The 115006-nt window shown below is 70.5% G+C and carries 103 protein-coding genes, 1 tRNA gene, 5 pseudogenes and 1 riboswitch (1 of these 110 cut by a window edge); of the genes and pseudogenes, 51 read left to right on the top strand and 58 right to left on the bottom strand.

The genetic code is table 11. The features are described 5' to 3' along the window. From cofD to ABT063_RS30230, 3 genes are all read left to right on the top strand, one after another. A protein-coding gene (cofD, locus tag ABT063_RS30240) for a 2-phospho-L-lactate transferase (RefSeq protein WP_351062621.1) crosses the window boundary here: on the top strand, positions 1-222 show its 3' end. Its footprint begins 738 nt before the window's first position; the window shows 222 of its 960 coding nt (coding positions 739-960); the start codon falls outside the window, past its left edge; it ends in the stop codon at positions 220-222. Then, a complete protein-coding gene (locus ABT063_RS30235; RefSeq protein WP_351062619.1) occupies positions 219-1538 on the top strand; it encodes a coenzyme F420-0:L-glutamate ligase in 1320 nt (439 codons plus the stop codon). Before cofD ends, ABT063_RS30235 begins: the two co-directional genes overlap by 4 nt. A gap of 112 nt (positions 1539-1650) precedes the next feature. After that, complete coding sequence (locus ABT063_RS30230) at positions 1651-2649, top strand: DNA-3-methyladenine glycosylase family protein (RefSeq protein WP_351062617.1); 999 nt, start codon at positions 1651-1653, stop codon at positions 2647-2649. Positions 2650-2950: 301 nt separating this feature from the next. Here the strand turns inward: ABT063_RS30230 and manB are convergent, their stop codons facing one another. Then, positions 2951-4033, bottom strand: coding sequence for a mannose-1-phosphate guanylyltransferase (gene manB / locus ABT063_RS30225; protein WP_351062615.1), 1083 nt, complete (start codon positions 4031-4033; stop codon positions 2951-2953). 231 nt (positions 4034-4264) lie between these two features. After that, entirely contained in the window at positions 4265-6010 is a 1746-nt protein-coding gene (locus ABT063_RS30220; RefSeq protein WP_351062614.1) for an N-acetylmuramoyl-L-alanine amidase, read from the bottom strand. 140 nt (positions 6011-6150) lie between these two features. Between ABT063_RS30220 and ABT063_RS30215 the strand changes: the two genes are divergently transcribed. The 6 genes from ABT063_RS30215 (at position 6151) to ABT063_RS30190 (ending at position 15718) form a co-directional block, all read left to right on the top strand. Next, positions 6151-6906 (top strand): TIGR03089 family protein, encoded by a 756-nt coding sequence (locus ABT063_RS30215; RefSeq protein WP_351062612.1) that lies wholly within the window; start codon positions 6151-6153, stop codon positions 6904-6906. A gap of 261 nt (positions 6907-7167) precedes the next feature. Continuing rightward, the gene (locus ABT063_RS30210; RefSeq protein WP_351062610.1) at positions 7168-8457 is read left to right on the top strand and encodes an LCP family protein; all 1290 of its coding nucleotides are present in this window, start codon (positions 7168-7170) and stop codon (positions 8455-8457) included. A 232-nt stretch (positions 8458-8689) separates the two neighbouring features. After that, positions 8690-10444: an LCP family glycopolymer transferase gene (locus ABT063_RS30205; protein ID WP_351062609.1), complete on the top strand. Its 1755-nt coding sequence runs from the start codon at positions 8690-8692 to the stop codon at positions 10442-10444. 74 nt (positions 10445-10518) lie between these two features. Beyond that, complete coding sequence (locus ABT063_RS30200) at positions 10519-12156, top strand: LCP family protein (RefSeq protein ID WP_351062607.1); 1638 nt, start codon at positions 10519-10521, stop codon at positions 12154-12156. Positions 12157-12301: 145 nt separating this feature from the next. Beyond that, complete coding sequence (locus ABT063_RS30195; protein WP_351062606.1) at positions 12302-14026, top strand: LCP family protein; 1725 nt, start codon at positions 12302-12304, stop codon at positions 14024-14026. 93 nt (positions 14027-14119) lie between these two features. Beyond that, complete coding sequence (locus ABT063_RS30190) at positions 14120-15718, top strand: LCP family protein (protein ID WP_502990916.1); 1599 nt, start codon at positions 14120-14122, stop codon at positions 15716-15718. A gap of 3 nt (positions 15719-15721) precedes the next feature. Here the strand turns inward: ABT063_RS30190 and ABT063_RS30185 are convergent, their stop codons facing one another. Continuing rightward, the gene (locus ABT063_RS30185) at positions 15722-16762 is read right to left on the bottom strand and encodes a glycosyltransferase family 2 protein (RefSeq protein WP_351062604.1); all 1041 of its coding nucleotides are present in this window, start codon (positions 16760-16762) and stop codon (positions 15722-15724) included. A 132-nt stretch (positions 16763-16894) separates the two neighbouring features. Here ABT063_RS30185 and ABT063_RS30180 point away from each other — a divergent pair, with 132 nt between their 5' ends. Then, positions 16895-18352 carry an LCP family protein gene (locus ABT063_RS30180; protein WP_351062602.1) on the top strand — a complete coding sequence of 486 codons (1458 nt, stop codon included), beginning with the start codon at positions 16895-16897 and terminating at the stop codon, positions 18350-18352. Positions 18353-18419: 67 nt separating this feature from the next. Here ABT063_RS30180 and ABT063_RS30175 read toward each other — a convergent pair whose 3' ends face one another. Next, positions 18420-18977 carry an acyl-CoA thioesterase gene (locus ABT063_RS30175; RefSeq protein WP_351062600.1) on the bottom strand — a complete coding sequence of 186 codons (558 nt, stop codon included), beginning with the start codon at positions 18975-18977 and terminating at the stop codon, positions 18420-18422. A 119-nt stretch (positions 18978-19096) separates the two neighbouring features. On the opposite strand from ABT063_RS30175, the gene ABT063_RS30170 reads away from it, so the two are divergent. Next, the gene (locus ABT063_RS30170; RefSeq protein ID WP_351062598.1) at positions 19097-20392 is read left to right on the top strand and encodes an LCP family protein; all 1296 of its coding nucleotides are present in this window, start codon (positions 19097-19099) and stop codon (positions 20390-20392) included. Further along, positions 20385-21011: an HAD family hydrolase gene (locus ABT063_RS30165; RefSeq protein WP_351062596.1), complete on the top strand. Its 627-nt coding sequence runs from the start codon at positions 20385-20387 to the stop codon at positions 21009-21011. The genes ABT063_RS30170 and ABT063_RS30165 overlap by 8 nt, the downstream gene beginning before the upstream one ends. 54 nt (positions 21012-21065) lie before the next feature. Here the strand turns inward: ABT063_RS30165 and ABT063_RS30160 are convergent, their stop codons facing one another. Both ABT063_RS30160 and ABT063_RS30155 read right to left on the bottom strand, forming a co-directional pair. Continuing rightward, a complete protein-coding gene (locus tag ABT063_RS30160; RefSeq protein ID WP_351062594.1) occupies positions 21066-21428 on the bottom strand; it encodes a four-helix bundle copper-binding protein in 363 nt (120 codons plus the stop codon). A gap of 119 nt (positions 21429-21547) precedes the next feature. After that, positions 21548-22372, bottom strand: a complete 825-nt coding sequence (locus ABT063_RS30155) for an SAM-dependent methyltransferase (RefSeq protein WP_351062592.1) — start codon at positions 22370-22372, stop codon at positions 21548-21550. Positions 22373-22570: 198 nt separating this feature from the next. Here ABT063_RS30155 and ABT063_RS30150 point away from each other — a divergent pair. From ABT063_RS30150 to ABT063_RS30130, 5 genes and pseudogenes are all read left to right on the top strand, one after another. Continuing rightward, positions 22571-22803 (top strand): annotated as a pseudogene (locus ABT063_RS30150) (DUF6879 family protein); the annotation flags it as partial. Positions 22804-22912: 109 nt separating this feature from the next. Then, positions 22913-23185, top strand: a pseudogene (locus ABT063_RS30145) (GrpB family protein); the annotation flags it as partial. A 73-nt stretch (positions 23186-23258) separates the two neighbouring features. Further along, a complete protein-coding gene (locus ABT063_RS30140; protein WP_502990915.1) occupies positions 23259-23765 on the top strand; it encodes a Scr1 family TA system antitoxin-like transcriptional regulator in 507 nt (168 codons plus the stop codon). A gap of 310 nt (positions 23766-24075) precedes the next feature. Then, a complete protein-coding gene (locus tag ABT063_RS30135) occupies positions 24076-24282 on the top strand; it encodes a DUF397 domain-containing protein (protein WP_351062656.1) in 207 nt (68 codons plus the stop codon). 40 nt (positions 24283-24322) lie between these two features. Then, positions 24323-24790 carry a hypothetical protein gene (locus tag ABT063_RS30130; RefSeq protein WP_351062590.1) on the top strand — a complete coding sequence of 156 codons (468 nt, stop codon included), beginning with the start codon at positions 24323-24325 and terminating at the stop codon, positions 24788-24790. Here the strand turns inward: ABT063_RS30130 and ABT063_RS30125 are convergent. The 3 genes from ABT063_RS30125 to ABT063_RS30115 all read right to left on the bottom strand — a co-directional run bounded on the left by ABT063_RS30125 (position 24783) and on the right by ABT063_RS30115 (position 27611). Continuing rightward, positions 24783-24974, bottom strand: a complete 192-nt coding sequence (locus tag ABT063_RS30125; RefSeq protein WP_351062589.1) for a DUF397 domain-containing protein — start codon at positions 24972-24974, stop codon at positions 24783-24785. The two genes, ABT063_RS30130 and ABT063_RS30125, sit on opposite strands and share 8 nt — an antisense overlap. A gap of 11 nt (positions 24975-24985) precedes the next feature. Then, entirely contained in the window at positions 24986-25846 is an 861-nt protein-coding gene (locus ABT063_RS30120; protein WP_351062587.1) for a helix-turn-helix domain-containing protein, read from the bottom strand. A gap of 607 nt (positions 25847-26453) precedes the next feature. Then, a complete protein-coding gene (locus tag ABT063_RS30115; RefSeq protein ID WP_351062585.1) occupies positions 26454-27611 on the bottom strand; it encodes an acyl-CoA dehydrogenase in 1158 nt (385 codons plus the stop codon). Between the two features lie 208 nt (positions 27612-27819). On the opposite strand from ABT063_RS30115, the gene ABT063_RS30110 reads away from it, so the two are divergent. The 3 genes from ABT063_RS30110 (at position 27820) to ABT063_RS30100 (ending at position 29960) form a co-directional block, all read left to right on the top strand. Then, entirely contained in the window at positions 27820-29163 is a 1344-nt protein-coding gene (locus ABT063_RS30110) for a UDP-glucose dehydrogenase family protein (protein WP_351062583.1), read from the top strand. A gap of 308 nt (positions 29164-29471) precedes the next feature. Next, entirely contained in the window at positions 29472-29597 is a 126-nt protein-coding gene (locus tag ABT063_RS30105; RefSeq protein ID WP_351062581.1) for a hypothetical protein, read from the top strand. Between the two features lie 9 nt (positions 29598-29606). Further along, positions 29607-29960 carry a hypothetical protein gene (locus ABT063_RS30100; RefSeq protein WP_351062579.1) on the top strand — a complete coding sequence of 118 codons (354 nt, stop codon included), beginning with the start codon at positions 29607-29609 and terminating at the stop codon, positions 29958-29960. Positions 29961-30072: 112 nt separating this feature from the next. On the opposite strand, the gene ABT063_RS30095 is transcribed toward ABT063_RS30100, so the two are convergent. Both ABT063_RS30095 and ABT063_RS30090 read right to left on the bottom strand, forming a co-directional pair. Beyond that, entirely contained in the window at positions 30073-30237 is a 165-nt protein-coding gene (locus ABT063_RS30095) for a hypothetical protein (RefSeq protein ID WP_351062577.1), read from the bottom strand. Positions 30238-30256: 19 nt separating this feature from the next. Then, positions 30257-30760, bottom strand: coding sequence for a CGNR zinc finger domain-containing protein (locus tag ABT063_RS30090; protein WP_351062575.1), 504 nt, complete (start codon positions 30758-30760; stop codon positions 30257-30259). Positions 30761-30874: 114 nt separating this feature from the next. Here ABT063_RS30090 and ABT063_RS30085 point away from each other — a divergent pair, with 114 nt between their 5' ends. Both ABT063_RS30085 and ABT063_RS30080 read left to right on the top strand, forming a co-directional pair. Next, positions 30875-31234: a VOC family protein gene (locus ABT063_RS30085; protein WP_351062574.1), complete on the top strand. Its 360-nt coding sequence runs from the start codon at positions 30875-30877 to the stop codon at positions 31232-31234. Positions 31235-31281: 47 nt separating this feature from the next. Then, positions 31282-31674, top strand: coding sequence for a VOC family protein (locus tag ABT063_RS30080; RefSeq protein ID WP_351062572.1), 393 nt, complete (start codon positions 31282-31284; stop codon positions 31672-31674). Between the two features lie 15 nt (positions 31675-31689). Here ABT063_RS30080 and ABT063_RS30075 read toward each other — a convergent pair whose 3' ends face one another. Both ABT063_RS30075 and ABT063_RS30070 read right to left on the bottom strand, forming a co-directional pair. Further along, positions 31690-32811 (bottom strand): dipeptidase, encoded by a 1122-nt coding sequence (locus tag ABT063_RS30075; protein ID WP_351062570.1) that lies wholly within the window; start codon positions 32809-32811, stop codon positions 31690-31692. Positions 32812-32907: 96 nt separating this feature from the next. Next, positions 32908-33267: a MerR family transcriptional regulator gene (locus tag ABT063_RS30070; protein WP_351062568.1), complete on the bottom strand. Its 360-nt coding sequence runs from the start codon at positions 33265-33267 to the stop codon at positions 32908-32910. A gap of 59 nt (positions 33268-33326) precedes the next feature. Between ABT063_RS30070 and ABT063_RS30065 the strand changes: the two genes are divergently transcribed. Next, positions 33327-34496 (top strand): alkene reductase, encoded by a 1170-nt coding sequence (locus ABT063_RS30065; RefSeq protein ID WP_351062567.1) that lies wholly within the window; start codon positions 33327-33329, stop codon positions 34494-34496. Here ABT063_RS30065 and ABT063_RS30060 read toward each other — a convergent pair. From ABT063_RS30060 to ABT063_RS30050, 3 genes are read right to left on the bottom strand one after another with little or no spacing between them, the layout of a single operon-like run. Further along, the gene (locus ABT063_RS30060; RefSeq protein WP_351062565.1) at positions 34445-35623 is read right to left on the bottom strand and encodes a dipeptidase; all 1179 of its coding nucleotides are present in this window, start codon (positions 35621-35623) and stop codon (positions 34445-34447) included. The genes ABT063_RS30065 and ABT063_RS30060 overlap by 52 nt on opposite strands. A gap of 8 nt (positions 35624-35631) precedes the next feature. Further along, on the bottom strand, positions 35632-36156 hold the full coding sequence (gene purE, locus ABT063_RS30055; protein WP_351062563.1) for a 5-(carboxyamino)imidazole ribonucleotide mutase: 525 nt from the start codon (positions 36154-36156) through the stop codon (positions 35632-35634). Further along, positions 36153-37292 (bottom strand): 5-(carboxyamino)imidazole ribonucleotide synthase, encoded by a 1140-nt coding sequence (locus ABT063_RS30050; RefSeq protein ID WP_351062561.1) that lies wholly within the window; start codon positions 37290-37292, stop codon positions 36153-36155. Before ABT063_RS30050 ends, purE begins: the two co-directional genes overlap by 4 nt. 197 nt (positions 37293-37489) lie before the next feature. Here ABT063_RS30050 and ABT063_RS30045 point away from each other — a divergent pair, with 197 nt between their 5' ends. Next, positions 37490-38038: a GtrA family protein gene (locus ABT063_RS30045; protein ID WP_351062559.1), complete on the top strand. Its 549-nt coding sequence runs from the start codon at positions 37490-37492 to the stop codon at positions 38036-38038. A gap of 29 nt (positions 38039-38067) precedes the next feature. On the opposite strand, the gene ABT063_RS30040 is transcribed toward ABT063_RS30045, so the two are convergent. After that, positions 38068-39342 (bottom strand): sensor histidine kinase, encoded by a 1275-nt coding sequence (locus tag ABT063_RS30040; RefSeq protein WP_351062557.1) that lies wholly within the window; start codon positions 39340-39342, stop codon positions 38068-38070. A gap of 122 nt (positions 39343-39464) precedes the next feature. Beyond that, on the bottom strand, positions 39465-40142 hold the full coding sequence (locus tag ABT063_RS30035; RefSeq protein ID WP_351062555.1) for a response regulator transcription factor: 678 nt from the start codon (positions 40140-40142) through the stop codon (positions 39465-39467). Between the two features lie 324 nt (positions 40143-40466). On the opposite strand from ABT063_RS30035, the gene ABT063_RS30030 reads away from it, so the two are divergent. Continuing rightward, positions 40467-41963: an oligopeptide:H+ symporter gene (locus ABT063_RS30030; RefSeq protein WP_351062553.1), complete on the top strand. Its 1497-nt coding sequence runs from the start codon at positions 40467-40469 to the stop codon at positions 41961-41963. Positions 41964-42193: 230 nt separating this feature from the next. Here ABT063_RS30030 and ABT063_RS30025 read toward each other — a convergent pair whose 3' ends face one another. The 6 genes from ABT063_RS30025 to ABT063_RS30000 form a co-directional block, all read right to left on the bottom strand. Next, complete coding sequence (locus ABT063_RS30025) at positions 42194-43483, bottom strand: hypothetical protein (RefSeq protein ID WP_351062654.1); 1290 nt, start codon at positions 43481-43483, stop codon at positions 42194-42196. A gap of 65 nt (positions 43484-43548) precedes the next feature. Continuing rightward, the gene (locus tag ABT063_RS30020; RefSeq protein ID WP_351062652.1) at positions 43549-44628 is read right to left on the bottom strand and encodes a hypothetical protein; all 1080 of its coding nucleotides are present in this window, start codon (positions 44626-44628) and stop codon (positions 43549-43551) included. Positions 44629-44642: 14 nt separating this feature from the next. Then, positions 44643-45491, bottom strand: a complete 849-nt coding sequence (locus ABT063_RS30015; protein WP_351062650.1) for a hypothetical protein — start codon at positions 45489-45491, stop codon at positions 44643-44645. Between the two features lie 39 nt (positions 45492-45530). Further along, a complete protein-coding gene (locus ABT063_RS30010) occupies positions 45531-46229 on the bottom strand; it encodes an LPXTG cell wall anchor domain-containing protein (protein ID WP_351062551.1) in 699 nt (232 codons plus the stop codon). A 170-nt stretch (positions 46230-46399) separates the two neighbouring features. Continuing rightward, on the bottom strand, positions 46400-46936 hold the full coding sequence (locus tag ABT063_RS30005; RefSeq protein ID WP_351062550.1) for an ATP-binding protein: 537 nt from the start codon (positions 46934-46936) through the stop codon (positions 46400-46402). A 253-nt stretch (positions 46937-47189) separates the two neighbouring features. After that, positions 47190-47585 carry an STAS domain-containing protein gene (locus ABT063_RS30000; RefSeq protein WP_095753537.1) on the bottom strand — a complete coding sequence of 132 codons (396 nt, stop codon included), beginning with the start codon at positions 47583-47585 and terminating at the stop codon, positions 47190-47192. Between the two features lie 253 nt (positions 47586-47838). On the opposite strand from ABT063_RS30000, the gene ABT063_RS29995 reads away from it, so the two are divergent. Next, a complete protein-coding gene (locus ABT063_RS29995; protein ID WP_502990913.1) occupies positions 47839-48798 on the top strand; it encodes an RNA polymerase sigma factor SigF in 960 nt (319 codons plus the stop codon). Positions 48799-49008: 210 nt separating this feature from the next. After that, positions 49009-50622, top strand: a complete 1614-nt coding sequence (locus ABT063_RS29990) for a ricin-type beta-trefoil lectin domain protein (protein ID WP_351062546.1) — start codon at positions 49009-49011, stop codon at positions 50620-50622. A gap of 15 nt (positions 50623-50637) precedes the next feature. Here ABT063_RS29990 and ABT063_RS29985 read toward each other — a convergent pair whose 3' ends face one another. The 5 genes from ABT063_RS29985 to hutU all read right to left on the bottom strand — a co-directional run bounded on the left by ABT063_RS29985 (position 50638) and on the right by hutU (position 56832). Next, the gene (locus ABT063_RS29985) at positions 50638-50796 is read right to left on the bottom strand and encodes a hypothetical protein (RefSeq protein WP_351062544.1); all 159 of its coding nucleotides are present in this window, start codon (positions 50794-50796) and stop codon (positions 50638-50640) included. A 276-nt stretch (positions 50797-51072) separates the two neighbouring features. After that, a complete protein-coding gene (gene hutI / locus ABT063_RS29975; RefSeq protein WP_351062543.1) occupies positions 51073-52296 on the bottom strand; it encodes an imidazolonepropionase in 1224 nt (407 codons plus the stop codon). A 38-nt stretch (positions 52297-52334) separates the two neighbouring features. Further along, a complete protein-coding gene (locus ABT063_RS29970) occupies positions 52335-53681 on the bottom strand; it encodes a formimidoylglutamate deiminase (RefSeq protein ID WP_351062542.1) in 1347 nt (448 codons plus the stop codon). Beyond that, entirely contained in the window at positions 53678-54880 is a 1203-nt protein-coding gene (locus ABT063_RS29965) for an allantoate amidohydrolase (RefSeq protein WP_351062540.1), read from the bottom strand. The genes ABT063_RS29970 and ABT063_RS29965 overlap by 4 nt, the downstream gene beginning before the upstream one ends. Before the next feature lie 287 nt (positions 54881-55167). Further along, a complete protein-coding gene (gene hutU / locus ABT063_RS29960; protein ID WP_351062539.1) occupies positions 55168-56832 on the bottom strand; it encodes a urocanate hydratase in 1665 nt (554 codons plus the stop codon). 129 nt (positions 56833-56961) lie between these two features. Here hutU and ABT063_RS29955 point away from each other — a divergent pair, with 129 nt between their 5' ends. The 5 genes from ABT063_RS29955 (at position 56962) to ABT063_RS29935 (ending at position 60871) form a co-directional block, all read left to right on the top strand. Then, on the top strand, positions 56962-58392 hold the full coding sequence (locus tag ABT063_RS29955; RefSeq protein ID WP_351062537.1) for a type III PLP-dependent enzyme domain-containing protein: 1431 nt from the start codon (positions 56962-56964) through the stop codon (positions 58390-58392). 170 nt (positions 58393-58562) lie between these two features. Next, positions 58563-58970 (top strand): hypothetical protein, encoded by a 408-nt coding sequence (locus ABT063_RS29950; RefSeq protein WP_351062536.1) that lies wholly within the window; start codon positions 58563-58565, stop codon positions 58968-58970. Continuing rightward, positions 58967-59818 (top strand): transcriptional regulator, encoded by an 852-nt coding sequence (locus ABT063_RS29945; protein ID WP_351062534.1) that lies wholly within the window; start codon positions 58967-58969, stop codon positions 59816-59818. Before ABT063_RS29950 ends, ABT063_RS29945 begins: the two co-directional genes overlap by 4 nt. A 43-nt stretch (positions 59819-59861) precedes the next feature. Beyond that, entirely contained in the window at positions 59862-60476 is a 615-nt protein-coding gene (locus ABT063_RS29940) for a roadblock/LC7 domain-containing protein (RefSeq protein WP_351062533.1), read from the top strand. A 20-nt stretch (positions 60477-60496) separates the two neighbouring features. Further along, positions 60497-60871: a roadblock/LC7 domain-containing protein gene (locus ABT063_RS29935; protein ID WP_351062532.1), complete on the top strand. Its 375-nt coding sequence runs from the start codon at positions 60497-60499 to the stop codon at positions 60869-60871. A 243-nt stretch (positions 60872-61114) separates the two neighbouring features. Here the strand turns inward: ABT063_RS29935 and ABT063_RS29930 are convergent, their stop codons facing one another. From ABT063_RS29930 to ABT063_RS29920, 3 genes are all read right to left on the bottom strand, one after another. Then, positions 61115-61636, bottom strand: a complete 522-nt coding sequence (locus ABT063_RS29930) for a hypothetical protein (protein WP_502990917.1) — start codon at positions 61634-61636, stop codon at positions 61115-61117. Positions 61637-61834: 198 nt separating this feature from the next. Beyond that, the gene (locus tag ABT063_RS29925; protein ID WP_351062648.1) at positions 61835-62725 is read right to left on the bottom strand and encodes a MurR/RpiR family transcriptional regulator; all 891 of its coding nucleotides are present in this window, start codon (positions 62723-62725) and stop codon (positions 61835-61837) included. Positions 62726-62757: 32 nt separating this feature from the next. Continuing rightward, on the bottom strand, positions 62758-64266 hold the full coding sequence (locus tag ABT063_RS29920; RefSeq protein WP_351062530.1) for an aromatic amino acid ammonia-lyase: 1509 nt from the start codon (positions 64264-64266) through the stop codon (positions 62758-62760). Positions 64267-64407: 141 nt separating this feature from the next. Here ABT063_RS29920 and ABT063_RS29915 point away from each other — a divergent pair, with 141 nt between their 5' ends. The 5 genes from ABT063_RS29915 (at position 64408) to ABT063_RS29895 (ending at position 68256) form a co-directional block, all read left to right on the top strand. Beyond that, entirely contained in the window at positions 64408-65454 is a 1047-nt protein-coding gene (locus tag ABT063_RS29915; protein ID WP_351062528.1) for an ABC transporter ATP-binding protein, read from the top strand. Then, complete coding sequence (locus tag ABT063_RS29910; RefSeq protein WP_351062526.1) at positions 65451-66092, top strand: ABC transporter permease; 642 nt, start codon at positions 65451-65453, stop codon at positions 66090-66092. The genes ABT063_RS29915 and ABT063_RS29910 overlap by 4 nt, the downstream gene beginning before the upstream one ends. Before the next feature lies 1 nt (position 66093). Beyond that, entirely contained in the window at positions 66094-66792 is a 699-nt protein-coding gene (locus tag ABT063_RS29905; protein WP_351062525.1) for an ABC transporter permease, read from the top strand. Between the two features lie 11 nt (positions 66793-66803). Next, positions 66804-67736, top strand: a complete 933-nt coding sequence (locus ABT063_RS29900) for an ABC transporter substrate-binding protein (RefSeq protein ID WP_351062523.1) — start codon at positions 66804-66806, stop codon at positions 67734-67736. Between the two features lie 82 nt (positions 67737-67818). Continuing rightward, the gene (locus tag ABT063_RS29895; RefSeq protein WP_351062522.1) at positions 67819-68256 is read left to right on the top strand and encodes a hypothetical protein; all 438 of its coding nucleotides are present in this window, start codon (positions 67819-67821) and stop codon (positions 68254-68256) included. Positions 68257-68638: 382 nt separating this feature from the next. On the opposite strand, the gene ABT063_RS29890 is transcribed toward ABT063_RS29895, so the two are convergent. Beyond that, positions 68639-70027 (bottom strand): cystathionine beta-synthase, encoded by a 1389-nt coding sequence (locus tag ABT063_RS29890; RefSeq protein WP_351062520.1) that lies wholly within the window; start codon positions 70025-70027, stop codon positions 68639-68641. 159 nt (positions 70028-70186) lie between these two features. On the opposite strand from ABT063_RS29890, the gene ABT063_RS29885 reads away from it, so the two are divergent. The 3 genes from ABT063_RS29885 to ABT063_RS29875 all read left to right on the top strand — a co-directional run bounded on the left by ABT063_RS29885 (position 70187) and on the right by ABT063_RS29875 (position 73639). After that, positions 70187-71212, top strand: a complete 1026-nt coding sequence (locus ABT063_RS29885; protein ID WP_351062519.1) for an SGNH/GDSL hydrolase family protein — start codon at positions 70187-70189, stop codon at positions 71210-71212. Positions 71213-71360: 148 nt separating this feature from the next. Then, positions 71361-72581: an acetyl-CoA C-acetyltransferase gene (locus ABT063_RS29880; RefSeq protein ID WP_351062518.1), complete on the top strand. Its 1221-nt coding sequence runs from the start codon at positions 71361-71363 to the stop codon at positions 72579-72581. A gap of 275 nt (positions 72582-72856) precedes the next feature. Then, positions 72857-73639 carry a hypothetical protein gene (locus ABT063_RS29875; protein ID WP_351062517.1) on the top strand — a complete coding sequence of 261 codons (783 nt, stop codon included), beginning with the start codon at positions 72857-72859 and terminating at the stop codon, positions 73637-73639. Positions 73640-73719: 80 nt separating this feature from the next. On the opposite strand, the gene ABT063_RS29870 is transcribed toward ABT063_RS29875, so the two are convergent. After that, on the bottom strand, positions 73720-74031 hold the full coding sequence (locus ABT063_RS29870) for a hypothetical protein (RefSeq protein WP_351062516.1): 312 nt from the start codon (positions 74029-74031) through the stop codon (positions 73720-73722). Positions 74032-74135: 104 nt separating this feature from the next. Here ABT063_RS29870 and ABT063_RS29865 point away from each other — a divergent pair, with 104 nt between their 5' ends. After that, the gene (locus ABT063_RS29865) at positions 74136-74366 is read left to right on the top strand and encodes a DUF4287 domain-containing protein (protein WP_109496416.1); all 231 of its coding nucleotides are present in this window, start codon (positions 74136-74138) and stop codon (positions 74364-74366) included. A gap of 78 nt (positions 74367-74444) precedes the next feature. Here ABT063_RS29865 and ABT063_RS29860 read toward each other — a convergent pair whose 3' ends face one another. The 3 genes from ABT063_RS29860 to ABT063_RS29850 form a co-directional block, all read right to left on the bottom strand. Continuing rightward, the gene (locus tag ABT063_RS29860; protein ID WP_351062515.1) at positions 74445-75341 is read right to left on the bottom strand and encodes a Bax inhibitor-1/YccA family protein; all 897 of its coding nucleotides are present in this window, start codon (positions 75339-75341) and stop codon (positions 74445-74447) included. Positions 75342-75543: 202 nt separating this feature from the next. Further along, on the bottom strand, positions 75544-76719 hold the full coding sequence (locus tag ABT063_RS29855; protein WP_351062513.1) for a 4-hydroxybenzoate 3-monooxygenase: 1176 nt from the start codon (positions 76717-76719) through the stop codon (positions 75544-75546). Between the two features lie 148 nt (positions 76720-76867). Further along, positions 76868-76951: transfer RNA gene (locus ABT063_RS29850), tRNA-Leu, on the bottom strand. Positions 76952-77344: 393 nt separating this feature from the next. Between ABT063_RS29850 and ABT063_RS29845 the strand changes: the two genes are divergently transcribed. Together ABT063_RS29845 and ABT063_RS29840 are read left to right on the top strand one after the other, a co-directional pair. Then, positions 77345-78115: an ABC transporter ATP-binding protein gene (locus ABT063_RS29845; RefSeq protein ID WP_095753566.1), complete on the top strand. Its 771-nt coding sequence runs from the start codon at positions 77345-77347 to the stop codon at positions 78113-78115. A 59-nt stretch (positions 78116-78174) separates the two neighbouring features. Next, on the top strand, positions 78175-80703 hold the full coding sequence (locus ABT063_RS29840) for an ABC transporter permease (RefSeq protein WP_351062511.1): 2529 nt from the start codon (positions 78175-78177) through the stop codon (positions 80701-80703). Positions 80704-80759: 56 nt separating this feature from the next. Here the strand turns inward: ABT063_RS29840 and ABT063_RS29835 are convergent, their stop codons facing one another. The 14 genes and pseudogenes from ABT063_RS29835 to ABT063_RS29770 form a co-directional block, all read right to left on the bottom strand. Continuing rightward, a complete protein-coding gene (locus ABT063_RS29835) occupies positions 80760-82061 on the bottom strand; it encodes a class I SAM-dependent methyltransferase (protein ID WP_351062509.1) in 1302 nt (433 codons plus the stop codon). 251 nt (positions 82062-82312) lie between these two features. Continuing rightward, entirely contained in the window at positions 82313-83710 is a 1398-nt protein-coding gene (locus ABT063_RS29830; RefSeq protein WP_351062508.1) for an NAD(P)/FAD-dependent oxidoreductase, read from the bottom strand. 465 nt (positions 83711-84175) lie between these two features. Then, positions 84176-85117 carry a Ppx/GppA phosphatase family protein gene (locus tag ABT063_RS29825; protein WP_351062506.1) on the bottom strand — a complete coding sequence of 314 codons (942 nt, stop codon included), beginning with the start codon at positions 85115-85117 and terminating at the stop codon, positions 84176-84178. Next, complete coding sequence (locus ABT063_RS29820; RefSeq protein ID WP_351062505.1) at positions 85114-85659, bottom strand: DUF501 domain-containing protein; 546 nt, start codon at positions 85657-85659, stop codon at positions 85114-85116. Before ABT063_RS29820 ends, ABT063_RS29825 begins: the two co-directional genes overlap by 4 nt. A 21-nt stretch (positions 85660-85680) precedes the next feature. Beyond that, complete coding sequence (locus tag ABT063_RS29815; RefSeq protein WP_351062504.1) at positions 85681-86157, bottom strand: FtsB family cell division protein; 477 nt, start codon at positions 86155-86157, stop codon at positions 85681-85683. 120 nt (positions 86158-86277) lie between these two features. Further along, entirely contained in the window at positions 86278-87567 is a 1290-nt protein-coding gene (gene eno, locus ABT063_RS29810; RefSeq protein ID WP_351062502.1) for a phosphopyruvate hydratase, read from the bottom strand. A 333-nt stretch (positions 87568-87900) separates the two neighbouring features. Next, positions 87901-88593 carry a transglycosylase family protein gene (locus ABT063_RS29805; protein ID WP_351062500.1) on the bottom strand — a complete coding sequence of 231 codons (693 nt, stop codon included), beginning with the start codon at positions 88591-88593 and terminating at the stop codon, positions 87901-87903. A gap of 4 nt (positions 88594-88597) precedes the next feature. Further along, a riboswitch (cyclic di-AMP (ydaO/yuaA leader) is annotated at positions 88598-88793 on the bottom strand. 195 nt (positions 88794-88988) lie between these two features. Further along, a complete protein-coding gene (locus ABT063_RS29800) occupies positions 88989-90008 on the bottom strand; it encodes a transglycosylase family protein (protein ID WP_351062498.1) in 1020 nt (339 codons plus the stop codon). A 151-nt stretch (positions 90009-90159) separates the two neighbouring features. Continuing rightward, positions 90160-91455: a cytochrome P450 family protein gene (locus ABT063_RS29795; protein ID WP_351062496.1), complete on the bottom strand. Its 1296-nt coding sequence runs from the start codon at positions 91453-91455 to the stop codon at positions 90160-90162. Next, complete coding sequence (locus ABT063_RS29790; RefSeq protein ID WP_351062495.1) at positions 91452-92447, bottom strand: nucleoside triphosphate pyrophosphohydrolase; 996 nt, start codon at positions 92445-92447, stop codon at positions 91452-91454. Before ABT063_RS29790 ends, ABT063_RS29795 begins: the two co-directional genes overlap by 4 nt. A gap of 174 nt (positions 92448-92621) precedes the next feature. Beyond that, the gene (locus tag ABT063_RS29785) at positions 92622-93266 is read right to left on the bottom strand and encodes a SurA N-terminal domain-containing protein (RefSeq protein ID WP_351062493.1); all 645 of its coding nucleotides are present in this window, start codon (positions 93264-93266) and stop codon (positions 92622-92624) included. A 172-nt stretch (positions 93267-93438) separates the two neighbouring features. After that, positions 93439-94932, bottom strand: coding sequence for a protein kinase domain-containing protein (locus ABT063_RS29780; RefSeq protein ID WP_351062646.1), 1494 nt, complete (start codon positions 94930-94932; stop codon positions 93439-93441). A gap of 38 nt (positions 94933-94970) precedes the next feature. Then, complete coding sequence (locus ABT063_RS29775; RefSeq protein WP_351062492.1) at positions 94971-95594, bottom strand: hypothetical protein; 624 nt, start codon at positions 95592-95594, stop codon at positions 94971-94973. Between the two features lie 128 nt (positions 95595-95722). Further along, positions 95723-95959 (bottom strand): annotated as a pseudogene (locus ABT063_RS29770) (SAM-dependent methyltransferase); the annotation flags it as partial. A 182-nt stretch (positions 95960-96141) separates the two neighbouring features. Between ABT063_RS29770 and ABT063_RS52350 the strand changes: the two are divergent. Further along, positions 96142-96258 (top strand): annotated as a pseudogene (locus ABT063_RS52350) (Rv1352/Rv1906c domain-containing protein); the annotation flags it as partial. A 31-nt stretch (positions 96259-96289) separates the two neighbouring features. On the opposite strand, the gene ABT063_RS29765 reads toward ABT063_RS52350, so the two are convergent. Further along, positions 96290-97033, bottom strand: a complete 744-nt coding sequence (locus ABT063_RS29765; protein WP_351062490.1) for an N-acetyltransferase — start codon at positions 97031-97033, stop codon at positions 96290-96292. Positions 97034-97170: 137 nt separating this feature from the next. Between ABT063_RS29765 and murJ the strand changes: the two genes are divergently transcribed. Next, entirely contained in the window at positions 97171-98868 is a 1698-nt protein-coding gene (murJ, locus tag ABT063_RS29760; RefSeq protein WP_351062488.1) for a murein biosynthesis integral membrane protein MurJ, read from the top strand. Between the two features lie 18 nt (positions 98869-98886). Here the strand turns inward: murJ and ABT063_RS29755 are convergent, their stop codons facing one another. Next, positions 98887-99672: an HNH endonuclease family protein gene (locus tag ABT063_RS29755; RefSeq protein WP_502990912.1), complete on the bottom strand. Its 786-nt coding sequence runs from the start codon at positions 99670-99672 to the stop codon at positions 98887-98889. 161 nt (positions 99673-99833) lie between these two features. Between ABT063_RS29755 and ABT063_RS29750 the strand changes: the two genes are divergently transcribed. Both ABT063_RS29750 and ABT063_RS29745 read left to right on the top strand, forming a co-directional pair. Next, positions 99834-100016 carry an Rv0909 family putative TA system antitoxin gene (locus tag ABT063_RS29750; protein ID WP_351062487.1) on the top strand — a complete coding sequence of 61 codons (183 nt, stop codon included), beginning with the start codon at positions 99834-99836 and terminating at the stop codon, positions 100014-100016. A 42-nt stretch (positions 100017-100058) separates the two neighbouring features. After that, a pseudogene (locus tag ABT063_RS29745) lies at positions 100059-100208 on the top strand (MerR family transcriptional regulator); the annotation flags it as partial. A 15-nt stretch (positions 100209-100223) separates the two neighbouring features. Here the strand turns inward: ABT063_RS29745 and mfd are convergent. The 3 genes from mfd to ABT063_RS29730 form a co-directional block, all read right to left on the bottom strand. After that, a complete protein-coding gene (mfd, locus tag ABT063_RS29740; RefSeq protein WP_351062485.1) occupies positions 100224-103754 on the bottom strand; it encodes a transcription-repair coupling factor in 3531 nt (1176 codons plus the stop codon). A 267-nt stretch (positions 103755-104021) separates the two neighbouring features. Further along, positions 104022-106586 carry an ABC transporter permease gene (locus ABT063_RS29735; RefSeq protein ID WP_351062483.1) on the bottom strand — a complete coding sequence of 855 codons (2565 nt, stop codon included), beginning with the start codon at positions 106584-106586 and terminating at the stop codon, positions 104022-104024. Then, positions 106583-107371, bottom strand: a complete 789-nt coding sequence (locus ABT063_RS29730; protein ID WP_351062481.1) for an ABC transporter ATP-binding protein — start codon at positions 107369-107371, stop codon at positions 106583-106585. Before ABT063_RS29730 ends, ABT063_RS29735 begins: the two co-directional genes overlap by 4 nt. Positions 107372-107801: 430 nt before the next feature. Between ABT063_RS29730 and ABT063_RS29725 the strand changes: the two genes are divergently transcribed. Next, complete coding sequence (locus tag ABT063_RS29725) at positions 107802-109319, top strand: MFS transporter (RefSeq protein WP_502990911.1); 1518 nt, start codon at positions 107802-107804, stop codon at positions 109317-109319. A 12-nt stretch (positions 109320-109331) separates the two neighbouring features. On the opposite strand, the gene ABT063_RS29720 is transcribed toward ABT063_RS29725, so the two are convergent. After that, positions 109332-110504 carry an alpha/beta hydrolase family protein gene (locus tag ABT063_RS29720; protein ID WP_351062477.1) on the bottom strand — a complete coding sequence of 391 codons (1173 nt, stop codon included), beginning with the start codon at positions 110502-110504 and terminating at the stop codon, positions 109332-109334. A 129-nt stretch (positions 110505-110633) separates the two neighbouring features. On the opposite strand from ABT063_RS29720, the gene ABT063_RS29715 reads away from it, so the two are divergent. The 3 genes from ABT063_RS29715 to ABT063_RS29705 all read left to right on the top strand — a co-directional run bounded on the left by ABT063_RS29715 (position 110634) and on the right by ABT063_RS29705 (position 113813). Beyond that, positions 110634-111122, top strand: a complete 489-nt coding sequence (locus ABT063_RS29715) for a GNAT family N-acetyltransferase (RefSeq protein WP_351062475.1) — start codon at positions 110634-110636, stop codon at positions 111120-111122. Between the two features lie 583 nt (positions 111123-111705). Further along, positions 111706-112206, top strand: a complete 501-nt coding sequence (locus tag ABT063_RS29710; RefSeq protein WP_351062474.1) for a DUF485 domain-containing protein — start codon at positions 111706-111708, stop codon at positions 112204-112206. Further along, positions 112203-113813, top strand: coding sequence for a sodium/solute symporter (locus ABT063_RS29705; protein WP_351062472.1), 1611 nt, complete (start codon positions 112203-112205; stop codon positions 113811-113813). Before ABT063_RS29710 ends, ABT063_RS29705 begins: the two co-directional genes overlap by 4 nt. Before the next feature lie 80 nt (positions 113814-113893). On the opposite strand, the gene ABT063_RS29700 is transcribed toward ABT063_RS29705, so the two are convergent. After that, positions 113894-114781 carry a cellulose-binding protein gene (locus ABT063_RS29700; protein WP_351062470.1) on the bottom strand — a complete coding sequence of 296 codons (888 nt, stop codon included), beginning with the start codon at positions 114779-114781 and terminating at the stop codon, positions 113894-113896. Positions 114782-115006 lie beyond the last annotated feature (225 nt).

Raw genomic sequence — 115006 nt, 5'->3', positions numbered from 1 at the left:
GCGGTCGGCGTGGAGTCGACGGCCGCCGCGGTCGCCGAGCACTACGGCTCGGGACTGCTGGACGGCTGGCTCGTCGACACCGTGGACGCCGGCGTGGTGGAGCGCGTGGAGAGCGCCGGCATCCGGTGCCGGGCTGTGCCACTGATGATGACCGACGTGGAGGCGGCCGCGAGGATGGCCCGTGAGGCGCTGGCGCTGGCGGAGGGGGTGCGGGCGGCTTGAACGGTGTGCCTGTCGACGGTTACCTGGTCTGGGCCGTGCCCGGGCTCCCCGAGGTGCGCCAGGGTGACGACCTCGCCAAGCTGATCGCCGCCGCCGAGCCGGGGCTGGTGGACGGGGATGTGCTGCTCGTCACCTCCAAGATCGTGTCCAAGGCGGAGGGTCGGGTCGTCGAGGCGGTCGACCGGGAGGCCGCGATCGACGCCGAGACCGTACGGGTCGTGGCACGGCGCGGGCCGCTGCGGATCGTCGAGAACCGGCAGGGGCTCGTGATGGCCGCCGCCGGCGTCGACGCCTCCAACACCCCCTCCGGCACGGTGCTGTTGCTGCCCGAGGACCCGGACGCCTCCGCACGGGCGGTCCGGGACGGGCTGCGGGACGCCCTCGGCATCAACGTCGGGGTCGTCGTGACGGACACATTCGGGCGACCGTGGCGCGCGGGGCTCACGGATGTCGCCATCGGCGCCGCCGGCGTGCGGGTGCTGGACGATCTGCGCGGGGGTACGGACGCGTACGGCAACCCGCTCAGCGCGACGGTCGTGGCGACGGCGGACGAACTGGCCGCGGCCGGGGATCTGGTGAAGGGCAAGGCGGCCGGGCTGCCCGTCGCCGTCGTGCGCGGGCTGCCGCACGTGGTGGCCGAGGATCGTGACCAACACGGTGCGGGGGCGCGCGTCATGGTGCGCAGCGCGCGTGACGACATGTTCCGGCTGGGGACGTCCGAGGCGGTCCGGGAAGCGGTGACCCAGCGACGTACGGTACGGGCCTTCACCGACGAGCCCGTCGACCCGGAAGCCGTACGGCGGGCCGTGGCCGCGGCCGTGACGGCGCCGGCGCCGCACCACACGACGCCGTGGCGGTTCGTACTGCTGGAGTCGCAGGCCGCGCGGACCGAGCTTCTGGACGCGATGCGCGATGCGTGGATCGCGGATCTGCGGCGGGACGGGAAGTCGGAGGAGTCCATAGCCAAGCGGGTGCGGCGGGGGGACGTGCTGCGCAACGCGCCGTATCTCGTCGTGCCGTGTCTCGTCATGGACGGGTCGCACACGTACGGCGACGCGCGGCGGGACGGGGCCGAGCGGGAGATGTTCGTGGTCGCCGCCGGGGCCGGTGTGCAGAACTTCCTGGTCGCGCTGGCCGGGGAGCGGCTGGGGTCGGCCTGGGTGTCCTCGACGATGTTCTGCCGGGACGTCGTGCGGGAGGTGCTGGGGCTGCCGGAGGAGTGGGATCCGATGGGGGCCGTGGCGGTGGGGCATCCGGCGGAGGAGCCTCGGCCTCGGGGCGAGCGGGATGCGGGGGCGTTCATCGAGGTGCGGTGAGATGGGGCGTACGGCCGCAGTTCGTCGTACGGGCGCCTAGTCTCGTAGGGCAGCCAGGTAACCAGGGCACATCAGGCACATCAGGCACCTCCGACTACTCGGGAACTCATTCGTGGCAGGACGGTTCGCTCCCCGGCCCACGCGTACCACCGTGCGCGGAGGGGAAGTCGTCGTGCCCGCCGCGCGGAAGGCGGCTCCCGTTCCGGGGCGGGTGCGGACGTGGGTGCCGAAGAGGCCGTTCGACCTGGGGCTGGTGGTCGGGCCGCTGAGGCGTGGGCCCGCGGATCCGACGTTCCGGGCGATGCCGGACGGGTCCGTGTGGCGGGCCACCCTTACGCCTGCCGGGCCCGGGACGCTGCGGGTGGCTGTGTACGGCGGTGAGGTGCGCGGGGAGGCGTGGGGGCCCGGGGCCGAGTGGCTGTTGGAGCAGTTGCCGGATCTGCTGGGGGCCGCCGACGATCCGTCCGTCTTCGCGCCTCGGCATCGGGTGGTGGCGATGGCGCGGCATCGGCGGCCGGGGCTGCGGCTGACACGGACCGGGCTGGTGCTGGAGTCGTTGATTCCGTCGATTCTTGAGCAGAAGGTCACGACGGATGAGGCGTATCGGGCGTGGCGGTTGCTGGTACGGAAGTTCGGGGAGCCGGCGCCTGGGCCCGCGCCGGGGCGGATGTATGTGATGCCCGCGCCTCGGACGTGGGCGTTGATTCCGTCGTGGGAGTGGCATCGGGCGGGTGTCGACAACAAGCGGGCGTCGACGATTCTTCGGGCTGTGCGGGTTGCTGCGCGTTTGGAGGAGGCGGTGCGGATGCCTCCGGCGGTGGCGCGGGCTCGGTTGGAGGTCGTGCCGGGAGTTGGGCCGTGGACGTCGGCGGAAGTGGTGCAGCGTAGTCATGGGGCGCCGGATGCGGTGACCGTGGGGGATCTGCATCTGCCGGGGATTGTCGGGTGGGCGTTGGCCGGGGATCGGTATGCCGATGACGCGGTGATGTTGGAGCTGTTGGAGCCGTATGCGGGGCAGCGGCATCGGGCGGCTCGGTTGATTTTGTTGAGTGGGAGGGGACCGGCTCGGCGGGCGCCGCGGATGCCTCGGGGGGATATCGGGCGGTTGTGAGGTGCGCGGCGTTGTGGTTGCTGTATGGGCGGTTCTCGCCCCCGCCGCCCCTACCCTTCCCGTCCCTGGGGGCTGCGCCCCCAGACCCCCGCTGTCGGCCCTGAACGGGCCTCGTCCTCAAACGCCGGACGGGCTGGATACAGCTGACCGCCGCCGACACGGCTTCCCCCGCGGGGGTGGGCGAGGGATCGGGACGGCAACCCTCACCCTCGAACGCCGGACCGGCCGGGATTGCCCGGCCGGCGTCGTCGGGTTTCGGCGGGTCGGTGGAGTGGCGCGGTCGGTGTCGGCTGGTTGGTGGTTACTGGTCCGACGAGAAGCGCACCGCTCCCGGTGGGATTTGGGCGTCGCACCACACGCGCATCCCGTCGCGGAGTTCGTTGTCGGGGCCTATGACCGCGCCGTCGCCTATGACCGTGCCGGTGAGGATCGAGCGTTCGCCCACTCGGGCGCGGGTGCCGATCAGGGAGTCGGTGATGACCGCGCCGGGTTCGATGACGGCGCCGGGGAGGATCGTGCTGCCGAACACCCGGGCGCCTTCCGCCACGAACGCGCCCTCGCCCACCACCGTGCCGCCCGTCAGCTTGGCGTCGGGGGCCACCCTCGCCGTCGGCAGGATCAGGCGGTCGCCGCAGCGGCCGGGGACCGCGGGGGACGGGGCGCGGCCCAGGACCAGGTCGGCGGAGCCGCGGACGAAGGCCGCCGGGGTGCCGAGGTCCAGCCAGTACGTCGAGTCGACCATGCCCTGGAGGTGGGCGCCGGCGGAGAGGAGGTCCGGGAAGGTCTCGCGCTCGACGGAGACCGGGCGGCCCTGCGGGATCGTGTCGATGACCGAGCGGCGGAAGACGTACGCGCCCGCGTTGATCTGGTCGGTGACGATCTCCTCGGGGGTCTGCGGCTTCTCCAGGAAGGCCAGGACCTTGCCCGTGTCGTCGGTGGGGACCAGGCCGTAGGCGCGCGGGTCCGTCACCTTCGTCAGGTGCAACGACACGTCCGCGCCCGTCGTCTCGTGCGTGTGCACCAGCGCCTTGATGTCCAGGCCCGTCAGGATGTCGCCGTTGAAGATCAGGACCGGGTCGTCGGGGCCCGAGTGCAGACGGGACGCCACGTTGCGGATCGCGCCGCCCGTGCCGAGGGGCTCCTCCTCCGTCACGTACTCGATGTGCAGGCCCAGCGAGGAGCCGTCACCGAAGTACGGTTCGAAGACCTCGGCCAGGTAGGAGGTGGCGAGCACGATGTGGTCGACGCCCGCCGCTCTCGCTCTCGCCAACTGATGCGTGAGGAAGGGGACCCCGGCCGCGCGGACCATGGGCTTGGGCGTGTGCACCGTGAGCGGGCGCAGCCGTGTTCCCTTGCCGCCGACCAGGAGGATCGCTTCTGTCACCTGTCGTCTCTGCTTCCTGCCGGGACCGGCCGAACTGTCTTTCGGCCGGCCAGTGTATGCAGACCGTTGTGCGGCGCCTTCGACGGCCGTGCGGCATTCCGCTCTTGCCCCCCGACGGCGGTGAATGTGTCCTCCGGACCGGCGGACAACCGGACAGACTCCCTGGTGCCCCGGGTGGTTCCCGGGCCGCCCGGACGGTTCCCAAGCCCCCCTGGGCCCCGATCCGGTCGTCTAGCGTCCCTGGTAGCGGGCCGCGTCCGCGCGGGCCGTGCCGAGCTTGCGGTAGAGCTGCCCACCGGGGCACGACGTGGCGAAGCCGTCCCGGTGACCGGAGATCACATTCAGTCGTACGTTCTTTCCCTTTGGGTAGAGATTGCCACCGGCGGACTTCAGATATGTCTTTCCGCGCGGATTGGCGGCGTACAGGCCGAGCTTCCACGCGGTGAGCCGGGCGATGCCGTTCACCGCGGCGGTGGACGGCTTGGTGGAGCCGTAGCTGCCGAGGACGGCGATCCCCATGCTGTTGCTGTTGAAACCGAGCGTGTGTGCGCCCATGACCGGCTTCGCCACACCCCCGGCACGGCCCTCGTAGATCTTTCCGCACTTGTCGACGAGGAAGTTGTAGCCGATGTCGCGCCAGCCCATGCTCTTGACGTGGTAGCGGTAGATACCGCGAATGACGGAGGGCGCTTGGGCGCAGCTGTATGCGTTGCCGGACGCCGTGTGGTGCACGAAGGCCGCCTTGACCTTCTTCGTGTAGATGAACTTCCTCTCCCGCAGCTTCTCGTCCGCGCCCCAGCCGCGCCGCGTGACGATGCGCGGCCGCGGGCCGATGTACGGCTTCGCCAGCTCTTGCTGCGTCAGCTCGCCGTACCGCAGGGTGAACAGCTCCTGCTCGGTCTCGGACCGGCTCAACTCCGGGATCTCGGTGGCGCCGAGGGGGACGAGGTCGGTGTTGGCGGCGGAGGCGTCCTCGACGGCGACGTCCTCGGCGGCGAGGTCCTCAGCGGTGGAGGTCTCGGCTGCGGGGTCCTCGCCGGTGGAGGTCTCGGTGGCGGAGTCCTCACCGGTGGAGGTCTCAGCAGCGGAGTCCTCGACGGCGGGGTCCTCAGCAGCGGGGTCCTCGCCGGTGGAGGTCTCAGCAGCGGAGTCCTCACCGGCGGAGGTCTCAGCAGCAGAGTCCTCACCGGCGGAGGTCTCAGCAGCGGGCTCCTCGACGGCGGGGTCCTCAGCAGCGGAGTCCTCACCGGCGGGCTCCTCGACCGCTGAGTCCTCACCGGCGGGCTCCTCGACCGCTGAGTCCTCACCGGCGGGCTCCTCGACCGCTGAGTCCTCGCCAGCGGGCTCCTCGGCCGGTTCGCCATGGGAAGCGGCGGCCGGGACCTGCTGCGTCGGTGGGGGCTCGTCGCCCGGGTCGACCAGTTCGAGGCGGAGGCCGGAGGGGAGGGGGGAGACGACCGTGGTGGTGCGGGTGCCTTCGTCGGTCTTCTCGAGCCTGTGTTCGGCGTCCGCCTTGACGCGTACCTCCACGCCGTCCGAGTCCCCCACCCACAGCGGGGCGGTGGCGCCGCGTACCCGGCCGGAGGTGCGCTCGGGCGACCCCGGGTCGGCCGCGTGCTCGGCGTTGTGCGTCTCGATGTCCTGCCAGCCGGACCAGTTGTCCGAGCCGGCTGCGCGCGTACGGACCTGGACGCGGCCGTGGAGTTCTGTCTCGGGGCTGTCCCAGACGACACCGACGAGGGAGAAGCGTCGTACGTCCCGGCGGGTCAGGCCCTGTTCGGCGGGGGCGCCGGCGACGCGGTCGCGGGTCAGGGGTGCGAGGGGCAGCGACTGGGTGCTGCCTGGGGGCTCCGCGGACGACACCGGTTTCGCGGTCGTCGTGGCCGGGACGCTCGCCGTGGCAGTTGGCGAGAGCAGGGGAAGGGCGAGGGCCGCCGTGCAAGTGACACCGATCGAGGAAGCAAGAAGTCTGCGCATGCCCCTGATCTTGGACATAGTCATACATATCTGTCCATTGGGGAATTGACAGGCTGTCGGGCATCGTTGCGCCGAACCGGTGGCGATCCGGCGGCCCGACCAGTCGGTGCGCGGCCGTGCGCCCGCGTACGCTTTTGCGGGTGAACGCCACCGATCGCACCCCTGCCGACCTGCTGCGTTCCGCGCTTGCCGCGGATCCCGGACGCCCGCTGGTGACCTTCTACGACGACGCCACGGGCGAACGCGTCGAATTGTCCGTGGCCACCTTCGCCAATTGGGTGGCCAAGACCTCGAACCTCCTTCAGGGCGACCTCGCCGCGGGGCCCGGTGACCGGGTCGCGCTGTTGCTGCCCGCGCACTGGCAGACGGCGGTGTGGTTGCTGGCGTGTTCGTCGGTGGGGGTGATCGCGGACGTCGACGGCGATCCGGCGGCGGCCGACGTCGTGGTGAGCGGGCCGGACGCGCTGGAGGCGGCTCGCGCGTGCTCCGGGGAGCGGGTCGCGTTGGCCCTGCGTCCGCTGGGCGGGCGCTTCCCGCAGACCCCGGCCGGGTTCGTCGACTACGCCGTCGAAGTGCCGAGTCAGGGGGACCGGTTCGTGCCGTTCGCTCCGGTCGATCCCGAGGAGCCGGCGTTGATCGTGGCCGGGCGGGAGTTCAGCGCGGCGGAGGTTGTCGATCGGGCTCGGGCGGAGGCCACGGAGCTGGGGCTTACGGGGCCGGGGTCCAGGCTCTTGTCCGGGTTGCCGTACGACACGTGGGAGGGGCTCAACGCCGGGTTGTACGGGCCGTTGGCGACCGGGGGCTCCGTGGTGTTGTGCCGGAACCTTTCGCGCCTGGACGAAGAGGGTCTGGCCAAGCGGATCGAGAGTGAGCGGGTCACCGCTACGGCGAGGTAGGCACCGCGCGTTCCGGTGACCCCGCGTGGGTGCTGGGCGGGGGTGGGTCGCGCGGCCCGGTGCTACGGGGTGCCGCCCTCTTTGGGTCGGGAGCCGCCCCAGCGGCACGACTGCCCGCAGGCTGACCAGCCGCACCCACCGTCGGGCCTCCGCCCCTCCCCCGTTCGGCCCAACTCCGCCCACCCCCCACCCCCCATCCACGCCATCGTCGTAAGAGCAGCACGCACGACACGCTCGTACGCATGAGGGGTGGAGTCAGCCGTGACCGACACCGCAGGTGGGCGTCCCGGGCCGGGGCTGGGCGCCTCGGCCACCGGAGGAGGGCTGATACGGCGGCGTCGGCGGCGGTGGGCGCGGGGCGGTGGACTGGCCGTCGTGGTGGTCGTGCTCGCGGCGGCCGGGGCCGGCTGGGCCGTCTACACGAAGCTGGACGGCAACATCACGTCCGACGAGGCGGCCGCCGCCGAACTCGCCCGGTACGAGAGGGAGCGGCCCACCGCACTCGTCCGCGGGGCGCGGAACATCCTGGTGATGGGTTCGGACACGCGTTCCGGGGACGACAACGGGCGCTACGGGCGGGACCCCGGGACCGAGCGCTCCGACACGACGATCCTGCTGCACCTGGCCGCCGGACGGCGCAGCGCCACCGCCGTGTCCCTGCCCCGCGACCTGATGGTGGACGTACCGAGCTGCGCACGCCCCGACGGCACCCGCACCGAGCCCACGTTCGTGATGCTCAACTACGCCTTCGAGATGGGCGGTTCGGCCTGCACGGTCAGGACCGTGGAGCGGCTCACGAACATCCGTGTGGATCACCACATGGTCGTCGACTTCCGCGGTTTCAAGGACATGGTCGACGCGGTCGACGGCGTCGAGGTGTGCCTGAAGGAGCCGATCCGTGACAAGGCCGCCAAACTCAACCTGCCCGCGGGCCGGGTGAGGCTCGACGGCGAACAGGCCCTCGGATACGTCCGCGCCCGCAAGTCCCTCGGCAACGGCAGCGACACCGACCGCATGCACCGCCAGCAACGCTTCCTCGGGGCGCTCGTCAACAAGGTCCGGAGCAACGACGTACTACTGAATCCGGTCAAGCTCTATCCCGTGCTGGACGCGGCCACTTCCTCCCTGACGACCGACCCGGAACTGGCGAACTTGCGTGGTTTGTACGAACTCGTGCGCGGGCTGCGCGACATCCCCACCGAACGTGTGCAGTTCCTGACGGTGCCGAGGGAGTCGTATGTCTACAACGCCAATCGCGACCAACTTGTGGAACCGGAAGCGCAACGACTCTTCGAACAACTGCGCGCGGATGCACCGGTGGAAGTGACACAGAACACCCCTCGCGATTCTGCGAATAAAAGCCGCAATTCGCCGGAGAGGCGAGACGAAGACCGCGAAAATCCGTATGGGGAAGGAGACAACGGCACGGAGGAGCAGTCGCATGACTACAGCGAGTACGCCCACCAGGCCCCTTACGGCGAACCCCCGACCACAGTTTCACCCCCACCCACGTTCCGCGGGAACACGGCCGCCGAGGACACCTGCGAGTAAAGCGTTCACCAACCCGGGGAGCTACTGTCCGAGCAAATGGGCGGATTGCCCAGTTGTAGGGAAGTGGAATTTGTCACCGGCGTCGCTTGACGCCGAACAGGGCGGATAGTGTGAGCGATCCGGTGCACCCGGCCACGAGGTCCGTCCTGGGGTCGTGCACTGTGTGACCGAGACCCGAGCGCCTTGGAGGGGGAAGGCGCCCCGTGGCCCCGACGGAGGTATTCGGACAACCGTGGACGCGCAAAGCCGTGGGCGGGCGGACAACATCGACCCCGCAGACCAGTGGGTACTCAATCCGAACACCGGCGAATACGAACTGCGACTGAGTCCTTCCGCACCGCAGTCGCCCGTTCCCGGACCCCGCAGAGCCACCGACGACAGACTGGGCGCACCCGGGACCCCTCGCGGACCCCGCAGCCGTACGACGTCCCCCGCGGCCCCCGGCCGCGAGGTCCCGCCCCAGCGCAGGCGCCGCGGTGCGCCCGAGGAGCCGTTGCCGGGCCGGCGCGGGCGCCGGCCGGTGAAGAGGAAGTCGAAGGCGAAGAAGGCCCTGCTGTGGACCGGCGGCGCGATGGCGCTCGTGCTGGTGGCCGCGGCCGGGGCCGCGTACCTCTACATCGAGCACCTCAACGGCAACATCACCTCCGTCGCCGACGACGGCGCGAGCACCGGCGGTTTCCAGAAGGACAAGGCGATCAACATCCTGTTGATCGGCACCGACAAGCGCACCGGCGCGGGCAACGAGGGCTACGGCGACGCCGGCAGCGTCGGGCACGCCGACACCACGATCCTGTTGCACGTGGCCAAGGACCGCTCGAACGCGACCGCGCTGAGCATCCCGCGCGACCTGATCGTCGACGTCCCGGACTGCCCGACCACGCAGGAGGACGGTTCCACCAAGGTCATCCCGGGCACGACCGGCGTCCGCTTCAACACCAGCCTCGGCCAGGACGGCCGTACGCCCAGCTGCACCGTGCGGACCGTCACCGAACTGACCGGGGTCCAGGCCGACAACTTCATGGTGGCCGACTTCAACGCGGTCAAGACGCTGACCTCGGCGGTCGGCGGGGTCGACGTCTGTCTGGCGAAGAACATCAAGGACCCGGACTCGCATCTCGACCTGAAGGCGGGGACGCAGCACATCTCGGGCGAGACGGCGCTCGCGTTCGTCCGCACCCGGCACGCCGTCGGCTTCGGCGGCGACCTGAGCCGGATCACGCTGCAACAGCAGTTCCTCAGCGCGCTGATGCGCAAGCTGAAGTCGAACGACACCCTGACCGACCCGTCCAAGATGATCAAGTTGGCCGAGGCGGGCACGAAGGCGCTGACCGTCGACTCCCAGCTGGACAACATCACCAAGCTGAAGGACCTCGGGATGGAGTTGGGCAAGCTCAACACCAAAAACCTGACGTTCACCACGGTTCCGGTGATCGACAACCCGGCGGAGAAGGTCAAGGCGACCGTCGTCGTCAACGACTCGACGGCTCCCCAGGTCTTCGACATGATCAAGAACGATGTGTCGTTCACCGAGGTCGAGGCGCAGAAGAAGGAGAAGGCCGGCAAGGCGGCGGCCGCCGTCGCCGCCCGCCTGAAGGGCACCAAGGCAGACGCTTCGGAGGTGCGGGTGCGCATCCTCAACGGCGGCGCACCGGCCGGCAGCGCGCAGGAGACCCTCACCTGGCTGCAGAACGACGAGGACGTGCTGAAGTCCGAGAACGGCGGCAACGCGGACCAGGAGTTGAGCAAGACCACCCTCGAGTACGCTCCCGACCAGGCCGATCAGGCACGCCGGCTCGCTGACATCATGGGCCTGTCCGGCGCGGCGATGAAGCCGGGCGAGAGCGTGACCAACTCGCAGGGCCTGCCCGCGATGACCCTGACCCTGGGCAAGGACTTCAAGGGCGCGGGCGTGTCGCTCTCCGCTCCGACGAAGGCGCCGGAGGGAGTTCAGCAGTCCACGGCCGACAAGGTCGAGTGCGCCAAGTGACCTGATGGGCCTGCCGTACGTCTGACAGGGCGTACGGCAGGCCCATTTCGGCGGCGCGAGGGTGGGAGACGGGGATGACGCACAGCAGTGTGCACGGGGAGGGAACGCGACCGGGCGTCCGGCGCGCTCGTGAGGCGAGCGGCGGGGACGGCTCCGGCAGAGCCAAGGGCACCTCGGGGGGCGGCGGGCACCGCGGGCCGCGGCAGCCCAGGCGCAAGCACCGCCTGCTCCGGTGGTCCGCGAACACCCTCGCCGTCCTCATACTCGGCACGGCCGGCGCCGGCTACCTCTACTACCAGCACCTCAACGGCAACATCCAGAGGGGCGAGCGCAGCAGCGGCGACTCCAAGGCGCGGAAGACGGGGCCGAACGCCGCCGGGCAGACGCCGATGAACATCCTGCTGATCGGCTCCGACAGCCGTAACTCCGACGAGAACGTGGCGCTGGGCGGCGGCAGGGACAACCGCGGCAACCCGCCGCTGGGCGATGTGCAGATGCTCATCCACCTCTCCGCCGACCGCAAGAGCGCGGCGGTGGTGAGCATTCCGCGCGACACCCGCGTCGAGATCCCCGCGTGCGAGGACCCGGAGACCGGTGACACGTACCCGGCGACGAACGAGATCATCAACACCTCGCTGGCCCGCGGCGGACCCGGCTGCACCCTGGCCACCTGGGAGAACCTCACCGGGGTCTACGTCGACCACTGGATGACGATCGACTTCGCGGGCGTGGTGAAGATGGCGGACGCGATCGGCGGGGTGGAGGTCTGCGTCAAGCAGAACGTGTGGGACCGCCCGTTGCCGGGCGTGCCCGGCGGCTCCGGTCTGAAGATGACGGCGGGCAGGAAGAAGGTCCAGGGCGAGCAGGCCCTGCAGTGGCTGCGCACCCGGCACGCCTGGGGCAGCGACCCGCTGCGGGCCCGGGCCCAGCACATGTACATGAACTCGATGATCCGCACGCTGAAGGACCAGAACGTCTTCACCAGTGGCGGCCGGCTGATGGACCTGGCCGAGGCGGCCACCAGGTCGCTGAAGGTCTCCGAGGAGATCGGCACGGTCAAGAAGCTGTACGACCTGGGCATGCAGCTCAAGACGGTGCCCACGGACCGCATCACCATGACGACGATGCCGACCGTCCAGGACGCCGAGAACGCCAACCACCTGCTGCCGGACGGGGCCGACGCCGAGAAGATGTGGGCGATGATCCGCGACGACGTGCCGTTCGACGCCAACGGCTCGAAGACGGACGCGAAGCGGCCGGCGAGCTCCGGGAAGACCACCAAGGACTCCGCCGCGGAGGACGACGAGATCGGCGTCCTCGTGCAGAACGCCACCCGGTCCTCCACCCTCGGCCCCGTCAGTGGCCGTGCGGGCGCGATCGCGCGGGCACTCGCGGACGAGGGCTTCACCAGGGCGGCCCCGGACACCTCGGCGGCGCTCTCCGAAGAAAGGACGCTCGTGCGCTATCCGAGCGCCGAACTGGAGGGCGACGCCCAGACGGTCGCCAAGTCCCTGGGGATTCCGGTGAGTTCCGTGCAGAAATCCACTGACGTGTCCGGTGTCACCGTCGTCGTGGGCGCCGACTGGCGTACGGGCACGGCTTATCCGAAGCAATCGGCACCGAAGGCCGGGGACCTGCCGAGCACGTCCGACGCCATCAACGGATCCGACGCCGGGCAGTGCATGAACGTGTACGAACCGTATCGCCGGTAGGCCTCTCACTGACCCAACTGCCGTTCCTCGAACTCCCTTTCAAACAAAACCCGAGGAAAGTTCACTCGATGCCCAACTGTGCGGATAGTGTGAGCGATCCAGTGGGGTGGCGCCGCATGGGCCCTGACGGAGGATTCGGACAACCTTGGACGCACAAGGCCGTGGGCGGGTGGAGAACGTCGACCCCGCAGACCAGTGGGTACTCAATCCGAACACCGGCGAATACGAACTGCGACTGAGCCCTTCCGCACCGCAGTCGCCTGTTCCCGGACCGCGCAGGTCCCCCGCCGGCGGATCAGGTACGGCCCGCGGCCGTACGACGTCCCCCACGACCCCCGGCCGCGAGGTCCCGCCCCAGCGCAGGCGCCGCCCCGAACCCGACGGACCGGTCCCGGGGCGGCGCGGGCGGCGGCCGGAGAAGAAGAAGCCGAAGGCGAAGAAGGCGCTGCTGTGGACGGGCGGCACGATGGCGTTCGTCATGGTCGCCGCCGCGGGCGCCGGCTACTTCTACCTCCAGCACCTCGAAGGCAACGTCAAGACGAAGGACGTCGGCGACGCGGGCGCGAGCAGCTTCAAGAAGGACGAGGCCTTCAACATCCTCGTCCTCGGCACCGACAAGCGCACCGGCGCGGGCAACGAGGGCTACGGCGACACGGGCAGCTCGGGCCACGCCGACACCACGATCCTGCTGCACGTGGCCAAGGACCGCTCGAACGCGACCGCACTGAGCATCCCGCGCGACCTGATCGTGGACATCCCGGACTGCCCGACCACGCGGGAGGACGGCGGCGAAGAGACGGTTCCGGGCCTGCAGGACGCCCGCTTCAACAGGAGCCTCGGGGAGAGCGGCCGGGATCCGGGCTGCGCCATGCGCACGGTGGAGGAGTTCACCGGCATCCCGATGCACCACTTCATGATGGCCGACTTCAACGCGGTCAAGACGCTGACCACGGCGGTGGACGGCGTCGAGGTCTGCGTGGAGAAGGCCGTCGATGACAAGCAGTCCAAGCTCCAGCTGCCCGCGGGCGAGTCGACGGTCGAGGGCGAACAGGCCCTCGCCTTCCTCCGCACCCGGAAGGCCTTCGGCAACAGCGGCGACCTGGACCGCATCAAGGTGCAGCAGCAGTTCCTGGGCTCGCTGATGCGCAAGATGTCCTCCGGCGACACCCTCACCAGCCCCACGAAGCTGCTGAAGCTGGCCGAGGCCGCGACCAAGGCGCTGACCGTGGACTCCGCGATCGGCAAAGTCGGCACGCTCAAGGACATCGCCCTGGAGCTGAAGAAGGTGCCGACGAAGAACATCACCTTCACCACGGTGCCGGTGCGGGACAACCCAGCCGAGACGATCAAGGCGACGGTGGTCGTCGACCAGGCCACCGCGCCCCAGGTCTTCGACATGATCAAGAACGACATCTCCTTCACCGAGGTCAAGGCGCAGAAGAAGAAGGAGGCGGCCACGGTGGCAGCCCGCCTCAAGGGCGCCAAGGCCGACGCCTCGGAAGTGCGGGTCCAGATCCTCAACGGCGGCGCCCCGTCCGGCAGCGCACAGAACCAACTGGACTGGCTGCAGAACAGCGCGGGCGTCACCAAGTCCGAGAACGCGGGCAACGCGGACGCCGACCAGGCGAAGACGACGCTCGAGTACGCGCCCGACCAGGCCGACCAGGCGCGCCGGCTGGCCGACCTCATGGGCCTGTCCGGTACGGCGATGAAGCCGGGCGAGAGCGTCACCAACTCGCAGGGCCTGCCCACGATGACCCTGACCCTGGGCAAGGACTTCAAGGGCGCGGGCGTGAAGCTCAACGGCGCCTCGGTGGCCACGCCGAACCTGGACAAGTCCACGGCCGACAAGGTTCAGTGCGCCAGTTGACGCGTCAATCAGTTGATGCGTTAACCAGTTGACGTACTAGAGCAACCTGACGGGCCCGTCGTATGTCTCCAGGACGTACGGCGGGCCCGCGCCATGGCGTGTGGGCGGGATGGTCGGGAGGACGGGCAAGTGACGCGGAGCAGGGTGCGGGAGGCCGAGCCGGCCACCGAGGGGGACGGTGCGAAGGCGGGCGACTCCGGCCGTCGGCCCCCGCGGGGGCGCCGCGTGCTGCGGTGGTCCGCGGCGACCCTGGCGGTCCTGATACTCGGCACGGCCACCGCCGGCTACCTCTACTACCGGCACCTGAACGGCAACATCAAGAAGGACGAGCTGAACCTGGGCGACAACAAGGTCGCCGAGCCCACGCCGAACGCCGCGGGCCAGACCCCGCTCAACATCCTGCTCATCGGCTCCGACGCCCGGGACACCGAGCAGAACCAGGAACTCGGCGGCGCCCGCGAGACGTTCGGCTCCACGCCGCTGGCGGACGTGCAGATGCTGGTGCACCTGTCCGCCGACCGCTCCAACATGTCGGTCATCAGCATGCCGCGCGACACCCTGGTGAAGATCCCCAAGTGCACCGACCCGGACGACGACAAGGTGTACCCGGCGAGCGACGGGCGGACGATGACCAACCAGAGCCTCGGCCACGGCGGCCCCGGCTGCACGGTGGCCACCTGGCAGGAGCTCACCGGCATCCACATCGACCACTTCGTGATGGTCGACTTCGCGGGCGTGGTGTCCATGGCGGACGCCGTCGGCGGCGTCCCGGTCTGCGTGGACGCCAACATCCACTCCCGCGACAGCCAGGGCCACGGCTCCGGCCTGAAGCTGGAGAAGGGCACGCACCCGGTGAAGGGCGAGCAGGCCCTGCAGTGGCTGCGCACCCGTTACGGCTTCGAGGACGGCAGCGACCTCGCCCGGGCCAAGGCCCAGCACATGTACATGAACTCGCTGATCCGCACCCTGCGCGAGAACGCCACCATGAGCAGCCCGATGAAGCTGCGCAGGCTCGCCGAGAAGGCCACCCGGGCCCTCACGGTCGACCCGGGCCTCGACACCGTCAAGAAGCTCTACGACCTCAGCAACGAGCTGCGCAAGGTGGAGCCGAAACGCATCACCATGACCACGATGCCCAACCGGTACGTGGGCGCGCGCGTGGAGCCGACGCAGGACGCCGAGAAGCTCTTCCGGCTGGTGCGGGAGGACATCGCGCTGGACGGCAAGGACCCGAAGAAGACCCCCGGGCCCGAGGAATCACCGGCCGACCCGGCGGCCGACGACGACAAGATCGGGATCCTCGTCCAGAACGGCACCCGCACCGACACCCTCCGCCCGGCGAGCGGCCGCGCCAGCACGGTGACCGGGCTGCTCGCGGACAAGGGCTTCACCAAGGCGTCCGCGGACACCACCTCGGCCCTGAGCGAGGACCGTACGGTGATCCGCTACCCGAGCGCCGAACTGGAGGGCGACGCTTGGCATGTCGCCAAGTCCCTCGGCATTCCGGCGAGTTCGCTGCAGCGGACGACGGACGTCTCCGGGGTCACGCTCGTCGTGGGAGCGGACTGGCGCGAGGGTACGACGTACAAGGCGTCCCAGGAGGACGACAAGACCCCCGAGTCGGCCGAGGCGCTCAACGGCGCCGACGAGGAGGCCTGCATGCACGTGAACCCGGCGTTCACCTGGTCCTGACGGTCAGCTCGCGCCGGCGGCGTCCGCGTGCACCGCGGGCCGACGGCTCGCGATCACCTTCCGGGCCAGCGACCGCGGGCTGGTCAGGAAGCCCCAGCCCCACGACATGTGCATGGTGGCGAGGGCGACGGGAATCCGCAGCCGCGCCTTCAGCGGCAGCCCCTTGCCCGCGGGCAGGGACCCGAGAACGATCGCCGCGAGATACCCGCCGGGTATCACGAAGCCCCAGGGCGTCAGGGCCGCGCCCACCACGATCCCGGCCGCGATCGCGCAGACCGCGGTCGGCGGGGCGAGGTAGCGCAGGTTGATGGAGCCCTCGTGGTAGCGGGCGACGACGTGCCGCCAGCGGCCGTAGTCCTTGTACTGCTTGGCGAGGGCGCGCACGCTCGGCCGGGGCCGGTACGACACCTTCAGCTCCGGCGAGAACCAGATCAGCCCGCCGGCCTCCCGGATCCGGAAGTTGAGCTCCCAGTCCTGGGCGCGGATGAACTCCTCGTTGTAGCCGCCCTGCTGCTCCAGCGCCTCGCGCCGGAACACCCCGAGATAGACGGTCTCGGCCTCGCCCGCCGCCCCACCGGTGTGGAAGACGGCGTTGCCCACGCCGATCTTCGAGGTCATGGCGGCGGCGACCGCGTGCTCCCAGTCGTTCTCGCCCTCGGCGTGCATGATCCCGCCGACGTTCTGCGCGCCGGTCTCCTCCAGGAGCCGTACGGCGGTCGCGATGTAGTTCGGCGAGAGCATGCCGTGCCCGTCGACGCGCACGACGATCGGATGGCGTGAGGCCTTGATCGCGGCGTTGAGGGCGGCGGGCGTACGGCCGGTGGGATTGGGGACCGTGTGTACGCGCGGGTCTTCCGCGACGAGCTCGGCGGCGATCTCGTCCGTGCGGTCCGTGGACGGACCGAGGGCGATCACGACCTCCATCTCGCCGGCGTACTCCTGAGCGAGGATCGCTTGGACGGCTCCGCGCAGATGCCGCTCCTCGTTGAGGACGGGCATGATCACAGATACGGCGGGGAGCTGCACGTCGGGCTTGGCGTTCATAGGGGGCTCACGTTACCGCGAATGGGGGACACCAGTGCGCGCCGCCGGGGTCGCTGCCCCGGGCAGCAGATCGTATGGCCCTACGGTGCTCACGGATCCCACGTACGGCCGTCCTCGCGGAGGTGTCCTCCCTTGCCCACGCCGCCCCGCTCCCCCGCCCGGCCGCAGCGCCGCCCCCAGCAGTACCGCGCGCCGCGACCGCCCGTACGGCGGAAGAGACCACGCTGGGCCATGCGGGCGGTGACCACGCTGTCCGTGGTGGTCCTCGCGTCCGCCGGGATCGGCCACGCGGTGATCACGAGCCTCGACGCGGACATCGCCCGGGTCGACCCGTTCAAGGACATGAAGAACCGTCCGAGGGCGGGGCACGGCATGAACGTCCTCCTGGTCGGCACGGACGCCCGCGACAAGATCACCGAGCGGGAGCGGCGGAAGTACCGCCTGGGCGGCGCGCCCTGCCACTGCACCGACACGATCATGATCGTGCACATCTCGGAGGACCGGGAGCGGGCCAGTGTGGTGAGCCTGCCGCGCGACTCGTACGCCATGACCCCCGCGCACATCGACCAGACCACGGGGCAGCGGCACGAGGGCCACCCCGTCAAGATCAACGCGGCGTACGCGGAGGGCGGGCCGAACCTGATCGTCCGCACGGTCGAGAACATGACCCGCGTGAAGATCGACCACTACCTGGAGGTCGACTTCACCAGCTTCATGAAGACGGTGGACGTGCTCGGCGGGGTCAAGATCTGCACCGCCGAGCCCCTGAAGGACACCTACACCGGCCTCAACCTGCCGCCCGGCAGGCACACACTGCGGGGCGGCGAGGCCCTCCAGTACGTCCGCTCCCGGCACATCGACAGCGCCTCCGACCTGGGCCGCATGCAACGCCAGCAGCGCTTCCTGGCGGCGCTGATCGAGCGGGCGACCTCCTCCGGGATCCTCCTCAACCCCATGAAGTTCCGGGACGTGACCCGGGCGGTGCTGGGCTCGGTACGGGCCGACAAGGGCTTCGGCACGGGCGAGTTGCTGGACCTCGGCCGGGCGATGCGGAACTTCTCCCCCTCCTCCTCGGAGTTCACGACCGTGCCGATCGGGCAGATGGGACACGTCGTCAAGGGCGTGGGTTCCACGGTGAAGTGGGACGCCGCGAAGTCCGAACGCCTCTTCCGCTCCCTGCGCGACGACCAGCCGCTGGCCGTACACCAGCCCAAGAGCCGGACCGTCCCCGTGGAGGTCGCCCCGCAGCAGATCCGCGTCCAGGTGGAGAACGGCACGTCCACGGTCGGCCTCGGCAAACGGGTCGACACGGCCCTGGCGGCCGCGGGCTTCCGCACGACCCGCCTCCCGGTGGACGCGCCCCGCCCCGTGCGGCGCACGGTCGTCGCCTACGACCCCCGCTGGGACCGCTCGGCGAGGTCCCTGGCGGCGGCACTGCCCGGGAGCGAGCTGCGGCCGGTGAAGGGGATGGGGCCGACGCTGAAGGTGATCGCGGGGGCGGACTTCCGTGAGGTACGGGAAGTGAAGGCCGTGGAACCGGCTCGGGGGGAGGCTGGAGTGGTGCGGGGGGACGAGGTGGGGTGCTCGTAGGGGCCTGGCCTGTTCGCAGGGCCATGCGGCCCACTCGTGGGCAACCCTTGCAGTAGCCCCGGCTGCCTCAGTCCCCAAACCCCTCCGCCACCCTCCGCTCCCGCAACTCCACAATCGCCCGCCGCCGCGCCAGCCGATGCGTCCGGCGGATCTGCGCCTCCTGATACCGCCGCTTGTCGCGCTCGGTCTCCGGGAGCACCGGCGGCACCCGGCGCGGCTTGCCGTCGGCGTCGACGGCGGCGAAGACGAGGTAGGCGGAGCCGACCTGGGTGGGCGGGGTCGACTCGTTCCAGCGCTCGGCGAGGACCCGTACGCCGACCTCCATCGAGGTCCGGCCGGTCCAGTTGACCTGGGCCTTCACATGGACGAGGTCGCCGACGCGGACCGGCTCCAGGAACGCCATCTCGTCCATGGACGCGGTGACGGCGGGCCCTCCGCTGTGCCGGCCGGCCACCGCGCCCGCCGCGTCGTCGACCAGCTTCATGATCACGCCGCCGTGCACCGTGCCCAACAGGTTCGTGTCGGCGTGGGTCATGATGTGGCTGAGCGTGGTCCGGGAGGCCGAGGTCGGCTTGCCCGGAATATCCGGAGTTCCCGATTCCGCGGCGGAGGCCTGGTCTGTCATGGCCTCCACCTTATGCCGAGGTGGCATCCGGGGAATTTGTGTCAGCTTCGCAACAGGACCGCCCTTATTTTCCGACGAACCTTGTAAGCCGTACGGCTCTGCCCTGCACACTGGGGCGCATGAGCGATTGGCCCGAGGCATGGTCCGACGAGAACCGCGGCAGCCGGTACGGACGCGGCAGCGCGAGCGCACAGCCCGAGGGCGCGCGCGTGATGCGGCAGGTCCGCCGCGGCCCGGCGGCACCGCCCGGGCAGGGCGGGTACGGGGGCCCCGGCCCCTCGGCCCCCCAGTACGGCGGGGTCCCGCAGCAGCCGTCGTATGTCGACGGCGGCGGCAACACCGGCTACGACAGCGGCTACAACACGGGCCAGGTCTACGGCGGCCCCGGCGGCGGTGGCCCCGGTGGTCCCAGAGGTGACTACGGCCCGCGCCCCGCGCCGAACTGGCGCCGGCGCATCAAGTGGACCGCGATAACCGTCGCGACCGTACTGATCGTCACCACCGTCGGCACGTACTTCTGGGCCGACTCCAAGCTCAACCGCGAGGTCGACCTGTCCAAGGTCATCGACCGGCCGGAAGCGGGCGAGGGCACGAACTACCTGATCGTCGGCTCCGACAGCCGCGCCGGGCTGTCCGACGAGCAGAAGAAGGCGCTGCACACCGGCTCCGCCGAGGGCAAGCGCACCGACTCGATGATGCTGCTGCACGTCGGCAGCAACGGCGACACGCTGATCTCCCTGCCGCGTGACTCGGACGTGGAGATCCCGACGTACAAGGGCTCCGACTCCGGCAAGACCTACCAGGGCACGGGCCGGCACGTGAAGCTGAACGCCGCCTACGCCGAGGACGGGCCGGAACTGCTCGTCCGTACCGTCGAGTTCAACACCGGCCTGCACATCGACCACTACGTCGAGATCGGCTTCGCGGGCTTCGCGAACATCGTGGACTCCGTCGGCGGTGTCGAGATCGACATCCCGCAGGACATCAAGGACACCAAGTCCGGCGCGGACCTCAAGAAGGGCAAGCAGACCCTGAACGGCGAAGAGGCGCTCGCCTTCGTCCGTACCCGGTACGCGCTGTCGGGCTCCGACCTGGACCGTACGAAGAACCAGCAGAAGTTCCTCAACGCGCTCGCCAACCAGGTCGCGACCCCGGGCACGGTCCTCAACCCCTTCAAGCTCTACCCGACCATGGGCGCGGGCCTGGACTCGCTGATCGTCGACAAGGACATGGGTCTGTGGGACCTGGGCTCCATGTTCTGGGCGATGAAGAGCGTCAACGGCGGCGACGGCAAGTCGATGAACATGCCGATCTCCGGCTCCAGCAACGGCAACCTCGTCTGGGACAAGACCAAGCTGAAGACGCTGGTGGAGCAGCTGAACAACGACGAGAAGGTCACGGTGTCGAGTGAGTGACCACGTCGGCGGAGCACCGTTCGACGCGGTGCTCTGCGACGTGGACAACGTGATCCGGTTCTACGACAACTCCCCGCTGACCGCGCTGGAGCGCGCCGCGGGACTGGCCGAGGGCACCACCATGAAGGTCGCCTTCGCGCCGGAGCTCGGCGAGCCGCTGGTCCTGGGCCGGATCACCGCAGAGGAGTGGGCGGAGTCGGTCGGCCGGGCCCTGACCGGGCAGGTGCCGACGGCGACGGCCGACGCACTCGGCCGGGCGCTCGTGGACTCGCCCTTCCATGCCGACGAGCGCGTGGTGACCGCGCTGCGCCGCGCCCGCACCCGGGTCCCGCTGGTCCTCGTCACCAACGCGTTCCTCAGGCTCGAGGCGGACCTCGCCTGGCTGGGCCTGGCCGACCTCGCGGACGACGTGGTGAGCAGCGCCCGCGTCGGCCTGGCCAAACCGGACCCCCGCATCTACGAACTGGCGGCGAAACGGGCCGGCGTACCGGCCGACCGCTGCCTCTTCGTCGACGACATCCCGGAGAACGTGGAGGCGGCGGCAGCCCTGGGCATGCACCCACTCCACTTCCGCGAACCGGCGGATCTGGAGCGGGCGTTGGAGCCGCTGCTCTCCTGAGCGATCAAGGGCACCCCCGAAGGTGCCCTTGAATCCCTTGAAGCCCAGGCAGGGTCACATCGTGGCGCCCGCCATCGCGCGGCAGGTCTGGGCACAGCGGCGGCAGGCCTCGGCGCAGGCCCTCATCTGGGGGTCGTCGGGCAGGGACATGCACGCCTCGGCGCACATGTCGCAGGCCTTGGCGCACAGGGCGCACATGTCGGCCGACATCGGGGAGCGGCGCATCATCATGTCCGCACACATACGGGTCGTCTCGGAACAGTCGATGAGCGCGCGCATGATCTGCATCTGGGCCTGGCCGCCCATCTGCATACAGGAGCTCATCGTCTCCTCGCACGCGCTGTGACAGGACATGCACGCCTCGACGCAGTCCTGCATCTCCTTGCTCATGGCGGTCGTGCCGGCGGGCTGCTGCATGGTTCCTCCTTGGACAGGGAGGGCCCGGGGGTCGGCCCTCACCCTTCCGTACTACGCCCGTCCGCCCGCGCCCGCCACGGGGTGGACCGGAGGAGTCCACTCCGTGCGCGCCGGCCGACTTACGGCTTCCTGCCCACCCCGCCGAAGTGCGTGACGTCCACGATCTCCTCCTGCGCGGCCTCGGGGCGCCAGCGGGAGCAGGAGGCGAGGCCCGGTTCGAGGAGATCGACGCGGTCGAAGATGCGCAGGAGGTCGGTACGGCTGCGCAGGGTCATCGGGGCCGAGCCCTGGCCGTTCCAGTAGTCCACCGCCGTCCTCATCGCCTCGCCGTCGACCTCCGTGGTCGGGTGGGAGACGACCAGGTAGCTGCCGGAGGGCACGGCGTCCAGGAGCCGGTGCACGATGCCGACGGCCTCGTCGGTGTCCAGGACGAAGTTCAGGATGCCCAGCATGGTGATGGCGACGGGCTCGTCGAAGTTCAGGGTGCGGGCGGCGCGCTCGATGATCGCCCCCGGGTCGTGGACGTCGGCCTCGATGTAGTCCGTGGCCCCCTCGGGCGTGCTGGTGAGCAGGGCGTGCGCGTGGGTGAGGACGAGGGGGTCGTTGTCGACGTACACGATCCGGCACGTCGAATCGACGCCCTGCGCCACCTCGTGGGTGTTGTCGGCGGTCGGCAGCCCCGTGCCGACGTCCAGGAACTGCCGAACACCCGCCTCCCCGGCCAGGAACCGCACCGCCCGCGCCAGAAAGCGCCGGTCCGCGACGGCCGAGCGGGGCAGCGCCGGCACGAAGGACAGGATCTGGTCGCCGACCTCCTCGTCGACCGGGTAGTGGTCCTTGCCGCCCAGCCAGTAGTTCCAGATCCGCGCCGAGTGGGACACGTCGGTCCGCAGCCGGGCGGTGCGGGCGACGCCTTCGTCGCGGGACGCTGAGGGGTCGGACATGGTGCCTGGTCTCCTTCGGGCAGTACTGATCCGTTTTGGATCGGGTTTCGTCTCAACCTAGGCACAAGTTGTCGAGGGTGGGGGGCAGTTGGGCAACTCTGTGGCCTGACGGAGGGGTGCGTGGCCACGGTCCACGTACCGTCGTGCTGAGCAGAAACCCGAAGGGGCCAGGCAGAAAGGGCCGTGCATGATCTTGGGCGGTGCTACGTGGCATCGGGGCGCGGCATCGGACGAGTGCGGGTCGTACGGCAGCCGTTGACGGACTACCAGCGGTACCAATTCGCTTGGGGAATCCCCGGCAATGCCGAGGCCGGTGAGGACATCCACGTCCTGGACGTCACACACGACGACTTCGGACTGCCCCTCTCGGAGACGGACTGGTGGATGTTCGACGAGACGCACATCTCAACTACCGGCCGGACGGGACACGGTTTCCGGAAGCGGAAACAAGGCGCCGCCGGCGGCGGCCGCGCCCGCGGTTGAGCTCCGGACGGCTTGTAGGCGGAAACTGGATGCCCATGGCTGGTCCACTGACGCAGGATGACGACCATGCCGATGCCCAGCAGCATCCACATAGCCGACTACGACCCCGATTGGCCACTGCAGGCCGCCACCGCGATCACTACTCTCCGCTCGGCGCTGCCCGGGTTGTTCGTAGAGATTGAGCACATCGGTTCCACGGCCGTCCCGGGGCTGGCGGCCAAGCCCGTCATCGACCTGATGGCCGCCGTCCACGACCTCGCGCACGCTCGCCGCCACCAGGCCGCGCTCGCCGGCCTGGACTTCCACCCGCACGACAACGGGATGACTGATCGGCTGTTGTACGTACGTGACGATGGCGGTGCGCGCGGCCACATCCTGCACGTGGTGACCCTTCTTGCTGTCCATGGTGACCGGCCTGCTCGCAACGCCGGAGTACGTGAGGGCAAGCCTCGCACGCATTCCAGGAGATCACAGCAAAGCGATCGCGAGGAAGCTGGAACGACAGTCTGTTCTTTACGACACGTCGAAGCACTTCACTTTCATACTGACGGAGCAGGCCGTACGGTGGCCGTTCCTCCCCGCATCGGCTATGGCCATGCAAGTTGACAGACTTGTGTCGATTAGCTTGCTGCCCAACATCCGGCTTGGGGTTATCCCACTGGAAGGCCATATGCCGGCCGCCCCGTTGAACACTTTCACCGTCTATGACATGCGGATAGCGACAGTAGAGACGCAGACTGGAGTAATGGTTTTCCGCGACCATCGGGACGTTTCTGCATATCTGGAGGAGTTCTCGGAGACGAGGGGCGGGAACGGCTGTCCGAATGGGCTCGCCAATTCCGGTCATGATCTTTACCCGACAACACCAATAAAGCTGGGCGTACCCCTGAACGTGCCCGATCATGACTAGGTCACGAAAATTGGGGAGGACCGATGGCGGGCACCCAGAAGCCTCAGGGATACGGACTTACGGAACTACCTCCGGAGCCGAAAGACGCAGCGCATGCGCCATGAGCAACGGACAGGATTCCGGAGTCTTCGCCGACCGGCCCTTGCTGACGCTGCGGGTGTCTCGCGACGCCGGGCGGACATGGGAGCCCGAACGGAACGTATTCGCAACGGATGGCCCCGCGCCCCTGATGACCAACCAGTGGCCCCCGTGCGAGTGCTGACGCTGCACTGGGCGGTAGCGGGAATCCGGCCAAGGCCCCGGAAGTGACCTGTACACGCTCGACTTCGACGGGACCTCGTTCGTGAAAGCGTGCGGCGGTCCGTGCACCGAGGGGTGCGTGACCCTGGCCCGGATCGGCGACAACGCCTGGGCTCTCGGTGACAGCAAGCGGCCAGACGCAGAGCCGCTGCGGTTCACCACGGAGGAACTGGACGCGGCCGGAATCGACCCGGCGCGGTTCGGTCTGTCCGTCTGACCCTTCTCCCTCGCCGGCCAACATCGAACGGGAACGACTGGTGCACCATCACGGCTACCTGTGGACCGGCCCGAAAGAGCGTTTCGACAATGAGGCCCTACGGCGGCTTCCGCATCCCGAGCCGCCTCCGGTTGACAGCAAGCCGGAACTGATCCAGCGGTACAGGGAAGTGGTAGCGGAGTTCCCCGTAGTGGACCTGCCGCCACTGGAGACGGCCTACTGGCTCGTCAAGCCGCGAACGCTGGTGCGAGGCACGTGGGACGAGCCGAGAGAGGCAGCCGCGTGGCTGGCTGAACGGCTCGTCGAGTACACGCCCCGGTTCGCCTACGGGGCGGAGCGCGACATTGCCCATATGGCGAGACTCGTCAACTCGGCGGCGGAGCGGCTGGGGTGGGGCGGTGATGTGTCACTTGGCTTCTATCTGGAACATCCCTCGTACTTGTCCCTGGCTCTGGTGACCTGCTCTCCGAACCGGGCCGCTCCCGAACTGGCCTGCCCCCTCAGGTAGACGAAGCCTTGAAGGCGCTCAGCAGCGCACGCAGGGAGGCAGGCCTGACGTGGAGTACAGCACCCGACTCATCCGACTCGCGCAGCAGCATCGCCTCTCCGCTGGAGGCTACGGCGACTTCCACGCAGTCCGTGCTCGCGTCGTCGCCGGAGAAGCTGGACTTCTGCCACACGGGCTCGGGCACCTGCACCTCGCTCAGTATCGGAGCCGCTCAGCCACATCCCGTATGAGCTCGAGCGACGGTCCTGGGCCGAGGGCTACCGCCCTCAACTGATCGAACATCAGTTTATAGGCGGCTACTTGGGTGTCATCCTGAATGTACAAGGACGACAGAGCAGTTGCCGACCGCACCACGTCCATGCCGGGATCCGGCATGCCGACAATCCCGAAGGGGCCGTTCACTCCTCGGTGGGACTCGGTCGTGTACGGCAGCACCTGCACTGTCACGTGGTCGCGTTGTGCCATCTGCGTCAGGTGCAGCAGTTGCTCCCGCATGACGTCCGGGCCGCCGAACTTCGCGTGCAGCACGGCCTCGTAGAGCACGAACCACAGTTCCGGCTCGTCGCCGTCGTACAGGATCTGCTGGCGGTGCATCCGTCCGCGCACGTGGGACTCCACCTCGCCCTCGGGAGGCTCAAGTCGGCCTCGTTGGAAGAGGACACGCATGTAGCCGGGGGTCTGTAGAAGGCCAGGGACCAGGATCGTCTCCCAGGAGTGCAGGCTCAGCGCCTTCGACTCCAACTCCGCGAGGTCGGCGAATCCTGGAGGCAGAACACTCTCGTACTGGTTCCACCAGTTCCGCCTGCGGCCCTCGCGTGCCATCTCCACCAGCGCCTGGACGAGTTCGTCGTCGTCCACGCCGTACGCCTGGAGCAGGGCCTTCAGTTCCGCGATACGGATGCCGCTCATGCCGGTCTCGACACGGCTGATCTTTCCCTTGCTGCATTCAAGGATCTCGGCGGCCCTCTCTCCGGACAGGCCGGCTGCCTCTCGCAGTCTGCGCAGCTCCGCTCCCAGGCGCTTCTGTCTGACGGTCGGGTATCTCCTGGGTGGCATCTGGACTCCCTTGCTGGTGAGGCGAGTTGAGTCTTTCGTCGAGGGCTTCGACCGTCTAGTCACACGGTCGAGTGAAGCCACTCCAGAATGTTGCACCTCAGAACATCCCACTTCTACCTTCGACAGTAGAGCGCTCCCCACGCCTCCTCACGGCCCCGGAAGAGCACCGCCACCGCACTCCATGCGGAGGGCGACGGCGCCACCGCGTGAAACAGGCCTGCCTCAACTGTCATCTAGTGAAAGGGAGTTCAACGATGAGCAACCCCCCACCCCGACCACCCGACGACCCCTGGGAGTACCGCCTCACCCTCCCCCCACCACGCCACCAGCTCCGGCGTCGCCCGCAGCACCGTCCGCTCGATCCTCACGCGCCACCGCCTCCCCGGCCTCGCCGACACCGCAGAGCTGCTGACCAGCGAGCTGTGCGGCAACGCGTACCGTCACGCCGCCGGCCCCGCGACCGTGCACGTCCACTGTCAAAGTGGAGCCGGGAAAGTCACCTGGTTTGAGCTGCACCAGTGACAGCACCCCGAGGTATACGCACATCGCCCTCCGCCTCAAGGCCAGGCGGAGGGCGACGAAAGACAGTTGAGACAGTCGGCGCAGCTTACGGCAGGTTCCGCGCCATAACGATCCGCTGAACCTGGTTCGTGCCCTCGTATATCTGCGTGATCTTCGCGTCCCGCATCATCCGCTCCACCGGGTAGTCCCGCGTATACCCGTACCCACCCAGCAACTGCACCGCGTCCACCGTCACCTCCATCGCCACGTCCGACGCGAAGCACTTCGCCGCCGCACCCTGGAACGTGAGGTCGGAGTCGCCGCGCTCGGACTTCGCCGCCGCCGCGTACGTCAGCTGGCGGGCCGCCTCGATCTTCATGGCCATGTCGGCGAGCATGAACTGGATGCCCTGGAAGTCGGCGATCGGCTTGCCGAACTGCTTGCGCTCCTGGACGTAGCCCTTCGCGTAGTCCAGCGCGCCCTGCGCGATGCCCAGCGCCTGCGCGGCGATCGTGATGCGGGTGTGGTCCAGGGTCTTCATCGCCGTGGCGAAGCCCGTGCCCTCATCGCCGATCATGCGGTCCGCGGGGATGCGAACGTTGTCCAGGTAGACCTCGCGGGTCGGGCTGCCCTTGATGCCGAGCTTCTTCTCGGGGGCGCCGAAGGAGACACCCTCGTCCGACTTCTCGACCACGAACGCCGAGATGCCTTTCGAGCGCTTCGTGGGGTCGGTCACGGCCATCACCGTGTAGTACTCCGACTCGCCCGCGTTCGTGATCCAGCGCTTCACGCCGTTGAGGACGTAGTGGTCGCCGTCGCGGACCGCCTTCGTCTTCATGCCGGCCGCGTCCGAGCCCGCGTCCGGCTCGGAGAGGCAGTACGAGAACATCCCGTCGCCCTTGGCGAGCGGGGTCATGTACTTCTTCTTGAGGTCCTCCGAGCCGGAGAGGATCACCGGGAGCGAGCCCAGCTTGTTCACCGCGGGGATGAGAGAGGAGGACGCGCAGACTCGCGCCACCTCCTCGATCACTATCACCGTGGCCAGCGCGTCCGCGCCCGCGCCGCCGTACTCCTCGGGGACGTGGACGGCGTGCAGGTCGTTGGCGACCAGGGCGTTCAGCGCCTCCTGCGGGAAGCGGGCCTCCTCGTCCACCGCCGCGGCGTACGGCGCGATCTTCGCCTCGGCCAGCGAGCGGATGGCGTCGCGGAGCATGTCGTGCTCCTCGGACGGGCGGTACAGGTCGAAGTCAGCCGATCCGGCCAAGGTCTCTCACGCTCCAAAGACGCTGCGGTACTGGCGCTAATTACCGTTAAGTAACTCAAATTTTAGAGGCCCGCCCACGGGAGTGATACGTGAGCTTGGCGACAGCGGGAAAGTTGCCCGTCAAGGGGCTTTGCCATGCCCCGACTATGCTCTTCCCGCGCGCCCCCACACGTGCCACCCCGCACCACGCCGTCCCCTGGAGCACCCCATGAGCCTCAAGATCACCGTGATCGGCACCGGCTACCTCGGCGCCACGCACGCCGCGGCCATGGCCGAGCTCGGGTTCGAGGTGCTGGGGCTCGACGTCGTCCCGGAGAAGATCGAGAAGCTCCAGCGGGGCGAGGTCCCGATGTACGAGCCGGGGCTGGAGGACCTGCTGCGCAAGCACGTCGCCGGGATCGAGGGCGCCAGCGGGCGGCTGCGGTTCACCATGGACTGGGCGGAGGTGGCCGCGTTCGGCGACGTCCACTTCCTGTGCGTGAACACCCCGCAACGCCACGGCGAGTACGCCTGCGACATGTCGTACGTCGACTCCGCCCTCGCCTCCCTCGCCCCGCACCTGACCGGTCCCGCCCTCGTCGTCGGCAAGTCGACCGTCCCGGTGGGCTCCGCCGACCGGCTGGCCCGCTACCTCGCAGACAACTCCCCGGCCGGCGAGGACGCCGAGCTGGCCTGGAACCCGGAGTTCCTGCGCGAGGGCTTCGCCGTGCAGGACACGCTGCATCCGGACCGGATCGTGGTGGGTGTGCGCAGCGAGCGGGCCGAGGAGCTGCTGCGGGAGGTGTACGCCACGCCGATCACGGAGGGGTCTCCCTTCGTGGTCACCGACTTCCCGACCGCCGAGCTGGTGAAGACCTCCGCGAACTCGTTCCTGGCGACCAAGATCTCCTTCATCAACGCCATGGCGGAGATGTGCGAGGCCTCCGGAGGCGATGTCGCCAAGCTGGCCGAGGCCATCGGATACGACGACCGGATCGGGAAGAAGTTCCTGCGGGCCGGGATCGGGTTCGGAGGCGGCTGTCTGCCCAAGGACATCCGCGCCTTCATGGCGCGGGCCGGCGAGCTGGGCGCCGACCAGGCGCTGACCTTCCTGCGCGAGATCGACTCGATCAACATGCGCCAGCGCGGGCAGATGGTGGAGCTGGCGCGGCATGCGCTGGGCGGCGGGCCCTTCCTGGGCAAGCGGATCGCCGTGCTCGGCGCGACCTTCAAGCCGGACTCGGACGACGTCCGGGACTCGCCCGCGCTCAACGTCGCCGGGCAGATCCACCTCCAGGGCGGCCAGGTCACGGTGTACGACCCGAAGGGCATGGACAACGCCCGCCGTATCTTCCCGACGCTCGGGTACGCCGACACCGCCGTCGAGGCGGTGCGGGGCGCGGACGCCGTACTGCATCTGACGGAGTGGCGGGAGTTCCGCGAGCTGGACCCGGCGGCGCTCGGCGAGGTCGCGGCGACCCGGTTGATCCTGGACGGGCGCAACGCCCTCGACCCCGCGCTGTGGCGGAAGGCCGGATGGACCTACCGGGCGATGGGGCGGCCGACCGCCTGAGCAGAGCCAGTTCCGGAATTCGGTCGGAATTCCGTGAATTGACGGTGGGTTTGGCATTACCCCGGGAATTCTCGCGCGGTTCGGTGAAGAAACGCGCGAGAATACGGATATTTCCTGTACGCCTCCACGGCCCGTCTGGGCCGGGCAGATGCTCACGCCCACCACGGACTTCCTCACCGACAACTGCTGACGCGGCCCGCGGCAGAGGTGGACGCCGCTCCGGCCGGGGCTCAGCCGGCCGGAGCGGCACCCGCTCCATTCTCCACACCATCGCCACGCTTCGGGAACCGCATTCCAAGGAGACCGGGATGACGACCGTCACCCTGCCCACCGTCCCGCCCCCGCCCGAGTCCCAGAACTTGCTCGGTCAACTGCCCCTGCCCGGCCGGTACTCCGTGGCCCCCGGCCGCTCCCTCGTCGAACTCACCGCCTGATACGGCCCGTTGCCGACCCTGCGCCGTCGGGTCCGCCTCGCCGACGCCTCCCTCACGGTGCCCGACGACGCCGCAGAGCCCTTCTTCCGCTACGAGTTCGACGGCAGGCCCCTGAAGGCCGCGCTCGGCTCCGAGCGCGTCGACGTCGCCGAGACCGGCGGCCGTCTCCATCTCACCGCCGACCTCCACCTGAACGGCACCGCCTTCCCCGCCCTGCTCCACCTCCGCGTGGTCGACCGCACCGACGACCGGCTGCTCGTCGTGGGGACCGCCCGGCTGCTGCGCCGCGCCACCGGGTTCCGGCTGCCGTGGCGGCGCCCGGCCACCCGGCTGCGGCTGCTCGTAGCGGCGGAGTTCGCGTGAGGGCGCCACGGCGGGCGGACAGGCGACCGGCGACGCGTACGCCGTCCTCGTCGCCGTCCGCGACCGCCCCCGACGCGGCCGTACCGCAGGCACCGCAGGCGTCTCCGTCACCTCAGGCATCGCAGATGCCCCGACGCAGACCACCGCCTCCACGGCCCGCCCGCTCGATCCGCTCCTCGTCCTGGCCGGCATCGTCGCCGGTGTCGCGGTGCTGTGCCTGCTGCTGGTCGGCTCCCGGGCGGCGGCGCCATATGGGAGTCCGCGTGGGAGTTGGCACGGGAAGGAGGAGGCGTGGGTCAGTCCTTCGCCCGGTAGCGGCGCATCTTCGCGCGGGACCCGCAGACCCGCATCGAGCACCAGCGGCCGCGGCCGGCCGGGCTGCGGTCGTAGTACGCCCAGTAGCAGTCGGCGGCCTCGCAGGCCTTCAGGCGTGACCAGGTGCCCGCGACCAGCGCCTCGGCGACGGCGGCGGCGACGCGGGAGAGCAGAGGGCCCTCGTCGGCGGGGGCGAGGGCGGCCGATCCGTCGCCCGCGTCGACCCTCACCAGCAGCGGAGCCGCCGTCAGCAGCTCCCCCAGCGGGGTGACCGCCCGGTGCGGCGGGTGGCCCGCGTGCGCGAGCAGGGTCGCGCGCAGCGACTCGCGCAGCTCCCGGGCGGCCGGGACCTCGTCCTCCGCCAGCCCGAAAGGCGCCCGGCCGTCCGCCGTGTCGAGCGCGTCGGCGCCCGACTCGACGTCCAGCGTGTTCACCAGGGACTCGACCAGGGCGAGGGCTCCCGGGGCCGGCGATCTCTCGCTCATGTCTGTGCGCCACCTCCGAATTCCCTTGCGACGTTACCCCCAATGCGGGAGCATGCAGTAACCGTTACTGGTTACCCGCATCTACAGGTAACCGACGACTTCGAGGAGGAAGTCATGGCTCTCGCCAAGCTGGGTTCCGTCGTCCTGGACTGTCCCGACCCTCGCGCCCTCGCCGGCTTCTACGCCGATGTGCTCGGCGGCACCGTCGAGGACGAGGGAGAGTGGGTGGACCTGAAGCTGCCCGACGGCCAGACGTTGGCGTTCCAGGCCGCCCCCGGGTTCGTACCGCCGAAGTGGCCCTCACCCGACCACTCGCAGCAGTTCCATCTGGATCTGGACGTGGCGGACCTGGACGCGGCCGAGAAGGAGGTGCTCGCGCTGGGCGCGAAGCCGCTGGACACGGAGGACCGCTCGCGGACCTTCCGGATTTACGCGGACCCGGCGGGGCACCCGTTCTGTCTGTGCGCCGGCTGATCACCCACCGACCGTCTGTCGACCGTCCGCTGATTCGGGAGGATCCCATGGCACGCGTGGCACGTTTCCGTTCCGTCGTCCTCGACTGTCCCGACCCGCCCGCACTCGCCGCCTTCTACGCGCAGGTCGGCGGCGGCACGCCCGAGGCCGAGGACGACGACTGGGTCGTCCTGCGGATTCCGGACGGGCCCCGGCTCGCCTTCCAGCGGGCGCCGGGCTTCACCCCACCGGAGTGGCCGCGCGCCGACCGGAACTCGCAGCAGTTCCACATCGACTTCGACGCCGGAACCACGTGGGAGGAGATCGACGCGGCCCACGAGAAGGTCCTGGCGCTGGGCGCGCGCCCGCTGGACCTGGAGGACCGGGAGAAGAAGGACTTCCAGGTGTACGCCGATCCGGCGGGCCACCCGTTCTGCCTCTGCCGGATCGACCCGCTCTAGGTCCCCTGGGGCTGTCTACCCGTCGAGCTCCGCGATCTTCGCCGTGGACGGCTCCCGGCGCTGCTGGGCCGCGCGGGCGGTGAAGTCGGCCTCGCGCAGGACGCGCTGGACGTTGGCCCAGGTCAGCTGGGCGATGTCGACGTCGGTCCAGCCGCGGTGCAGCAGCTCGGCGACGAGGTTCGGGTAGCAGGAGGCGTCGCCGAGCTCCTGAGGGTGGGCGGTGCCGGCGTCGTAGGTGCCGGACAGGCCCACACACTCCGGGCCCGCGACCGCGCGTACGTGATCGAGGTGGTCGGCGACGTCCCGGACGGTCGCGCCGGTCTGCTCGGCGGTCAGCGGCACCATGCACAGGCCCTTGGCCTGGCCCAGCTCGGCGAGCAGGTCGTCAGGGAGGTTCGACGGGTGGGGGCGCAGGGCGCGGGCGGCGGAGCGGGTGCACAGCACCGGCGCCTTGGAGACCGCGAGCGTCCGGCGGATCGTCTCCGCGGAGGTGCCGGAGAGATCGGCGAGGACGCCGAGCCGGTTCATCTCCCTCAGGACCTCCTCGCCGAAGCGGGTCAGCCCGGCCTCACTCGCCCAGGACACGCCCGACAGGGTGAGGACGCGCAGGCCGAGGGCGTGCAAGGAGCGCAGGATGCCGAGGGAGTCGCCGAGGGCGGCGGCTCCGGCGGGGCCGAGCAGGACGGCGACGCGGCCGCAGTTGCGTACGTCGGTGGTCTGGCCGGCGGAGTAGGCGAGGCGCAGCCCCTCGGGGTGCGTGCGCACGACCGTCTTCACCAGGTCCAGCTGCTCCAGCGTGGCACCGACGGCCCGGTCGCCGGCGAGCCCCTCGGGCAGGTGCAGAGACGACAGCAGCGCACCGACGTGACCCTCGCGCAGCCGCGGTACGTCCGTGTCGACGGCGCTCTCACCGAGCTCCAGGTCGAACCAGGGCAGGTGCCGCAGGGCCCAGGGCAGCCCGCTGTAGCCGTCGGCGACGGGGTAGGCGGCCAGGATGGCGCGGGCCCGTTCCAGTGGGGAGGCGTCCGGGTCGGCGACAGGGGCTGTCGGGAAGAGGTCGGCGGGCAGGGGCTCCGGCAGGTCGTCGAGCTCTTCGGCCTCGGGGGTGGTGTGCAGGTCGTCCTGGAGGTCTGCCATGACGGGGCTCCGTACGTCGTGATCCGAAGTACGGTCACCGTCGCACGGGGCCCGGAGGGCCTGCCTGGTGGGCGGGGCGTTCGGGGGTAGGCCGGTTCAGCGACCCTGCGCCGCGTCGATCACCTCGTCGAGGGCGTCCCGGGACCGCATCAGGTCAGCGATCATCCGGTCGATACGGGCGCGTTCCTCGGTGAGGTCGGCGACGAGTTTCGGCGTGGCGACGGTGGACGGACCGCCGTCGGCGTCCCGCATGCAGGGCAGCAACTGCGCGATCTTGCTGCTGTGCAGCCCGGCGGCGAACAGCTCCTGGATCCGGATGACCCGGTCGACGGCGGCCTCCGGGTAGTCGCGGTGTCCACCGGGCGTACGGTCGGCCACCAGCAGCCCCTGCTGCTCGTAGTAACGCAGCGACCGCTCGCTCACACCGGTGCGCCGGGCCAGTTCGCCGATCCGCACGATGGCCTCCGGTTCGCGGGCTTGAATCTGACACTGATGTGAAGTTCTACCGTGCGGTCATGACGCAGACAACGAAGACGCAGGTAACAGAGACACAGACAACAGGCTTCTTCGAACCCGTCCCCCTCGGTTGCCTGGATCTCCCCAGCTGTCTGGTCATGGCCCCCCTCACCCGGAACAGGGCAGCGACCGACGGCACTCCAACGCCGCTCATGGCCACCTACTACACCCAGCGCGCCTCCGCCGGCCTGATCATCGCCGAGGCATCGACGCCGAACGCGGTCGGGCAGACGTACCCGAACATCACCGCGATCCACACCCCGGCACACGTGACCGGCTGGCGACGCGTCACCGACGCGGTGCGGTCGGCGGGCGGCCGGATGTTCCTGCAACTCCAGCACGGGGGCCGGGTGGGCCATCCCGCGACCAGCGGGCACACCCCGGTCGCGCCGTCGCCGCTACCGCTCCCGGAGACGATCTTCACGCCGGACGGTCATCAGCCGGCCGTGGTCCCGAGGCAGATGACCCTCGACGACATCCGCTCCACGGTCGCCGACTTCGCGACCGCCGCCCGGAACGCCCTGGACGCCGGCTTCGAGGGAGTGGAGGTGCACTCCGCGAACGGTCATCTCCTTCACCAGTTCCTGGCCCGCAACACCAACCGCCGCACGGACGCCTACGGCGGCTCGGTGGCCGGGCGGATCCGGTTCGTGGTGGAGGTGGTGCGGGCGGTCGCCGAGGCGATCGGGCCCGACCGCGTGGGGGTGCGCATCTCCCCCGCGAACACGGTCAACGGCATCCAGATCGAGGAGGGCGACACCGACGCCGTCCACCTCGCGCTGATCGCGGCGCTCGGGGATCTGGGGCTCGCCTATCTGCACATCGTGCACGCCGACCCGGACGCGCCCCTGTTCCGGCGGATCCGCGCTCAGTGGCCGGGCACGCTCATCGCCAACCCGGTGCTGCCCGACGAACTGTCGGTGGCCACGGTCGGCCACGCGTCCGGTCGTCTGCTGGCCGCGGGCGCCGACCTGATCGCGCTGGGCCGCCCGTTCCTCGCCAACCCCGACCTGATGGAGCGCCTGCGTCTCGGCGCGCCGCTCAACCAGGTGCGGGACCGGTACATGATGTACACGGGCGGGGCCGTCGGCTACACCGACTACCCCGCCCTGGGTGATCAGCCGTCCAGTGACTCGATCGTCGCGTTGGACGGCCCCCGCGTCGTCTGAAGGTCGCGGGCCACGTCCTCCGCCGCACCCAGGACCCGTACCGCGTTCTGCCAGGTCAGCTTGGCCAGGTCGGGCTTGGACCAGCCTCGGTCCAGGAGTTCCGCGATCAGGTTCGGGTAGCCGGAGACGTCGCCCAGGCCGTCCGGGGTGAAGGCCGTGCCGTCGTAGTCGCCGCCGATGCCGAGGTGGTCGATGCCGGCCACCTCGCGCATGTGGCCCAGGTGGTCGGCCACCGTCGAGACCGTCGCGACCGGGCGCGGGTGCCGCTCCTCGAAGGCGCGGTGCACCTTCATCGCCTCGGGGGTCGTGGCGAGGTGGTGGAAGCCGTGCGCGCGCATGTTCTCGTCGGCCGCCGCCGTCCAGTCGACCGCCGCCTGGAGCACGAACTTCGGGACGAACGTGACCATCGCGACGCCGCCGTTCGCGGGGAGGCGTTCCAGGACGTCGTCCGGGATGTTGCGCGGGTGGTCGCAGACGACCCGCGAGGAGGAGTGGGAGAAGATCACCGGGGCGCTCGTCGCGTCCAGCGCGTCCCGCATCGTCGTCGCCGCCACGTGCGAGAGGTCGACCAGCATGCCCTCCCGGTTCATCTCCCGCACGACCTCACGGCCGAAGGCCGACAGGCCGCCGACGCCCGGCTTGTCGGTCGCGGAGTCCGCCCAGGCCACGTTGTCGTTGTGGGTGAGGGTCATGTAGCGGACGCCGAGGGCGTACAACGCCCGTAGTGTGGCGAGGGAGTCGGCGATGGAGTGGCCGCCCTCCGCGCCCATCAACGAGGCGATACGGCCCTCCGCGCGCGCCGCCTCCATGTCGGCCGCCGTCAGCGCGGGGCGCAGGTCCTTCGGGTGGCGTGCCAGCAACTGCCGTACACAGTCGATCTGTTCCAGCGTGGCCGGCACCGCGTCCGGCAGATCCGCCCGCACGTACACCGACCAGTACTGCGCGCCGACGCCGCCCGCGCGCAACCTCCCCAGGTCGGTGTGCAGATGGGCGCTCTGGTCGGTGGCGAGGTCGCGGGCGTCGAGGTCGTAGCGGACCTGTTCGCGCAGCGCCCAGGGCAGGTCGTTGTGGCCGTCGACGATCGGGAACTCGGCGAGGAGTTCCCGGGCTGCCTCCACAGAGGTCATGGCAGCCGTCACTTCCCGAAGCCGAAGCCGTTGCCCGACCCCTCGACCTTGGCGCGCAGGCGCTTGCCCTTCTCGGTGGCCTGGTCGTTCAGCTCTTGCTGGAACTCCCGCATCCGGGCGAGGAGTTCGTCGTCGCCCGCCGCCAGGATCCGGGCCGCGAGCAGGCCCGCGTTGCGCGCGCCGGCGACGGAGACGGTGGCGACCGGGACACCGGCCGGCATCTGCACGATGGACAGGAGCGAGTCCATGCCGTCGAGGTGCTTCAGGGGCACGGGCACGCCGATCACCGGCAGCGGGGTCACGGACGCGAGCATGCCGGGCAGGTGGGCAGCGCCGCCCGCACCCGCGATGATCACCTTCAGGCCGCGCTCGTCGGCCTGCTCGCCGTACGTGATCATCTCGCGCGGCATGCGGTGCGCGGAGACGACGTCGACCTCGTAGTCGATCTCGAACTCGTCGAGGGCCTTGGCGGCGGCCTCCATGACGGGCCAGTCGGAGTCCGACCCCATGACGATGCCAACAACGGGGCTCATTCGGTGATCGTGCCTCTCAGGTAGCCGGCAGCGTGACGGGCGCGCTCCAGCACGTCGTCCAGGTCGTCGCCGTAGGTGTTGACGTGGCCCACCTTGCGGCCGGGCTTCACGTCCTTGCCGTACATGTGGATCTTCAGCTGAGGGTCGCGGGCCATGCAGTGCAGGTACGCGGAGTACATGTCCGGGAAGTCGCCGCCGAGGACGTTGACCATGACCGTCCACCGCTCACGCGGGCGCGGGTCGCCGAGGGGCAGGTCGAGCACGGCCCGGACGTGGTTGGCGAACTGGGACGTGATCGCGCCGTCCTGGGTCCAGTGGCCGGAGTTGTGCGGGCGCATGGCGAGCTCGTTGACGAGGATGCGGCCGTCGCGGGTCTGGAACAGCTCCACGGCGAGGTGGCCGACGACGCCCAGCTCCTTGGCGATGGTCAGAGCCATCTGCTCGGCCCTGAGCGCCAGGTCCTGGTCGAGGTCGGGGGCGGGCGCTATGACCGTGTCGCAGACGCCGCCCACCTGCTGAGACTCGACGACGGGGTAGGCGACGGCCTGGCCGTGCGGGGAGCGTACGACGTTGGCGGCCAGCTCCCGGACGAAGTCGACCTTCTCCTCGGCGAGCACGGACACGCCGGCGCGGAAGGGGTCCTCGGCCTCCGCCACGTTGTCGACGACCCACACGCCCTTGCCGTCGTAGCCGCCGCGGACGGTCTTCAGAACGACGGGGAAGCCGTCGCCCTCGGCCGCGAACGCGGCGACGTCGGCCGGGTCGCTCACGATGCGGTGCCGCGGGCACGGCACCCCGATCGCGTCGAGCTTCGCGCGCATCACGCCCTTGTCCTGGGCGTGCACGAGCGCGTCCGGGCCGGGGCGGACGGGTATGCCCTCCGCCTCCAGCGCCCGAAGGTGCTCGGTGGGTACATGTTCGTGATCGAAGGTGATCACGTCGCAGCCCCTCGCGAACTCGCGCAGCGTGCCGAGGTCGCGATAGTCGCCTATGACGACATCGCTCACCACCTGCGCCGCGGAATCCTGAGGGGTGTCACTGAGGAGCTTGAACCTGATGCCGAGCGGGATGCCCGCCTCGTGTGTCATACGAGCGAGCTGCCCCCCGCCGACCATGCCGACTACCGGGAACGTCACGCCCCTAGGGTATCGGCCGCGCCACAGTGGCCGATTTCCCGTGCCGCGGACCCGCCTTTCCGGACATCGGGGGCCGTCTTTCCGGACGTCCGGGCCCGTGTTCGCGGACCTGCGAGCCCGTCCACAGGCGATCACGGAAGGGGGGTGGTTAGCATGGCTGGGTTGACGAAACCGACCGGACGGGGGCCTGGACAGGCATGGAACATGGTTCCAAAGGGCTCCGTACGGTGCCCAAAGCACCCCGCACCGCGGCGCGGGAGCGGCTCGACCGGCTGACGCGCGAGGCCGCCAAGTTCGGTGCGGTGGGCGGAGCGGGCGTCCTGGTCAACCTCCTCGTGTTCAACCTGGTACGGCATGTGACCGACCTCCAGGTGGTGCGGGCGAGTGTCATAGCCACGATCGTCGCGATCGTCTTCAACTACCTCGGCTTCCGCTACTTCACCTACCGGGACCGCGACAAGAGCGGCCGCACCAAGGAACTCACTCTGTTCCTGCTGTTCAGCGCGGTCGGCCTGGTGATCGAGAACGGCGTGCTCTACACGGCGACGTACGGCTTCGGCTGGGACAGCTCGCTGCAGAGCAACATCTTCAAGTTCGTCGGCATCGGCGTCGCGACGCTGTTCCGCTTCTGGTCGTACCGCACGTGGGTGTTCCGCGCGCTGCCGGCCAAGGAGGCGGTGGCGAGCGCGGAGTCGATCCTGGAGGCGCAGGCGAAGAAGCCGCGCCCCAAGCAGCGCGTGCCGTAGCGGGCGGTCGGCGATCGGTCGGCGATCGGTCAGCGGACCGTCGGCTCCGAGCTCTCCGCCGACGACGTCCTCACCGGCGTGCGCGACAGGAACAGTCCGAACACCGGCGGCTGGGCCTGGAGCATCTCCAGGCGTCCCCCGTCGGCCTCCGCGAGGTCACGGGCCACCGCCAGGCCGATGCCCGTGGAGTTGCGGCCGCTGATCGCGCGCTCGAAGATCCGTGCCCCGAGGTCGGCGGGAACGCCGGGCCCCTCGTCCGTGATCTCGATGACGGCCTGGTTGCCGGTGACGCGGGTGCGCAGCGCGACCGTGCCGCCGCCGTGCATGAGGGAGTTCTCGATCAGCGCGGCCAGCACCTGCGCGACCGCCCCCGGCGTGCCGACCGCCTCCAGGTGCCGTTTGCCGGAGCTCACGATGGCCCGGCCCACGTTGCGGTAGGCGGGGCGCCACTCGGCGAGCTGCTGCTGGATGACCTCGTCGAGGTCGAAGGTGACGGCGGAGCCGGTGCGAGGGTCGCGGGAGTTCGTCAGCAGCCGCTCGACCACGTCCGTCAGGCGCTCCACCTGGGTCAGCGCGATGGTGGCCTCCTCCTTCACCGTGTCCGGGTCATCGGTGAGGGTGATCTCCTCCAGCCGCATGGACAGGGCGGTGAGGGGCGTACGCAGCTGGTGGGAGGCGTCGGCGGCGAGCCGGCGTTCCGCGGTGAGCATGCGGGCGATGCGCTCGGCGGAGGAGTCCAGGACGTCGGCGACCCGGTCCAGCTCGGGGACGCCGTAGCGCTTGTGCCGGGGGCGCGGGTCGCCCGAGCCGAGGCGCTCGGCGGTCTCCGCGAGGTCGGTGAGCGGGGAGGCGAGCCGGTTGGCCTGGCGGATCGCCAGCAGCACCGCGGCGATCACCGCGAGCAGCGCCACCAGCCCGATGATCAGCAGCGTACGGCCGACCTCGCGGGTCACCGAGGAGCGCGGCTCCTCGATGACGACCGTCTCGCCCTGCTCACCCTTGGCCTCGCCGCGAATGACGTCACCGCTGGGTCGGGAGCCGACCTCGATGGGCGGCTCCCCCGGAATCCGGATCACGGCGAACCGCTCGCTCGTGACCTGGTCCTGGAGAACCTCGGCGTCGACGGTCCCCGCACCGAGAAGCCGGCTGTCCACGATGCTGGCCAGCCGCGCGGCCTCCAGGTCCACGCGTTCCTGGGCGCTGTTGCTGATGGTGCGGGTCTCGACGATGACGAGGGAGACACCGAAGACAGCGATGACCACGAGCACGACAGCGAGGGTGGACTGGATGAGACGGCGACGCACGGGGGCCCTCCGGGCAGTGGCTTTACAACGACCAGTGTGGACGACGCCTCAAGGGGCGCGGGGAACTGCGCGACCAGCCACACACGGCCCGCACCCGCGAACCCACCCAAGCCAGGACGGCGCTAGCTCTTCTCGAAGCGGAACCCCACCCCACGCACAGTGGCGATGTACCGAGGATTAGCCGCGTCGTCCCCCAGCTTCTTCCGCAGCCAGGAGATATGCATGTCCAGCGTCTTGGTCGACGACCACCACGTCGTGTCCCAGACCTCCCGCATCAGCTGGTCACGCGTGACCACCCGCCCGGCATCCCGCACAAGAACCCGCAGCAGATCGAATTCCTTGGCGGTGAGCTGAAGCTCCTCGTCACCCATCCACGCCCGATGCGACTCGACGTCGATGCGCACGCCGTGCGTCGCGGGCGGCTGCGCCGGCTCCGCGGCGCCGCGCCGCAGCAGGGCCCGGACGCGGGCGAGCAGCTCGGCGAGCCGGAAGGGCTTGGTGACGTAGTCGTCGGCGCCCGCGTCCAGGCCGACGACGGTGTCCACCTCGTCGGCGCGCGCGGTCAGGATGAGGATCGGGATGGTGTGGCCTTCGGCGCGCAGCCGACGGGCCACCTCCAGGCCGTCCATGCCGGGCAGACCCAGGTCGAGCACGACCAGGTCGATGCCGCCCTGGATTCCGGCGTCGAGTGCGGTGGGTCCGTCCTCACGCACCTCGACCTCGTACCCTTCCCGGCGCAGGGCGCGGGCCAGCGGCTCCGAGATGGACGCATCGTCCTCGGCGAGCAGTACACGGGTCATGAGGTGATGGTAGTCCGCCTATGACAAGAGCTGGAGTGTGATCCGGAAGCGTGATTCTTACCTTTGGACATGCCGGACCGAGCGGACTCTCTTACTCGGGTATGAGCCTATGACTGTGGGGTGGGAATCCAGGAGGAGCCTTTGAAAGTAGGCGCACAGTTCCTTCACTTCCTGTGATTCCCGTCTCAAGCGCTTTCATTTCCGACATTACTTTGCCGTATGGTGAAAGAACGCCTGTAGCACCACAGGGACCTTTGGTGGCGATTCGCCACTGGAGGTCTCTTTTGTGTGCGGGCTGCCCCCACCGACCAGCAAGGATCGACCATGGCGTCCAGCCTGACGAAGGGCTCGGTCACCCCGGACACCCCCGGCTCCGAGACCGCCTTCTTCGGCCACCCCCGCGGACTGGCCACTCTCTTCATGACCGAGATGTGGGAGCGATTCTCCTACTACGGCATGAGGGCTCTTCTCCCGCTGTACCTGGTGGCTCCGGGCGGCCTGCACCTGAACGCGGGCACGGCGACCGCGATCTACTCGGTGTACGTGTCGCTGGTGTACCTGCTCGCCATGCCGGGCGGCTGGTTCGGCGACCGGGTCTGGGGGCCGCGCAAGACCGTCGCCGTGGCCGGTGCGGTGATCATGCTCGGCCATCTCACGCTGGCCCTGCCGTCCTCCGGCACCTTCTACGCCGGCCTCGGTCTGGTCGCGATCGGCTCGGGTCTGCTGAAGGCCAACATCTCCACGATGGTCGGCCACCTCTACTCCGGCCCGGACGACCCGCGTCGTGACGGTGGCTTCACCGTCTTCTACATGGGCATCAACCTCGGTGCCTTCGCGGCGCCGCTGGTCATCGGCACCGTCGGGGAGAACGTCGACTGGCACCTGGGCTTCGCCCTCGCCGCGCTCGGCATGGCGCTGGGCCTCACCCAGTTCCTGATCGGCAGCCGGCACCTGAACGCCCGCTCCAGCGTCGTACCGAAGCCGCTGTCCGCCGCCGAGAAGGCCTCGACGCTGCGCATGGCCGCGATCTGGGCCGGCATCGCCGTCGTCGCCTACGCGATCGTCGGCTTCTCCGGCCACTACACGCTGAACTGGATCCTGGTCCCGCTGACCCTGCTCGGCCTGATCATCCCGCTGATGGTGCTGGTGCGGATCAAGCGCGACAAGGAGCTGGACCGCGCCGAACAGTCGAAGATGTCCGCGTACATCTGGTTCTTCGTCGCCGCGGCCGTGTTCTGGATGATCTACGACCAGGGCGGCTCGACCTTGTCGATCTTCGCCGAGTCCTCCGCCGAGAACAGCGTCCTCGGCTGGAAGTTCCCGGTCTCCTGGTACCAGTCGGTCAACCCGGTGCTGATCATGGCGCTGGCCCCGGTCTTCGCCTGGTTCTGGCTCGCGCTGAACCGGCGCGGCAAGGAGCCGAGCACGATCGTGAAGTTCGCCTCGGGCCTGGTGCTGGTCGGCGCGTCCTTCTTCCTCTTCCTGGCCCCGCTGTCGATCGCCGAGGGCGGTCACAAGGCGGCCGCGCTGTGGCTGGTGGCGATCTACTTCGTCCAGACCGTCGGTGAGCTGCTGCTCTCCCCGGTCGGCCTGTCGGTCACCACCAAGATGGCGCCCGCGAAGTACGCCTCGCAGATGATGGGCGTCTGGTTCCTCGCCGTCACCGCCGGCGACGCCACGACCGGCCTGCTCTCCATCGCCGGCGTCGACCTGAACAAGACGGGCATCGTGGCCCTGGAGGCCACGCTCGCCGTGATCGCCGGTGTCGCGGTGTGGAAGTACCGCAACAAGGTCAAGGAGCTCATGGGCAGCGTCCGCTAGCACCTGCCGACCGGGCCGGGCCGACGGGGGCCGCTGCAAATCCGCGTGGGTTGCAGCGGCCTCCGTGTCTTTCGGGGCGGCTCGCCGGTGCGCCGTGGGACGGGCTCGCGTCCGCGGGTGCGGCTTGTCCGCGACTGGTCGCGCGCAGGTCGAAGCCGGGGGCCGGCCTGCTCGCCGCCCGCTCGCGCGACGGAGCCGCAAACCGATACAGCCCCACGCCCCCGGGTGGGCTAGCGCATCCTCCGTCCCGGCATGAACGCGAACACCGCCCCGCCCAGCAGGACCGCCGTCCCGGCCACCAGGCCCAGGGCCTTCAGAGTGCCGTCGTCCTCGGCGCCGGTCGCTGCCAGGCCGCCGGACGTCGATGAGCCTCCCGATCCGCCCGATGTGCCCGACCCGGCGGAACCGCCGGACGCGCCGCTCGCCTGTTCCGCGGTGTCCAGGGTGAGGGACGCCTCCGACTTGGTCGGGGTGCAGGTCGTGGTCGTGCCGAGGGCCTCGACCGTCAGGACACCCGGCGACAGCGTCGACCTGCCGCTCGCGCCCGGCTTGTACGTACCCGTCAGGTCCGGGATCTCGATCGGGTCCCCGGACTTGATGGCCTCGTCGTTCACCGGGCCCTCCACACGCACCGTGCCCTTGTCGGCGCCGCCCAGGACCACCTCCATCGACGGCTTCACCGAGCCCTTGGGAATGTCGGCCGGGCTGTCCATCACCGACGCCCCGAACCGCACCGTGAGATCGAAACTCCCGCCGTTCTTCTTGGCGTTGATCTGCACCGGCGAGGTCGCGTTCTTGTCCCCGATGGGCGTCTTGCAGGCGTACGGCACCTGGACCTCCTTGCCGGTGAAGTCCGTCTGCCCACCCCCGCCTCCGGTACCGCCCGTGTCCGAGCCCCCGCTCCCCCCGCTCCCCCCGCTCTCACTCGCCGACGCGCTCGGCGTGCCAGGCGTGCCCGTCGGGTCGGGGGACTCGCTCGGCGAGGACGTGGACGTGGGTGTGGATGTGGACGTCCCGTCCCCCGCCGTCACGTCGATGGTCGCCGCCGTCTGCACGGCCCCTGTAGGCGCGCACTTCGTGTCCGTCGACATGACGTTGATGTCGTACGCGTCCGGCGTCAGCGTCACCTGCCCGGGCGCCGTCAGCTTCAGCTTGCCCTTCATGTCGGACAGCACCATGGCGCCGCCCTTGGGGATCGCGGGGTTCTCCCGCGGCCCCTGCATCGCGACGGCGGCGGTCTGCGCTCCGGCCGCCTTCAACGTGCCGGACGGCTGGACCGAGTTCGCCGGCAGGTCGATCAGGTCGGGGTTCTTCGAGGCGGCCTGGAGGAACTTCCACACCACCTCCACCTCCTCGCCCACCTTCGCGGTGGCCGGCGCGGTGATCTCCACCTTGGTCGTGCCGTCGACGGGTCCGAGACCGGACGCCGGGGGCGGGACGCACCGGGTGGCGTACGACACCTCGGCGGCCTGGGCGGGCCCCGCGGCCACAGTGAGCAGGACACCCGCCCCGCCGAGCATCAGGGCGACGCCCGCCGCGCCCGTTCTTCTCCCTGTGCCGACCGGTATGACTCTCCTTGGCTTGCTCACGTGGAACCCTTCCTGGTGGGAGTCGTAGGACTCGTCGGGCTGTCGTCGTGCGGCGCGGAGAGTCGACCGGCCGTGCCCGGATCGGCGTCCGGGGTGAACCACGGCAGGGTCGAGGCAGAGGGGGCCTCCGGCTCAGCGGCCACGCCGGGCGTCTTCAACCCCGGCAGACGCAGGGCGAGTTCGGGCAGCCGCAGCCCGCGATGCCGGATCCCGCCGGCGCGCCGCGGCCGTACCCGGTCCACCACCGCCATGCCTGCGCGGAACACCGCGGCCGGGACGACCAGGCAGACCAGGATCCAGAACAGGGTCACGCCCCAGGGCCGCCCCACGCCCCAGGGCTGCTCGGCGAGGACCTTCCCGCCGTACTTCAGTGAGACGGTGTAGTCGCCGTGCGCTCCGGCCGCCAACTCGACCGGCAGTTCGATCTGGGCCTTGCGGCCCGGCTGGATCGTGCCGCGCCACTGCTGCTCCTGCCACTCCGGCGCGAACACGCCGTGGGAGGTGCCGACCTGGAACACCGGGTTCTTGACGGCGGAGCTGCCGACGTTGCCGACGGTGAAGACGAGGGTGCGCGCGGGCGGTGCCCCGAACCAGGTCAGCAGCCCGCTCGAGCCGTCGAGCCGGGTGTCGGTGAGCACCGACAGACGCCCGCCGGCCGGCTCCGCGGGCAGCGGTTCGACCGCGTGCCCGGCGACCTGGAAGATCGCGTCGGCCTCGGCCTTCGCCCCGGTCACCGTCGCCACGTGCACCACGCACGGACACGGCACCGGCGGCTCGGCGACCGGCAGCTTCCGGCTGAAACGGCCCTCGGCGTCGGTGGTGACGGCCCGGCCGTCCGCGTTGGCACAGGAGTTGGTGCCGCCGACCACGCCCCGCGACGGCACGGACTGCCCGCAGATCAGGATCATCAGCAGCGCCCGCGCCCGCCAGCCGTCGCCGGTGACGGTGATGGAACCGCCGGTCCCGGCCTGCGACTTGGACAGCTTCACACTCGGCCCGTCCGCCGCCACGGCAGTGCCGCCCAGGGGCAGCAGGAGCAGCGCGAGCACCATCGCCAGCGTCGCCGGAATCCGCATCCGCACCTTGCCGCTCACGTCGTCGCTCCCGTCAGCTCGTCTTCCACACGCGGGGATTCGGGCGCGGCGCCGTCGTCCCTACGGCGCCTCCGTCGTCGTACGGCGATGAAGGAACCGCCCGCCGCCACCGCACCTCCGGCCCCCGCCACCGCGCCCCAGGGCGCGAACCGCACGGAGGTCTCCGCCGTGTCGCCGGCCCCGTCCGCCGCCGTCACCGTCAGCCGCACGTCGACCGCGTCCAGGGCGGGCCGGTCGGGCCACGGTTCGGTGAGGTGGACGCGGCGGCCCGGGGGCAGTTCGAGGGGGAGGGTGCGCGGGGCGCGGTCGAGGACCGGGCCGAGCAGGCCGTCCGCGCGCACCGCGAGCCGCGGTACGAGGGCCGTCGTACCGCGGTTGACCAGGTCGTACGCGATGTGGTCGCCGCGGACGGCGACGTGCTCCACGGTCAGCGCGGACAGTTCGGGGACGGTGACGCGGAGTCGGAGGCCGACGCGCTGGACGCCGCCGTTCGGGCCGCGCGCGACGATCTCGGCGCTGCGGTCACCGGCCGGGACGGTCACCGTGAAGGGGACGTCGGCGCGGGTGCGGGCGGGGACCCGTACCGTGCGGTCCGTGAAGACGATCGGGGCGCCGGTGCCCCGCAGCCGTACGGTGATCGGCCCGGCGTTCCGGTTCGTCACGGATACCGCGTCCTGAAGCACGCTCCCCGGGGCGCCCTCGGCGTAGAAGGACGGCCGGCCGCCGCCGGAGGGCGAGGCGGACCACCCGTCGGCGGCGACCGCCGTCGTGGCGGAACCCAGCAGGACCAGCAAGATCAGCGGGCCCAACAGCGACGGACACAGGACACGGGCGGCGGACGACATCGGCGGCATCGGCGGCTCCAGAGGTCGTACTAGAACGGTTCAGCGGCGCACCCGCGCCGCCGCCTGATTCCTCCGCGTCAGCCACAGCGCCCCCGCCGCACCCGCGAGCAGCACCGTTCCGCCGAGTGTGCCGAGGGCGATCGCGGAGTCCTCGGGGCCGGTCTGCGGGAGTTCGGCGCCGGAGTCGCTGCCCGATTCGGAGCCGCTCTGGGGCGCCCCGCCGCCGCCCGCCGCCGTCACGTCGAGGGTCAGCGAGGGCCCCGGGTCGTTCGTCGGCGTGCACGTGGTCGTCGTACCGAGTGCCTTGATGGTGAGCACGCCCGCCGTGAAGGTGACCTCGCCGGTCTTCTTCGGGGTGTACGTCCCGGTCAAGTCGCTGATCTTGATGGGAGTGTCGGCGGGAATCGCCTCCTGGTTGGCCGGGCCGGTCACCGTCATGGTGCCGCTGTCGGCGCCGCCCAGCTTGATGGTGGCGCTCGGGTTCATCGAGCCCTTGCCGAGTTCGACCGGGCTGGAGGAGACCCCTTTCTGCCACGACATGGTGACCTTGTAGCCGCCGCCGCTCTTGACGGCCTTGATGTCGATGGGCGAGACGGCGCTCTTGTCGCCGATCGGGGTCTTGCACTGGTAGTTGACGTCGACGACCTCGGCGTGGGCTGCGGGGGCGGCCATCAGCACCGCCGAGCCGGCCAGGGCCGCGGCGGAGGCGAGCACGGCGGTTCGTTTCGGGTACGACACGGCACGGTCCCCTCATTCCTGACTTCCTGACGGCACATCAGATCGGCCGTCAAGGTACGCCCGGGGCCTTGTGGAGGGAAGACAAAGTGCGCGCCGGATGTGTGGCGATCCGGCGCGCACTCGGTGATGTGAGGAGAAAAACGCGAACCGCGGGTAACCCTAGGTCGGCGTTACGCCGGAGCCCCCAGCTCGGCCCAGACCGTCTTGCCGGCGACCCCCGGGGTGCGTACGACACCCCAGTCCAGGCAGAGCCGCTGCACGATGAACATGCCGTGGCCGCCGGGGCGGCCGGCGCGGTGCGGGGTGCGGGGGGCCGGCTGGCCCGTGCCCTTGTCGGAGACCTCGACGCGGATCACCTTGTTGTCGCAGGCGATCCACAGCTCGTCCGGCCCTTCGGCGTGCAGACAGGCGTTGGTGACCAGCTCGGAGACGACGAGCAGCACGTCCTCGGCGGCGGCCCGCTGGTCGGCGGTGGCGGCGGGCAGCCAGCCCCACGCGTACAGCGCCTGGCGGGCGAAGTCGCGGGCGAGCGGGACGACCCCGCTCTCGCCGTCGAAGCTCAACCTGCGGACCTGACGTCCCCCCGACGACACGGCCACGTCCTCCACGGACGCCCCGATCGCGGGCACGCCCCCCTCGGACGCCCCGGAAGCGCCGCTGGGCTCCGGGCCGCGGTCGCCCGGCGGGTAAGGCCGGGTGGTGCTCATCAGCGCTTCACCTCACCGATTCACCGGTTCACGATTCAAAAAGTCACGACAAATTCACTACACGGTCAGTACGGCAGTCGGCTCGACAGGCGCTGCGACCGGTCGGTCACGACAGCCAGTACGGGTGTCTCCTGCCCGACCGGACCGGCAGAACACCCCTGTATTCGGCACGAAGGCCGTGACGCCCGGAAAGCGCCGGTCACAGGGGGAGGAGCGGGGAACGGCCGGCACGGCCGCGGCCGGATCCACCGGCTCAGCCGGCTTCGTCAACGCCGCCCGGTTCGCCGGCGAGGGCCGCTGCCACGGTCTCGTGAACGGTGAAGACCGCGTCCGCCCCGGTGATCTCGAAGACGCGCGCGACCACGGGCTGCATCCCCGCCAGGTGCACCCCGCCTCCGGCGGCCTCGGCCTTCAGTCGCGCACCCAGCAGCACATTCAGGCCGGTGGAATCACAGAACTCCAGGCGCGAGCAGTCGACCACCAGTCGACTGAATCCTTTGGCGAGGCATTCCTCGAGTGGCTCACGCAACAAATCGGCCGTGTGGTGATCCAACTCACCCGCCGGGGTCACGACGGCACTGGAGCCCTCTTCGCGAACCTCAACCAGAAGCCGGCCCGACTGTGCGCTGCCGACCGTCCCGCGGTCCATGCCGTCTCTCTCTCCCGACGTCGTGACTGCTGACTGACGCCCTCGAACACTACGCCTTCCCCACGCGCTCCGACACCCGAACAATCGCACGCAAACGGACATTTGCGAACAAAATGCACTTGCGGCGGGCTCGGGAAAGCGGGTAGGGCTAGTAGGACACGTAACCCGACACGGCCGGCTTTGGAGGCGCCGCACACCGCAGTGCTACGGAACTGGCTTCGGCAGCCATATGCCGAGAACGATGGAGGACATCATGTCACCCCGGCTCGACGCATCGCGTACCCACGAGGCGACGTCGACATCCCACCCGGAACATCTGGATCCCATCGAGCGCACCGACGTACGCGACGACATTCTCGTCGACGTCGAACAGGACGCGACGCACGTCACAGTCGAACAGGACGACGTACTCGCCGGGCTTCCGGAGATCCCCCCGTACGACGAGGTGGGACCGGTGGACGCACGGGCCCTGTCCAAAACCCTCTTCGAGCGCCTGGAGTCGCTGGAGGAAGGCACCCACGAGTACTCGTACGTCCGCAACACGCTCGTCGAACTCAACCTCGCCCTGGTCAAATTCGCCGCCTCCCGCTTCCGCTCCCGCAGCGAGCCGATGGAGGACATCATCCAGGTCGGCACGATCGGCCTGATCAAGGCGATCGACCGCTTCGAACTCAGCCGAGGTGTGGAGTTCCCCACCTTCGCGATGCCAACCATCGTCGGAGAGATCAAGCGCTTCTTCCGCGACACGTCCTGGTCGGTGCGCGTACCGCGCCGGCTGCAGGAGCTCCGGCTCGACCTGGCCAAGGCCGGTGACGAACTGGCCCAGCAGCTGGACCGGGCGCCCACGGTGACCGAGCTCGCCGAGCGCCTGGGCCTGTCCAACGACGAGGTCGTCGAGGGCATGGCCGCGTCGAACGCGTACACCGCCTCCTCGCTGGACGCCCAGCCGGAGGAGGACGACACCGAGGGCGCCCTCGCGGACCGCATCGGCTACGAGGACCACGGGCTCGAAGGCATCGAGTACGTCGAGTCGTTGAAGCCGCTGATCGCCGAACTCCCGTCCCGGGACCGGAAGATCCTCTCCCTGCGCTTCGTCGCCAACATGACCCAGTCCGAGATCGGCGACGAACTCGGCATCTCGCAGATGCACGTGTCGCGGCTGCTGTCGCGGACGCTGGTGCGGCTGCGGAAGGGGTTGACTGTCGAGGAGTGACGGCGGGTGCCGCCGACGAGCTGCCCGCCGACGCCGACGAGGGCGACTGAGCGACCCGGCCCGGAGTGGGCCGGGTCGCTGTGCGGTGTCCGGAAGCCGATAGTTACCCCGGGGAACCTCTTTCCTGGCGAGACCCTGTCCACCACTATGGGCACACCCGTCACAGACTGACCGGTCCGTCAGGGGCGGGTTCGCGAGGAGGGCGGGTGGATGGCTCGGGCCGACGGTACCGACGACGAGGTCGGAGGCGGGGGCGGGAGCGGTAAGGGAAGCGGCAGGGGCGCCGCCTACGCGGGTGCGTCCGACGCCCGCCTCACCGAGCTGCTGCGCGCCGACCCGGCCACGGCCTACCTCGCCCTCCAGGAACTCCGCGCCCGGCACCGCCCGTCGGTCCTCGCCTACGCCCGCCTGTGCGCGACGAGCGAGTCCGCGGCACGGCAGCTGGCCGCGCAGGCCTTCACACTCGCGGCCCGCGAGACGGCCCGCGGCATCGACCCCGGCGTCCCGTGGCGGCACCGGCTCCTGCTGCTGACCGGGCGGGTGTCCGCGTCCTGGGCCACCGACGAACGGTCGGCCGGACTGGACGCGGGCCTGCTCCTCGCACTGACCACGGCACTGACCACGGCGACCTCTGAGGGCCTGGTCCCGCCCCTGCTCGGACCGTTCCAGTCGTTGCCGTCCCGCGCCCAGGGGCTCGTCTGGTACGGCGTGGTGGAGCGGGAATCCGCGGACAGAACGGCCGGTTTCCTCGGCCTCACACGCGAGGACGTGGTGTACGGCACCCAGCAGGCCCTCCAGGCCATGGCACAGGCCTGCCTGCGGTCCCGCCTCGCCGCCTCAGACGATCCGCGCTGCGGGGACTTCCGCCGCCTGATCGAGGAGTCGGTACGGCCGGACAGTCCCCGGGACAGCCCGGACCTGCACGCCCACATGGCGCACTGCGCGCACTGCACGACCGCGTACGAGGAGCTGTCCGCCCTGCGGGACAGCCCGCGCACCGCGCTGGCGGAGGGGCTGCTGCCGTGGGCGGGGACGGCGTACGGGCGCCGTGAGGCGAGCAAGGAGGATGCGGCCAAGGGCGTCAAGGTCCTGGCGCTGGCCGGGACTTGGCCGCCGTCCCGCCGTCTCGTGCTGGCCTCGGCGGCTCTGGGGGTGGCGCTGGCGCCGTTGCTGGTGTTCCTGCTGACGCAGGGGGGTGAACCGGCGCGGGAGTCGGCGGGGGCCTCGGTGAGCACTCCGGCGACCCGGCCGCCGGTTACGCCGCCGACGCCGACGCTCTCGACCACGCCGTCCCCGTCCGCCACGTCTGAATCCCCCTCCCCGACGAGGAGTTCGCCCCCGCCGAAGAGCCCCAGCCCATCGAGGACGGCGCCGTCCTCCAAGCCGCCCACCTCCCCCGCCCCACCCCCGCCGAAGCCACCGGGCGAGACGTACGCCCAGGTCGTGAACACCGCCTCGGGCCTGTGCCTGGACATCCGCGACGGCGACATGGAGCTGGGCACGGACGTCATCACCGCCCCCTGTGGCTCCTCCCCCACCCAGCGGTGGCGGGTGGACTCCGATCGCGGCGTACTCCAGTCGTACGCCGACTCCGACTTCTGCCTGGACAGCCGGGGCTCGGTGGACAAGGGCGTCGGCATCTGGGAGTGCGATTCGATCGACGGCCGCAACGGCCAGAACCTGCGGTTCGCGGTGGACACGGTCGGCGTACTCCGCCCGGCCATCGCCCCGGACCACGCGGTGGCGCCGGGCGGGGACGGCTCGGTGGCCCTGGTCAGAGAGGTGGGGCGGGCGGATCAGCGGTGGCGGGCGGGGGCCGACTAGCGGACGGCAGCGGCTTCAGGAACGGTCGTCGGCGAACAGGTCCTCGGCGTTGGTCACGTGCACCGCCCGCTGCGCCCGGAGCTCGAACTGGTTCAGGTCCGTGCAGGCACGGACCCGCTCGCGTACCGAGTCCGGGATCTGGATGCCGCGCCACTCGAGAATGTTCAGTGTCATCTCGCGTCGGCGAGGTCGTCCAACATGCATGGCGGCTCGGGAGCGCGTCATCCCCGTCGACCAGGATGACTTCGCCGGTGGCGAAGCCGCGATGATGTACCGCGGCGGCCCGGTCCCGAGACTGGACACCGGACTCCGGGATGCGCGGCGTCGCCGTCACTGCCGTCGGAGAAGCTGGACTTCTGCCAATGCCCGCGTCCCCCACCACCCTCCACCTCCGCGAAAGCGAAACCCCCAACACCGAACTCACCACCATCACCGCCCCGTTGGCTCACCTCATACGCGGCGTGAAGTCAGGTCTGTTCCACGCCGCCACACCCCGGTAACCAGCGGCACCCCCGGCCGGTAGGCCAGATGCACATGGCTCGGGGCGTCCAGGAGGATCAGGTCGGCGTACGCCCCCGGCGTGAGACGGCCGACGTCCTCCCGTCGCAGGGCCCTCGCTCCGCCCGCCGTGGCCGACCAGACCGCCTCGTCCGGCGTCATCCCCATGTCCCGTACCGCGAGCGCGATGCAGAACGGGACGGACGAGGTGAAGGACGAGCCCGGGTTGCAATCCGTGGAGAGGGCGACCGTGACGCCCGCGTCGAGGAGGCGCCGCGCGTTCGGCCACTCGGCGCGGGTGGAGAACTCGGCGCCGGGGAGGAGGGTCGCGACCGTACGGCTGTTCGCCAGCGCGTCGACGTCCGCGTCCGTCAGGTGCGTGCAGTGGTCGGCGCTGGCGGCATCAAGCTCGACCGCGAGCTGCACGCCGGGGCCGTACGACAGCTGGTTGGCGTGGATGCGCGGGTGCAGCCCCTTCGCCTTGCCCGCCGTGAGGATCGCGCGGGCCTGGTCGCCGTCGAAGGCGCCCTTCTCGCAGAAGACGTCGATCCAACGGGCGTACGGGGCGCAGGCGTCGAGCATCTCGCCGGTGACGAGGGCGACGTAGGCGGCGGGGTCGTCGGCGTAGTCGGGGGAGACGATATGGGCGCCGAGGTAGGTGACCTCGTCGGTGTGGGCGGCGGCGATGCGCAGGGCGCGGGACTCGTCGGCGACGGTCAGGCCGTAGCCGGACTTCGTTTCGAAGGTGGTCGTGCCCTGGCGGAGGGCCTCGGCGAGGTAGTGGGTGAGGTTGGCCTCCAGTTCGGCGTCTGTGGCCGCCCGGGTCGCCGCCACCGTCGTACGGATGCCGCCCGCGCTGTAGGGCCGGCCGGACATGCGGGCGTTGAACTCCTGCGTCCGGTCGCCTGCGAAGACCAGGTGGGAGTGGGAGTCGACGAAGCCGGGGAGGACCGCCCGGCCGCCGGCGTCGACCCGATTGTCAGTGGCGGGTGCTTTGCTTGATTCACCGGTCCACGCGATGCGGTCGCCGTCGATGACGACGGCCGCGTCCTGGACCAGACCGAGGGGGGAGCCTCCCCCACTCTCGAATTTGCTCGAGCGGGGGGACCCCCATCCGAGGGAGGGGTCGTTGGTGACCAGCGTGGCGATGTTGGTGATGACGGTGCTGCTGCTCATCGTGTCCTCGTGGGGGCGGCGGGGTTCGGCGGTCGTCGTCAGGCGCGCAGGGCTTCCACGGCTCGGGCGAGGGCCTGCGGCACATCGGGGACGAGCGCGTGTGCCCCGTCTCGTACGACGTGCCGCCCACCCACGATCGTGTGCCGTACGTCCGCTGCTGTCGCGGCGAATACGGCCGTCTCGGCACCGAGCCTGGGCAGCGGCCCCGCTGTTCTGACCGAGTCGAGGGCGATCGTCGTGAGGTCGGCGAGCGCTCCGGTCTCGATGGTGCCCGCGTCGTCCCAGCCGAGGGCCGCGTGTCCGTCGGCGGAAGCGGCCCGCAGCAGGGCGGCGGCGGTCCAGTGGCCGCGGGTCCGGGTGCGCAGGCGCTCGTTGAGCTCCATCGCGCGTGCCTCTTCGAGCAGGTCTATGACGGCGTGGCTGTCGGAGCCGAGGGAGAGCGGGGAGCCTGCCTGCTGAAGGGCGGCCGCGGGCCCGATGCCGTCGGCGAGGTCGCGCTCGGTGGTGGGACACATGCAGGTGCCGGTCCCACTGCGGCCGATGAGCGCGATGTCCTCGTCCGTGAGGTGCGTGTTGTGGACGCCGGTGGTGCGTGACCCGAGGACGCCGTGCTCGGCCAGCAGCCGCGTGGGCGTGCACCCGTGGGCCTCCCGGCAGGCGTCGTTCTCGGCGGTCTGCTCCGACAGGTGCACATGGAGCGGGGCCCGCCGCTCCTCGGCCCACCGCGCCACGGTCGCCAACTGCTCGGCGGGCACGGCCCGTACGGAGTGGACGGCCGCCCCGATCCGCGCGTGATCCCGTTCCTTGAGAACTGAACAGCGTTCCGCCCAGGCGTCCGCGCTTCCGTCGGAGAAGCGGAGCTGGTGGGTGGTGGGCGGCTGCCCGAAGCCGGAGGAGAGGTAGGCGGTGTCGAGGAGGGTGATGCGGATACCGGCTTCGGCGGCGGCGTCGATGAGCGCCTCGCCCATCGCGTTGGGGTCGGCGTAAGGGGTGCCGCCGGGGGCGTGGTGGACGTAGTGGAATTCGCCCACGGCGGTGATGCCGGCCAGCGCCATCTCGGCGTACACCGCGCGGGCGAGTGCGTGGTAGGTCTCCGGGGTCAGCCGGTCCGCCGTGGCGTACATGACCTCGCGCCAGGTCCAGAAGGTTCCGGAGCCGACCTGGACGGTGCCGCGCAGGGCGCGGTGGAAGGCGTGGGAGTGGGCGTTCGCCAGGCCGGGGATGGTCAGCCCGCGGAGGATCTCGGCGCCGGGGGGAGGGGTGGGCACGTCCGTCCGGACGGCTGCGATGCGGCCATCCTGCGTGTCCACGGCCACTCCCGGCTCGACGTGGGTGTCGAGCCAGGCGTGCTCCAGCCAGTACGTCGGTGTGTGGGGATGGGTCACCTGCAGGCCAGCCCTTCCAGTACGTCGGCGAGTGCGAGTACCCCGGCCACGCAGTCGTCCTCGGCCGCGTACTCGGCCGGGGAGTGCGAGACGCCCGTGGGGTTGCGCACGAACAGCATGGCGGTCGGGATGCTCCCGGAGAGGATCCCGGCGTCGTGTCCGGCACCGGTGCCGAGGACGGGGACCTTCAGGTCGGTCTCCTTGCCCAGGATGCGGGCGAGTTCGTCACGCAGGGCGTGGTCGAACTCGACGACGGGCGTGAAGGACTCGCGGACGACGTCGAGGTCCACGCCGTGCACGGCGGCGTACTCACGGGCGGCCTGCTCGATCCCCCCGACCACCAGGTCGAGGCTCTTCTGGTCGGGGGCACGGGAGTCGAGCCAGCCGCGGACCAGGGAGGGGATGGCGTTGACGCCGTTGGGCTCGACAGTGATCTTGCCGAAGGTGGCGACGGCACCGGCGAGTTCGGCCTCGCGGCGGGCGGCGAGCACGGTCTCGGCGTACGACAGCATCGGGTCCCGCCGGTCGACCAGCCGCGTGGTCCCCGCGTGATTGGCCTCGCCCCGGAAGTCGAACCGCCACCGCCCGTGCGGCCAGATGGCGCTGGCGATGCCGACGCGATCACCGCTGAGGTCGAGCGCCCGCCCCTGCTCGACGTGCAGCTCGACGAAGGCGCCGATACGGGCGAGCCGCTCCGGGTCCGGCCCGATGGCGTCCGGGTCGTATCCGGCGGCCTCCATGGCCTGCGGCAGCGTGATCCCGTCACCGTCGGTCAGCTTGTGCGCCTGCTCGACGGTGAGCTGCCCGGAGGTGAGCCGCGACCCGACGCAGGCGAGCCCGAACCGGGCTCCCTCTTCGTCGCCGAAGTTGACGAGGGCGAGGGGCTTAGTGAACGTGGCTCGGCGAGCGCGGAGTTCATCGAGCGCGGCAAAGGAGGACACGACCCCGAGGGGCCCGTCGAAGGCCCCGCCATCGGGCACGGAGTCGAGATGCGACCCGGTGACGACGGCGTCCCCGGCGGCGGGATCCCCGAGCCAGGCCCACTGGTTCCCGTTCCGGTCGAGCTCGTACGTCAGGCCGCGCGCCTCGGCCTGCGCCTTGAACCAGGCCCGGCACTCGGCGTCGGCACCGGTCCAGGCGAAGCGGCGGTAGCCGCCGGAGTCGGGGTGCCGGCCGATGGGGTGCAGCTCGCGCCACATCTGGTGAAAGGAGGCGCCGGCCACGCCAGGCTGCGACGAGCCATCCGACAAAGGCTGCGCCCCACCAGCCGCCCCAGGCCGCGACCCACCAGCCGCCCCAGGCCGCGACCCACCAGCCGCCTCTGGCAGCGCCGCGTCGCCCCGCACAGGCTGTGTCCCGTCACCCCGCACAGGCTGTGGGCAGTCGTTCCGCATGGCGGAACGGGTGGGCACAGCCGAACCCGCACCCGGCGACGAGACTTCAGCCCTCACCGAGGAGTTGCCGTCACGCCCACCCTCACGCTGGATCACGCGTCGTCACCCTCGCGCATAGGAACCCGCACACCCCGCTCACCGGCGACCGACTCCGCGATGTCGTACCCCGCGTCCACATGCCGGATGACACCCATCCCGGGGTCATTCGTCAGCACCCGCCGGATCTTCTCGCCGCCCAGCCTCGTCCCGTCGGCCACCGTCACCTGACCCGCGTGGATCGACCGCCCCATGCCGACACCGCCCCCGTGGTGCAGGGACACCCACGACGCACCCGAAGCCACATTCACCATGGCATTCAGCAGCGGCCAGTCGGCGATCGCGTCCGACCCGTCGAGCATCGCCTCGGTCTCGCGGTAGGGAGAAGCCACCGACCCGCAGTCGAGGTGGTCGCGCCCGATCGCCAGCGGAGCCGCCAACTCCCCGCTCGCCACCATGTCGTTGAACCGCTCACCGGCCTTGTCGCGCTCGCCGTAGCCGAGCCAGCAGATCCGCGCGGGCAGGCCCTGGAAGTGGACCCGCTCCCCGGCCATCTTGATCCAGCGGGCCAGGGACTCGTTCTCCGGGAACAGCTCCAGGATCGCCTTGTCGGTCTTGGCGATGTCCGACGCCTCGCCCGACAGCGCCGCCCACCGGAAGGGGCCCTTGCCCTCGCAGAACAGCGGCCGGATGTACGCGGGCACGAAGCCCGGGAAGGCGAACGCCCGCTCGTACCCGGCGAGCCGGGCCTCGCCCCGGATCGAGTTGCCGTAGTCGAAGACCTCCGCGCCGGCTTCCATGAAGCCGACCATCGCCTCGACGTGCCGGGCCATGGACTCGCGCGCACGGGTGGTGAAGCCCGCCGGGTCCTTGGCCGCGTAGGACGCCATGTCGTCGAAGCCGACTCCCAGCGGCAGGTACGCCAGCGGATCGTGCGCCGAGGTCTGGTCGGTGACGATGTCGATGGGGGCGCCCATGGCCAGCAGCTGCGGGACGAGCTCGGCGGCGTTGCCGAGGACGCCGATGGAGAGTGCCTTGCGCTGATCCCGCGCCTCCACCGCCAGTTGGAGGGCGTGGTCGAGCGAGTCGGCCTTCACGTCCAGGTAGCGGTGCTCGATGCGCCGATCGATCGCCCGCGGGTCGCAGTCGACACAGATCACGACACCGTCGTTCATGGTCACGGCGAGGGGCTGGGCACCGCCCATGCCGCCGAGGCCGGCGGTCAGGGTGATCGTCCCGGCCAGCGTGCCGCCGAACTTCTTCGCGGCGACGGCGGCGAAGGTCTCGTAGGTGCCCTGGAGGATGCCCTGGGTGCCGATGTAGATCCAGGAGCCGGCGGTCATCTGCCCGTACATGGTCAGCCCCAGCTGTTCCAGCCGGCGGAACTCCTCCCAGTTGGCCCAGTCGCCGACGAGGTTGGAGTTGGCGATGAGCACGCGCGGCGCCCACTCGTGGGTCTGCATGACGCCGACGGGGCGGCCGGACTGGACGAGCATGGTCTCGTCCCGCTTCAACGTCCTGAGCGTGCGCACCATCGCGTCGAAGGAGCGCCAGTCGCGGGCGGCCTTGCCCGTCCCGCCGTAGACGACGAGCTTGTCCGGGTGTTCGGCGACCTCCGGGTCGAGGTTGTTCTGCAGCATCCGCAGGGCGGCTTCCTGCTGCCATCCCAGGGCGCTCAGTTCCGTGCCGCGCGGCGCTCGTACGGGGCGGGGTCCTGACACGGTCTGCCTCCTATGCGGATTGCTCCCAGTGGACTGTTACTGCCGATATTCACATCCTGACGTCCTGAATAGAACTAGTCAATACACCGGCCCGTCGGCCCGGGCCCGGCGCTGTGTTTCGCTGGACGCATGGAGGCAGGCACCGACATGACGGGGGATGTTGTGGGCAACGTCAACGACGATCACGAGAGCGATCACGAGAGCCGCTCCGACGCCGCGCGGGCGGGCCGGCGGGACGAGGCGGTGCGGGCCGCGGTCGAGCAGGGGCTGCTCGGGCCGACCACCCCCGTCGTCGGCCTGCTCGACGTCACCGGCATCCAGGAGTCGGCGGCGGCTCTGCGGGCGGCCTTCGACGCGGTCACCGCGCCCGGCACGCCCGTGCTGCACGCCTTCGCGGTGAAGGCGACCCCGCTGGTGCCGGTGCTGCGGCTGCTGCGGGAGGAGGGGATCGGCGCCGAGGTGGCGAGCCCGGGAGAGCTGGCGCTGGCCCGGGCGGCGGGGCTGCCGCCGGGCCGGACGGTGCTGGACTCACCCGCCAAGACACCGGCCGAACTGCGGGAGGCGCTGGCGCTCGGGATCGCCGTCAACGCGGACAATCCGCAGGAGCTGGACCGCATCGACGGGCTGATGCGGTCGGCGGTCAGCCGCTCCCCCATCGGGATGCGGGTGAACCCGCAGGTCGGCGGTGGCTCCATCGAGGCGCTGTCCACCGCCACGGCGACCTCGAAGTTCGGGGTGGCGCTGCGGGACGAGGGGGCGCGCGAGTGGGTGGTCCGGGCGTATGCCGTGCGCCCCTGGCTGACCCGGCTGCACGCGCACACCGGCTCGCAGGGCATCCCGCTGTCGCTGATGGCCGAGGGCGTGGCGGAGACGTACGGGCTCGCCGAGGAGATCAACCGGCGGATCGGGCGGCCGCAGATCGACACGATCGACATCGGCGGCGGACTGCCGGTGAACTTCACGTCGGACGCGACGACACCGACGTACGGGGACTACGCGCGCGTGCTGCGCGAGGCGGTGCCGGGGCTGTTCGACGGGCGGTACGGGCTGGTGACGGAGTTCGGGCGGTCGCTGCTGGCCAAGCACGGCACGGTGGTGGCCCGCGTCGAGTACGCCAAGAGCGCCGGCGGACGACCGGTCGCGGTCACGCACGCGGGCGTGCAGGTGGCGACCCGGACGGTGTACGCGCCGGGGGCGTGGCCGCTCAGGATCGCCGCGTACGACGGCAAGGGGCGGCCGAAGGAGGGGCCCGAAGTGGTGCAGGACGTCGCCGGTCCGGCGTGCTTCGCGGGCGACCTGCTGGCGACGGGCCGCGCGCTGCCGTTGCTGGAGCAGGGCGACTACGCGGCGGCGCTCGACACGGGCGCGTACTACTTCGCGCACCACTACGCCTACAACTCCCTCGCCCGGCCCGGGATCTACGGCTTCACCCCGGACGGGGCCGGAGGCATCGCCTTCGCGACCGTACGCGAGCCGCAGAGCGTCGAGGAGATCGTGGCCGAGTCGGGAGGGGCGCACGCGGCCGCGCTCACCACCCTGCGCACGTCCGGGGGTCGTTGACGCACGCCGGGGCATCCACCGATCAACTTGCCCGGAAAACCAGGCCAGTTGACCCACCTTAGCCATCTGCCGCATGTTCCACTGGAAAATGCCAGAAGCCTCACCCCTCTCCCACACGGTGCGTAGTTTCGGGGTCACTCAGCCGAACTCCAGGCGGGAGGGGAGCCACGGTGCCCGGAATCGACGAGTGCCTGCTGGAAGCCATGCGACTGCCCGGTGCCCGGGGCGCCGCACTGGTCGACTGGACGAGCGGACTGGCCCTGGGCATCGTCGGGGAGTCCCCGGGCGGCGACCGGGAGACGGCCGCGGTGGAGGCCGCCGAGCTCGCCCGGCTCGCCGCCGAGCAGCACGCCTTCGCGCCCGAACCCGACGGGGACGGCACCGAAGAAGACGGCGCCGATCCACCCGTCGAGGACCTGATCATCACCAACCGGGACAGCTACCACGTGCTGCGGTTCGTGCGGACGTCCTTCGACAGCAGCGTGTGCCTGCACCTGTGGCTGGCCCGCGCGGAGGGCAACCTCGCGCTGGCCCGCATCAGGCTCGGCGAGATGGCCGGACGGCTGGTGCTGGGATGACCGCCGTACGGACCCCTCCGCCGCCCCGGCTGCCCGTGCGGAACAAGGCGGCGGCCCAGGATCGGGGCTGGGGCGGCGTCTCGCCGATGCTGACCCGGCTCGCCGCCGAGCACGCCACCGGCGTCCTGATCCGGGAGCGCGGCACGCTCCACCTCGCCGAGGGCCGGGTGGTGCACGCCGAGAGCCCCTCCGCACCCGGCCTCGACGTCCTGCTCACCGCCCGCGGCACGCTGGACGCCGAGGCCTGGCGGGAGGCGGTGGCCGAGACCGGCGACCGGCACCGCGCCGGCCACCACCTGGTCGACGGCGGACACCTCACTCCGGGAGCGCTGGAGCTGTGCCGGCTCACCGCGCTGTACGACGCGGCGTACTTCGTCCTCGCCCCCAGCAGCGCCCCGGGCCGCTTCCGCTACGGCGGCGAGGCCGGACCCGGCTGTGCGTGCCCGGTGCCAGTGGCCGCCCTGGAGCGCGAGACGCTGCGCCGCCGCGACCTGCTGCACGGCATCTGGCCCGATCCGGCCACGGACCACGCACCGCTCACCCGGGCGGACCGGTTGGCGCTCCCGGCGCCCACCGCACGCCAACGGGCGGTCCTGGCCCGGCTGAACGGCGTCCGCACGGCGACGGAGATCGCCCGGGACCTGGGCCGCCCGGCGTTCCACACGCTGGTGGACCTACGGCGGCTGGCGGCGGCCGGAGTCGTCGCGCCCCGCCCGCAGGCCCGCACCGAACCACCCGATGGAGTCACCGGAGAAGGGCTCGACGCGCTCGAAGCGCTGCCGCCCGAGTTCACCGATCCCCACATCACGTTGCTGAAGAGGCTCAGGGATGCGCTGGAGGCCCTTTGAGCGGCGGCAGCGGCAGTGGACCCGCGCCGAGAGGAGAGACCTGATGGCAGCGGAGAGCGACATCCTCGAGGAGTTACGCCGGCTCAGAGCCCGCGTGCCCCAGCTCACCGGCGCCCTCGTGGCCTGCGCCGACGGTCTCGTCCTCGCCCAGGACACCCCCGGCATCGACCCGGAGAACCTGGCCGCGCTCACCACGACCGCACGCGGCCTCGCCGCACAGTTGGCGGAGGCCACCGGCCAGGGGGACTTCCGCGATCTGCTGGTACGCGGCGTGTACGGCTGTGCGGCGACGTACGCGGCGGGCCCTGTCGCCGTCCTGACCCTGCTCGCCCAAGACCCCGTCAACGTCGGCCGCCTCGATCTGGAGGGCCGCCGGGCGGCCGCCCGCATCGCGGAACTCGTCGACGCCGCCACGGCACCCCCGGCCAAGCCCCCGGCCAAGCCCCCGGCCAAGCCCCCGGACAAGTCTCCGGCCAAGTCCCAAGCGAAGTCCGCGGCGAAGGCGACCGCCAGGCCCACCGCACCCCGCGCCAGAACCCCCCGCGCCTCCCGCTCCAAACCCACCGAGACCCGCACCCGCGCCCCCACCCCTCCCACCGAAGCGCCCACCGAAGCGCCCACCGCACCCACGGTGGCGCGCACCACCACCGAAAGCTGAGAGGAACCGAGGGAACAGTCATGGCCAACACCGAAACCGCGCTGAAAGAGGCGCTCGCCTCCATCGAGGGCGCCACCGGCGTCGCACTCGTCGACTACACCAGCGGCATGGCGCTGGGCACGATGGGCGGCGGCAAGAGCTTCGACCTCAACGTCGCCGCCGCCGGCAACACCGATGTGGTCCGCGCCAAGATGCGCACCATTGAGCACCTCGGGCTCAAGAGCCAGATCGAGGACATCCTGATCACGCTGTCCGACCAGTACCACCTGATCCGCCTGATCCGCGGCCGGGGCGGCAACGGACTCTTCCTCTATCTGGTCCTCGACGCGAAGAGGTCCAACCTGGCGATGGCCCGCCACCAACTCCGAAGGATCGAGGAGGAGCTGGAGGTCTGACGGCCGGACCAGGTCTGACGGCTAGGGCCTGTCCTGCGGATCATGCCGCAGACGCGGGGTCTGGCACGTCCATCTGCGGCGTTGTCGTCGGTTGCCGACTCCCCCACGCTCGAATGCACTCGCGCGGGGGGACCCCCATCGCGTCGCCGCCCTCCTCCGCCTTGCAGCTGGACGCACCAGACCCCGCTCACCTGCGTTAGTGGGTCGCCGCCGATTTCCTGCGACCTGATCCGCCGGACAGCCCTAGACCAGGGCCGCGATGCGGCGGCGTGCCCCACCCGGGGCCGCGTCGCCCGCCGCGATGCCCGTGCTGCGGTAGGCCTTGACCGCCTTGCCTGCCGGACGGCCGCCGTTCGCGGCGAGCCAGTCGACACGCACCCACAGCAGCGCGTCCTCGGCCCGCTCGCGCCGCCCGAGCCAGGCGGCCTTCAGCCGCAGGCCGGCACCGCAGCCGGCGAGCAGCATGCCGCCCGCGGCGGGCACCGCGAACGCGCTGCCCAGCGCGGCCAGGAAGGCGAGCAGTAGCCACCAGCGGTGTCCCCGCCGCCAGTTGCGCGCGCTGACCGCACGGTCCTGGAGCACATCATGTTTGCTCGCGCGGGCGGCCGAGCGGGCGAGGTCGGTGTAGCGCCTGCGGCGCCAGTACGCCACCGCCGCGGTCGCGACGATGAACAGCGCGGCCCCGGCCATCACCCCGATCCGCCGCCCCGTGATGCCCGGCACCAGAACCCCGATGCCCGCCGCGAACACCCCGAGCCACCACATCGGCGCGGCTCCGGCGCGTACGACGACAGCCACCCGAGCCAGGCCATGAGCTCTGCGATCCCCGCGTGCCACGTTCCGCCTCCTTGTCGCCTCACAGCACTGCGATTCCTGACTGCGCTTCCTGACAGCCATTCCTGGTCGCGCAGATTAGCGAGCGAACGTGAGACGAGTCTTAGAGCACGCGAAATTCACCCGACTTCACTCGACGAACAGCCCGCGCGCCGCCGCCCTCGCGTCGAACTCCTCCAGCCGGGCCTGGGCGTCCGGCAGGTCGTCGCACATCGCCTCCAGCAGGACCCGGCCCAGCAGCATCGGGGCACAGGCGGTGTCGAAGGCGAGCCCCGTGCCGACGGCGGCCGGCAGCAGCAGGTCGGAGGCCTTGGCGACCGGCGCGAAGGCGGAGTCGGCGACCGTCACCACCGTCAGCCCGGCCTCCTTCGCATACGTCAGCGTGTCCACGACCTCACGCGGATGCCGGGGCAGCGCGAAGCACAGCAGGGTCGTGGCGCCGGCCCGTACGGCGGAGTCGATCCGGTCGTGGATCATCGTGCCGCCCTCGTTGAGCAGCCGTACGTCCGGATGGACCTTGGCGGCGAAGTAGGCGAAGCCGTACGCCTGTGAGGCAGCGGCCCGCAGCCCGAGGACGGGAAGGGGGCGCGAGGCCGCGAGCAGCCGCCCGGCCTTCTGCACGGGCCGCGGGTCGGCCAGCACCTCCGCCAGGTGCCGCAGGTTCTCGATCTCGGCCTCGACGGCCTGCTGGTACTCGTTGTACGACGCCGAGTCCGCCGCCGGTTCGGCGGGCGCGACCTCGCGCAGGTGCTTGCGCAGGGCCGGGTAGCCGTCGAAGCCGAGGGCGACCGCGAAACGGGTCACCGACGGCTGGCTGACCCCGGCCAGTTCGGCCAGTTCCACGCTGGACAGGAACGGCACGTCGGCGGCCCGCCGCACCATGCTGTGCGCGATGCGCCGCTGGGTCGGCGTCAGCCGGTGCCCCTCGAAGAGCGCCTGCAGCCGCGCGGCAGGACTGTCCGGCACACCCGCGCCGCGAACCGCCGCGCTCGCGCTCTCGCCCGCGCTCTTGTCCGCCATGCTCGCACTCACGCCCGCACTCCCGTCCGCGCTCATGACTCGCTCCCCCTCCAGATGTCCGTGAACCGGTCGAGCAGTGCGGCCGCCGTCGTCACGTCACCCGTGAGCGGCCGGTCGACCGGGTCCTCGTCGAGCACCGACTCGGCGAGCTCCAGCGCACGGCCCACCCCGAGCTCCGGGTCGGGCCGGACGTCGCGCTGGCGCAGCGCCCGTACGGCGGCGACGAGTTCGCAGCCGACGACGAGACGGTACGCGCCGCACGCGCGCAGCGTCTGACGTGCGGCGAGCGAGGCGAAGCTGGCCTGTTCCTCGACGCCTCGGGAGAGTACAGCGTGGCCGAGCGACGCGGGCGCCGAGAAGGCCCGCAGGTCGCCGAGGGCGGCCCCGGCGGAGTACTCCAGGATCATCACGCCGGAGGAGGCGGGTTCCTGGTCGGCGAGGAAGGGCCTGAGCCGGGTGAAGGCGGGCTCGTTGAGCGTGGACAGGCGGGAGGTCGACAGGCGGGCCGCCTGGGTCATGGCCAGCCGGAAGTGGTCCAGGGCGAGGGCGAGTTGAGCCTGGTAGAAGCCGCCGTGGTGGTAGGCGGCCAGGTCCTCGGGGCAGATCAGCGGGTTCTCCGCCGCCGCGTTGATCTCGATCGCGAGGACCTCCTCCAGGGCGTCGGCCGCGTCGTGGGCCGGGCCGTGGATCTGGGGCAGGCAGCGGAAGCCGTAGGGGTCCTGGAGGCGGCCGAGCGGCGGGGTCGGCCGGTCGGCGGCGCCGATCAACTCCCGCATCCGGCGGGCGACTTCGCTGGAGCCGCGGTGCGGGCGGGCGGCGTGCACGGGGGCCGCGTACGCCTCGTGGGAGCCGTCGACGGCGAGCAGGGAGAGGGCGCCGACGACCTGGGTGGCCTCCAGGAGCCCGCGCAGTTCGTGCAGGGCGAGGGCGGACTGGCCGAGGGTGAGGGCGTTGCTGCTGATGAAGGCCAGCGCGTCGTTGTTGTCGAGCGGCTGGGGCTCGGGGGCGCCCGGCCCCCGCCAGGGGTGCTCGCCGGCCAGCGCGAGGGCGGCCTGGGCGAGGGCGGCGATGTCGCCGGTACCGACCGAGCCGAACTCGTTCACGACCGGGTACGCCCCGCTCTCCAGCGCCTCGCACAGGGCCGTGACGACGGTGGGCCTGAGCCCCGCGCCGCCGGCCAGCAGCTGGTTGGCGCGGACGGCGAGCATCGCGCGTACCTGCCGGGCGGGCAACTCCTCGCCGATGGCACCGGCATGACTGCGCAGCAGGCGCAGACCGTGCTCGGCGGCCGCCTCGGTGGGCACGTCCTCGTTCCGGTTGGCGCCGACGCCGGTGGAGCGGCCGTAGACGCGGCCGGTCGCGGCGATGCGGCGGGCGGCGTCCCAGGACTCCTCGACGCGCCGCATCCCCTCGCTCCCCGGGACCGGCCGCGCGGCCCCGTCGGCGAGGCGCACGACGTCGGTGACGCCGAGGCCGACCCCGTCGAGGACGGCAAGAGCAGAGCCCGCTATCCGCGGTGCGTCCACGATCCGAGACGACATCAAGCCCAAACCCTCCTCAACAAGGACATTCGATCTTGCTTACCGGTCATCCGTTACCTCGGATTAACACCAAGGCGTTGACAACCTATTCACACACCAAGAACTCTGCATGACGTTATACAGCCGGGCAAGGGACAACTCATGATCCAGTTCGACGCGATCCACAAGCGCTTCCCCAACGGCACCACAGCAGTCCACGACCTCACGCTCCAGATGCCGGAAGGCGGAGTGACCGTCCTCGTCGGGTCCTCCGGTTGCGGCAAGACGACCACGCTGCGGATGGTCAACCGGATGGTCGAGCCGACCTCCGGCACCATCCGCGTCGGCGGCAAGGACGTCCAGCGGCAGGACGCCGCCGAGCTGCGCCGCTCCATCGGGTACGTCATCCAGCAGTCGGGGCTCTTCCCGCACCGTACGGTGCTCGACAACATCGCCACCGTTCCGCTGCTGCTCGGCCACGGCCGCCGCAGGGCCCGCGCCCGCGCGGCCGAGCTCCTCGAGACCGTCGGCCTCACCTCCGAGTCCGGCCGCCGCTACCCGCACCAGCTCTCCGGCGGCCAGCAGCAGCGCGTCGGAGTCGCCCGCGCCCTCGCCGCCGACCCTCCGGTGCTGCTCATGGACGAGCCGTTCGGCGCGGTCGACCCGGTCGTGCGCACCCAGCTCCAGGACGAACTGCTCCGCCTCCAGAAGGAGTTGAGCAAGACCATTGTCTTCGTCACCCACGACATCGACGAGGCGGTACGGCTCGGCGACCAGATCGCGATCTTCCGCACCGGCGGTCACCTGGTGCAGTGCGCCACGCCCACCGAGCTGCTGGCCCGCCCGGCCGACGACTTCGTCGCGGACTTCCTCGGCGCCGAACGCGGCCTGAAGCTGCTCTCGCTCAAGACCCTCGCGGACGTCCCGCAGGGCCCGGCCCCCGAGGGCGGCACCTGGACCCTCGTACTCGACGAGGCGCGCAAGCCGCTGCACTGGACGTCGAAGGGCGCCGAGATCCCCGTACGGCCGCTCAAGGACGACGATTCCCTGCTGTCGGCACTCAACGAGTCCGTCGCCTCCCCCACCGGCCTGATCGCCCGGGTCGACGCGGCCGGGACCCTCACCGGCGTCTCCTCCCGCGACGACATCCACGCGCACGCGGGCCAGGCCCACGCGGAAGCCCGCTCCGAGACGGGCGTGGCCGCATGACCATCGACTGGTCGTGGATATCCGGCCATACCGACGACCTCACCACCCTCACGATCTCCCACCTCCAGGCCGCCCTGACCGCCGTCCTCCTCGGCCTGCTGATCTCGCTCCCGCTCGCGGTGATCGCCCACCGGGTCCGCCCCCTGCGCGGCTTTCTGCTCGGCGCGTCGAACGTCCTGTTCACGATCCCGTCCATCGCGGTCTTCGTGCTCCTGCTCCCGGTCAGCGGCCTGACCCGCACCACGACCGTCATCGGCCTGACGATCTACACCCTGGTCGTCCTGCTCCGGAACACGGTCGAGGGCCTGGACGCGGTCCCCGTGAAGACGAAGGAGGCCGCGAAGGCGATGGGCACACGCCCCCTGCGCACGCTCCTCACCGTCGAGTTCCCCCTCGCGCTCCCCGTGATCATGGCGGGCGTCCGGATCGCGACGGTCATGTCGATCTCCCTGGTCTCGGTCGCCACCTACATCGGCGACGGCGGCCTGGGCCAGCTCTTCACCGACGGCTTCCAGCGCAACTTCCCCACCCCGGTGATCGTGGGAGTGGCCCTCACCCTCCTCCTCGCCGTGGTCGCCGACGCGCTGCTGGTCGCCGTCCAGTACGTCCTCACCCCGTGGAAGAGGCGGCGAGCCTGAGATGTACGAACTCTTCAAGAACCTCGGCAGCTGGCTGACCAGCGGCGCCCAGTGGTCCGGCACGGACGGCATCGCCCACCGCCTGACCGAACACCTCCAGTACTCGCTCCTGGCCACCCTCATCGCGACCGCCATCGGCCTCCCCCTCGGCCTGCTGATCGGCCACACCGGCAAGGGCGCGTTCCTCGCGATCAACCTCGCGTCCTTCGGCCGCGCCCTGCCGACCGTCGGCCTGGTGGTCCTGGTCTTCCTGGCCAGCGGCCTGTCCATGACTCCGGTGTACGTCGCCCTGGTCGCCCTCGCGGTCCCGGCGATCGTCACCAACACCTACGCGGGCATGACGGCCGTCGACCCGGATGTGAAGGACGCGGCACGCGGGCAGGGCATGCGCGCCCACCAGGTCCTGTTCCAGGTCGAACTCCCGCTCGCCCTCCCTCTGATCATGACCGGCCTGCGCCTCGCGCTGATCCAGGTGGTGGCCACGGCCACGATCGCCGCGTACGTCTCCTTCGGCGGCCTGGGCCGCTACGTCTTCGACGGCCTCGCCCAGCGCGACCTCGTGCAGGTGCTCGGCGGCGCGGTGCTGGTAGCCGCGGTCGCCGTAGTCCTCGACCTGGCGCTCGCCGGTCTCCAGCGCTTCCTCTGCCTCCCCCACGCTCGACGACGCTCGCGCGGGGGGACCCCCATCCGCACCGCCTAGGGAACCCCCGAATGAATCGTCGTACGCTCCTCGGCGGCCTGTTCGCAGTCGCCTCCGTCCCCGCCCTCTCCGCCTGCTCCAGCGGCATCACCTCCCTCGACAGCCAGGGCACCACCACCTCCGGCGGCGGCTCCAGCAAGGGCGGAATCACCATCGGCACCGCCAACTTCACCGAGAACCAGGTGCTCGGGTATCTCTACGCGGCCGTCCTGGAGGCGGCCGGCGTGAAAACCACCGTCCGCCCCAACCTCGGCACCCGCGAGATCCTCATCCCCGCCCTCAAGGGCGGGGACATCGACCTCCTGCCCGAGTACCAGGGCGCCCTCCTCCACTACGTGGCCCCGAAGGCGACGGCGACGGAGGAGGGGGAGATGCAGAACGCCCTCACCATCGCACTCCCGGCCGGCCTCCAGGTCCTGCCGTACGGCATGGCCGAGGACTCGGACGCGTTCGCGGTCACGCGGGAGACGGCCGAGAAGTACGGCCTCGCCTCCCTCGCCGACCTGAGGAAGCAGAACGGCAACCTGGTCATCGGCGCCGCGCCCGAGGTGAAGACGCGCCAGGTGGGCGTGGTGGGCCTCAAGGACGTGTACGGCGTCGAGTTCAAGGAGTTCAAGTCGCTGGACTCCTCCGGCCCGCTGGTCAAGGGCGCCCTGAAGAAGGGCGACGTGGACGTGGCGAACCTCTTCACCACCGACACCGACATCCAGGCCAACGACTGGGTGGTGCTGTCGGACCCCAGGAACCTGATCCCCGGCCAGCACGTCGTCCCCCTCATCGCCGACCGCAAGGCCGACTCCACGGTCCGCAAGGCCCTGGCCGCACTCGGCAACGTCCTGACGACCAAGGACCTCACCGAGCTCAACCGCCAGGTGGACAAGGACAAGAAGGACCCGGAGGACGTGGCGAACGCGTACGCCAAGCAGCACGGGCTGGTGAAGTGAGCGGCACCGCGGGGGATCCCCAGCCCGAACAGGGGGGCTAACCCCAGTGCGACCGGCGTTCCGGCTCCTTACCGTGGGTCACATGACCGGATTGGAAGCGCGGGACACCGAGCTGAAGAAGGAACTGAACGCCACCCTGCAGGCCCGCAGGGAACTGGGCGAGGAGTACGAGTCGGCGCTGGTCGACTCGTTCCTGGAGAAGGTCGACCAGCGCATCGACGGCGCCGTCGAGCGCCGGCTGCGCCGACAGTTCGCCGAGCAGCAGATGGTGGAGGCCCGGGGCTCCCGCTCACCGCAGCCCACCGACTCCTGGGGTGAGCGCTTCGGCTTCGGCATCGTCTCGCTGGTCCTGGCGATCCCGCTGTCCGCGATCGGCGGCGGCGTCGCCCACCTGCCCGGCCTGCTCGTCGCCTGGGCCGGCATCGTCGGCGTCAACGTCGTCCAGGCCACCCGCACCAACCCCGGCCTCTTCGGCCGCCGTCGCCGCAAGTCCTCCGCGGACAGCGACTGGGAGGAATGAGGGCGGGCGAACACGCTGCCAGGAGTGAGGTGTGAGGAAAGGGTCCCCGGAAAAAGTATTCGCGGGGACCGCCGCACCCCCGATACCGGGGGGCGGGACGACGGCGGTCCCCGCGAAGGACGCGGGCCGGGTCAGGGCCGGGCTTGCGCGTCCGTGGCGTCCATGGAGGTCCGGGAGCCGCTCCGGAGGTCCTTGGCGCCGTCTGCGTCGGCCGGGGCGGGGAGCCGCTCCCGCCCTGCCGACATCCACTAATGTGCCGGACCCGTGTTAAGCGGGTGCTGCGCGGACGTGACGCGCTCGTACCACTTCAGCGAAGTCGACGACTCCGGCATGCAAACCGCAAGTTCGCCGCGTACACGGGCCGTTCACCGAACGTTTGCCGCTACTTCCCGCCCTTGGCCAGGAAGGCCAGCAGGTCCTGCCGGCTGACCACACCGGTCGGCTTGCCCTCGACGAGGACGATCGCCGCGTCGGCCGCGCCCAGCACGGACATCAGGTCCGCGACCGGCTCGCCGGAGCCGACCTGCGGCAGCGGGGCCGACATGTGCTTCTCCAGCGGGTCGTCGAGCGAGGCCCGCTGCGTGAACAGCGCGGCGAGAAGCTCGCGTTCGACGACGGACCCGACGACCTCGGCGGCCATCACGTCCGGGTGGCCGGCGCCGGGCTTGACGATCGGCATCTGCGAGACGCCGTACTCGCGCAGCACCTCGATGGCCTGGCCGACCGTCTCGTCCGGGTGCATGTGGACGAGGGAGGGGATGGCGTCGCCCTCCTTGTAGGCGAGGACGTCACCGACGCGGGCGCTCGGTCCGGCGTCCTCGAGGAAGCCGTAGTCGGCCATCCACTCGTCGTTGAAGATCTTGCTGAGGTAGCCACGACCGCTGTCCGGGAGGAGGACGACCACGACGTCGTCGGGGCCCAGCCGCTCGGCGACCCGCAGCGCGGCCACGACGGCCATGCCGCAGGAGCCGCCGACGAGAAGGCCTTCCTCCTTGGCCAGCCGGCGGGTCATCTGGAAGGAGTCCTTGTCGGACACGGCGACGATCTCGTCCGCGACCGTACGGTCGTACGCCGCCGGCCAGAAGTCCTCACCGACGCCCTCGACGAGATACGGCCGCCCGGAGCCGCCCGAGTAGACGGAGCCCTCGGGGTCCGCGCCGATGACCTTGACCTTGCCGTCGCTGACGTCCTTCAGATACCGCCCGGTCCCGGAGATGGTTCCCCCGGTGCCCACGCCCGTCACGAAGTGGGTGATCTTCCCGTCCGTCTGCTCCCACAGCTCGGGGCCGGTCGAGTGGTAGTGGGAGAGCGGGTTGTGGGGGTTGGAGTACTGGTCGGGCTTCCAGGCGCCGGGCGTCTCGCGCACCAGCCGGTCGGAGACGTTGTAGTAGGAGTCCGGGTGCTCAGGGTCGACGGCCGTGGGGCAGACCACCACCTCCGCCCCGTACGCCCGCAGTACGTTGATCTTGTCCGTGCTCACCTTGTCGGGGCACACGAAGATGCACTTGTACCCCTTCTGCTGGGCCACGATGGCGAGCCCGACCCCGGTGTTTCCGCTGGTCGGCTCGACGATGGTCCCGCCGGGCTGTAGCTCCCCGCTCTGCTCGGCCGCCTCGATCATGCGCAGGGCGATGCGGTCCTTCACGGAACCGCCCGGGTTGAAGTACTCGACCTTGGCCAGGACGGTCGCCCGGATGCCCTTGGTCACGCTGTTGAGCCTCACCAGCGGGGTGTTGCCGACGAGGCTGATCATCGAGTCGTGGAATTGCACCGTTGTCTCCGGATGCTGCAAAAGATGTGGTCGTGATGTTCCGCCAGCCTATGGCCTGTGCGGGGCCCATGACGGTCGTTCACTGGCTGTTGGGATTGGGCCACGGTCCGTACGGGGCAAAAAGTGGATGTACGGGCTAGGCGGAGGTGGCGGCGACGGATGACGAGCATGTCGAGGGCGAGGGCGGCCCGGCGGATCGCGGCCGGCGCGGCGTACGGCGGCGGCGGGATCGGGCTGGTCGGCGCGGCGGCCGTGGGTCTGCTGCTGGCCGAGGTGCAGCTGGCCAAGCGCCATGTGGGCAACGGCACGGTGGCGCACGTCCCCCAGGCGGAGGGCCGGTACGGCCATGGCTACACCACCCCCGGCGAACCGCCCCTGCGGCTGACGATGCTGGGCGACTCCACAGCGGCCGGCCAGGGCGTCCACCGGGCCGGGCAGACGCCGGGCGCGCTGCTGGCGTCGGGGCTGGCGGCGGTGGCGGAGCGCCCGGTGGAACTCCGTAATGTCGCCTCCCCCGGGGCCCGCTCGGACGACCTGGACCGCCAGGTGGCCCTGACGCTGGCGGACCCGGCACGGGTGCCCGACATCTGCGTGATCATGATCGGCGCGAACGACGTGACGAACCGGATGCCGCCGACGCGCTCGGTACGTCATCTGTCCGCGGCGGTACGACGGCTGCGCACGGCCGGCGCGGAGGTGGTGGTCGGCACCTGTCCCGACCTGGGCACGATCGAGCCGGTGCAGCAGCCGCTGCGGTGGATCGCCCGCCGGGCCTCGCGGCAGCTGGCGGCCGCCCAGACGATCGGGGCCGTCGAGCAGGGCGGCCGGACGGTGTCGCTGGGCGACCTGTTGGGCCCGGAGTTCGCGGCGAATCCGCGTGAGCTCTTCGGCCCGGACAACTACCACCCCTCCGCGGAGGGGTACGCGACGGCGGCGATGGCGGTACTCCCGACGGTCTGCGCGGCGCTGGGCCTGTGGCCGGCGGAGGAGGAGCGCCCCGACGCCTCCCGTCGCGAGGGATTCCTTCCGGTCGCCCGTGCGGCGGCGGAGGCCGCGTCCGAGGCCGGTACGGAGGTCGCTGCGGCGATGCCGACGGGACCGAAGGGACCGTGGGCGTTGCTCAAGCGGCGCCGTCGGCGGCGGGTCCCCGAGCCGGACGCCACACCTGCGACTCCGTCAGGCTGACCTACTCGGACGCTGAAGGACGGCACGAAAAAGCAAGCGCTTAGAAAACTGCGGTCAGGGTCACACACCGACAAGCGTGACCTTGACCATACGTACGGGTAACTTCCCAGACGACGCCCAACCCGCCCCGTACGCCAATGGAGCCGTGATGCCCGAAGCCGTGATCGTCTCGACCGCCCGCTCCCCCATCGGCCGCGCCGGCAAGGGCTCCCTCAAGGACCTGCGCCCGGACGACCTGACCGCCACGATCATCCAGGCGGCCCTCGCCAAGGTGCCCGAGCTGGACCCGAGGGACATCGACGACCTGATGCTCGGCTGCGGCCTGCCCGGCGGCGAGCAGGGCCACAACCTCGGCCGCATCGTCGCCGTACAGATGGGGATGGACCACCTCCCCGGCTGCACGATCACCCGCTACTGCAGCTCCTCCCTCCAGACCTCCCGCATGGCTCTGCACGCCATCAAGGCCGGCGAGGGCGACGTCTTCATCTCGGCCGGCGTGGAGATGGTCTCCCGCTTCGGCAAGGGCAGCTCCGACGGCCTCCCGGACACGCACAACCCCCTCTTCGCGGAGGCCGAGGCCCGCACCGCCGAGGTCGCCCAGCAGGAGGGCACGACCTGGCACGACCCCCGCGAGGACGGCCTCGTCCCCGACCCGTACATCGCGATGGGCCAGACCGCCGAGAACCTCGCCCGCGCCAAGGGCATCACCCGCCAGGACATGGACGAGTTCGGCGTCCGCTCGCAGAACCTCGCCGAGGAAGCCATCAAGAACGGCTTCTGGGAGCGCGAGATCACCCCGGTCACGACCCCCGACGGCACGGTGGTCGGCAAGGACGACGGCCCGCGCCCCGGCGTCACCATGGAGGGCGTCGCGGGCCTCAAGCCCGTCTTCCGCCCCGACGGCCTCGTCACCGCGGGCAACTGCTGCCCCCTGAACGACGGCGCCGCCGCGGTCGTCATCATGAGCGACACGAAGGCGCGCGAGCTCGGTCTCACCCCCCTCGCCCGCATCGTCTCCACCGGCGTCTCCGGCCTCTCCCCCGAGATCATGGGCCTCGGCCCGGTCGAGGCATCCCGGCAGGCCCTGCGCCGTGCGGGCCTGGCCATCGACGACATCGACCTGGTCGAGATCAACGAGGCGTTCGCCGCCCAGGTGATCCCCTCCTACCGCGAGCTCGGCATCGACCTCGACAAGCTGAACGTCAACGGCGGCGCCATCGCCGTAGGACACCCCTTCGGCATGACCGGCGCGCGCATCACCGGCACGCTCATCAACTCCCTCCAGTTCCACGACAAGCAGTTCGGCCTGGAGACGATGTGCGTCGGCGGCGGCCAGGGCATGGCGATGGTCATCGAGCGCCTCAGCTGAGCCCTTGACGTAGTCAACACTCCACCCAGCGTGACCCTTCGGCCCAGAACCCGGGAAACCCCAAGGTTCTGGGCCGATTTGTGATCCAATCTCCCCCAGGATGTGACCTATCTCCCTCGGAAAAGGGATCCATGCAGGTCAGGGCCACGTCAGCGGTAAACCCCAGACCCGAAGTCCTGTCCGTTTCGTGACGTTACGCACTGACAGCGGGTCGGTTCACCCTTCAAGCTGATGTAGGAAGTCGGGGGGTCGACTTTGAACCGGGAGTTACGTCAGTGAGCGCCATGCCGATCGCCTTGTTGGTCACCACGGCCGCCACGGGCGCCGTGGGCGTCGCCGTCCTGCGCACCCTCATGGTGCTGCGCCGACAGGTCGCCGCCCTGCACGCCGAGCTCGCCGAGAACAACGCCGCCGCCGCGCGGGGCCGCGTACCGGCCGCCCGCCACTCCGCCGACGCCGACGAGATACGTGCCGCCGTGGCCGAGGCGCTCGCCGAGGAACGCGAGCGCGAGCTCGCGGAGGCACGGGCGTTCTGGGCCGCCCAGGAGTCCCGTGGCGGCTCCGATACGCCCTCGCTGCTGGGCCTGGCCGACAGCGAACTGTTCCTGCCCCGGCAGGCCGATTTCGTGGGCCTGGAGCCGGTCGCCGAGCCCGGCGCGGACGCCGACGAGTTCGCCGGCGACTCCCCGGAACTGGCCGCGGCCCGCCGCCGCCATCCCTCCCACCCCGACTTCGTCCCGGTCGCGTCACCGGTCGCGAACGACCACGAACGCACGGTCGCCACGCTGGAGGAGCTCGCCGCTTCCCGGACCGAACTGGCCGACGTCCGCCCCGGCCCTCTGGGCACCCTCGACGTCTACGTCTTCGCCGACGGCACGACCCTGTGCATGACCCCGGGCCACCGCGAAACGGCAGAGCACCTGGCAGCGGCCCTGCGCGCGGGCGAGACGCCGATACTGCTGGGCGGCTCGGGCATCTCAGGCGCGTACACCCTGACGTTCGCGTGCGGCGAGGAGAACGTCTACATCTTGGCGGACAGGGTCATAGCGTCCCTTTAGGAGCGCGGGGCTGTATCGATTCGCGGCTCCGCCGCGTGGGCGCGACCAGCCACGACGAACTCGCACTCGCGTACGAACCGTCACACCCCCGCCCGCTTCTGCGCCTCCGCGACCAGGGCCAGCGCATCCTCGACCTCGGCGTCAGTCGAAATCACCGTCACCAAGTCATGCACAGCCACGGTGATCTGATCCGCGGCGGCAAACATCCCCGCATCCGGCATCACTCTGGGCTCCACCCCAGGCGCTTCCAAAAGCTGGGCCCGACGCGCCAACTCCCTGGCCAACTCCAGCGCTTCCGCCGCAGCCCCCCTTTGCAGCCGACTCTGAGGTGCGGCCCTCAAACGATCGGCAAAGTGATCCACGGCCCGGGTCAGACGCGTCGTATCCACCACGCCGCGAGCCTACGCTTCGCACCGAGACTGTTGCCAACAGGCGAACGCTCAGGCACGGTGACCTGAAGGACCGGCTTACATCCCCTTTGCGTCCGGAGGCGCCGATGTCCCACGTCCTCTCCGAGGAGACCCACCGCAACATGCTCGCCCGCATCCCCCACTGCACCGGTCGTGAAGTGTCCGACTGGCTGCGCACCGTCGAAGAAGGCCCGGCTCTCTTCCGCTTCGAGGAAAAGGTCAGCTGGCTCCGGCACGAACACAACCTCGCGTACGGCCACGCGAAGGCCATCGTCCACGAGTACGACCTGAGGAGGGCCGCGCGCAAATTCCTCTGAGCGCGCACACGACGAGGGGCCCCGGGCAGAAAGCCCGGGGCCCCTTCACGCGGTCCGTGCCGGAGCACGCGCCCCGCGTCAGTCGCTGCTGTTCAGGATCGCGATGATCCGGAGGAACTCCATGTAGATCCACACCAGCGTCAGCGTCAGGCCGAAGGCCGCCAGCCACGCCTCCTCGCGGGGAGCACCGTAGGCGATGCCGTCCTCGACCTGCTTGAAGTCCAGGGCGAGGAAGCACGCGCCGAGCAGGATGCCGACGACGCCGAAGATGATGCCGAGCGGGCCGCTGCGGAAGCCGAGGCCGTCACCGCCGCCGAAGACCGCGAACAGCAGGTTCACCATCATCAGCAGGATGAAGCCGAGCGCGGCCGCCATCACGAAACCGACGAACCGTCGGTTGACGCGGATCCAGCCCGCCTTGTACGCCACCAGGACACCGGCGAAGACCGCCAGGGTGCCGATCACCGCCTGCATGGCCGCACCACTCGCGATGCGGTTGTCGACGATGCTGGAGACGACCCCGAGGAACACGCCCTCGAAGGCGGCATACGACACGATCAGCGCGGGCGAGGCCTTGCGCTTGAAGGCCTGGACGAACGCCAGGACCATGCCGATCAGCGCGGCACCGATGCCGATGCCGTACGACCGGCTGATGTTCGCGTCGTCGACCGGCAGCAGCGCCCAGGCGAGCGCGGCCGTGACGACCAGGATGCCGAGTGTGGTGCCGGTTCGCAGGACGACGTCGTCGATCGTCATACGGCCGGTGGTGGCCGGGGCCTGCGGCGGTGCGCCGTGCTGCAGGTCCTGCTGCGCGTACGGGTTCTGCGCGTACGGGTTGCCCGCCTGCGGCTGCGCATACGGGTTGCCCTGCGTGCCTACAGCTGCGCCCCCGGCCTGCGGCGCGGTGTTGAAGCCCGCGTAGCCGTTGTCGCGGCTGAACCCCCGTCGCGAGAAGACCGGGTTGCTGCTCCTCATTTCACTCCTCCATGGCCACCCTGCGTGGCCTTGGCTCAAGAGTAATAGGTAGGCAAAGGATTGACCCTAGTGCTTGGGGAGGATCTTTCCCTCGTCGTGCTGCGCAACACGCTACGCGGACCTTTGATTCCCGGCATCGGAGGCCCCCCTTCGGGACCACGTTCATGACCGAGCCGGTACACGCCCGTCACCTGAATGCCCGTCACCCGAACGGAAAACCCGTGTACGCCTCGGCCAGGTCGGTCTCGGCGGCCCGGGAAGAGGCGATCCGCTCCAGGCGGGACAGCTGGAGGCGGTCCTCGAAGGGAGTGGCCTCGGGGGCGCGGTGCAGGAGCGTCGTCATGTCGTAGGAGAACCGCTCGGCCTGCCACACGCGGCGCAGGCAGGTCGCCGAGTAGGCGTCGAGCAGCTCCGGCGAGCCCGTCTCCCTCTCGTACGTCAGTGCCCTCGCGAACGTGACAACGTCCCCGACGGCGAGATTGAGGCCCTTCGCGCCCGTGGGCGGCACGATGTGCGCCGCGTCCCCGGCCAGGAACAAGCGGCCGTACCGCATGGGCTCGTGGACGTAGGAGCGCATCGGGGTGACGGACTTCTGGGTGATCGGGCCGCGCTCCAGCCGCCAGCCGTCGGCGGTCTCGAAGCGGCGCTCCAGCTCCGCCCAGATGGCCTCGTCGCTCCAGGTCTCGGCGTCGGTGTCCGCCGGCACCTGGAGGTAGAGACGGGAGACGGACGGGGAGCGCATGGACAGCAGGGCGAAGCCGCGGTCGTGGCGGGCGTAGACGAGCTCGTCGTGCGAGGGCGGCACGTCGGCGAGGATGCCGAGCCAGCCGAAGGGGTACGTACGTTCGAACACTTGGGTGAGGTCGGACGGGATCGCCTGTCGGGCGACGCCCCAGAAGCCGTCGCAGCCGACGACGTAGTCGCACTCCAGGACGTCCTCGCGGCCCGCGTGCCGGAAGCGGACGCGCGGGTGGCCGGTGTCCGCGTCCTCGACGGCCAGCGCCTCCGCCTCGAACAACAGCGGGCCGCCCTCCTTGAGCTGGAGGGCGATGAGGTCCTTGCAGACCTCGGTCTGGGCGTAGACCATCACCGACCGGCCGCCGGTGAGGGCGGGGAAGTCGACGCGGTGGCGCTTCCTGGCGAACCGGAGTTCGATGCCGTCGTGGCGCAGGCCCTCGCGGTCCATGCGTTCCCCGGCGCCGGCCGCGCGCAGCACGTCCACGGTGCCCTGCTCCAGGATTCCGGCCCGCTGCCGGTGCTCGACGTAGGCGCGGTCGCGGCTCTCCAGGACGACCGAGTCGATGCCCGCGTTGTGGAGCAGCCGGGCGAGGAGCAGGCCGGCGGGCCCGGCTCCGATGATGCCGACGGTGGTGCGCATCGACCAGCCTCTCTGTTCGCGTGGTGAAATTTACTTCACCAACTTCCTGACGTGAGTCTCCGACCGCATCCGCCCGCTGTCAACGGGTTGTGCGGTGAACTCTTCAATGCAGCGTGCAGGGAACGAAAGCCGCGAGAGGTGTCGAAAGTGCCCGGAGCCGGACTTGAACCGGCACGCCCGCGAAGGGGCAGCGAGGTTTAAGCTCGCCGTGTCTGCATTCCACCATCCGGGCAGGCCATGGGCGCCGCTTCGAGGTTCCGAGCCTATCGGGGCGCGTCCCCCGAACAGCGGGCGGGCGGACTGATGTTGTCTTATTTTATTGATGTCTGAGGGTGCATCAGCACACGGAACAGGCCATCCGCACTTGCCAATAGCCTTACGTGTGCCGCTCGGCCGTGTATGCGGAATGACGGAATTTCACCGCCCGAACGAGGGGGCTCCACCTGTTCTCCGCCTGGCCCCCCTTCAGGGGTGCCCGTCATCCCCAGGTATGACACGGCGGCGGGTGGTCCGCCGTGAGTCTGCCTTCGGAACCGGAACAGCGGCTGACTACACGGCGGTCCGCAGCCAGGACGATGGATGACGTCCCCCGACAACATCCGCGTCCTTCAGGAGTGCTCTTCTCGTGACCACCGCATCCATCGCCGGCCGGACCACCACCGTGGCCGCGCGTGCCACGGATCTGTCGAAGATCTACGGACAGGGCGAGACCCAGGTGGTCGCCCTCGACCGGGTCTCCATCGACTTCCAGCAGGCCGAGTTCACCGCGATCATGGGCCCCTCCGGGTCCGGCAAGTCCACCCTGATGCACTGCGTGGCCGGCCTGGACACCTTCTCCTCCGGCTCGGTGCGCATCGGCGACACCGAGCTCGGGTCCCTGAAGGACAAGCAGCTGACCAAGCTGCGCCGGGACAAGATCGGCTTCATCTTCCAGGCGTTCAACCTGCTGCCGACGCTGACGGCCCTGGAGAACATCACGCTCCCGATGGACATCGCGGGCCGTAAGCCGGACAAGCAGTGGCTGGATTCGGTCATCCGGATGGTGGGCCTGGCCGACCGGCTCGGTCACCGGCCCTCCCAGCTCTCCGGCGGCCAGCAGCAGCGCGTCGCCGTGGCCCGCGCTCTGGCCTCCCGGCCCGACATCATCTTCGGCGACGAGCCGACCGGAAACCTCGACTCGCGCTCGGGCGCCGAGGTCCTCGGCTTCCTGCGCAACTCCGTACGGGAGTTGGGGCAGACCGTGGTGATGGTGACCCACGACCCGGTGGCGGCGGCGTACGCGGACCGGGTGGTGTTCCTGGCGGACGGGCGGCTCGTCGACGAGGTGTACGGGCCGACCGCGGACGCGGTGCTGGACCGCATGAAGCAGTTCGACGCCAAGGGCCGCACCAGCTGACCCCCGGTCAGGGCCGCCAGGACCGCCAGGACTGACGAGAAGAACTGAGAAGAACACCCATGTTCCGTACCGCCTTGCGCAACGTACTCGCGCACAAGGCCCGGCTCCTGATGACCGTGCTCGCCGTGATGCTCGGCGTGGCCTTCGTGTCGGGGACCCTGGTCTTCACGAACACCATCTCCGAGGCCTACCAGAAGAGTTCGGCCAAGGGCTTCGACCAGGTCGACGTGGCCGTCGAGCCCGAGACCCAGGAGGACAAGGGCGACACCGTCGGCAAGACCGCCGAGCTGACGCAGGCGCTGCTCGACGAGAGCGCCAAGGTGCCCGGCGCCGCGTCCGCCGTCGGCGTCGTCAACGGCTTCACCGCGATCGCCGGCAAGGACGGCAAGCTGATCGGCGGCGGCTTCCAGTCGCAGGGCGGGAACTACTGGGGCACCAAGGACGCCCGGTATCCGCTGGTCAGCGGGCACGCCCCGAAGGGCGCGGGCGAGGTCCTCATCGACTCCAGGACCGCCGAGCGCGCCGGGTACGAGGTCGGCGACACCGTACGGCTCTCGGTGGACGGCCCGGTGCTCGACCCGAAGATCGTCGGCATCTTCACCACCGACGACGGCAATGTCGCGGCCGGCGGCAGCCTCGCCCTCTTCGACACGGCGACCGCGCAGAAGCTGTTCGGCAAGACGGGCACGTACGACGAGATCGCCGTCAAGGCGAAGGCCGGTGTCACACAGGCCGCGCTGCAGGCCGAGCTGGACAAGGCGCTGCCGAAGGACGCCGTGGAGACGACGACCGGGCAGGAACTCGCCGACAGCCAGGCGGAGATGATCTCCTCGCAGATGTCCGGACTGAAGCAGAGCCTGCTGGTCTTCGCGGGCATCTCGCTCTTCGTCGGTACGTTCATCATCGCCAACACCTTCACCATGCTGGTCGCCCAGCGCACCAAGGAACTGGCGCTGCTGCGGGCCGTGGGAGCCTCACGCCGGCAGGTCACCCGTTCCGTCCTCGTCGAGGCGTTCGTGGTCGGCACGGTCGCCGCGGTGACCGGCCTCGCCGCCGGCGTCGGCATCGGTGCGGGACTGCGGGCGCTGATGGGCACGTTCGACGCGGCCGTCCCGGACGGACCGCTGATCATCACGCCGGGCACGGTCGCCGCGGCCCTCGCCGTCGGCATCGTCATCACCATGCTGGCGGCCTGGCTGCCGGGCCGCCGGGCCGCGAAGATCCCGCCGGTCGCGGCGATGAGCAGCCTGCACGCGCAGGCGACGACCAAGTCGCTGGTGCTGCGCAACACGCTGGGCGCGCTGTTCTCGGGGGCCGGTATCGCGGTCATCCTCGCGGCGACGACGATGTCCGGCTCGGACGGCCAGGCCCCCATGGGCCTCGGCGCGGTCCTCCTCATCATCGGCGTCTTCATCCTCACCCCGCTGCTGTCCCGCCCGCTGATCGCGGCCGCGGCACCGGTCCTGCGCGTGTTCGGCGTCTCCGGCAAGCTGGCCCGCCAGAACTCCGTGCGCAATCCCCGCCGTACGGCCGCCACCGCCTCCGCGCTGATGATCGGCCTCACCCTGATCACCGGCATGACGGTGATGGCGGGCAGCCTGCAGAAGTCGATCGACAAGATGGCGGCGTCCGCGATCAAGGCGGACTACGTGGTGTCCATGGCGAACTTCAACGAGTTGTCGCCGGACGTCGAGAAGAAGCTGAAGCAGCTCGACGACGTCACCGCGACCAGCCCGCTGCGCAACGCTCCCTCGCGCATCGACGGCGAGACCGAGTACCTCACCGGCGTCACGGGCGGCGCGATCGGCGAGCTGACCGAGCTGAAGGTCGACGAGGGCTCCTTCAAGGTGGGCGGCGCGCAGGTGGTCGTGGACGCCGACACCGCCAAGCTGCACGACTGGAAGGCGGGTTCGAGCTTCACCGTCCACTACGAGGACGGCGAGAAGCAGAAGCTGACGGTCGCCGGGGTCTACGAGGGCAACGAGATGGTCCAGGGGATCCTCGTCGACAACACCGCCCTCTCCCCGCACCAGACGGACCCGGCCGACATGCAGGTCATGGTGAAGACGTCCGACGGGGCGTCGGGCGCGACGAAGGACCGGATCGAGAAGGCCCTCGGCTCCAACCCGGCCATCAAGGTGCAGGACAAGAAGGACCTCTCCAACGAGATCGCGCAGATGTTCACGCTGATGCTGAACATGGTCTACGGGCTGCTGGCGATGGCGGTGCTCGTCGCGGTCCTCGGCGTCATCAACACCCTGGCCATGTCGGTCTTCGAGCGCTCCCAAGAGATCGGCATGCTGCGCGCGATCGGCCTGGACCGCAAGGGCATCAAGCGGATGGTCCGCCTGGAGTCCCTGGTCATCTCGCTCTTCGGCGGGGTGCTGGGCATCGGCCTCGGCGTGTTCTTCGGCTGGGCGGCCGGTGAACTGATCGGCACGAGCATGGCGACGTACGAACTGGTCCTGCCGTGGGCCCGGATGGCCGTGTTCCTGCTGCTGGCCGCGACGGTGGGCGTCCTGGCGGCGCTGTGGCCGGCCCGGCGGGCGGCACGGCTGAACATGCTGGCGGCGATCAAGTCCGAGTAGGGGTGCGGCTACAAGGGGCCCGTTGCCGGACGGCGACGGGCCCCTTCCGCTGGTGCTCAGTTCCAGGTACGGGAGCGCAGGGGCATTCCCGAGTCGCCGGACTCCGGGGTCCTGATGGCGAGGACCTGGTTGACGCCGATGCGGCTGCGCTCGAAGGCGAGGGCGGAGGCGGCCATGTACAGCCGCCACACGCGGGCCCGGCCCGGGCTGGTGAGCCGCACGGCCCGGGCCCAGTCGGCCTCCAGGTTGGCGACCCAGCGGCGCAGGGTGAGGGCGTAGTGCTCGCGGATCGACTCGACGTCGCGGACCTCGAACCCGGCGCGTTCGAGCTGGGTGACGGTGGTGCCGACGGGGGCGAGTTCGCCGTCGGGGAAGACGTAGGCGTCGATGAACTCGTCGACCTGGTAGGCCGATTCGTCCCTCTCCGGGCGGCGGGCGATCTGGTGGTTGAGCAGCCGCCCACCGGGCTTGAGAAGGTGGTGGAGGTCGGTGGCGTACTCCAGGTACCGGTCGGCGCCGACGTGTTCGGCCATGCCGATGGAGGAGATCGCGTCGTACGGCCCGTCGGTGACATCCCGGTAGTCCTGTACGCGGATCTCGACCCGGTCGGTCAGTCCCTCGTCGGCGACGCGCTTGCGGGCGTACGCGGCCTGCTCCTGGGAGAGGGTGATGCCGACGACCCGCACGCCGTGCTCGCGGGCGGCGTGGATGGCCATGGAGCCCCAGCCGCAGCCGACGTCCAGCAGGCGCCGGCCGGGCTTCAGGTCGAGCTTGCGGGAGATGAGCTCGAGCTTGTCGCGCTGGGCTGTCTCGAGGGTGCCGCCTTCGGATTCCGGGGCCGGCCAGTAGGCGCAGGAGTACACCATGCTCGGGCCCAGGACGATCTCGTAGAAGTCGTTGCCGACGTCGTAGTGGTGGCTGATGGCGCGCTTGTCGCTGCGCTTGGTGTGCAGGTGGCGGCGGGGTCTGCGGACTTCCTCGCGGGGTGGGGCGGGCGGGAGCGGCGGGCCGGCGAGTGCGAACAGGCCGCGGGCGGCGGCGCGTACCTCGGGGTCGCGCAGGGCCTGGGTGAGGGTCCTGGCGTCCTCACCGCGCTCCCAGACGAGGCCCGCCATCAGGTCGAGGGCGGCGTAGAGGTCTCCTTCGATGTCCAGGTCTCCCGCGACCCAGGCGCGGGCGAGGCCCAGTTCGCCGGGCTTCCACAGGAGGCGGCGTACGGCCCTGCGGTTGCGTACGACGAGGGTCGGTGCGCCCGGCGGCCCCGCCTGCGAACCGTCCCAGGCGCGGATGCGCACCGGGAGCGGGGTTCCCAGCAACTGTTCGACGAGGCTCTTCAGCCGCGGGGCGGCGTGTGGCATGGCGTACACCTCCGTGACGGGGGGTCCCGAAATGTCCAACACCACGTAAACACCTGCGGGGCTGGGCCGCAGTCCCCTGTTCGCGTTACGGCTGGGCAAAATGCGTGCGCGGGGCACGGGGTTTGGGGCGCGTTTTGCCTGCCTGGGGGCGGAGCCCTCAGCAACCGTCACACCGGCTCCGGAAACGCCGAAGGGCCCCCCGCACCACGGATGGCAGGGAGCCCTTCGGTCAATTCAACCGCGCCGCCGCGTCAGGACGCCTTGGCCTGCTCGGCCTTCGGCTTCTCCTCCGCCTTGCTCGCGGCAGCGACCGGCGCCGGCTTGGCCGCCTCGTAGAACTCCTCGCGCGGAGTCTCCAGGGCGCCGAGGGCCACGACCTCGCGCTTGAGGAACATGCCGAGCGTCCAGTCGGCGAAGACGCGGATCTTGCGGTTCCAGGTCGGCATGGCCAGACCGTGGTAGCCACGGTGCATGTACCAGGCCAGGCGACCCTTCAGCTTGATCTTCATCTTGCCCATGACGATCATCGCGACGCCCTTGTGGAGGCCGAGCCCGGCCACCGCGCCCTTGTTGGCGTGCGAGTAGTCCTTCTGCGGGAAGCCCCGCATACCGGAGATCACGTTGTCGCCAAGCACCCGGGCCTGACGGAGCGCGTGCTGCGCGTTCGGCGGGCACCAGGCGTTCTCGTTGCCCGCCTTGCGGCCGACGAGGTCCGGCACCTGGGCGTTGTCGCCCGCGGCCCAGATGTAGTCCGTGCCCTTGACCTGGAGCGTGGGCTCGCAGTCGACGTGACCGCGGGGGCCGAGCGGCAGGCCGTAACGGGACAGTGCCGGGTTCGGCTTGACGCCCGCCGTCCAGACGATCGTGTTGGAGTCGACCTCGAGGCCGTTCTTCAGCACGACATGGCCGTCGACGCAGGAGTCCATGGAGGTGGAGAGGTAGACCTCGACCCCACGGGTCTCCAGGTGCTCCTTGCCGTACTGGCCGAGCTTGGGGCCGACCTCGGGAAGGATCTTGTCGGCGGCGTCGACGAGGATGAACCGCATGTCCTCGCGGGAGACGTTGTTGTAGTACTTCGCCGCGTCGCGAGCCATGTCCTCGACCTCGCCGATGGTCTCCGCACCCGCGAAGCCACCGCCGACGAAGACGAAGGTGAGCGCCTTGCGGCGGATCTCCTCGTCATTCGTGGAGTCGGCCTTGTCCAACTGCTCGAGGACGTGGTTGCGCAGACCGATGGCCTCCTCGATGCCCTTCATGCCGATGCCCTGCTCGGCGAGGCCGGGGATCGGGAAGGTGCGGGAGACCGCGCCGAGTGCGACGACCAGGTAGTCGAAGGGCAGCTCGTACGCCTCGCCGACCAGCGGGGCGATCGTGGCGACCTTGCGGTCCTGGTCGATGGTGGTGACCCGGCCGGTGAGGACCTCCGCCTTCGGAAGCACACGTCGCAGCGGGACGACGACGTGTCGGGGGGAGATGTTGCCGGCGGCGGTTTCGGGAAGGAAGGGCTGGTAGGTCATGTACGACCGGGGGTCGACGACCGTGACGGTCGCCTCGCCGTAGCGCATCTTCTTCATGATGCGCCGAGCTGCGTACAGGCCTACGTACCCACCGCCTACTACGAGGATCCTGGGACGCTCCGTGGTGCTCATGCCATCGAGTATCCACCCGCCTCAGGGGGGTCGCTCGTGCGCCCCTTCACAAGCTTGGGCGGGGTGTGTGCTATCCTCCGCGGCTCGCGTGATCCACGTCATGGCGGCGATCAGGAACCACCGTACAGGGCGGGCCGTTGTCAATGCCGCGTGAGCTGCCTCTCTGTCGGATCGGCCCCCCTGTGAGCCACCCTCGCCGGACCCTCGCGGATGCCTCCTGGAGCACCCTCCCGCACCCCTTCTGAACACGTTCAATGGCCTTCTGACCCCCCAGAAGGGTCAACCGGGCGCCTCGTGTGCTCATATAGGGCCGATTTCCTTGTGAAGAACTTCACGAACTTTTCCGGCGGCGCATCTCGGCCAGGTTGCCGAGGGGCCCCGAGGGCCCCTCGGACGCGCTCATACGTTGTGCCATCTGCTCAGCAGAGGGCCACTGGCCAGGAGTGACGGCTCGCGGAACGAGGCTTACGCCACCGACCACGCGATGCCGTCGAGGATGTCGTGCTCGCTCACCACGACCTCCTCCGCACCGATCCGGTCCATGATCGACAGGAGGACGAGGGCGCCCGCGGCGATCACGTCGACGCGGCCCGGATGCATGGAGGGGATGGCCGCGCGCTCGGCGTGGGTGGAGCGCAGGAGCCGGTCGGTGATCTCGCGGACCTTGTCGTACGGGACCCGGGAGTGGTGGATGGCCGTCGAGTCGTACTCGGGCAGGTTCTGCGCGATCGCCGAGACCGTCGTGACCGAGCCCGCCAGGCCCACCAGCGTGTGCGCCTCGCGCAGCGGGACCGTCTGCTCGGCGAGGTCGAGGGCCGCCTCGATGTCCGCCCGCATCGCCGCGATCTGCGCCTCGGACGGCGGGTCGCTGACGACCCCGTCCCGGACGAGATGCCGCTCGGTCATCCGGACACAGCCGACGTCGACCGAGCGCGCCGCGCGCACATGGTCGTCGCCGACGACGAACTCCGTCGAACCCCCGCCGATGTCCACGACCAGGAAGGGGCGGTGTTGGTCCTCCCGCCCTGTCAGCTCCTTCGTGGCGCCGGTGAAGGAGAACTCGGCCTCCTGGTCGCCGGTGATGACCTCGGGCTCGACCCCCAGGATGTCCAGCACGCCTCGTACGAACTCGTCCCGGTTCTCGGCGTCTCGGGAGGCGGAGGTCGCCACGAAACGCAGGCGCTCCGCGCCGTGCTCCTTGATGATCGCCGCATACTCGTGGCAGGCGGCGAAGGTGCGCTCCAGCGCCTCGGGGGCGAGCCGTCCGGTGCGGTCGACGCCCTGTCCGAGACGGACGATCATCATACGGCGGTCCAGGTCGACCAGTTCACCGGTCGCGGGCTGCGCGTCGGCGACGAGGAGACGGATGGAGTTCGTACCGCAGTCGACGGCGGCGACTCGGGTCACTGGGCCTCCCCCTGAACGGGCGTTTCCTGGACCGGCGTCACGCACGTCCCCTTGCGCCACCACTCCGGCAGCATCTCCAGCGCCTCGTCGCCCAGGGGGTTGACCCCGGGGCCGGCCGCCAGGGAGTGGGCGACCAGGACGTGTAGGCACTTCACCCGGTCCGGCATGCCGCCCGCGCTCGGGAAGCCCTTGAGCTCCTCGATCTCGTCGCGGCGCCGGATGTAGTCCTCGTGCGCGGCGCGGTAGGCGGCGGCGAGCACGGGGTCGGTCTCCAGCCGGGCCGTCATCTCCTTCATCACGCCGTTCGCCTCCAGCGTGCCGATCGCCGAGGAGGCCTTCGGGCACGTCAGGTAGTACAGCGTCGGGAAGGGCGTGCCGTCGGGCAGGCGCGGGGCCGTCTCGACGACGTCGGGCTGCCCGCACGGGCAACGGTGCGCGATGGCGCGCAGGCCGCGCGGCGGACGCCCGAGCTGCTGCTTGAAGGCCTCGACGTCCGCGTCGGTGGGCTCGGTGCGCGGGGTGGGCGGCGGGGGGGTTTCCATTCGTGTCTTTCTGTCATCCGTTCACTGGTCGGCGGCGTCGGACTTGTCGACCGCGTCCCAGACGTTCGAGTACCAGGGGCGGTCGGCCGCCCCCAGGTCGGCGCGCGACTGCTTGGCCGCGTCCGGGTCGATGACGATGTACCCCGTCTCCCCCGGCATCACATAGTGCAGCCGCTGCCGGATCCGCTGCTCGGCGTACGCGTCGTCCTGCCAGCGTGCCTTGAGGTCCCGCAGCCGTTCGACCCGCTCGGCGGCCTCTTCCTTCTCCCGCTGCAGATCGGAGATCTCGGCGCGCTGGGAGACGTACTGCCTTATGGGATAGGCCATGGCCACGATCAGCGTGCACAGCACCAGGGCGAGCAGCGCCGCCCGGCCGGTGAGCCGGGAGCGGCGGGCCTGCCGCTTGGTCTGCGAGCGGTAGACGCGGGCCGCGGTCTGCTCGCCGAGCAGCCGGATCCTGGTCGCGGTGGAGAAACGGTCCCGCTCCTTCACGGCCATGCCCCGCCTCCGTTCACCTTCATACGTGCGTACGTCCCCGGACACGGTACGGGACCGGGTACGGGGACGTACGTACGACTGGCTAAGGCTTAACCCCGTAAGGGTCAGCCCTTGCTGTGCTTAATGGTTCGCAGAGCGAAACCGCGGGAAGGCCGAGCGGCCCGCGTACACCGCCGCGTCGTCGAGGATCTCCTCGATGCGCAGCAGCTGGTTGTACTTGGCGACGCGCTCGGAGCGGGCCGGGGCGCCGGTCTTGATCTGGCCGCAGTTGGTGGCGACGGCGAGGTCGGCGATGGTGACGTCCTCGGTCTCGCCGGAGCGGTGGGACATCATGCACTTGAAGCCGTTGCGCTGGGCCATCTCGACGGCGTCCAGGGTCTCGGTCAGCGAGCCGATCTGGTTGACCTTGACCAGCAAGGCGTTGGCGGCGCCGTCCTCGATGCCGCGGGCCAGGCGCTCGGGGTTGGTGACGAACAGGTCGTCGCCGACGAGCTGGACCTTGTCACCGAGCTTGTCGGTGATGGTCTTCCAGCCCTCCCAGTCGTCCTCGAACAGCGGGTCCTCGATGGAGACGAGCGGGTAGGCCTCGACGAGCTCGGCGTAGTACTCGGTCATCTCGGCGGCCGTGCGCTCCTTGCCCTCGAAGCGGTAGGAGCCGTCCTTGTAGAACTCGGACGCGGCGACGTCGAGCGCGAGGGCGATCTGCTCGCCGGGGGTGTAGCCGGCCTCCTTGATCGCCTCGAGGATGAGGTCGAGGGCCTCGCGGTTGGAGCCGAGGTTCGGGGCGAAGCCGCCCTCGTCGCCGAGGCCGGTGGCCAGGCCCTTGCTCTTCAGGACCTTCTTGAGGGTGTGGTAGACCTCGGTGCCCCAGCGCAGCGCCTCGGAGAAGGTCTCCGCACCGATCGGGGCGATCATGAACTCCTGGATGTCCACGTTGGAGTCGGCGTGCGAGCCGCCGTTCAGGATGTTCATCATCGGAACGGGCAGCAGGTGCGCGTTCGGGCCGCCCAGGTAGCGGAACAGCGGCAGGTCGCTTGCCTCGGAGGCGGCGTGGGCGACGGCGAGCGAGACGCCGAGGATGGCGTTGGCGCCGAGGGAGCCCTTGTTGTCGGTGGCGTCCAGGTCGAACATCGCCTGGTCGATCAGGCGCTGCTCGGTGGCGTCGTAGCCGACCAGCTCCGGGCCGATCTGCTCGATGACGGCCAGGACGGCCTTCTCGACACCCTTGCCCTGGTAGCGGTTCGGGTCGCCGTCGCGGAGCTCGATGGCCTCGAAGGCACCGGTGGAGGCGCCGGACGGGACGGCGGCACGACCCGTGCTGCCGTCGTCGAGGCCGACCTCGACCTCGACCGTGGGATTGCCTCGGGAGTCCAGGATTTCCCGGGCTACGACGACGTCGATGGACGGCACGAGCATCTCCTTCTTCAATGTGACGCGGGTCAGCAGGACCGCGGTGGGTTCTGCGAGACGAGCCTAACCGGCTCCGGGGCATCGGCCAGCCGGTCACCCACCCGTTGGGCAGAACCGAGAGTAAATTGTTTCCGAACGGAACAAAGAGTGGGTACGAAGGGCACGCCAAAAGAGGGCACGCCGAGAGGCAGGCATGAAAAACCCCGCCCCGGTGCGTACGGGGGAAGACGCACCGGGGCGGGGGGCCCGTGGGGACGGGGGGCGGCCCTCACGCGGCCTCCACAATGGAGCTCACGTATATGAGGGCGCTGTGGTTCAGCTACCTGCCCGCTGTCACTTCAGGTGGAGCTGCTGACCCGGGTAGATGAGGTCGGCTTCCTCGACGATGTCCTTGTTCAGCTCGAACAGCTTCTCCCAGCCGCCCTTGACGTCGTGCGCCTCGGCGATGGAGCTGAGGGTGTCGCCCGTGACGACCTTGTACTCGCCGTCGCCCTTCTTGACCTTCTTGCCGGTCGGGGTGGTGACGGTCTTCTTGGCGGCCGGACGCTCGGCGGAACGCGAGGCCGGCTGCTCGGACGAACGGGTGCTGGTCTCCGAGGAGCCGCTGTTCGAGGAGGAACCGCTGTCGGACGAGGCGCTGCCGCCGCTGTAGCCGGCGCTCGACAGGCCCTTGCCGCAGACCGGCCAGGCACCCTTGCCCTGGCCCGCGAGGACCTTCTCGGCGATCTCGATCTGCTGGGCCTTGGTGGCCTGGTCGGCGGTGGAGGCGTACTGCGTGCCGCCGTACCCGGCCCAGGTGGAGGCGGAGAACTGCAGACCGCCGTAGTAGCCGTTGCCGGTGTTGATGGACCAGTTGCCGCCGGACTCGCACTGGGCGACGGTGTCCCACTCGGAGGCGGTGGCGGCGGAGGCGTTGCCGGCCACCATCAGCGGGGCGGCGACGGCCGCGCCGGTGACACCGGCGATGGCGATGGCCCGAGTGGCCTTGGACGGACGACGGTGCTTGCCCTTGCCGGAAAACAGCATGGATGGATCCCCTCACCGACGCCTACGAGGTGAGCTGTCGGGTTCGGGCCGGTTGAGTTGCCCGGTCGTGTCACGCACATGGTGTGCGCGGCACGGCTTAACCCCAAGCCGGTGCCGGCCGCGAGCCCCCGAAGGGCCTCAACTGCCGGACCCGGCGCTTACCTTGGGTCCCCCGCTCCTGCCTACGGCGCTTGACGCGACGACTGTTCCCATGCGGCCGCTGGCAGGATTCGGCGTTGCGGCAGCCGGGGCTCACGGTGGCGAGCGGTCCTGACCGTAGACACGCGATCCGCCGAATTTCAAAGACGATCAGGGCTTCTGAGACTCATCCCACACTTTCATCAAACCGGACATTCGGTGGCGAAATGTGACGCGAACTCCCGTCACCTTTCGCCTTATTCGGCACCGACTTCAAGGGTCTGACCGGGGACGATATGACTGGGATCAACACCGATCGCCTCTTTGTTCTCGTCGTAGAGCGCACGCCACCCGCCTTGGAGGCCAAGGGAGTCGGCGATGGACGCGAGAGTGTCTCCGGGGCGGACGGTGTACGAGTCGCCGCGGGCGGCGTGGCGGCCGGTGGAGTTGCCGGTGGCGCCGGTGTCGGCGGGGCTCTCGTCGGCACTGCCGCCGCGGTGTCGGCCGCCACTGAGTGCCCCCGTGTCGACCAGGCCCGAAAAGCCGCCCTCTTGCCAGGAGTTGCCCGAGTCGCCCTCATTCGTCTGGCCTGTGGAGGGGCTGCCGGATTCCCGTGAGGCGGAGGAGTTGGAATCGGGGGATGTGTCCGACTTGGCCGAGTTGTCCGTCGCCTTCGACGGATCCGACGGGATGTCAGGGGGAGTGTCGGACGGAGTGGGTGACGTGGACGGCGAAGGGGAGGAGGCGTCCGCGGACGAGTCCGCCGACGAATCCGAGCCGAACAATCCGGACGAGTCGGATGAGTCGGTCGATCCGGATGAGCCGGTCGAGTTGGACAGTCCCGTCGAGCCCGACGCACCCGCGTCGCCCGCCACGCCCGTGTCGACGTCGGCCGAGCCGGAGTCCTTGTCGAGTCCGTTGAGCAGGCCGCAGGTGGACCAGTAGCCCACACCCTTGTCCGCGAGGATCTTCTCGGCGACGGCTATCTGCTGGGAGCGGCTGGCCTGGTCGGCGCGCGAGGCGTAGTCGAGGCCGCCGTACTGATCCCAGTCCTCCTGGGTGATCTCGAGGCCGCCGTACTTCCCGTCGCCGTTGTTCTCACTCCAAGACCCGCCGGTCTTGCAGTCCGCGACCTGGTCCCACGTCGTGCCGCTGGCCGCGCTCGCGCCGGTGGCGCCGAGGAGCGGGATCGCGATGGCGGAGCCGGTCACCCCGGCCGCGACGAGGAGTGCCGGAGCCTGGCGGGGGCGACGGTGACGACCGTTCCCGGAGAGCATGCGGATACCTTTCGCGAGACAGCTGTGACCGGTGCGGCGGGTGGGGCTCGGGTGCCGCGCTGATCCGTGAACGTATAGGCAGTCGATCACTTGTCACAAGTTAATGCCGCGCAGATCACGTGAAGATCACAGACTTGAGGGCGTGTCACCTTTACGCAGGTGAGAGCAGTCGACCACGGGGCGTGAAATCGACCGGCAACGTGCGCAGCCCACGCATGATGAGGCCTCCTCTCCAGCGCAAATCGGCTGAATCCACCGCGAGTCGCAGGTCCGGCAGTCGGGTGAGCAGTGTGGCGAGAGCGGTCTGGCCCTCCAGACGGGCGAGGGGGGCGCCGAGGCAGTAGTGGATGCCGTGGCCGTATCCGAGGTGCTGGTTGTCGCGGCGGGAGAGGTCGAGAACGTCGGGGTCGGCGAACCGCTCCGGATCCCGGTCCGCGGCGGCCAGGACGACGAGGACGGGGTCGCCGGAGGCGATGTCCTGCCCGCCGATGCTGAGCGGCCGGGTGGCGAACCGCCAGGTGGCGAGCTCCACGGGGCCGTCGTAGCGCAGGAGTTCCTCGACGCCGGTCTCCAGGAGGGCGCGTTCGCCGGCCGCCAGAGACGTCTGGAGGCGGGCGCGCTGGTCGGGGTGGGTGAGGAGGGCGTAGGTGCCGTTGCCGATCAGATTGACGGTGGTCTCGAACCCGGCGAACAGGAGGATGAAGGCCATGGCGGCGGCCTCGTTCTCGGTGAGGTGCTCGCCGTGGTCGGAGGCGCGGATGAGGCCGGAGATGAGGTCCTCGCCGGGGGTGGCGGTCTCCGGGAGGGCTTCGCGCTTGCGGTGGATGAGGTCGGCGAGATAGCCGCGCATCTTCTTCACCGACCGCGCGACGCCTCCGCGCGGGCCTCCGCCGTGCCGGATCATCATCCCCGCCCAGTCCCGGAAGTCGTCCTGGTCCTCGCGCGGGACACCGAGCAGGTCGCAGATGGCGTAGATGGGGAGGGGGAAGGCGAACTCGTGGATGAGGTCGGCGCTCCCCTTCTCCACGAACTGGTCGATGAGATGGTCCGTCAACTCCTGCACGCGGGGTGCGAACTCGGCGACCCGACGGGGCGTGAAGGCCTTGCTGACGAGCCGACGGAGCCGGGTGTGGTCCGGCGGGTCGATGTTGAGCAGATGGGTCATCAACTCGGCCTTGCGCTCACCGGGGATGCCGGTCTTGCCCTTGGCGTGCGCGGGCTCGTCATGATGCGCCGGGTTCTTGGAGAGCCGCGGGTCGGCCAGGGCCTGCTTGGCGTCGGCGTAACGGGTGACCAGCCAGGCCTCCACACCGCTGGGCAGCTTCGTCCGGTGGACGGGGGCGTGCTCGCGGAGCCAGGCGTATGCCGGGTACGGGTTGGTGGCGAACTCCCAGGTGAAGAGGTCGGGGGCGGTGGGGATCGGGGTGGGGGCGGGCTGGTCGGTCACTCCTCGAGCCCTTCAGCTGCCCGCACGGCGTCGCGGTAGGCCCGCGCGGCGCTGCGCAACGCCGCCTCCGGGTCCAGGCCGGCCGCCTCCGCCCGGACCGCCAGAGCCAGCAACTCGTATCCGATGCCCTCCCCCGCCGGCAGTGGCACTTCCAGTCCCGCCGTCCGCACCCGCGACGCCAGCTTCGCCGCCAGCGCGAGGCCCGGCTGGCCGAGGGGGACGCCGTCCGTGACCGAGGTGCGCTGCTTTTCCACCGCCTTGGTGCGCAGCCAGTGCTCCTTGACCTCCTCGGGGGTGGTCGCCGTCTCGTCGCCGAAGACATGCGGGTGGCGGTGGATCAGCTTGGTGACGATGCCGCCGGCCACGTCGTCGATGGAGAAAGGAGTGTCGGGGTCCTCCTCGGCGATACGGGCGTGGAAGACGACCTGGAGTAGGACGTCGCCGAGCTCCTCGCGCAGCTCGTCGCGGTCCCCCTCCTCGATCGCCTCGACGAGTTCGTACGCCTCCTCGATGCCGTACTTCGCCAGGCCCTTGTGGGTCTGCTGGGAGGACCAGGGGCACTCGGCTCGGATGCGGTCCATGACCTGGACGAGGTCGAGGAGACGGGCACCCGGCAGGTCGTAGGAGGCGGGGAGCAGCTCCAGCTCCGGCATGTGGACGCGGCCGGAGCCCGCGAGGCGTGCCAGGCCGTCCGTGAGGGCCGGCTCGCCCTCGCCGGTCGCCACGACGACCACGGTCCTGCCGCCGGCGCACACGTCGACCAGCTCCTCGGCCGTCGGCGACGCCTCCTCGACGGCTGTCCCCGCCTCACGCAGATACGGCAGCTGCGGGTGCGCGCCGTCCGCGCACAGCACGCGGTCGGCGGCGTGCAGGGCCTGCCAGGCGGGCCAGGACAGCAGGCCGGGCGCGACGCGGTGGCTGGTGGTGAGCAGGACGATGCGGCCGGGGGCGGCTTCGGGGCTGGTCGTGGCTCCGGGGCTGGTTGCGTTCACGGTTCGAAGCTAACGCACGCCGCCGACGGCCTCGCGGGTTGTCCACAGGCCGGGTGTCCACAGGCCGGGTGTCCACAGGCCGGGTGTCCACAGGCCGGGTGTCCACAGGCACGGTTGTCCACAGACCCATGGGCCTGCAGACGCTGGGCCCGCAGAGGATGGCTCGCCGTACCGCTACGCCGTCTGCCGCGTCCCCGGCGCCGTGACCTCCCGTACCCACGGTGTCTTCGCGTCGACGCGGCTGCTCTTCTGGACGTCCCAGCTGCCGTAGCGCGGGTTGAGGTCGACGTCGAGGTCCTTGGAGGCCTTGGCCAGGGCGTTCCAGAAGGCGGGATCGGCGGTGTCGGTGCCGAGCTTGGCGGCGAGTTTCTGGGCCTCCAGCTGGAGCCGGAGGTTCTCGTCGAGGCGCTCGGGGGCGATGCCGTACTCCTGGAGCCAGGCCGCCTCCAGTGCCTTGGCACCGCCGGTCTGCTCCTCCAGGGCGGAGCGCATCTGCTGGAGCTCCTTGCGGCTGACGGTCACCCCCGCGTCCTGGGCGGCGCGGTGCAGCACCCGGTCGAGGACCATGTTGTGCAGGGTGTCGCGGGTGAGGGTGCCGGTCTTGGCGATGGCCTGCTCGTACTGTGCCTCGTCCGGGACCGCCGCGCGCTGTGCCTCGCGCACCTCGGTCACCCGGGTCTCCAGCTGGGAGACGGTGATCCGCTGGCCTCCGACGACGGCCGCCGCGCCCGGATGCGCATCGTTTCCGCAGGCGGCGAGGAGGGGGGCCGCGACGATCGCGGCAGAGAGGAGGAGCGCGGTGCGACGGCGGCGGTGCAAGGGGACCTCCCGAGGAGATTGTGCGTCAGTGCACAAGGTCTTGCGGTGATCGATGGTAGGCAGTGACCAAGCTCTGGCCAACCCATTCGACCAACGATTCGCCAGGACTTCTGGCACCGCCGCGCCACCCGCACGGCCGTCACTGGCGCATCCGGCCCCTTCCACCCCCGCACTACCCCCGCACCTGCCCCAGCCACTGCAAGGTCCGGCGGACCTCCGCCGCGAGCGGATGGCCGGGGCCGTGCAGTCGTTCCGCGTCGTGCAGCAGGCGGGCGAGCGTGTCGTGGGCGGCGGCGCGGTCGCCCAGGGCGAGCAGGAGGAGGCCGATGCGGCGGCGGACGTCGTGGGCGAGGGCCGGGTCGCCGGCCACGTACTGGTTCTCGTAGTACGGCAGCAGCGCGCGGTACTCCGCGAGTGCCGCCGCCGGTTCGCCGAGCTGCTCCAGGCACTGGGCCGCTTCGTAGCGGAAGCGCAGTGCCTGCGGGTCGGCCTGGCCGGCCTCGGCGGCGCGTTCGTCGGCGAGGCGGCGCAGTTCGGGCAGCGCGCGCCGGTACTGGCCGTCGTCCATGAGCGTGGCCGCGTACTGCTTGCGCAGGGTGCGGACGACCGGGGAGTGCTCGCCGTGCTGTTCGGCCGCGGCGGGCAGGATCGCGCCGAGGATGTCGACGGCCTGGGTGATGCGGCCCTCCCCGAGCAGACGCTTGACCTCGTCGACGGCGCCGGCGACGTCGGGCTTCTCGGCGACGCTCGGCACGGGGGCGACGGAGGCGGGCTGGGGCGCGGGCGTGCGCGCACGGTCCGGCCAGGGGGCGTGCGGGCGCAGGAAGGGGCGCGTGGGGTCGAGGGGCGCCCCGGTGGGCACCCCGCGCGTGGGCAGCAGCAGCGCCAGCTCCTCGTAGACGTCCTGCGCGGAGGCGGGGCGGTGCTGCGGGTCCTTGGCGAGCAGGCCCAGGACGAGCGCTTCGAGGGGCTCCGGGACTTCGGGGCGGATGCGGCGTACGGGCAGAGGCGGCTCGTACAGATGCCGGTGCAGCACACCGAGCGCCGTCGAGCCCGCGAAGGGCACGTCACCGCTGAGCAGTTCGTGCAGCAGTACGCCGAGTGCGTACAGGTCGGTGTAGGGGCCGACCGCGCCGCCCATCGCCTGCTCGGGCGCCATGTAGGCGGGCGAGCCGATCGGCGAACCGGTGTGGGTGAGGCGGGTGGTGTCCGTGTCCATGACCGACGCGACCCCGAGGTCGAGGACGGTGACCGTGCCGTCCTGCTTCACCATCACGTTGCGCGGCTTGAGGTCGCGGTGGACGATCGGCACGGCGTGCACGGCGCTCAGCACGGCGCACAGTTGCGCGGCGACCGCGACCGCCCACTGCCACGGGTACGGGTCGTGCTCGGCCAGGTGGTCGGAGAGGTCGGCGCCGTCGACGTACTGCATGACGAGGAACAGTTCCTCGCCCGCGCTGCCCGCGTCGTGCACGGTGACCAGCCCGGGGTGGTCGACCTGCGCGGTCACCCGGCACTCGCGCACGAACCGGCGGCGCAGCTCGTCCGCCTCCTGGCCGGCCACCTTGTCGGGGCGCAGCAGCTTGACCGCCACACGCCGGTCGAGCCGCTGGTCGTAGGCCGTCCAGACCTGGCCCATGCCGCCCTGCCCGATGAGCGTGGACAGTTCATAGCGGCCGGCGACGACACGTCCTGTCGCCACGGTCACCTTCCGCCCTCGTGGTTGCCGTCCTGCCTGCGCAGGTAGTCACTGAGCTCGTCGAGTTCGGCGCGCACCTGGTCGATGCGGGCGGGGACGGGGCGCTGGGGCGGCGGGGTGGTGGGGAGGGGCGGTTGCGGCGCGGGGCTCTGGGGCATCGGGGCCGGCGCCGACGGGGGTGCGGACTGCGGCACGGTCGCGGCGGTGTACGGCGACTGCGGCTGGGGCGGCTGGGGGTAGCCGTACGCCGGTGCCGGGGGCTGCTGGAGGCCGTAGCCGGCGAAGCGGAGCTGGTGGAAGTGGCGTATGTCCGCGGCGAGGTAGTACGAGATCGCGCTCACGAGGCTGCCCAGGAGCAGGGCCAGGCCCGTCCAGCCGCCGGCGGTGTGGATCTCGTCGCCGGGCTCGCTGCCCATCAGGTAGAGGCCGAGCACCTCCGCCACCATGACCGCCACGAACAGGCCCCAGTCGAGCGCCTTGCGGGTCACGATGGCCAGGCGCAGCATCATCGTCCAGGTCAGCAGGCCGAAGCTGAGCACCGAGATCACCACGAAGAACACGCGCAGGAAGACCAGCAACCCGGTCGGCGGAGCCTGCTTCACCGGCTGCGTGTAGCCGTGGCCATGCATGACAGCTCCTGGTGTCTGATGCGGACGTCGCTTTGAGCGTATAGGCCGACACGGACAAGCGGTCCTGGGTTGTACCGAACCGTTGTCATGCTGATCACTTCGCCCCGGTCGAGCGTGACCGCCCCGTCTCAGTCGGGCGTGACCGTGCCGTCCGTCAGGCCGTCGTACATCCCGCGCACGAACTGCTCCCCGAGCCGGCCCGCGTGCCTGAGCGCCCGCTCGAAGTCGTCGAGTGCGCGGAACCGCGCGCCGTAGCACCGCTGTTCGTCGAGCGGGAGCCGGGGCAGCTGGAGGCGGCGCACGTCGAGACGCGTGGCCGTGGACGCGTAGCTGCTGGCCTGGCGGTTGTTGGCGGTGCCGCACAGGCCGAGCGACTGCAACGACTGGGAGGCCGTCGGCCTGAAGGCGAAGGGCTCCCCCGCCTCGAAGATGGCCGGCGACGGCGGCATGTTCAGAGTCGGCGCCGACATCGCCCCCGGCACCTACAAAGTCCACCGGCAACACCGACGACTCCTGCTACTGGGAGCGCGACAAGGACGCCGAGCACTCGGTGGACTCGATCCTCGCGAACAACAACGTCAACGGCACGGCCGTCGTCAAGATCAGCGCCTCGGACGCCTACTTCAAGACGTCCGGCTGCAGGGACTGGACGAAGACAGGTTGACCCAGGGGCCATTCACAAGGCCGGGGGCCTGCTACAAGGCGTGCCGCATCCACACATTGGGCTCGACGTAGACGGCGTAGCCGCGCTCCGGCTCGCAGTGCACCGGCACCAGCGCGCCGGGTACCTCGATGTCGCCCGCCGTGTCGAAGGGCAGCCCTGTCCAGCGGCGCCACTGCTCCAGGGAGCCGGGCACGGTCATGGAGGCCGGTGCGACGGAGTCGATGGTGGCGCCGGCCCGGGCGTGCACGCGCAGCCACGGGTCGTGCGGGAGGCCGTCGGGGCGTACGCGGTGGGCGTACTCCTCGATCGGCGTGCGCGGTTCCAGGTGCTTGGCGTTGGGGCGCACGGGAGCGACCACCTCCTGGAAGCCCTGGGCGCGGGCGCTGTCGCGCATCGCCGACAGCATCAGCGCGGACAGGCCGTGGCCCTGCATGTGGGGAGCGACGCTGATGGCGATCGCGCTGACCGTGTCGGGGCGGACGCCGCGGCGCAGGTCGGCGAAGGCCCACAGGAGCACCTGGTCCCAGCCGAGGGCGGGCAGTTCGCCGCGACTTTCGACGGCGAGGGCGAAGGGCACGCTGTGGGCCTGCGCGACGACCTCGCCCCGCTCGTCCTCGGCGAACAGCACGTGCTGCGGGAGTTCGGTGGCGATCCGCCCGTAGTGGAAGGCGCCCACCGGGTCCTCCAGCACGAACTCCGGCCAGCTTGTGGTCATTTCGACGACCGGCCCGTGCATCTCGGGCCGCTCGGCGAGACTCGACACCTTCAACTCCATACCGTCACGGTAGGGGCGGGTGCGGGAGCGAGAAAGCGGTTTTCGCGCACTCCCGCACCGACGCCCCCACGACGAACCCGGGCGACCGCGCGCCCGGCCGCGTGGATGCCGGGATCTTGACGACGTAGGTTGACGGCATGGTTGAGGGGGCGGAGACCACGGCGGATGCCGTGTCGGCAGACATACAGGGGCGGCGGACCGGGGGGCGGAACGCGGCACGCCGGGAGAAGGCCGGCAAGGGAGGGCTGGCACGGTCCTCCTTACTGATGGCCGTGGGCACGGTGGTGTCCCGGGCGACGGGGCTGATCCGTCAGGTGTTGCAGGCCGCCGCGCTCGGTACGGGGCTGCTGGCCAGTACGTACAACACGGCGAACACCGTGCCGACCAGCCTGTACACGCTGCTGATCGGCGGGGCGCTCAACGCCGTCCTGGTCCCGCAGTTGGTGCGGGCCCGCGCCACGCAGCCCGACGGCGGGCGGGCCTACGAGCAGCGGCTGGTGACCCTCGTCCTCACCGTGCTGGGCCTCGGGACAGCTCTCGCGGTATGGGCGGCACCGCAGATCGTGGGCCTCTACATGCCGCACACGCCCGCCAACCACGAGGCGTTCGAGCTGACCGTGGTGTTCGCACGGTTCCTGCTCCCACAGATCTTCTTCTACGGCCTGTTCGGCATCCTCGGTCAAGTGCTCAACGCCCGCGAGAAGTTCGGGGCGATGATGTGGACGCCGGTCCTGAACAACCTCGTGCTGATCGGCATGTTCGCCGCCTATCTGGGGCTGATGACCGTCCCGGAGAACGTGGAGGACATCACCTCCGGGCAGGTGCGGCTGCTCGGTGTCGCAACCACCGCCGGGATCGCCGTGCAGGCCCTGACACTGATCCCGTTCGCCCGGGCCGCGGGGTTCCGGTTCCGGCCGCGGTTCGACTGGCGCGGCACCGGGCTCGGCTCGGGGGTCCACGCGGCCAAGTGGACCCTGCTGTTCGTCCTGGCCAACCAGGTCGCCCTGACGGTCGTCACCCGCTACGCCAACGCCGCCGACCAGGAACTGCCGAAGGCGGGCGCGGGCTACACGGCCTACACCTACGCGCAGACCATCTGGATGCTGCCGCAGTCCATCGTCACCGTCTCGCTGGTGACCGCCCTGTTGCCCCGTATGAGCAGGGCCGTGGCCGAGGGCCGTATAGCGGACCTGCGCGCCGATCTCTCGCGTGGCCTGCGGATCAGCGGTGTCGTCATCGTGCCTGCCGGCTTCCTCTTCGTCGCGTTCGGTCCGCAGATCGCCGCGCTGTTGTTCGCGCACGGGGCGGCAGACGCCGCATCCGCCGAGCCGCTGGGGCGGATGCTGCAGGCGTTCGGCCTCGGGCTCGTTCCGTTCTCCGCGCAGTACCTGCTCCTGCGCGGGTTCTACGCCTTCGAGGACACCCGCACACCGTTCTTCATGGCCTGCTGGATCGCCGGGGTGAACATCGCCCTGGCCACGGTCTGCCATGTGATGCTGCCCGCCCGTTGGGCCGTGACGGGCATGGCCGGCGCCTACACGTTGTCCTATGTCGCCGGACTCGCTCTGACGGCACACCTGTTGCGCGGGAAGGTCGGCAGCCGTCTCGACGACGGGGCACTGCGCCGCACCTACGCGAAACTGCTGTGCGCCGCTTCTCTCGCCGCTGCACTGGGCTGGGCCACCGCACGCGTCTGCACCACCGCGGCGGGCACCGGAGCCTGGTCCGCCGCGACCGCTCTGGCGGCGGGAACCGTCACGATGGCGGTCGGCTATCTCGCCCTCGCCCGCCTCATGAAGGTCGGCGAGTTGAGGCGTCTTCCCGGACTGAGGTGAGAGCGGGTTGCCGCCGGCTCACCCGCCGCACTGCCTCAGCATCATCTGCCGGTCCGGTGCGGTCACCGACAGCTCGTACTTGAGGGCGACCTGGGTGAAACGGACCGCGTAGGCGCACCGGATCCGCTTGTTGGGCGGGAGCCAGGAGGCGGGGCCGGAGTCGCCCTTGGACGAGTTGGCCCGTCCCTCGGCCGGGAGGAGGTTGAGCGGGTCGTTGGCCAGTTGCTCGCGCTTGTCCTCCGACCAGCGCGAGGCACCCATCTGCCAGCTGTAGGACAGCGGCACCACGTGGTCGATCTGCACTTCGGTGGCCTGCTGCTTGCGCCACTTGATGGTCGTGCCGGTGTAGGGGTCGTCCAGCGTCATCGCGATGATCACGCAGTCGGAACCGGACCGGAAGCGCAGGCTCTGACCGTCACGCTTGAGGAGGTCGTTCCGGGTGTCGCAGCCGTTGCGCGCCAGCGGGACACCGTCGGCCGTGTCCATCCACGCGTACCCGAACTCGTCCCGGTCGTAGCCCGTTCTGGGTCCGCGTCCCTTCGTCCGCAGCGACTCGATGAGCTTGCGGGCCGTGTCCTCGTCGGTCTCGCTCGTCAGGGGTGCGAGGCCGGGCTTCGTTCCGTCGGGGTTCTTCAGCGGGCTGACGGCGCGCCCTTCCTGGGCCGGGGCCGCCGCACCGCCGTCTGTCGAGGAACCCCCTTCCCCTTCGAGCCCTTCGCACCCGGCGACGAGGGCCATGGCGGCGCACACTGCCAGTCCGGTCCTGGCGGCGGCCGCCGCCCCGCCCCGCAGCCGCATCCTCATACGCCCCTCCCCTTGCCTTCCCAGGTTCCCGCCCCCGCACGGCGGTTCTTCCTGGTCTCACGGTAGCGGCCGAGAGGTCCAGACCATAGCGACCCTTAAATGGGCATCCCTCGCAACTCGGGCGTATCGTCGATTCGAGTCACCTCCGGAAGGAGCTCTGGATGGGCATCTTCGACAGATTCAAGAGCCAGGCGAAGGGCAGCAAGGCCAAGGACATGTCCGACGCCGCGGAACGGAAAGCCAACGAGAAGACGGGCAACAAGTACGAGCGCCAGGTCGACGACGCGCAGCGGAGAATCGAAGGCTCGCTCGGCATGGATCGCGACAGGCCCGAACAGCCGTAAGGCCGGAGGCTCGCGGAGGTCATGGGGCCGGTCGGGCACGACGCCCGCCCGGCCTCGGACACGGCCCTGCGGGTCGCCGCCGAGCGCCTCGCGGTGATGGAGGAACGCATCGCCGCGCAGGTCGCCGTACGCGACCGGCTCGCGGCGGCCCTGCGCGAGGCCACCGGCGCCCGCATGCGTCCGGTGGCCTGAGCCCTCGTCAGGCTTCTACGACCCCAGGATCGACGTCAGGAACTCGCCGACCCAGCCGAGCAGTTCCCGCCCGACCAACGGCTTGCCGCCCACCTTCGCGGTCTTCGGGCGCGGCACGAGCACCTGGTGCACCGCCGGCTTGATGACGGTTCCCGGGTAGAGCCGCTTGACCCGCAGTTCCTGGGACTCGCGCAGTTCCACGGGCGCGAAGCGGATGTTGTTGCCCTGCAGGACGATCTCGCCGACTCCGCACGCGCGCGCGAGCATGCGCAGGCCCGCCACCAGCAGCAGGTTCTCCACCGGCTCGGGCAGCTTGCCGTAGCGGTCGACGAGTTCCTCGCGTACGGACCTGATGTCCTCCTCGGAGTTCACCGAGGCGATCGCCCGGTAGGCCTGGAGGCGCAGCCGCTCGCCGGGCGCGTAGTCGTGCGGGACGTGCGCGTCGACGGGGAGCTCGATCTTGACCTCCAGCGGCGGCTCCTCCTCCACACCGCCCTCCAGGGAGGCGCGGTAGTCCGCGACGGCCTCGCCGACCATGCGGACGTACAGGTCGAAGCCGACGCCCGCGATGTGGCCGGACTGCTCGCCGCCGAGCAGATTGCCCGCGCCGCGGATCTCCAGGTCCTTCATCGCCACGTACATGCCCGCGCCCATCTCCGTGTGCTGGGCGATGGTCGCCAGGCGCTCGTGGGCGGTCTCGGTCAGGGGCTTCTCCGGCGGGTAGAGGAAGTAGGCGTAGCCGCGCTCGCGGCCTCGGCCCACCCGGCCGCGCAGCTGATGCAGCTGCGAGAGGCCGAAGTTGTCGCCGCGCTCCACGATCAGGGTGTTCGCGTTGGAGATGTCGATGCCGGACTCGACGATCGTCGTGGAGACGAGGACGTCGAACTTCTTCTCCCAGAAGTCGACGACGACCTGCTCCAGGGCCTGCTCCGACATCTGGCCGTGGGCGATGGCGATCCGCGCCTCCGGGACGATCTCGCGCAGCCTCGCCGCCGCCCGGTCGATCGACTCCACCCGGTTGTGGATGTAGAAGACCTGGCCCTCGCGCAGCAGCTCGCGGCGGATGGCCGCGCCGATCTGCTTCTCCTCGTACGGGCCGACGAAGGTGAGTACCGGGTGGCGCTCCTCCGGCGGGGTGGTGATCGTGGACATCTCACGGATGCCGGTGACCGCCATCTCCAGGGTCCTGGGGATCGGCGTCGCGGACATGGTCAGCACGTCCACGTTCGCGCGCAGCTTCTTCAGCTGCTCCTTGTGCTCGACGCCGAAGCGCTGCTCCTCGTCGACGACGACCAGGCCCAGGTCCTTGAACTTCGTCTCCGAGGAGAACAGCCGGTGGGTGCCGATGACGACGTCCACCGAGCCCTCCCTGAGCCCCTCCAGGACCGCCTTCGCCTCCGTGTCGGTCTGGAAGCGGGACAGCGCCCGCACATTGACCGGGAACTGCGAGTAGCGCTCGGAGAACGTCCCGAAGTGCTGCTGCACCAGCAGGGTGGTGGGCACCAGCACCGCCACCTGCTTGCCGTCCTGTACGGCCTTGAAGGCGGCGCGGACCGCGATCTCCGTCTTGCCGTAGCCGACGTCGCCGCAGACCAGGCGGTCCATGGGGACCGACTTCTCCATGTCCTCCTTGACCTCGGCGATGGTGGTGAGCTGGTCGGGCGTCTCCGCGTACGGGAAGGCGTCCTCCAGCTCACGCTGCCAGGGGGTGTCGGCGCCGAAGGTGTGCCCGGGCGCCGCCATCCGCGCGCTGTACAGCTTGATCAGGTCCGCCGCGATCTCCTTGACGGCCTTCTTCGCGCGCGCCTTGGTCTTCGTCCAGTCGGCGCCGCCCAGGCGGTGCAGGGTGGGGGCCTCGCCGCCGACGTACTTGGTGATCTGCTCCAGCTGGTCGGTGGGGATGTACAGCCGGTCGCCGGGCTGGCCGCGCTTGGCGGGCGCGTACTCCACCACCAGGTACTCGCGGGTCGCGCCCTGGACGGTGCGCTGCACCATCTCGATGTAACGGCCCACGCCGTGCTGCTCGTGGACGATGTAGTCGCCCGCTTCCAGCGTCAGCGGGTCGATGGTCTTGCGGCGGCGGGCGGGCATCCGGGCGCCGTCCTTGCCGGCCGCCTTCTGGCCGGACAGGTCGGTTTCCGTCAGGACGGCCAGTCTCAGGTGCGGGTCCACGAAGCCGTAGTCGATCGAGCCGCACGCCACGTGCACGACGGAGGGGCTCAGCGACGCGAGGTCCGCGTCCAGGCGGGCGGCGATGCCCTCGCCGCCGAGCACCTCGACGGTACGGGCCGCCGGGCCGTGCGCCTCGGTCACGTAGACCGCGCGCCAGCCGTCGGCGAGCCAGCCCTTGGTGTCGGCGAGGGCCCGGGCGGTGTCACCGCGGTAGCTCTCCGGCGCGTGCATCCCCAGCTTCAGAGTGTCGGCATCCAGCTCCTCGTCCGCCGCGAACGGCGACACCGACCACCACATCATGTCCAGCTCGCGCGCCCGGTCCCGGACGTCCGCGATGGACCACAGGGAGGCCGCGCCGACGTCGATGGGCGCCTCCCCGCCGCCGGCGGTGGCCGCCCAGGAGGCCTGCAGGAACTCCTGACTCGTGGCCACGAGATCCGCCGCACGCGTGCGTACCCGCTCCGGGTCGCATACGACGGCCATGGCGCCCTTCGGCAGGACGTCGAGCAGCAGCTCCATGTCGTCGACCAGCACCGGCGCCAGGGACTCCATGCCCTCCACGGCGATGCCCTCGGCGATCTTGCCGAGCAGTTCGCCGAGTTCCGGGTGCTGCTCGGCGAGGGCACGCGCGCGTGCGCGGACGTCGTCGGTGAGCAGCAGCTCGCGGCAGGGAGGGGCCCACAGGCCGTGCTCGGCGACCTCCAGGGAGCGCTGGTCGGCGACCTTGAAGTAGCGGATCTCCTCTACGTCGTCGCCCCAGAACTCGATGCGCAGGGGGTGTTCCTCGGTGGGCGGGAAGACGTCGAGGATGCCGCCGCGCACCGCGAACTCGCCGCGCTTCTCCACGAGCTCCACGCGCGCGTACGCGGCTGCCGCGAGGGCGTCCACCACCTCGTTCAGGTCCGCGGTCCGGCCCGTGCGCAGAGCCACCGGCTCCAGGTCGCCGAGGCCCTTGACCTGCGGCTGGAGCACGGATCGTACGGGCGCCACGACCACGGAGACCGGGCCGGTCTCGGGGTCGTCGGGGCGCGGGTGGGCCAGCCGGCGCAGGACGGCGAGACGGCGGCCGACGGTGTCGCTGCGGGGGCTGAGGCGCTCGTGCGGGAGGGTCTCCCAGGACGGGTACTCCACGACTCCCTCAGCGGGGAGCAGGGAGCGCAGGGCCGCGGCCAGGTCCTCGGCCTCCCGTCCCGTCGCCGTCACCGCCAGTACGGGGCGGCCGGCCTCGCGGGCGAGGGCGGCGACCGCGAAGGGGCGGGCCGCCGGGGGGCCGACCAGGTCGACGTGCATGCGGTTGCCGTCTGCGGCCGCGGTGATCGCTTCCGCGAGGGCGGGGTCCTTGACTACGGCGTCGAGCAGACCGTGCAGGCTCATTCGGGGGCGGCTTTCGTCCGGGGGTGGGCAACGCGAAGGGCCCGACGCGGTGACCGGCCGGGGGTCTCCAGCGTACGTCGCCGCTGCGGCGGGTGGCGGGGGCTGTGGATAACGTTGGGTGCCGCTGCGCCCACCCGTGCCGCCCCAGCGGCACGACTGCCCGCAGCTGCGGCAGCTGCTTACACAACGGCTGCGCACACAACGGACCCGGCGCCGAGAAGCCCCCCGTGACTTCTCGGCGCCGGGCTTCCCCCGTCTCTGTGGTGGCTACTCGGTCGCGATCGCGTTCAGTACGTTCATCCGGCCCGCCCTGAACGCCGGGATCAGTGCCGCGAACAGGCCCACGAACGCCGATCCGATGAAGACTCCGGTGATCGTCGGCCAGGGGATGTCGAGGACGTTCAGACCCTCCAGGGCGAGGAGCTTCTGGGCGGTGGCGCCCCAGCTCATGCCCAGGCCCAGGCCCAGCAGCGCGCCGAAGAGGGCGATGACCACCGACTCCATGCGGATCATCCGCCGCAGTTGGCGCCGCGAGAGGCCGATCGCCCGCATCAGGCCGATCTCCCGCGTCCGCTCGACCACCGACAGGGCCAGGGTGTTCACCACGCCCAGGACCGCCACGATGATCGCCAGGGCCAGCAGGCCGTAGACCATGTTCAGGAGCTGGCCTATCTGGTCCTTCAGTTCCTGCTTGTAGTCGGTCTGGTCGCGGACCTGGTACTGCGGGTAGTCGTGCAGCGACTTCTTCAGTGCCGCGTACGCCTGCTCCTGCTGGCCCTCCTTGGCCTGCGCGAACATGATCGTGTTCGGCGGGACCTGGTCGGCCGGGACGTACTTCCGCATCGTCTCGATGCTGGTGTAGCGGGCGCCCTGGTCGAGGGCGCTGTCGTCGTCCGTGATGGCGGCGACCTTCAGCTTCGCCGTCTCGCCGCCCTTGAAGGCGACGGTGATGGTGTCGCCGACGCGCACGCCGTGCGCCTTGGCGTAGTCCGAGCCGACCGACATGGCGTCCTTGCCGTAGGCGGCCGAGAGGGTGCCCGCCGTGGTCGGGCGGCGCAGGTCCTGGGCGTACGTCGGGTCGGCGGCGGTGATGCCGGAGTCGTCCTTCTTGCCGTCGGGCGAGGTCAGTGTGGCCTCGATCTCCTTGTAACTGGTGACGTGGGCAAGGCCCGGCGTCTGCTCCATCGCCTTCTCGGCCTGCGGGAAGATCCGCTGGTTGCCCTGGACGATGAAGTCCGCGCCGACCGACTTGTCCAGCTCGCTGGTGGCCGAGGCGACCATCGAGGAGCCGACCACCGACAGGCAGGCCACCAGGGCCAGGCCGATCATCAGGGCCGCGCCCGTGGCGCCGGTGCGGCGCGGGTTGCGCAGGGCGTTGCGCTCGGCCATGCGGCCAACGGGTCCGAAGGCCCGCAGCAGCACCGCGCTGATCACCCGCACGACCCCGCCGGCCAGCAGCGGGCCGATGACGACGAAGCCGATCAGGGACAGGACGATTCCCCCGCCGAGCATCAGCGCGCCGTCGCTCGCCTTGTCGGCCGTGGCCGCCGTGTAGAGGGCGAAGGCGCCCGCGCCCGTCAGCACGAGTCCGATCACACCGCGCACCAGGCCCGCCCTGCCGTCGGCCGGCGTACCGGCGTCGCGCAGCGCGGCCATCGGGGAGACCTTGCCGGCGCGGCGGGCCGGCAGGTAGGCGGCGAGGACGGTGACCACGACGCCGAGCACGAGGCCGGCCACCGGGGTCGTCGTCTTCACCGTGAGGTCGTCGGTGGAGAGGTTCATGCCCGTCATCGACATGAGCTTCATCAGGCCGACGGCGATGCCGACGCCCGCGCCGACGCCCAGGATCGAGCCGACGAAGCCGAGCAGCAGCGCCTCCACCAGCACCGAGCGGTTGACCTGCTTGCGGGACGAGCCGATCGCCCGCATCAGGCCGATCTCCCGGGTGCGCTGGGCGACCAGCATCGAGAAGGTGTTGATGATCAGGAAGATGCCGACCAGGAACGCGATGCCGGCGAAGCCGAGCATGGCGTACTTGATCACGCCCATGAACTCGTCGATGCCCTTGCGGTTCTCGTCGGCGTTCTCCTTGGCCGTCTGGACCTTGAAGGTGCCGTCCAGGGCCTGGGTGACGTTCTGCTTGAGCTGCGCGTCGGTGACACCGGACGCGGCGTTGACGTAGATCTGCGTGAACCGGCCGGTGGCGCCGAGCAGTTCGCGCTGTGCGGTGGCCGTGTCGAGGTAGACGACGGCGGCACCGGGGTTGGTCACCTTGAAGGTGGCGATGCCGACGATCTTCGCCCTGAAGTCACCGGCGACGGAGATGGTGCGCAGTTCGTCGCCGAGCTTCAGGTCGTGCTTGTCGGCGGTGTCGGCGTCGACCATCAGCTCGGTCGGCCCGCGCGGGGCGTGTCCGGAGGTGATCTCCATCGACCGCAGGTCGTTCTTGGTCCAGTTGCCCACGATGGTCGGGGCGCCGTTGCTGGAGCCCATGTTCTTGTCGTCGCTGTTGACGACGGTCACGTTCATCGAACTGACCGCGCCCTCGGCCGACTTGACGCCGTCCGCCTTGGTCACCTGCTCCAGCATGGCGGCCGGCAGCGACTCCGGCTTGCCGTTCTGCGGGGTGTCGTCGCTCTTGGCGTTCTTCGGGGAGACCGTGACGTCGGTGGCGGTCGTCGAGAACAGCTTGTCGAACGTCGTGTTCATCGTGTCGGTGAACACGAGCGTGCCGCACACGAACGCCACCGACAGCAGCACGGCGACGGCCGACAGCGCCATGCGTCCCTTGTGCGCGAAGAAGTTGCGCATCGAGGTCTTCAGGACGGTCATGACGTACGCCCCCGGGCGTCGAAGTCCTTCATGCGGTCCAGGACGGCCTCGGCGGTCGGCTTGTACATCTCGTCGACGATCCGGCCGTCGGCGAGATACAGCACCCGGTCCGCGTACGAGGCGGCCACCGGGTCGTGCGTGACCATCACGATGGTCTGGCCCAGCTCGTCGACCGACCGGCGCAGGAAGCCCAGTACCTCGGCACCCGCGCGCGAGTCGAGGTTTCCGGTCGGCTCGTCACCGAAGATGATCTCCGGGCGGGCGGCCAGGGCCCGCGCCACGGCGACCCGCTGCTGCTGGCCGCCGGAGAGCTGGGTCGGCCGGTGCTTGAGCCGGTCGGAGAGCCCGACGGTGTCGACGACCCGGCCCAGCCAGGCCTTGTCGGGCTTCCGGCCGGCGATGTCCATGGGAAGCGTGATGTTCTCTATCGCGTTCAGCGTCGGCAGCAGGTTGAACGCCTGGAAGATGAAGCCGATCCGGTCCCGGCGCAGCTGTGTGAGCTTCTTGTCCTTCAGGCCGGTGATCTCGGTGTCGTCCAGATAGATCTGCCCGGACGACACCGTGTCGAGACCGGCGAGGCAGTGCATCAGCGTGGACTTGCCGGACCCCGAAGGGCCCATGATCGCGGTGAACTGGCCGCGGGCGATGTCCACGTCGACGTGGTCGAGGGCGACGACGCGGGTCTCCCCGGACCCGTATGCCTTCACGACCTGCCGCGCCCGCGCGGCAACGGCCGTACGCCCTCCAGTGCCCCCGTGCCTGGGAATGGTTACAGCCGATGTCACGGTAAGTCTCCTATGTCGGTCAGCGAATGGATCGACGGGCGCACCTGTCGGTCCATGGATGGTGAGTCGCGAGAACTGAACTGCTACGACGAAGAGTCTGGCCGGAGGCGGGGGCCCGGCGCGCTGGTGTTCAGCGCAGTCTTTTACTGAGGAAAACCCCACCCCCCTGGGTGCGGTGAACCGCCCCCGACCGCTTCCCAGCGGCGTAAAGCCAGGTTAAGGACAGCCCGCGCCCCCTCTCGTCCTCCGGCGGTACGAACCCTCCCCCAGCCGTAGTACGGAGGTACCCCTAGGGGCCCTCCACCGCCGGGTGGAGCCCTTCTCGGGGTCCGCTCCACCCTCCGGCCCACTCAGGCTCCACCCTCCCGCGACGTGAGGGTCAAGTGGGACGCTGTTCCGCGGCAGATAGATGCAAGGGGAAGGAATCCGCGTGGGCGACAGGAGACCCGCGATACGGGCGATCGCAGAGCCCACCACGACCGGCCGGCGGGGGGCCGTCGTAGCCGCCCTGATGCTCGCGATGGCGCTGGCCGCCCTCGACTCCACCATCGTCTCCACGGCCGTCCCGCAGATCGTCGGCGACCTCGGCGGCTTCTCGGTCTTCTCCTGGCTGTTCTCCGGCTACCTGCTCGCCGTCACCGTCACCCTCCCCGTCTACGGCAAGCTCTCCGACACCTTCGGCCGCAAGCCGGTGCTGATCGCGGGCGCGGCCCTCTTCCTGCTCGGCTCCCTGCTGTGCGCGCTGGCCTGGAACATGGGCGCGCTGATCGCCTTCCGTATCGTGCAGGGGCTGGGCGGCGGGGCCTTGCAGGGCACGGTCCAGACACTCGCCGCGGACCTCTACCCCCTGAAGGACCGGCCGAAGATCCAGTCCAAGCTGTCCACGGTGTGGGCGGTGTCGGCGGTCGCGGGCCCGGGCGTTGGCGGAGTGCTGGCGGCGTACGCGGACTGGCGCTGGATCTTCCTGGTCAACCTGCCGATCGGGGCGGTGGCGTTATGGCTGATCGTCCGGTATCTGCATGAGCCGACGCGGGATGTGGAGCGTACGGACCGGAATACGGCCACCACGCGCGCGCGTGTCGACTGGGCGGGCGCGCTGGCGGTGTTCGCGTGCGGAGGCGTGCTGCTCACAGCGCTGGTACAGGGCGGGGTGGCGTGGCCATGGCTGTCGGCCCCCTCGATCGCCCTGTTCGGTACGGGACTTGCCCTGGCGGTGGTCGTGGTGCTGGTGGAGCGCCGGGCGGCCGAGCCGATCATCCCCGGCTGGGTTTGGCGCCGCCGTACGATCGCCGCGGTCAACCTCGCCCTCGGCGCGCTGGGGTTGCTGATGGTGGCCCCGACGGTGTTCCTGCCGACGTACGCCCAGTCGGTGCTGGGGCTCGCGCCCGTGGCGGCCGGATTCGTGCTGTCGGTCTGGACGCTGAGCTGGCCGGTGTCGGCGGCGCTCAGTCAGCACGTGTACCGGAGGATCGGGTTCCGTAATACGGCGATGCTGGGCATCGGCGCGGCGGCGCTGATCCTGTTCGCGTTCCCCTTCCTGCCGTACCCCGGCGAGGCCTGGCAGCCGGCCCTGCTGATGCTGCTGCTCGGGGCCGCGCTGGGCCTCTTCCAACTCCCGCTGCTCGTCGGGGTGCAGTCGACGGTGGAGTGGTCGGAGCGGGGTACGACGACGGCGTCGGTGCTGTTCTGCCGCCAGACAGGCCAGACAGCGGGGGCGGCGATCTTCGGGGCTGTCGCGAACGGCGTACTGGCCGCACGGCTCGGCGGCGCGAGCGACCTGGACTCGGTGACGCGGGCGCTGGACGCGGGCACCGCGCCCGAGGCGACCCGCCGGGCGATCGCGGACGCGGTGCACGCGGTGTACCTGGGTGCGGCGTGCGCGGCGGCGGTGGCGTTCGTGGTGCTGCTGGTGCTGGCGCCGCGCAGGTTTCCGGTGCTCAAGGAGTGACGCGCGGGCAGGTCAGGGCAGTCGGACCGAGACCTCGGGGTTCGCGGGTGACGGGCCGTCGAGCAACGGCTGGGCGATCCGCTTCAGGTGCAGGTCGAAGAAAGCCGCGACGTACGCGCGCGTGAGGGCCTCTGAGCGCTCGAACGGGAGCACGCCGGGATCGTCCGGGATGCCGACCAGCTCCGCGAGGAGGGGCACGTCGGTGAAGGAGCCGTGGTCGGCCCCGGCGACCGTCAGCCAGCGCTTCCAACCGTCCAGGTGAGCCCATGCCTCGTCCCAGGTCTCGTCGACGGTCCTGTCCTTCGCCCCGAACATCAGGAAGGGACGGCCGTCGAGGCCGCTGTCGGAGACGGGAGCGAAGAAGGTGCCGTCCATGTTCACGCCGGCCCGCACGCGCGCGTCGGCGGCCATGGTCGCGGCGGTGGCGTTGCCTCCGATGGAGTGGCCGCCCATGCCGATCCGCCGCGGGTCGATCATGCGGGCGTGGCGCCAGGCGGGGTGACGGCCGGTCAGCCGGTCCAGCACGAAGGAGAGGTCCTTGACCCGGCTGTTGGCGACGACCGCGAACCCGCCCTCAGGGGGCCGGTCACAGATGGCGCAGGGCAGAGTCCGCCCGTCGGGAAGGGTCGTACCGGCGTTCTCATACGGGTGATCGACCAGCGCGACGACGTATCCACGACTGGCCAGGTCCTCGGCGAGGCCGGTGAGGGTGGCGCGCGGGAACGTGAATCCGGGCGACAGCACCACGAGCGGGAACCTGCCGTGCGCCGGGCGCGCGTCGGTGCGCGCCCAGGTACGGACACCGCTGATCACCTCGGGCGGGACGGTGGCGTCCGGGGCCCGCAACCGCAGCAGGAGACGGGCCTCTTCGGTGGTCATGTACGGGGCGGTGGGTCCGCCCGCTCCGGGCCGGGCGGGGTAGTACATGGACGCCATCAACTGGCGCGCGCCGGCGGACGGTACCCAGGGGTCCGGACGGCCGGTGTCGACGAGATGGATCGTGCCGCGGCCCACGGCGTGCGGGCCGGTGGGGCGAGGCAGTTCGGCTCGGGCGTCCACGGTGGTCGAAGCGGCGGAGGGGGTGGGCGCTGCGGACACGGCACCCGCACCGACAATCGGCAGGGACAGCGACAGGGCGAGCGCGAGTGCGGCGGCCCCGGATAAGCGCCGGGATCTGTTCGTCATGCCGACGACGGTAGGCCGCGCGATCACGGCCTGACATCGCCTCAGGGGCCCACGACGGTGTCGTACTTCGAGACCACAAAGTCATACCTCGGACGGACATCCGTCGCTGTTGTCCATATCCTGGCGCCCATGGTGCGGGTGGAGCGGCTGCGGGCCGATCATGCGGAGGCACTGCTGGCCTTCGAGCGGGAGAACCGGGAGTACTTCGCGCGAACGGTGCCGGACCGCGGGGACGGGTACTTCGCCGGCTTCGCCGCCAGGCACGCGGCTCTGCTGGCCGAACAGGACGCCGGAGTGTGCCACTTCCATGTGGTGGTGGACGAGGAGGGGCACCTCATCGGCCGCGTGAACCTGGTCGACGTCGAGGGCGGTTCCGCAGAGCTCGGGTATCGCGTCGGCGAGCGGGCCGCGGGCAAGGGCGTCGCTACGGCGGCGGTCGCCAAGGTGTGCCGGATGGCCGGTACGGCGTACGGGCTGACGTCCATCGCCGCCGTCACCACCCTCGACAACGGGGCGTCCCGGGCCGTCCTGGAGCGGAATGCCTTCACCGCCATGGAGGACATCACCGTCGATGGCCGGCCCGGGATCCGTTATCGGCGCTCGCATCTCGGGCACTGACAGGGCACGGGAAGCGGCCTGCCGGATCGAGGGCGCGTCTCTTCCGCGAAGGCCGGTACGTCACTTTGGGTCCCCAGGTACGGGCCCCCGTCCCAGCGCCTCGGGGGGAGCCGCCTACAGCCCCGCCCTCGCCACGCTCACTTCCCTGCTCGGCGCGGCGCACTTCGTCGGGCCCGCGCGGCAACTTCCCTCTGTGTGACGCTGCCTGGGGTGGCATACGACATCATGGGCCGCCGGATCGCCGGGCCCGTCACCGCCTCGCCCGATCCGATCGGTGCGGGTTCCGGCCGCAGGGGTGGGGAGCGTGGGCTTCGCCATGGTGGCGGGGAGTTCGGTGCGGCGACGCGTCGATCGGCGGCCGGTTGTTCGGGGCACGGCTCGACGACACAGCGAGGTGCCCGGGCCCGTGGCGCTGGTTCACCTCGAGTAAAAGTCTGCGTTAATGCGGGTAACACCCGAGGTCAGCGTAGTAAGCGCATACCGACCGATCAGTTTGGTGAAACCCTCGCGCATCCCCGTTCCCAAGAAGTAGCGTGCGTGGCTCCCACTCACCCCGGACCCGAGCCGCGCAAGGAGCACCGGGATGTCCTACGACCCATACCCACCGCACTCATACCCACCGCACTCATACCCGCCGCACTCATACCCTCCGAACTCGTACCCTCCGAACTCGTACCCTCGGCACGACGCGTCACCGCCGTACGCCACCTCCCCCCGGCAGCCGCCCGCCGCCCCCGAACCGGCCGAGCGACGCCCCCGCCGCCACCCCGCCCTCGGCCACCACAGCGACCTGCGGATCCTGCGCAGCGCCTACCGCTGGCAGCGGCGCACCGCCACGCTCACCGCGCTCGGTTACTTCACGCTCTTCCTGGTGCTGTCCGCGTTCGCGCCGTCCTTCATGACGGGCACGGTCGTCGACGGACTGCCCACCGGCCTGCTGCTCGCGCTGCTCCAACTGCCCGTCACCTGGCTGGCGATCGCCCTGTACGAGCACACCGCCCGCCGTTACGTCGATCCGCTCGCGGACCGCATCCGCAAGCATGCGGAGCTGGACGCCAAGCGGGAGGAGGCGGCGGCACGATGACGGGCTTCAGCGATTCCGCGCAGGCGATGTCCCTGGTCGGCTTCACCACCGTCGCCACCATCACCCTGCTGCTGTGCGTGATGACCGGCCCGGACCGTGACGACCTCGACGAGTTCTACACCGGCTACAGCTCCCTGTCCCCCATGCGCAACGGCCTGGCGATCGCGGGCGATTACATCTCCGCCGCGACCGTGCTGGGCACCGGCGGGGTCATCGCCCTGTGGGGCTACGACGGGGTCGTCCTCGCCCTCAGTACGGCGCTGTCGCTGATGCTGCTGATGTTCCTGCTGGCCGAACCGCTGCGCAACGCGGGCCGGTTCACGATGGGGGACGCGCTGGCGCGGCGGATGCCGGGGCGGGGCGTGCGCATCGCGGCGTGTGTGGTGACCCTCGCCGCGCTGCTGCCGCTGATGCTGGTGCAGCTCGCGGGGACGGGGCAGTTGCTGGCGTTCGTCCTGGGCTTCTCCGGCGACTCGCTGAAGACGGGCTGCATCATCGGGCTGGGCGTACTGATGATCAGTTACGCGGCGATCGGCGGGATGAAGGGCACGGCCCTCATCCAGATCCTGAAGATCGTGATGCTGCTCGGGTCGGGCGGCGTGGTCGCCGTACTGATCCTGAACAGGTTCGACTGGGACCCGGGCGCGCTGTTCGACACGGCGGCGGAGCAGAGCGGGGTGGGGTCCGCGTTCCTGCGGTCCGGTCTGCAGTTCGAGAGCGGCCCGCATCCGGGCCTCGACATGATCAGCTCCCAGCTGGCCGTGGTCCTCGGCGGCGCCTGTCTGCCGCACGTCACCATGCGGATGTACACCGCCTCCAGCGCCCCTCAGGTACGCCGTTCGATGTCCTGGGCGGTGTCGTCGGTGGTGCTGTTCGTACTGGTCATCACGATCGTCGGGTTCGGTGCCACGGCGCTGATCGGGCGGGCGGTGATCGCACAGGCGGATCCGCAGGGCAACACGGCGTACCTGCTGGCGTCGCGGGCGGCCTTCGGTCAGGACGTGTCGACGGCCGAGACGCTGCTGTTCACGACGGTCACCACGGCGATCTTCCTCACCCTGCTCGCCTCCGTGGCCGGCATGATCCTCGCCTGCGCGAACTCCCTCGCGCACGACGTGTTCGCGGCCCGCGTGCAGGAGATGTCGGAGCGCCGCGAGATGATGCTGGCCCGCGTCTCGGCCCTCGCGGTCGGCGTCCCGGCCATCGTGCTGGCCACGCTGGTCCAGCACCGCAGCCTGCAGCCCCTGGTGACCCTGTCCTTCTGCCTGGGTGCCTCGGCCATCGCCCCCGCGCTCGTCTACAGCCTCTTCTGGCGCCGCTACACCCGAACGGGCCTGCTGTGCACGCTGATCGGCGGCTCGCTGGTGGTGCTGCTGCTGATGCCGGGCACCAATCTGGTCTCCGGCTCCCCGGTCTCCGCCTTCCCCGAAGCCGACTTCAACTGGTTCCCGTTCACGACGACGGGCCTGGTGTCGATCCCGGCGGGCTTCGTCCTCGGGTGGCTGGGGACGGTGGCCTCCGGGAAGCGGAAGGCGGAGGAGCAGCGGCGGCAGTACGAGGCGGTGGAGGGGTGGATCCTGGCGGGGGCGGTGAGGAGGGAGAGCTGATGGCCCCTTCGGCGACCGGGCCGCCGGGTGGCGTCGGGGGCATCTCCCGAACGCCGGGCGCCTCCACCAGCCCCTCCCCCTCACTCCATCGCCGCCCGCCCCGTCAACGCCGCCAGGCTGTTCCGTACGTGATCCATCTGCGCCTGCATGTCGTCCCACATCTCCCCGTGCTCCCGCAGCACCCGCTCCGTCTCCCGGGCGATCCGCTCCGCCCGCGCCCGCGCCTCGGCCACCACCTCCACGGCCCGCGCCCGCGCCTCCTCCGGCCGCTGCCGCGCCGACGCCTCCGCCTCGACGAACGCCTGCTCCGCCTCCAGGAGCGCCGCCTCGGCCCGCGCCAGCCGCTCGGTGTTCCGCACCTCCAGCGCGGCCGCCCGCTCCTCCGCCTCGCGCTCGGCCTCGGCCCACCGCTCGGCGTGCTCCTTGGCCTGCTCGGCAAGCATTCCGGTGGTGCGCTGCCGCATCTCACGCAACGCGGCCAGCGCCTCACCGCGGCACTCCTTCACCTCGCGCCGAGCGCCGATACGGATCTCGTCGGCCTCGGCGCGCGACGCGAGCAGGCGCTGCCGGGCGCGTTCCTGGGCCTCGGCGCGTACGGCATCGGCGTGCGCCTGCGCGGCCCCGCGCACGCCGTCCGCGTACTCCTGCGCCTCATCCACCAGGCGCTGCGCCTCCTGCCGCGCACTCTCCCGCACGGCCTCGGCCTCCTCCTGGACTAGCCGGAAGAGCCGCCGCGCCCCCTCCCCGAGCGCCTCGTACGTCTGCGGAGCCAGCGCCGCCACGGTCTCCCGCAGCTCCGCGAGCTCCTCCTCCATCTCCCTGGCCAGCACGGTCAGCCGGGCGGCGCGTTCCCAGGCGGCGTCCCGGTTCCGGGAGAGGGCGTCGGTGTACGCGTCGACCTGTTCGGGACGGTAGCCGCGCCCCCGTACGGCCTCGAAACCGCGTGGCGACACCGATCCGCTGCTCATCCTGGAACCCCTCTCCGCCGAACGGACGCGACATAATGATTCCGCGCATATCTTGGTGTATCGGACGGAAGTGTTCATAACGCGACACTCCGCACGCAGGTTACGGTCTCCCCACGTACGCGAAAGGGCCGGGGGCGGGGGGGGCCCCCCGGGGCCGCCCGGAGGGGGGGGTGGTGCGATGGGCGCACCGCGGGGGGGTGGGAAAAAAACACCACCCCCCCAAGG

The organism is Streptomyces sp. NPDC002838, from assembly GCF_040295365.1.
GTDB lineage: Bacteria > Actinomycetota > Actinomycetes > Streptomycetales > Streptomycetaceae > Streptomyces.
This window is presented reverse-complemented; position numbering and strand designations above follow the sequence as displayed.

Coding starts and splice junctions, on each gene's coding strand:
- ABT063_RS30220 (WP_351062614.1), bottom strand. CDS start 6,010: ATGCGCAGACTTCTTGCTTCCTCGATCGGTGTCACTTGCACGGCGGCC.
- ABT063_RS30200 (WP_351062607.1), top strand. CDS start 10,519: ATGACGCACAGCAGTGTGCACGGGGAGGGAACGCGACCGGGCGTCCGG.
- ABT063_RS30190 (WP_502990916.1), top strand. CDS start 14,120: ATGGCGTGTGGGCGGGATGGTCGGGAGGACGGGCAAGTGACGCGGAGC.
- ABT063_RS30185 (WP_351062604.1), bottom strand. CDS start 16,762: ATGAACGCCAAGCCCGACGTGCAGCTCCCCGCCGTATCTGTGATCATG.
- ABT063_RS30175 (WP_351062600.1), bottom strand. CDS start 18,977: ATGACAGACCAGGCCTCCGCCGCGGAATCGGGAACTCCGGATATTCCG.
- ABT063_RS30170 (WP_351062598.1), top strand. CDS start 19,097: ATGAGCGATTGGCCCGAGGCATGGTCCGACGAGAACCGCGGCAGCCGG.
- ABT063_RS30160 (WP_351062594.1), bottom strand. CDS start 21,428: ATGCAGCAGCCCGCCGGCACGACCGCCATGAGCAAGGAGATGCAGGAC.
- ABT063_RS30155 (WP_351062592.1), bottom strand. CDS start 22,372: ATGTCCGACCCCTCAGCGTCCCGCGACGAAGGCGTCGCCCGCACCGCC.
- ABT063_RS30140 (WP_502990915.1), top strand. CDS start 23,259: ATGGTGACCGGCCTGCTCGCAACGCCGGAGTACGTGAGGGCAAGCCTC.
- ABT063_RS30120 (WP_351062587.1), bottom strand. CDS start 25,846: ATGCCACCCAGGAGATACCCGACCGTCAGACAGAAGCGCCTGGGAGCG.
- ABT063_RS30110 (WP_351062583.1), top strand. CDS start 27,820: ATGAGCCTCAAGATCACCGTGATCGGCACCGGCTACCTCGGCGCCACG.
- ABT063_RS30105 (WP_351062581.1), top strand. CDS start 29,472: ATGACGACCGTCACCCTGCCCACCGTCCCGCCCCCGCCCGAGTCCCAG.
- ABT063_RS30090 (WP_351062575.1), bottom strand. CDS start 30,760: ATGAGCGAGAGATCGCCGGCCCCGGGAGCCCTCGCCCTGGTCGAGTCC.
- ABT063_RS30085 (WP_351062574.1), top strand. CDS start 30,875: ATGGCTCTCGCCAAGCTGGGTTCCGTCGTCCTGGACTGTCCCGACCCT.
- ABT063_RS30080 (WP_351062572.1), top strand. CDS start 31,282: ATGGCACGCGTGGCACGTTTCCGTTCCGTCGTCCTCGACTGTCCCGAC.
- ABT063_RS30075 (WP_351062570.1), bottom strand. CDS start 32,811: ATGGCAGACCTCCAGGACGACCTGCACACCACCCCCGAGGCCGAAGAG.
- ABT063_RS30065 (WP_351062567.1), top strand. CDS start 33,327: ATGACGCAGACAACGAAGACGCAGGTAACAGAGACACAGACAACAGGC.
- ABT063_RS30060 (WP_351062565.1), bottom strand. CDS start 35,623: ATGACCTCTGTGGAGGCAGCCCGGGAACTCCTCGCCGAGTTCCCGATC.
- purE (WP_351062563.1), bottom strand. CDS start 36,156: ATGAGCCCCGTTGTTGGCATCGTCATGGGGTCGGACTCCGACTGGCCC.
- ABT063_RS30045 (WP_351062559.1), top strand. CDS start 37,490: ATGGAACATGGTTCCAAAGGGCTCCGTACGGTGCCCAAAGCACCCCGC.
- ABT063_RS30035 (WP_351062555.1), bottom strand. CDS start 40,142: ATGACCCGTGTACTGCTCGCCGAGGACGATGCGTCCATCTCGGAGCCG.
- ABT063_RS30030 (WP_351062553.1), top strand. CDS start 40,467: ATGGCGTCCAGCCTGACGAAGGGCTCGGTCACCCCGGACACCCCCGGC.
- ABT063_RS30025 (WP_351062654.1), bottom strand. CDS start 43,483: ATGCTCGGCGGGGCGGGTGTCCTGCTCACTGTGGCCGCGGGGCCCGCC.
- ABT063_RS30020 (WP_351062652.1), bottom strand. CDS start 44,628: ATGCGGATTCCGGCGACGCTGGCGATGGTGCTCGCGCTGCTCCTGCTG.
- ABT063_RS30015 (WP_351062650.1), bottom strand. CDS start 45,491: ATGTCGTCCGCCGCCCGTGTCCTGTGTCCGTCGCTGTTGGGCCCGCTG.
- ABT063_RS30005 (WP_351062550.1), bottom strand. CDS start 46,936: ATGAGCACCACCCGGCCTTACCCGCCGGGCGACCGCGGCCCGGAGCCC.
- ABT063_RS30000 (WP_095753537.1), bottom strand. CDS start 47,585: ATGGACCGCGGGACGGTCGGCAGCGCACAGTCGGGCCGGCTTCTGGTT.
- ABT063_RS29995 (WP_502990913.1), top strand. CDS start 47,839: ATGTCACCCCGGCTCGACGCATCGCGTACCCACGAGGCGACGTCGACA.
- ABT063_RS29990 (WP_351062546.1), top strand. CDS start 49,009: ATGGCTCGGGCCGACGGTACCGACGACGAGGTCGGAGGCGGGGGCGGG.
- ABT063_RS29985 (WP_351062544.1), bottom strand. CDS start 50,796: ATGACACTGAACATTCTCGAGTGGCGCGGCATCCAGATCCCGGACTCG.
- hutI (WP_351062543.1), bottom strand. CDS start 52,296: ATGAGCAGCAGCACCGTCATCACCAACATCGCCACGCTGGTCACCAAC.
- ABT063_RS29965 (WP_351062540.1), bottom strand. CDS start 54,880: ATGTGGCGCGAGCTGCACCCCATCGGCCGGCACCCCGACTCCGGCGGC.
- ABT063_RS29955 (WP_351062537.1), top strand. CDS start 56,962: ATGGAGGCAGGCACCGACATGACGGGGGATGTTGTGGGCAACGTCAAC.
- ABT063_RS29945 (WP_351062534.1), top strand. CDS start 58,967: ATGACCGCCGTACGGACCCCTCCGCCGCCCCGGCTGCCCGTGCGGAAC.
- ABT063_RS29940 (WP_351062533.1), top strand. CDS start 59,862: ATGGCAGCGGAGAGCGACATCCTCGAGGAGTTACGCCGGCTCAGAGCC.
- ABT063_RS29935 (WP_351062532.1), top strand. CDS start 60,497: ATGGCCAACACCGAAACCGCGCTGAAAGAGGCGCTCGCCTCCATCGAG.
- ABT063_RS29930 (WP_502990917.1), bottom strand. CDS start 61,636: ATGTGGTGGCTCGGGGTGTTCGCGGCGGGCATCGGGGTTCTGGTGCCG.
- ABT063_RS29925 (WP_351062648.1), bottom strand. CDS start 62,725: ATGGCGGACAAGAGCGCGGGCGAGAGCGCGAGCGCGGCGGTTCGCGGC.
- ABT063_RS29920 (WP_351062530.1), bottom strand. CDS start 64,266: ATGTCGTCTCGGATCGTGGACGCACCGCGGATAGCGGGCTCTGCTCTT.
- ABT063_RS29915 (WP_351062528.1), top strand. CDS start 64,408: ATGATCCAGTTCGACGCGATCCACAAGCGCTTCCCCAACGGCACCACA.
- ABT063_RS29910 (WP_351062526.1), top strand. CDS start 65,451: ATGACCATCGACTGGTCGTGGATATCCGGCCATACCGACGACCTCACC.
- ABT063_RS29905 (WP_351062525.1), top strand. CDS start 66,094: ATGTACGAACTCTTCAAGAACCTCGGCAGCTGGCTGACCAGCGGCGCC.
- ABT063_RS29900 (WP_351062523.1), top strand. CDS start 66,804: ATGAATCGTCGTACGCTCCTCGGCGGCCTGTTCGCAGTCGCCTCCGTC.
- ABT063_RS29895 (WP_351062522.1), top strand. CDS start 67,819: ATGACCGGATTGGAAGCGCGGGACACCGAGCTGAAGAAGGAACTGAAC.
- ABT063_RS29885 (WP_351062519.1), top strand. CDS start 70,187: ATGACGAGCATGTCGAGGGCGAGGGCGGCCCGGCGGATCGCGGCCGGC.
- ABT063_RS29880 (WP_351062518.1), top strand. CDS start 71,361: ATGCCCGAAGCCGTGATCGTCTCGACCGCCCGCTCCCCCATCGGCCGC.
- ABT063_RS29865 (WP_109496416.1), top strand. CDS start 74,136: ATGTCCCACGTCCTCTCCGAGGAGACCCACCGCAACATGCTCGCCCGC.
- ABT063_RS29860 (WP_351062515.1), bottom strand. CDS start 75,341: ATGAGGAGCAGCAACCCGGTCTTCTCGCGACGGGGGTTCAGCCGCGAC.
- ABT063_RS29855 (WP_351062513.1), bottom strand. CDS start 76,719: ATGCGCACCACCGTCGGCATCATCGGAGCCGGGCCCGCCGGCCTGCTC.
- ABT063_RS29840 (WP_351062511.1), top strand. CDS start 78,175: ATGTTCCGTACCGCCTTGCGCAACGTACTCGCGCACAAGGCCCGGCTC.
- ABT063_RS29835 (WP_351062509.1), bottom strand. CDS start 82,061: ATGCCACACGCCGCCCCGCGGCTGAAGAGCCTCGTCGAACAGTTGCTG.
- ABT063_RS29830 (WP_351062508.1), bottom strand. CDS start 83,710: ATGAGCACCACGGAGCGTCCCAGGATCCTCGTAGTAGGCGGTGGGTAC.
- ABT063_RS29820 (WP_351062505.1), bottom strand. CDS start 85,659: ATGGAAACCCCCCCGCCGCCCACCCCGCGCACCGAGCCCACCGACGCG.
- ABT063_RS29815 (WP_351062504.1), bottom strand. CDS start 86,157: ATGGCCGTGAAGGAGCGGGACCGTTTCTCCACCGCGACCAGGATCCGG.
- ABT063_RS29805 (WP_351062500.1), bottom strand. CDS start 88,593: ATGCTGTTTTCCGGCAAGGGCAAGCACCGTCGTCCGTCCAAGGCCACT.
- ABT063_RS29800 (WP_351062498.1), bottom strand. CDS start 90,008: ATGCTCTCCGGGAACGGTCGTCACCGTCGCCCCCGCCAGGCTCCGGCA.
- ABT063_RS29775 (WP_351062492.1), bottom strand. CDS start 95,594: ATGCATGGCCACGGCTACACGCAGCCGGTGAAGCAGGCTCCGCCGACC.
- ABT063_RS29765 (WP_351062490.1), bottom strand. CDS start 97,033: ATGGAGTTGAAGGTGTCGAGTCTCGCCGAGCGGCCCGAGATGCACGGG.
- murJ (WP_351062488.1), top strand. CDS start 97,171: ATGGTTGAGGGGGCGGAGACCACGGCGGATGCCGTGTCGGCAGACATA.
- ABT063_RS29755 (WP_502990912.1), bottom strand. CDS start 99,672: ATGAGGATGCGGCTGCGGGGCGGGGCGGCGGCCGCCGCCAGGACCGGA.
- ABT063_RS29750 (WP_351062487.1), top strand. CDS start 99,834: ATGGGCATCTTCGACAGATTCAAGAGCCAGGCGAAGGGCAGCAAGGCC.
- mfd (WP_351062485.1), bottom strand. CDS start 103,754: ATGAGCCTGCACGGTCTGCTCGACGCCGTAGTCAAGGACCCCGCCCTC.
- ABT063_RS29735 (WP_351062483.1), bottom strand. CDS start 106,586: ATGACCGTCCTGAAGACCTCGATGCGCAACTTCTTCGCGCACAAGGGA.
- ABT063_RS29720 (WP_351062477.1), bottom strand. CDS start 110,504: ATGACGAACAGATCCCGGCGCTTATCCGGGGCCGCCGCACTCGCGCTC.
- ABT063_RS29715 (WP_351062475.1), top strand. CDS start 110,634: ATGGTGCGGGTGGAGCGGCTGCGGGCCGATCATGCGGAGGCACTGCTG.
- ABT063_RS29710 (WP_351062474.1), top strand. CDS start 111,706: ATGTCCTACGACCCATACCCACCGCACTCATACCCACCGCACTCATAC.
- ABT063_RS29705 (WP_351062472.1), top strand. CDS start 112,203: ATGACGGGCTTCAGCGATTCCGCGCAGGCGATGTCCCTGGTCGGCTTC.
- ABT063_RS29700 (WP_351062470.1), bottom strand. CDS start 114,781: ATGAGCAGCGGATCGGTGTCGCCACGCGGTTTCGAGGCCGTACGGGGG.